This window comes from Haloterrigena alkaliphila (assembly GCF_017352155.2).
Classification (GTDB): Archaea; Halobacteriota; Halobacteria; order Halobacteriales; family Natrialbaceae; genus Haloterrigena; species Haloterrigena alkaliphila.
This window is the reverse complement of record NZ_CP071462.1, coordinates 3,307,748-3,417,880: the sequence shown is the minus strand read 5'-3', so window position 1 is coordinate 3,417,880 and position 110,133 is coordinate 3,307,748. Positions and strand designations below refer to the sequence as shown.

Annotated in this window: 114 protein-coding genes, 1 tRNA gene and 1 pseudogene (2 of these 116 only partly in view); 41 read left to right on the top strand and 75 right to left on the bottom strand. The window is 65.8% G+C overall.

Annotation, left to right across the window (positions count from 1 at the left end; translation table 11 throughout):
• From J0X25_RS35565 to J0X25_RS35555, 3 genes are all read right to left on the bottom strand, one after another.
• On the bottom strand, positions 1 to 240 hold the start of the coding sequence (locus tag J0X25_RS35565; protein WP_207288601.1) for a redox-regulated ATPase YchF. The gene continues 939 nt to the left of window position 1, outside the view; 240 of the gene's 1,179 nt are visible here — the first part of the coding sequence; the start codon lies at positions 238 to 240; its stop codon lies off the left edge, out of view.
• 100 nt (positions 241 to 340) lie between these two features.
• Complete coding sequence (locus J0X25_RS35560; RefSeq protein ID WP_207288600.1) at positions 341 to 1,534, bottom strand: RAD23 family protein; 1,194 nt, start codon at positions 1,532 to 1,534, stop codon at positions 341 to 343.
• Positions 1,535 to 1,629: 95 nt separating this feature from the next.
• Positions 1,630 to 2,361, bottom strand: coding sequence for a GNAT family N-acetyltransferase (locus J0X25_RS35555; protein ID WP_207288599.1), 732 nt, complete (start codon positions 2,359 to 2,361; stop codon positions 1,630 to 1,632).
• Between the two features lie 363 nt (positions 2,362 to 2,724).
• Here J0X25_RS35555 and J0X25_RS35550 point away from each other — a divergent pair, with 363 nt between their 5' ends.
• Positions 2,725 to 3,186 carry a hypothetical protein gene (locus J0X25_RS35550; RefSeq protein ID WP_207288598.1) on the top strand — a complete coding sequence of 154 codons (462 nt, stop codon included), beginning with the start codon at positions 2,725 to 2,727 and terminating at the stop codon, positions 3,184 to 3,186.
• A 60-nt stretch (positions 3,187 to 3,246) separates the two neighbouring features.
• On the opposite strand, the gene J0X25_RS35545 is transcribed toward J0X25_RS35550, so the two are convergent.
• The 4 genes from J0X25_RS35545 to J0X25_RS35530 all read right to left on the bottom strand — a co-directional run bounded on the left by J0X25_RS35545 (position 3,247) and on the right by J0X25_RS35530 (position 6,274).
• Positions 3,247 to 3,819 (bottom strand): DUF7344 domain-containing protein, encoded by a 573-nt coding sequence (locus tag J0X25_RS35545; protein ID WP_207288597.1) that lies wholly within the window; start codon positions 3,817 to 3,819, stop codon positions 3,247 to 3,249.
• A 461-nt stretch (positions 3,820 to 4,280) separates the two neighbouring features.
• On the bottom strand, positions 4,281 to 4,970 hold the full coding sequence (locus J0X25_RS35540) for a helix-turn-helix domain-containing protein (protein ID WP_207288596.1): 690 nt from the start codon (positions 4,968 to 4,970) through the stop codon (positions 4,281 to 4,283).
• A gap of 483 nt (positions 4,971 to 5,453) precedes the next feature.
• On the bottom strand, positions 5,454 to 5,759 hold the full coding sequence (locus tag J0X25_RS35535) for a hypothetical protein (protein WP_207288595.1): 306 nt from the start codon (positions 5,757 to 5,759) through the stop codon (positions 5,454 to 5,456).
• Positions 5,760 to 5,878: 119 nt separating this feature from the next.
• Positions 5,879 to 6,274: an SPW repeat protein gene (locus J0X25_RS35530; protein ID WP_207288594.1), complete on the bottom strand. Its 396-nt coding sequence runs from the start codon at positions 6,272 to 6,274 to the stop codon at positions 5,879 to 5,881.
• A 226-nt stretch (positions 6,275 to 6,500) separates the two neighbouring features.
• Between J0X25_RS35530 and J0X25_RS35525 the strand changes: the two genes are divergently transcribed.
• Positions 6,501 to 6,956, top strand: a complete 456-nt coding sequence (locus tag J0X25_RS35525) for a response regulator (RefSeq protein ID WP_207288593.1) — start codon at positions 6,501 to 6,503, stop codon at positions 6,954 to 6,956.
• A gap of 171 nt (positions 6,957 to 7,127) precedes the next feature.
• On the top strand, positions 7,128 to 7,352 hold the full coding sequence (locus J0X25_RS35520; protein ID WP_207288592.1) for a DUF8106 domain-containing protein: 225 nt from the start codon (positions 7,128 to 7,130) through the stop codon (positions 7,350 to 7,352).
• Between the two features lie 140 nt (positions 7,353 to 7,492).
• On the opposite strand, the gene J0X25_RS35515 is transcribed toward J0X25_RS35520, so the two are convergent.
• The 3 genes from J0X25_RS35515 to J0X25_RS35505 form a co-directional block, all read right to left on the bottom strand.
• Positions 7,493 to 10,540 carry a PAS domain-containing sensor histidine kinase gene (locus J0X25_RS35515; RefSeq protein ID WP_207288591.1) on the bottom strand — a complete coding sequence of 1,016 codons (3,048 nt, stop codon included), beginning with the start codon at positions 10,538 to 10,540 and terminating at the stop codon, positions 7,493 to 7,495.
• 85 nt (positions 10,541 to 10,625) lie between these two features.
• Positions 10,626 to 13,307, bottom strand: coding sequence for a PAS domain S-box protein (locus tag J0X25_RS35510; RefSeq protein WP_207288590.1), 2,682 nt, complete (start codon positions 13,305 to 13,307; stop codon positions 10,626 to 10,628).
• Positions 13,308 to 13,536: 229 nt separating this feature from the next.
• A complete protein-coding gene (locus J0X25_RS35505; RefSeq protein ID WP_207288589.1) occupies positions 13,537 to 13,692 on the bottom strand; it encodes a hypothetical protein in 156 nt (51 codons plus the stop codon).
• 459 nt (positions 13,693 to 14,151) lie between these two features.
• Here J0X25_RS35505 and ddfA point away from each other — a divergent pair, with 459 nt between their 5' ends.
• From ddfA to J0X25_RS35490, 3 genes are all read left to right on the top strand, one after another.
• Positions 14,152 to 14,454 carry a DdfA family disk-determining factor gene (gene ddfA / locus J0X25_RS35500; RefSeq protein WP_207288588.1) on the top strand — a complete coding sequence of 101 codons (303 nt, stop codon included), beginning with the start codon at positions 14,152 to 14,154 and terminating at the stop codon, positions 14,452 to 14,454.
• 449 nt (positions 14,455 to 14,903) lie between these two features.
• Positions 14,904 to 15,392: an Lrp/AsnC family transcriptional regulator gene (locus J0X25_RS35495; protein ID WP_207288587.1), complete on the top strand. Its 489-nt coding sequence runs from the start codon at positions 14,904 to 14,906 to the stop codon at positions 15,390 to 15,392.
• 81 nt (positions 15,393 to 15,473) lie between these two features.
• Entirely contained in the window at positions 15,474 to 15,725 is a 252-nt protein-coding gene (locus J0X25_RS35490; protein WP_207288586.1) for a HalOD1 output domain-containing protein, read from the top strand.
• 335 nt (positions 15,726 to 16,060) lie between these two features.
• On the opposite strand, the gene J0X25_RS35485 is transcribed toward J0X25_RS35490, so the two are convergent.
• From J0X25_RS35485 to J0X25_RS35475, 3 genes are all read right to left on the bottom strand, one after another.
• Entirely contained in the window at positions 16,061 to 16,774 is a 714-nt protein-coding gene (locus tag J0X25_RS35485; RefSeq protein WP_207288585.1) for a hypothetical protein, read from the bottom strand.
• Between the two features lie 343 nt (positions 16,775 to 17,117).
• Positions 17,118 to 17,293: transfer RNA gene (locus J0X25_RS35480), tRNA-Trp, on the bottom strand.
• 47 nt (positions 17,294 to 17,340) lie between these two features.
• Entirely contained in the window at positions 17,341 to 18,237 is an 897-nt protein-coding gene (locus J0X25_RS35475; RefSeq protein WP_207288584.1) for a DUF5794 domain-containing protein, read from the bottom strand.
• Between the two features lie 575 nt (positions 18,238 to 18,812).
• Here J0X25_RS35475 and guaB point away from each other — a divergent pair.
• The gene (guaB, locus tag J0X25_RS35470; protein ID WP_207288583.1) at positions 18,813 to 20,315 is read left to right on the top strand and encodes an IMP dehydrogenase; all 1,503 of its coding nucleotides are present in this window, start codon (positions 18,813 to 18,815) and stop codon (positions 20,313 to 20,315) included.
• Positions 20,316 to 20,387: 72 nt separating this feature from the next.
• On the opposite strand, the gene J0X25_RS35465 is transcribed toward guaB, so the two are convergent.
• The 6 genes from J0X25_RS35465 to J0X25_RS35440 all read right to left on the bottom strand — a co-directional run bounded on the left by J0X25_RS35465 (position 20,388) and on the right by J0X25_RS35440 (position 26,354).
• Positions 20,388 to 22,067, bottom strand: coding sequence for an acetate--CoA ligase (locus J0X25_RS35465; RefSeq protein ID WP_207288582.1), 1,680 nt, complete (start codon positions 22,065 to 22,067; stop codon positions 20,388 to 20,390).
• Positions 22,068 to 22,180: 113 nt separating this feature from the next.
• Positions 22,181 to 22,792, bottom strand: coding sequence for a (d)CMP kinase (gene cmk, locus J0X25_RS35460; RefSeq protein ID WP_207288581.1), 612 nt, complete (start codon positions 22,790 to 22,792; stop codon positions 22,181 to 22,183).
• A gap of 75 nt (positions 22,793 to 22,867) precedes the next feature.
• Positions 22,868 to 23,395 (bottom strand): hypothetical protein, encoded by a 528-nt coding sequence (locus tag J0X25_RS35455; protein WP_207288580.1) that lies wholly within the window; start codon positions 23,393 to 23,395, stop codon positions 22,868 to 22,870.
• Entirely contained in the window at positions 23,392 to 24,972 is a 1,581-nt protein-coding gene (locus J0X25_RS35450) for a sodium:solute symporter family transporter (protein WP_207288579.1), read from the bottom strand. Before J0X25_RS35450 ends, J0X25_RS35455 begins: the two co-directional genes overlap by 4 nt.
• Entirely contained in the window at positions 24,965 to 25,516 is a 552-nt protein-coding gene (locus J0X25_RS35445) for a hypothetical protein (RefSeq protein WP_207288578.1), read from the bottom strand. Before J0X25_RS35445 ends, J0X25_RS35450 begins: the two co-directional genes overlap by 8 nt.
• 334 nt (positions 25,517 to 25,850) lie before the next feature.
• On the bottom strand, positions 25,851 to 26,354 hold the full coding sequence (locus J0X25_RS35440) for a cupin domain-containing protein (protein ID WP_207288577.1): 504 nt from the start codon (positions 26,352 to 26,354) through the stop codon (positions 25,851 to 25,853).
• 121 nt (positions 26,355 to 26,475) lie between these two features.
• On the opposite strand from J0X25_RS35440, the gene J0X25_RS35435 reads away from it, so the two are divergent.
• Positions 26,476 to 27,006 (top strand): hypothetical protein, encoded by a 531-nt coding sequence (locus tag J0X25_RS35435; RefSeq protein ID WP_207288576.1) that lies wholly within the window; start codon positions 26,476 to 26,478, stop codon positions 27,004 to 27,006.
• Positions 27,007 to 27,126: 120 nt separating this feature from the next.
• On the opposite strand, the gene J0X25_RS35430 is transcribed toward J0X25_RS35435, so the two are convergent.
• The 10 genes from J0X25_RS35430 to J0X25_RS35385 all read right to left on the bottom strand — a co-directional run bounded on the left by J0X25_RS35430 (position 27,127) and on the right by J0X25_RS35385 (position 36,094).
• Positions 27,127 to 28,890 carry a YcaO-like family protein gene (locus J0X25_RS35430; RefSeq protein WP_207288575.1) on the bottom strand — a complete coding sequence of 588 codons (1,764 nt, stop codon included), beginning with the start codon at positions 28,888 to 28,890 and terminating at the stop codon, positions 27,127 to 27,129.
• A gap of 37 nt (positions 28,891 to 28,927) precedes the next feature.
• Complete coding sequence (locus tag J0X25_RS35425; protein WP_207288574.1) at positions 28,928 to 30,061, bottom strand: SPFH domain-containing protein; 1,134 nt, start codon at positions 30,059 to 30,061, stop codon at positions 28,928 to 28,930.
• Between the two features lie 155 nt (positions 30,062 to 30,216).
• Complete coding sequence (locus J0X25_RS35420; RefSeq protein WP_207288573.1) at positions 30,217 to 31,668, bottom strand: MATE family efflux transporter; 1,452 nt, start codon at positions 31,666 to 31,668, stop codon at positions 30,217 to 30,219.
• On the bottom strand, positions 31,665 to 32,318 hold the full coding sequence (locus tag J0X25_RS35415) for a TetR/AcrR family transcriptional regulator (RefSeq protein WP_225896685.1): 654 nt from the start codon (positions 32,316 to 32,318) through the stop codon (positions 31,665 to 31,667). Before J0X25_RS35415 ends, J0X25_RS35420 begins: the two co-directional genes overlap by 4 nt.
• 130 nt (positions 32,319 to 32,448) lie before the next feature.
• On the bottom strand, positions 32,449 to 32,898 hold the full coding sequence (locus J0X25_RS35410) for an RNA-binding protein (RefSeq protein ID WP_207288572.1): 450 nt from the start codon (positions 32,896 to 32,898) through the stop codon (positions 32,449 to 32,451).
• Between the two features lie 46 nt (positions 32,899 to 32,944).
• The gene (locus J0X25_RS35405; RefSeq protein WP_207288571.1) at positions 32,945 to 33,136 is read right to left on the bottom strand and encodes a DUF1918 domain-containing protein; all 192 of its coding nucleotides are present in this window, start codon (positions 33,134 to 33,136) and stop codon (positions 32,945 to 32,947) included.
• A 267-nt stretch (positions 33,137 to 33,403) separates the two neighbouring features.
• Complete coding sequence (locus tag J0X25_RS35400) at positions 33,404 to 33,763, bottom strand: DUF7344 domain-containing protein (RefSeq protein ID WP_207288570.1); 360 nt, start codon at positions 33,761 to 33,763, stop codon at positions 33,404 to 33,406.
• 71 nt (positions 33,764 to 33,834) lie between these two features.
• Complete coding sequence (locus J0X25_RS35395; protein WP_207288569.1) at positions 33,835 to 34,491, bottom strand: helix-turn-helix domain-containing protein; 657 nt, start codon at positions 34,489 to 34,491, stop codon at positions 33,835 to 33,837.
• 637 nt (positions 34,492 to 35,128) lie between these two features.
• On the bottom strand, positions 35,129 to 35,305 hold the full coding sequence (locus tag J0X25_RS35390) for a hypothetical protein (protein ID WP_207288568.1): 177 nt from the start codon (positions 35,303 to 35,305) through the stop codon (positions 35,129 to 35,131).
• A gap of 108 nt (positions 35,306 to 35,413) precedes the next feature.
• Positions 35,414 to 36,094: a type 1 glutamine amidotransferase domain-containing protein gene (locus J0X25_RS35385; protein ID WP_207288567.1), complete on the bottom strand. Its 681-nt coding sequence runs from the start codon at positions 36,092 to 36,094 to the stop codon at positions 35,414 to 35,416.
• Positions 36,095 to 36,241: 147 nt separating this feature from the next.
• Here J0X25_RS35385 and J0X25_RS35380 point away from each other — a divergent pair, with 147 nt between their 5' ends.
• A complete protein-coding gene (locus J0X25_RS35380; protein WP_207288566.1) occupies positions 36,242 to 36,775 on the top strand; it encodes an Hsp20/alpha crystallin family protein in 534 nt (177 codons plus the stop codon).
• A gap of 146 nt (positions 36,776 to 36,921) precedes the next feature.
• On the opposite strand, the gene J0X25_RS35375 is transcribed toward J0X25_RS35380, so the two are convergent.
• Entirely contained in the window at positions 36,922 to 37,923 is a 1,002-nt protein-coding gene (locus tag J0X25_RS35375; protein WP_207288565.1) for a DHH family phosphoesterase, read from the bottom strand.
• A gap of 178 nt (positions 37,924 to 38,101) precedes the next feature.
• On the opposite strand from J0X25_RS35375, the gene J0X25_RS35370 reads away from it, so the two are divergent.
• A complete protein-coding gene (locus J0X25_RS35370; RefSeq protein WP_207288564.1) occupies positions 38,102 to 39,280 on the top strand; it encodes a thiolase domain-containing protein in 1,179 nt (392 codons plus the stop codon).
• Positions 39,280 to 40,704, top strand: coding sequence for a zinc ribbon domain-containing protein (locus tag J0X25_RS35365; RefSeq protein ID WP_207288563.1), 1,425 nt, complete (start codon positions 39,280 to 39,282; stop codon positions 40,702 to 40,704). Before J0X25_RS35370 ends, J0X25_RS35365 begins: the two co-directional genes overlap by 1 nt.
• 370 nt (positions 40,705 to 41,074) lie before the next feature.
• On the opposite strand, the pseudogene J0X25_RS35360 reads toward J0X25_RS35365, so the two are convergent.
• From J0X25_RS35360 to J0X25_RS35350, 3 genes and pseudogenes are all read right to left on the bottom strand, one after another.
• A pseudogene (locus J0X25_RS35360) lies at positions 41,075 to 42,074 on the bottom strand (ornithine cyclodeaminase family protein).
• Between the two features lie 60 nt (positions 42,075 to 42,134).
• Complete coding sequence (locus tag J0X25_RS35355) at positions 42,135 to 42,350, bottom strand: DUF8015 family protein (RefSeq protein WP_207288562.1); 216 nt, start codon at positions 42,348 to 42,350, stop codon at positions 42,135 to 42,137.
• Positions 42,351 to 42,743: 393 nt separating this feature from the next.
• Positions 42,744 to 42,944, bottom strand: coding sequence for a DUF7835 family putative zinc beta-ribbon protein (locus J0X25_RS35350; protein ID WP_207288561.1), 201 nt, complete (start codon positions 42,942 to 42,944; stop codon positions 42,744 to 42,746).
• 286 nt (positions 42,945 to 43,230) lie between these two features.
• On the opposite strand from J0X25_RS35350, the gene J0X25_RS35345 reads away from it, so the two are divergent.
• Together J0X25_RS35345 and J0X25_RS35340 are read left to right on the top strand one after the other, a co-directional pair.
• Positions 43,231 to 43,581: an ArsR/SmtB family transcription factor gene (locus J0X25_RS35345; RefSeq protein ID WP_207288560.1), complete on the top strand. Its 351-nt coding sequence runs from the start codon at positions 43,231 to 43,233 to the stop codon at positions 43,579 to 43,581.
• Between the two features lie 67 nt (positions 43,582 to 43,648).
• Positions 43,649 to 43,921 carry a DUF7521 family protein gene (locus J0X25_RS35340; protein WP_207288559.1) on the top strand — a complete coding sequence of 91 codons (273 nt, stop codon included), beginning with the start codon at positions 43,649 to 43,651 and terminating at the stop codon, positions 43,919 to 43,921.
• Position 43,922: 1 nt separating this feature from the next.
• Here the strand turns inward: J0X25_RS35340 and J0X25_RS35335 are convergent, their stop codons facing one another.
• The 3 genes from J0X25_RS35335 to J0X25_RS35325 form a co-directional block, all read right to left on the bottom strand.
• The gene (locus J0X25_RS35335; protein ID WP_207288558.1) at positions 43,923 to 44,666 is read right to left on the bottom strand and encodes a competence/damage-inducible protein A; all 744 of its coding nucleotides are present in this window, start codon (positions 44,664 to 44,666) and stop codon (positions 43,923 to 43,925) included.
• Positions 44,667 to 44,798: 132 nt separating this feature from the next.
• The gene (locus J0X25_RS35330; RefSeq protein WP_207288557.1) at positions 44,799 to 45,782 is read right to left on the bottom strand and encodes a hypothetical protein; all 984 of its coding nucleotides are present in this window, start codon (positions 45,780 to 45,782) and stop codon (positions 44,799 to 44,801) included.
• A gap of 240 nt (positions 45,783 to 46,022) precedes the next feature.
• A complete protein-coding gene (locus tag J0X25_RS35325) occupies positions 46,023 to 47,546 on the bottom strand; it encodes a glutamate-cysteine ligase family protein (protein WP_207288556.1) in 1,524 nt (507 codons plus the stop codon).
• 141 nt (positions 47,547 to 47,687) lie between these two features.
• Between J0X25_RS35325 and J0X25_RS35320 the strand changes: the two genes are divergently transcribed.
• Together J0X25_RS35320 and J0X25_RS35315 are read left to right on the top strand one after the other, a co-directional pair.
• Positions 47,688 to 49,217 carry a replication factor C large subunit gene (locus J0X25_RS35320; protein ID WP_207288555.1) on the top strand — a complete coding sequence of 510 codons (1,530 nt, stop codon included), beginning with the start codon at positions 47,688 to 47,690 and terminating at the stop codon, positions 49,215 to 49,217.
• A gap of 115 nt (positions 49,218 to 49,332) precedes the next feature.
• Positions 49,333 to 49,530, top strand: a complete 198-nt coding sequence (locus tag J0X25_RS35315) for a hypothetical protein (RefSeq protein ID WP_207288554.1) — start codon at positions 49,333 to 49,335, stop codon at positions 49,528 to 49,530.
• Positions 49,531 to 49,599: 69 nt separating this feature from the next.
• On the opposite strand, the gene bioD is transcribed toward J0X25_RS35315, so the two are convergent.
• The 4 genes from bioD to bioB all read right to left on the bottom strand — a co-directional run bounded on the left by bioD (position 49,600) and on the right by bioB (position 53,912).
• Complete coding sequence (gene bioD, locus J0X25_RS35310; RefSeq protein ID WP_207288553.1) at positions 49,600 to 50,298, bottom strand: dethiobiotin synthase; 699 nt, start codon at positions 50,296 to 50,298, stop codon at positions 49,600 to 49,602.
• Positions 50,299 to 50,307: 9 nt separating this feature from the next.
• Positions 50,308 to 51,513 carry an aminotransferase class I/II-fold pyridoxal phosphate-dependent enzyme gene (locus J0X25_RS35305; RefSeq protein ID WP_207290937.1) on the bottom strand — a complete coding sequence of 402 codons (1,206 nt, stop codon included), beginning with the start codon at positions 51,511 to 51,513 and terminating at the stop codon, positions 50,308 to 50,310.
• 145 nt (positions 51,514 to 51,658) lie between these two features.
• Positions 51,659 to 52,774, bottom strand: a complete 1,116-nt coding sequence (gene bioU, locus J0X25_RS35300) for a (S)-8-amino-7-oxononanoate synthase BioU (protein WP_207288552.1) — start codon at positions 52,772 to 52,774, stop codon at positions 51,659 to 51,661.
• Between the two features lie 25 nt (positions 52,775 to 52,799).
• Complete coding sequence (gene bioB, locus J0X25_RS35295; protein WP_207288551.1) at positions 52,800 to 53,912, bottom strand: biotin synthase BioB; 1,113 nt, start codon at positions 53,910 to 53,912, stop codon at positions 52,800 to 52,802.
• Positions 53,913 to 54,103: 191 nt separating this feature from the next.
• On the opposite strand from bioB, the gene J0X25_RS35290 reads away from it, so the two are divergent.
• Both J0X25_RS35290 and J0X25_RS35285 read left to right on the top strand, forming a co-directional pair.
• Complete coding sequence (locus tag J0X25_RS35290; protein ID WP_207288550.1) at positions 54,104 to 55,003, top strand: haloalkane dehalogenase; 900 nt, start codon at positions 54,104 to 54,106, stop codon at positions 55,001 to 55,003.
• Between the two features lie 296 nt (positions 55,004 to 55,299).
• Positions 55,300 to 56,193 carry a putative sodium/potassium/calcium exchanger gene (locus J0X25_RS35285; RefSeq protein ID WP_207288549.1) on the top strand — a complete coding sequence of 298 codons (894 nt, stop codon included), beginning with the start codon at positions 55,300 to 55,302 and terminating at the stop codon, positions 56,191 to 56,193.
• A gap of 139 nt (positions 56,194 to 56,332) precedes the next feature.
• On the opposite strand, the gene J0X25_RS35280 is transcribed toward J0X25_RS35285, so the two are convergent.
• The 4 genes from J0X25_RS35280 to J0X25_RS35265 form a co-directional block, all read right to left on the bottom strand.
• Complete coding sequence (locus tag J0X25_RS35280; protein WP_207288548.1) at positions 56,333 to 56,485, bottom strand: hypothetical protein; 153 nt, start codon at positions 56,483 to 56,485, stop codon at positions 56,333 to 56,335.
• A gap of 168 nt (positions 56,486 to 56,653) precedes the next feature.
• On the bottom strand, positions 56,654 to 57,526 hold the full coding sequence (gene sucD / locus J0X25_RS35275; RefSeq protein WP_207288547.1) for a succinate--CoA ligase subunit alpha: 873 nt from the start codon (positions 57,524 to 57,526) through the stop codon (positions 56,654 to 56,656).
• Complete coding sequence (gene sucC / locus J0X25_RS35270) at positions 57,526 to 58,674, bottom strand: ADP-forming succinate--CoA ligase subunit beta (protein ID WP_207288546.1); 1,149 nt, start codon at positions 58,672 to 58,674, stop codon at positions 57,526 to 57,528. Before sucC ends, sucD begins: the two co-directional genes overlap by 1 nt.
• 275 nt (positions 58,675 to 58,949) lie before the next feature.
• Positions 58,950 to 59,474, bottom strand: coding sequence for an Rrf2 family transcriptional regulator (locus tag J0X25_RS35265; protein ID WP_207288545.1), 525 nt, complete (start codon positions 59,472 to 59,474; stop codon positions 58,950 to 58,952).
• Positions 59,475 to 59,690: 216 nt separating this feature from the next.
• Here J0X25_RS35265 and J0X25_RS35260 point away from each other — a divergent pair, with 216 nt between their 5' ends.
• The 5 genes from J0X25_RS35260 to J0X25_RS35240 all read left to right on the top strand — a co-directional run bounded on the left by J0X25_RS35260 (position 59,691) and on the right by J0X25_RS35240 (position 65,048).
• The gene (locus J0X25_RS35260) at positions 59,691 to 60,563 is read left to right on the top strand and encodes a UbiA family prenyltransferase (RefSeq protein ID WP_207288544.1); all 873 of its coding nucleotides are present in this window, start codon (positions 59,691 to 59,693) and stop codon (positions 60,561 to 60,563) included.
• Between the two features lie 168 nt (positions 60,564 to 60,731).
• Positions 60,732 to 62,174 carry an amidase gene (locus tag J0X25_RS35255; protein ID WP_207288543.1) on the top strand — a complete coding sequence of 481 codons (1,443 nt, stop codon included), beginning with the start codon at positions 60,732 to 60,734 and terminating at the stop codon, positions 62,172 to 62,174.
• 124 nt (positions 62,175 to 62,298) lie between these two features.
• On the top strand, positions 62,299 to 63,141 hold the full coding sequence (locus tag J0X25_RS35250) for an aldo/keto reductase (RefSeq protein ID WP_207288542.1): 843 nt from the start codon (positions 62,299 to 62,301) through the stop codon (positions 63,139 to 63,141).
• A gap of 204 nt (positions 63,142 to 63,345) precedes the next feature.
• A complete protein-coding gene (locus J0X25_RS35245; protein WP_207288541.1) occupies positions 63,346 to 64,116 on the top strand; it encodes a hypothetical protein in 771 nt (256 codons plus the stop codon).
• 740 nt (positions 64,117 to 64,856) lie between these two features.
• Positions 64,857 to 65,048: a DUF7333 family protein gene (locus J0X25_RS35240; RefSeq protein ID WP_207288540.1), complete on the top strand. Its 192-nt coding sequence runs from the start codon at positions 64,857 to 64,859 to the stop codon at positions 65,046 to 65,048.
• A 99-nt stretch (positions 65,049 to 65,147) separates the two neighbouring features.
• Here J0X25_RS35240 and J0X25_RS35235 read toward each other — a convergent pair whose 3' ends face one another.
• The 5 genes from J0X25_RS35235 to J0X25_RS35215 form a co-directional block, all read right to left on the bottom strand.
• Complete coding sequence (locus J0X25_RS35235; RefSeq protein WP_207288539.1) at positions 65,148 to 66,119, bottom strand: phosphoadenosine phosphosulfate reductase family protein; 972 nt, start codon at positions 66,117 to 66,119, stop codon at positions 65,148 to 65,150.
• Between the two features lie 219 nt (positions 66,120 to 66,338).
• Positions 66,339 to 66,920 (bottom strand): DUF2150 family protein, encoded by a 582-nt coding sequence (locus J0X25_RS35230; RefSeq protein ID WP_207288538.1) that lies wholly within the window; start codon positions 66,918 to 66,920, stop codon positions 66,339 to 66,341.
• 74 nt (positions 66,921 to 66,994) lie between these two features.
• Positions 66,995 to 67,846, bottom strand: a complete 852-nt coding sequence (locus tag J0X25_RS35225) for a TatD family hydrolase (RefSeq protein WP_207288537.1) — start codon at positions 67,844 to 67,846, stop codon at positions 66,995 to 66,997.
• Positions 67,847 to 67,945: 99 nt separating this feature from the next.
• Positions 67,946 to 68,194, bottom strand: coding sequence for a hypothetical protein (locus J0X25_RS35220; protein WP_207288536.1), 249 nt, complete (start codon positions 68,192 to 68,194; stop codon positions 67,946 to 67,948).
• A 98-nt stretch (positions 68,195 to 68,292) separates the two neighbouring features.
• Positions 68,293 to 68,763, bottom strand: a complete 471-nt coding sequence (locus tag J0X25_RS35215; RefSeq protein WP_207288535.1) for an NYN domain-containing protein — start codon at positions 68,761 to 68,763, stop codon at positions 68,293 to 68,295.
• A gap of 455 nt (positions 68,764 to 69,218) precedes the next feature.
• Here J0X25_RS35215 and J0X25_RS35210 point away from each other — a divergent pair, with 455 nt between their 5' ends.
• Together J0X25_RS35210 and J0X25_RS35205 are read left to right on the top strand one after the other, a co-directional pair.
• Positions 69,219 to 70,832, top strand: coding sequence for a S8 family serine peptidase (locus tag J0X25_RS35210; protein ID WP_207288534.1), 1,614 nt, complete (start codon positions 69,219 to 69,221; stop codon positions 70,830 to 70,832).
• A 119-nt stretch (positions 70,833 to 70,951) separates the two neighbouring features.
• On the top strand, positions 70,952 to 73,375 hold the full coding sequence (locus tag J0X25_RS35205; protein ID WP_225896684.1) for a PAS domain-containing protein: 2,424 nt from the start codon (positions 70,952 to 70,954) through the stop codon (positions 73,373 to 73,375).
• A 302-nt stretch (positions 73,376 to 73,677) separates the two neighbouring features.
• On the opposite strand, the gene J0X25_RS35200 is transcribed toward J0X25_RS35205, so the two are convergent.
• The 8 genes from J0X25_RS35200 to J0X25_RS35170 form a co-directional block, all read right to left on the bottom strand.
• Positions 73,678 to 73,932, bottom strand: a complete 255-nt coding sequence (locus J0X25_RS35200; RefSeq protein ID WP_207288532.1) for a hypothetical protein — start codon at positions 73,930 to 73,932, stop codon at positions 73,678 to 73,680.
• Between the two features lie 153 nt (positions 73,933 to 74,085).
• Positions 74,086 to 74,553, bottom strand: coding sequence for an Lrp/AsnC family transcriptional regulator (locus J0X25_RS35195; RefSeq protein ID WP_207288531.1), 468 nt, complete (start codon positions 74,551 to 74,553; stop codon positions 74,086 to 74,088).
• A 405-nt stretch (positions 74,554 to 74,958) separates the two neighbouring features.
• The gene (locus J0X25_RS35190) at positions 74,959 to 75,348 is read right to left on the bottom strand and encodes a hypothetical protein (protein ID WP_207288530.1); all 390 of its coding nucleotides are present in this window, start codon (positions 75,346 to 75,348) and stop codon (positions 74,959 to 74,961) included.
• Positions 75,349 to 75,959: 611 nt separating this feature from the next.
• On the bottom strand, positions 75,960 to 77,045 hold the full coding sequence (locus J0X25_RS35185) for a PAS domain-containing sensor histidine kinase (RefSeq protein ID WP_207288529.1): 1,086 nt from the start codon (positions 77,043 to 77,045) through the stop codon (positions 75,960 to 75,962).
• A 187-nt stretch (positions 77,046 to 77,232) separates the two neighbouring features.
• The gene (locus J0X25_RS35180; protein WP_207288528.1) at positions 77,233 to 78,714 is read right to left on the bottom strand and encodes an aldehyde dehydrogenase family protein; all 1,482 of its coding nucleotides are present in this window, start codon (positions 78,712 to 78,714) and stop codon (positions 77,233 to 77,235) included.
• Between the two features lie 291 nt (positions 78,715 to 79,005).
• Positions 79,006 to 79,209 carry a hypothetical protein gene (locus tag J0X25_RS35175; RefSeq protein ID WP_226776972.1) on the bottom strand — a complete coding sequence of 68 codons (204 nt, stop codon included), beginning with the start codon at positions 79,207 to 79,209 and terminating at the stop codon, positions 79,006 to 79,008.
• Positions 79,210 to 79,217: 8 nt separating this feature from the next.
• Positions 79,218 to 79,526, bottom strand: a complete 309-nt coding sequence (locus tag J0X25_RS40030) for a DUF7344 domain-containing protein (protein WP_425600921.1) — start codon at positions 79,524 to 79,526, stop codon at positions 79,218 to 79,220.
• Positions 79,527 to 79,715: 189 nt separating this feature from the next.
• On the bottom strand, positions 79,716 to 80,165 hold the full coding sequence (locus J0X25_RS35170) for an Lrp/AsnC family transcriptional regulator (RefSeq protein ID WP_207288527.1): 450 nt from the start codon (positions 80,163 to 80,165) through the stop codon (positions 79,716 to 79,718).
• A 154-nt stretch (positions 80,166 to 80,319) separates the two neighbouring features.
• Between J0X25_RS35170 and gcvT the strand changes: the two genes are divergently transcribed.
• Together gcvT and gcvH are read left to right on the top strand one after the other, a co-directional pair.
• Positions 80,320 to 81,441, top strand: coding sequence for a glycine cleavage system aminomethyltransferase GcvT (gene gcvT / locus J0X25_RS35165; RefSeq protein WP_207288526.1), 1,122 nt, complete (start codon positions 80,320 to 80,322; stop codon positions 81,439 to 81,441).
• Positions 81,442 to 81,443: 2 nt separating this feature from the next.
• Complete coding sequence (gene gcvH, locus J0X25_RS35160; protein ID WP_207288525.1) at positions 81,444 to 81,827, top strand: glycine cleavage system protein GcvH; 384 nt, start codon at positions 81,444 to 81,446, stop codon at positions 81,825 to 81,827.
• 15 nt (positions 81,828 to 81,842) lie between these two features.
• Here the strand turns inward: gcvH and J0X25_RS35155 are convergent, their stop codons facing one another.
• Both J0X25_RS35155 and J0X25_RS35150 read right to left on the bottom strand, forming a co-directional pair.
• Complete coding sequence (locus J0X25_RS35155; RefSeq protein WP_207288524.1) at positions 81,843 to 82,553, bottom strand: helix-turn-helix domain-containing protein; 711 nt, start codon at positions 82,551 to 82,553, stop codon at positions 81,843 to 81,845.
• 94 nt (positions 82,554 to 82,647) lie between these two features.
• Positions 82,648 to 83,070 (bottom strand): DUF3054 domain-containing protein, encoded by a 423-nt coding sequence (locus J0X25_RS35150; RefSeq protein WP_207288523.1) that lies wholly within the window; start codon positions 83,068 to 83,070, stop codon positions 82,648 to 82,650.
• A 144-nt stretch (positions 83,071 to 83,214) separates the two neighbouring features.
• Between J0X25_RS35150 and J0X25_RS35145 the strand changes: the two genes are divergently transcribed.
• On the top strand, positions 83,215 to 83,913 hold the full coding sequence (locus J0X25_RS35145; protein ID WP_207288522.1) for a J domain-containing protein: 699 nt from the start codon (positions 83,215 to 83,217) through the stop codon (positions 83,911 to 83,913).
• Positions 83,914 to 83,944: 31 nt separating this feature from the next.
• Here the strand turns inward: J0X25_RS35145 and J0X25_RS35140 are convergent, their stop codons facing one another.
• From J0X25_RS35140 to J0X25_RS35100, 9 genes are all read right to left on the bottom strand, one after another.
• A complete protein-coding gene (locus J0X25_RS35140) occupies positions 83,945 to 84,556 on the bottom strand; it encodes a toll/interleukin-1 receptor domain-containing protein (protein ID WP_207288521.1) in 612 nt (203 codons plus the stop codon).
• Between the two features lie 44 nt (positions 84,557 to 84,600).
• Complete coding sequence (locus J0X25_RS35135) at positions 84,601 to 85,086, bottom strand: DUF8159 domain-containing protein (RefSeq protein ID WP_207288520.1); 486 nt, start codon at positions 85,084 to 85,086, stop codon at positions 84,601 to 84,603.
• Between the two features lie 121 nt (positions 85,087 to 85,207).
• Positions 85,208 to 85,852: a triose-phosphate isomerase gene (gene tpiA, locus J0X25_RS35130; protein WP_207288519.1), complete on the bottom strand. Its 645-nt coding sequence runs from the start codon at positions 85,850 to 85,852 to the stop codon at positions 85,208 to 85,210.
• Positions 85,853 to 85,965: 113 nt separating this feature from the next.
• Entirely contained in the window at positions 85,966 to 86,514 is a 549-nt protein-coding gene (locus J0X25_RS35125) for a multiprotein bridging factor aMBF1 (protein WP_207288518.1), read from the bottom strand.
• 93 nt (positions 86,515 to 86,607) lie between these two features.
• A complete protein-coding gene (locus J0X25_RS35120; RefSeq protein WP_207288517.1) occupies positions 86,608 to 87,222 on the bottom strand; it encodes a CDP-alcohol phosphatidyltransferase family protein in 615 nt (204 codons plus the stop codon).
• Positions 87,219 to 87,797, bottom strand: a complete 579-nt coding sequence (locus tag J0X25_RS35115; protein ID WP_207288516.1) for an adenylate kinase family protein — start codon at positions 87,795 to 87,797, stop codon at positions 87,219 to 87,221. Before J0X25_RS35115 ends, J0X25_RS35120 begins: the two co-directional genes overlap by 4 nt.
• Positions 87,794 to 89,014 carry a histidinol-phosphate transaminase gene (hisC, locus tag J0X25_RS35110; RefSeq protein WP_207288515.1) on the bottom strand — a complete coding sequence of 407 codons (1,221 nt, stop codon included), beginning with the start codon at positions 89,012 to 89,014 and terminating at the stop codon, positions 87,794 to 87,796. Before hisC ends, J0X25_RS35115 begins: the two co-directional genes overlap by 4 nt.
• 231 nt (positions 89,015 to 89,245) lie before the next feature.
• Complete coding sequence (locus tag J0X25_RS35105) at positions 89,246 to 89,764, bottom strand: hypothetical protein (RefSeq protein ID WP_225896682.1); 519 nt, start codon at positions 89,762 to 89,764, stop codon at positions 89,246 to 89,248.
• A 68-nt stretch (positions 89,765 to 89,832) separates the two neighbouring features.
• The gene (locus tag J0X25_RS35100) at positions 89,833 to 91,632 is read right to left on the bottom strand and encodes an ATP-dependent DNA ligase (protein WP_207288514.1); all 1,800 of its coding nucleotides are present in this window, start codon (positions 91,630 to 91,632) and stop codon (positions 89,833 to 89,835) included.
• Between the two features lie 154 nt (positions 91,633 to 91,786).
• Between J0X25_RS35100 and J0X25_RS35095 the strand changes: the two genes are divergently transcribed.
• The 7 genes from J0X25_RS35095 (at position 91,787) to J0X25_RS35065 (ending at position 97,785) form a co-directional block, all read left to right on the top strand.
• Positions 91,787 to 93,340 carry a glutamate-cysteine ligase family protein gene (locus J0X25_RS35095; protein WP_207288513.1) on the top strand — a complete coding sequence of 518 codons (1,554 nt, stop codon included), beginning with the start codon at positions 91,787 to 91,789 and terminating at the stop codon, positions 93,338 to 93,340.
• Positions 93,341 to 93,437: 97 nt separating this feature from the next.
• The gene (cofD, locus tag J0X25_RS35090) at positions 93,438 to 94,430 is read left to right on the top strand and encodes a 2-phospho-L-lactate transferase (RefSeq protein ID WP_207288512.1); all 993 of its coding nucleotides are present in this window, start codon (positions 93,438 to 93,440) and stop codon (positions 94,428 to 94,430) included.
• A 10-nt stretch (positions 94,431 to 94,440) separates the two neighbouring features.
• A complete protein-coding gene (locus J0X25_RS35085; RefSeq protein WP_207288511.1) occupies positions 94,441 to 95,193 on the top strand; it encodes a tRNA-dihydrouridine synthase in 753 nt (250 codons plus the stop codon).
• 219 nt (positions 95,194 to 95,412) lie between these two features.
• Complete coding sequence (locus J0X25_RS35080; RefSeq protein ID WP_207288510.1) at positions 95,413 to 95,634, top strand: hypothetical protein; 222 nt, start codon at positions 95,413 to 95,415, stop codon at positions 95,632 to 95,634.
• Between the two features lie 274 nt (positions 95,635 to 95,908).
• Positions 95,909 to 96,766 carry a triphosphoribosyl-dephospho-CoA synthase gene (locus tag J0X25_RS35075; protein ID WP_207288509.1) on the top strand — a complete coding sequence of 286 codons (858 nt, stop codon included), beginning with the start codon at positions 95,909 to 95,911 and terminating at the stop codon, positions 96,764 to 96,766.
• Positions 96,763 to 97,476, top strand: coding sequence for a DUF447 domain-containing protein (locus J0X25_RS35070; RefSeq protein WP_207288508.1), 714 nt, complete (start codon positions 96,763 to 96,765; stop codon positions 97,474 to 97,476). The genes J0X25_RS35075 and J0X25_RS35070 overlap by 4 nt, the downstream gene beginning before the upstream one ends.
• Before the next feature lie 114 nt (positions 97,477 to 97,590).
• A complete protein-coding gene (locus J0X25_RS35065; RefSeq protein ID WP_207288507.1) occupies positions 97,591 to 97,785 on the top strand; it encodes a 30S ribosomal protein S17e in 195 nt (64 codons plus the stop codon).
• A 163-nt stretch (positions 97,786 to 97,948) separates the two neighbouring features.
• On the opposite strand, the gene J0X25_RS35060 is transcribed toward J0X25_RS35065, so the two are convergent.
• Positions 97,949 to 98,206: a hypothetical protein gene (locus tag J0X25_RS35060; RefSeq protein WP_207288506.1), complete on the bottom strand. Its 258-nt coding sequence runs from the start codon at positions 98,204 to 98,206 to the stop codon at positions 97,949 to 97,951.
• A 205-nt stretch (positions 98,207 to 98,411) separates the two neighbouring features.
• On the opposite strand from J0X25_RS35060, the gene asd reads away from it, so the two are divergent.
• The 3 genes from asd (at position 98,412) to J0X25_RS35045 (ending at position 100,786) form a co-directional block, all read left to right on the top strand.
• The gene (asd, locus tag J0X25_RS35055) at positions 98,412 to 99,446 is read left to right on the top strand and encodes an aspartate-semialdehyde dehydrogenase (protein ID WP_207288505.1); all 1,035 of its coding nucleotides are present in this window, start codon (positions 98,412 to 98,414) and stop codon (positions 99,444 to 99,446) included.
• 104 nt (positions 99,447 to 99,550) lie between these two features.
• Positions 99,551 to 99,976: a DUF7344 domain-containing protein gene (locus J0X25_RS35050; RefSeq protein WP_207288504.1), complete on the top strand. Its 426-nt coding sequence runs from the start codon at positions 99,551 to 99,553 to the stop codon at positions 99,974 to 99,976.
• Positions 99,977 to 99,997: 21 nt separating this feature from the next.
• A complete protein-coding gene (locus J0X25_RS35045; RefSeq protein WP_207288503.1) occupies positions 99,998 to 100,786 on the top strand; it encodes a TrmB family transcriptional regulator in 789 nt (262 codons plus the stop codon).
• Between the two features lie 61 nt (positions 100,787 to 100,847).
• On the opposite strand, the gene J0X25_RS35040 is transcribed toward J0X25_RS35045, so the two are convergent.
• Both J0X25_RS35040 and J0X25_RS35035 read right to left on the bottom strand, forming a co-directional pair.
• Positions 100,848 to 101,279 carry a universal stress protein gene (locus J0X25_RS35040; protein WP_207288502.1) on the bottom strand — a complete coding sequence of 144 codons (432 nt, stop codon included), beginning with the start codon at positions 101,277 to 101,279 and terminating at the stop codon, positions 100,848 to 100,850.
• Positions 101,280 to 101,549: 270 nt separating this feature from the next.
• Positions 101,550 to 102,521: a D-2-hydroxyacid dehydrogenase gene (locus J0X25_RS35035; RefSeq protein WP_207288501.1), complete on the bottom strand. Its 972-nt coding sequence runs from the start codon at positions 102,519 to 102,521 to the stop codon at positions 101,550 to 101,552.
• 743 nt (positions 102,522 to 103,264) lie between these two features.
• Here J0X25_RS35035 and J0X25_RS35030 point away from each other — a divergent pair.
• From J0X25_RS35030 to J0X25_RS35020, 3 genes are all read left to right on the top strand, one after another.
• The gene (locus tag J0X25_RS35030; RefSeq protein ID WP_207288500.1) at positions 103,265 to 104,656 is read left to right on the top strand and encodes an NAD(P)/FAD-dependent oxidoreductase; all 1,392 of its coding nucleotides are present in this window, start codon (positions 103,265 to 103,267) and stop codon (positions 104,654 to 104,656) included.
• Positions 104,657 to 104,753: 97 nt separating this feature from the next.
• Positions 104,754 to 106,295 carry a sensor histidine kinase gene (locus tag J0X25_RS35025; RefSeq protein WP_345778469.1) on the top strand — a complete coding sequence of 514 codons (1,542 nt, stop codon included), beginning with the start codon at positions 104,754 to 104,756 and terminating at the stop codon, positions 106,293 to 106,295.
• 98 nt (positions 106,296 to 106,393) lie between these two features.
• The gene (locus J0X25_RS35020) at positions 106,394 to 107,341 is read left to right on the top strand and encodes a cytochrome c oxidase subunit 3 (protein WP_207288499.1); all 948 of its coding nucleotides are present in this window, start codon (positions 106,394 to 106,396) and stop codon (positions 107,339 to 107,341) included.
• Between the two features lie 72 nt (positions 107,342 to 107,413).
• Here the strand turns inward: J0X25_RS35020 and J0X25_RS35015 are convergent, their stop codons facing one another.
• A complete protein-coding gene (locus J0X25_RS35015) occupies positions 107,414 to 107,608 on the bottom strand; it encodes a hypothetical protein (RefSeq protein WP_207288498.1) in 195 nt (64 codons plus the stop codon).
• An 82-nt stretch (positions 107,609 to 107,690) separates the two neighbouring features.
• Complete coding sequence (locus J0X25_RS35010; protein WP_207288497.1) at positions 107,691 to 108,122, bottom strand: hypothetical protein; 432 nt, start codon at positions 108,120 to 108,122, stop codon at positions 107,691 to 107,693.
• Between the two features lie 117 nt (positions 108,123 to 108,239).
• Between J0X25_RS35010 and J0X25_RS35005 the strand changes: the two genes are divergently transcribed.
• Positions 108,240 to 109,139 (top strand): manganese catalase, encoded by a 900-nt coding sequence (locus J0X25_RS35005; protein ID WP_207288496.1) that lies wholly within the window; start codon positions 108,240 to 108,242, stop codon positions 109,137 to 109,139.
• 90 nt (positions 109,140 to 109,229) lie between these two features.
• Here the strand turns inward: J0X25_RS35005 and J0X25_RS35000 are convergent, their stop codons facing one another.
• A complete protein-coding gene (locus J0X25_RS35000; protein ID WP_207288495.1) occupies positions 109,230 to 109,802 on the bottom strand; it encodes a DUF7979 domain-containing protein in 573 nt (190 codons plus the stop codon).
• Positions 109,799 to 110,133 carry the final stretch of a DUF6789 family protein gene (locus J0X25_RS34995; protein WP_207288494.1) on the bottom strand. It continues 1,945 nt past the right edge of the window, so 335 of the gene's 2,280 nt are visible here — the last part of the coding sequence; the start codon falls outside the window, past its right edge — the gene reads right to left on this strand; it ends in the stop codon at positions 109,799 to 109,801. Before J0X25_RS34995 ends, J0X25_RS35000 begins: the two co-directional genes overlap by 4 nt.

Below are 110,133 nucleotides of genomic sequence, written 5' to 3'. Positions count from 1 at the left end.
CAGCCCCGCGACGTCGATGAGTTCGATCGGGACGTAGCGCTTGCCGCCCTCGCAGTCGTCGGCGGTACAGCGCTCCTCGCGCTCGAGGCAGGGACACTCGGTCCGGACGTAGCTCACGCCCCGATTGGCGTCGATCGTCGTGAACGGGTAGTTGGCGACGTCGACCTCGGCCATCGTCGCCGCGGTGTAGAACGTGGACTTGCCGGCGTTGGGCTTTCCGGCAAGCGCGATCGAAAGCATGGCTCAGCGTAGCAGGGTCCGGGAAAACTACCTTTCGATTCGGGGAGTGCTCGCAGCGACGTGAGACGGGCGGAAATCGACGGCCCGTTCGCCGCCGGCGCTATCTCGTCCCCGGCTCGAACGACTCGAGCAGCACCGACGCCTCACGAACGCCTTCCTCGAAGACGGCGTGTTCCGACGCCGACACGCGATCCGCGGCGGAATCCCAGTCGACGGCCCGGATCTCCCGCAGTTCCGGGAGGATCGAGTGACGAAGGCCGACGGCGACGGTGTCGGGGTCGGCGTCCGTGTGATACGAGACGGCGCGGGCGAGCTCGTCGACCGGCCGCGGTTCCTCGTCCCACTCGTGGTAGAGGATCGCGAGGGCGATTCGGGCGCGCTCCCGCCGGAGCACCTCGAGGACCGTCTCCGCCGTCGACGGGACGGCCGCGACGGCGTCGACCCCCGGTTCCGGAATCGACCGCGGTGACGCGTCAGTGGCACCGGACTCGAGGCGTGCGGCCGGATCCAGCGGGTGCGCGGGATCGTCGGTACCAGCCCAGACGTCAGCGTCGGGCGAGACGCCCGAGGGAGACGGCGTCTCGGTCGTCGCCGACGCGTCAGTGGTCGTCGGTGCGTCGGTGATGGCCGGTGCGTGGGTCGTCGCCGACGCGTCACTCGCCGTCGTGTCGGCGGCCGTCTCGTCGGCCGTGGTCGTCCCGGCGGCGGCCGCCGTCGGTCGCTCGAGCGTCGATTCCGACTCGTTACCAGCCGGTGCCGACGTCCCGGTCACGGTCGACACGGTAGTTGCGGTGGGTGTCGTAGTCGCGGCCGGCGCTTCGGTCCCGTCCTCGTCGGTCTCATCGCTCGAGTCACTCGAGTCGATCGATTCAACCGGCGCGACTCCCTGCGGTTCCCGAACGGCGGTGAGGAAGCCGGTCGCACCGCCGACCGCCGCGAGGGTCGTGACGAGCGACAGGGGGTCGCGAATCGCGCCGCCCTCGAGGGCGACGTAGCCGACCAGCCAGACGCCGAGCGCGCAGGCGGCGACGATGCCGATCGAGACCCGGGTCGCCGCTCGCCAGCGGACGTCCGGTGAGACGTTGCAACTGGCCAACCAGTAACCGCCGGTAGCCAGTCCCGTCGGGACGAGCAACGAGACGAACAGTTCGAACGCGACTACCGGGTGCGAGACCGGCGTGCCGAGCGTTCGGACGGTTCCGGCGACCGCGAGCGCGAGGCCCATCGCGACGATCACGGCGGTCGAGTCCCCCCATCCCTCCCACTCGTTTCTCGTGGGGGTAGCGAAACGCATGTCTCTCCGTTCCAGAGACTATCACATAAAACGAACTGTCGGCTCAGCGTTCGATAATGGGCAGCTATCGGCTCAGGATTCGACGGCCAGCGGCTTCAGAGCTCGATGGCCATCATCACCTCGTCGACGTAGTGGCCGTTCAGTTTGTAGTGATCCTCGCGGACCGCCTCGGTCTCCCAGTCGTGGGCCTCGAGGAAGGCGATGGCGTCCTCGTTGCTCGAGGGGACGCTCTGGTAGACCCGTTCGTAGCCGTTGGATCCGGCCCACTCGAGGCCACGCGAGAGGAGGTGCGACCCGAGGCCGTGACCCTGGTACTCGTCGAGGACGCCGACGGTGAGTTCGGCGGTGTGAGACAGCTTTTCGAGTTCCGGGGCGTGGATGTGCACCCAGCCGACGACCTCGTCCTCGACGGTCGCGACGAAGAACATCCGGGACTCGAGTTCGTTGTGCCGGAGCAGAGCCTCTTCGTGGTCGATCTCGTCGGCCACGCTCTCGGCCTCGATGTACGTCTTCTCCGCGGCGACCTGTCGGATCGCCCCGACGACGCCCGAGAGATCCTCCTGCCTGGCCGGCCGGACGTGGAACTCGAGGTCGTCGGCGACGTACTCCTCCTCCGCGCCGGCGTCGATCGTCACCCGGAGTTTCCCGTCGGTTTCCTCGAGCCGTCCGTCGCGTTTCAGGATCGCGACGTGGTGGCGGAGGCCGCTCGGATCGACGTCTAGCTCTCGTCGCGCCTCCTCCGGATCGACCGCGCCGTGGCGTTCGACGTACTCGTAGATCAGTTTCCGGTCGTCGTGACCGAACTCGAGCGGTTGACTGGATTTCATGCTGTTCGATACCACTCCACAATACTTAACCTCTTGGCTGATCGGATCGATTCGCCGCTCGAATGCGCTGACAGGCTATGAAACATCGATTTGGAGCCGGGAACGGATTCGTCCGGTAACGGGAGTCCTCTGCCTGGTCGAACGGATCACACGACCGACCGCGACCGTCCGCTATTGACGGACCGCGAGCGCCCTCAAGCGACGGACTACGAGCGACCGACCGCGACCGAGAACCGCGCGAGCGCCGTCGCTCCGGTCGCGCGGCTACTTAAGGAGACAACTGGTACAGGCGGGTGGACTTCGCCGGGGAGTTCCTCGATTCGAGTGCGAGATGGTCCCCATCGATCCACATCTCGCGTTTCCATGATCGGAACGGACCTGCTCGTCGCCGGCCCCGTCCTCCTCCTCGCGGTAGTCGTCGGACTGGTCGCCCACGAGTCGGCCCACGCCGCCGCCCTCCGACTGTTCGGCATCGAACACACCGTTACCTACTTCCCGGGCCAAACCGAGGGCGTCGCTCTCCTGGCGAGTTGCCCGTGGGCGGTCGTGGAACCGCAACCGACCGGCCGAGAGTCGACGCACTCCCTGCGCGTCGCGGCGCTCGCGCCAGCACTCCTCGCGGTCCCGGTCTTCGCGCTCGGGGCCGGCGGTGTGCTCCCGGCGGGGTCGCCGGTCGCGACGGCGTTCGCGGTCGGCTGGCTCGCCTGCTCGATTCCGAGCCCGCAGGACTTCTCAGTCGTCTTCTACGCCCACCGCGTCCTCGAGACCGAGACCGAGACCACCCCCGATTCGAACGCGGCGACGTCGCTTTCCCGCGCCGACTGACGGTCGTCGCCTCGTCGCCGCGTTCTCCGCAGTCCTCTCGCCCGCCGAGTACCGAATACGCTATCCCTCGCCGAGTACCGAATACGCGTGCCAGCCCGCCACGACGGCGACGGCCAGCACGACCAGCGTCGCTGCGGCGGCCCACGGAACCGGCAGAAGACCCGCCGCGATCGCCGCGAGAAACAGGCCACAGCACGCGACTGCGCCCGCGTACCGGTAGGGCCATGGATCCGTCGACGCCCCCTCGAGCCCCGACAGGTACGGATCGAACTGGGCGGCGAGCGGGGTCGATTCGATCGTGCCTCGATCCTTGTCGTAGTGGATGATGCCACGCGTGTCGAGTTTGGGGAGGTGTGACTGGTACAGCGAGATGTAGACCCGCTGGCGCTGACTCGAGGACAGGTTCTCGACGGTCGTGTCGTGTTCCCAGGCGGCGATCCGTTCGGCGACCTCGCGTAACGTGACCGGGTCGTCGGCCCCCCGGAGGTACCGGAGGACGTGGCGGCGGCGACTGGTTTGCAGGAGGTGATAGATATCGTCGGGGTCGAGTTCGCCGCGCTCGTCGTCCCCCGATATCCCCCCGGATTCGGGCCGGTCGTCCGACTGCCCAGTTGGTGGCGCGGTGTTGCTCATCGTCGATACCACAACAACCGAGGGGACGGTTAAGTATCTTGGTCGTTCCGTCGGCGAGACGGGTGGCCTCGCAGATCGGTCCGAATCGAGTCGGCAGCGCCTTCGAAAACGAGAGTCGGGCCGTGAACCACAGCCGTGACGGCCCGGTCGACGGTTCGAAAGACAGTCACACAGCCACGAGTGACCGTCGTGATTGAGCACGAGTGATCCACCGGCGCGTCGTGTCCACTCGGTCGCGTGTCGCGGGGTCGGCGTGTCGCCGACGAGAAGAGTTTGTTCACGTCCAATAATAAAACTATCTCTCGAGGAAGATACGACGTTTTATCGGGAATAGCTGCACGTTCGAATTATATTAGTTGAAATATTTGATATTATTACGATTACTTGCTCGCGGACGACGCGAAAATTGGCGCTCTGTCAGCTACGTCGCGAACTCGCGTTCGGAGAACGGGCGTCGCCGGTCACGGATCGATCGCGGTCGGCATCATCCCGCCGGTCAACTCCGCACTGACCAGCGCGGCGTGACTGCGACGGAGACGCTCCGACAGGGCCTGGTGGGAGACGTCGAGTTCCGCGGCGAGTTCCTTGAGCGTGATCTCCCGCGGGACGTCGAAGTACCCCAGTTCGTGGGCTTTGCAGATCGTCTCGTACTGGGTCTGGGTCAGCGGCGTTCGCGCGCTCGTGAGGTCGTCGATCCCCGCCAGCCGGGTGACCTGGACCTGGAAGTCGTACTGCTCGAACAGCGAGTGACACGTCGAGAGCGACGTCCGCTCGTGGAAGAGCATCTTCACCGACCACGTGCTGGCTTCGGCTCGAACCGAGAGGATCGCCCCGTCGTTTTCCGCGACGATCCGCTCGAAGAGTTTGAAGTCCGCTCCGAAGTCGAGACGGAACAGCCAGCGGTCTCCCTCGAGGTCGTCACCCGATCCGACGGGTTCCTGTTCGTCGGCTAAACTCGCAATCACGTCCACCGACGGGTCCGCTTCCAGCGCCTCGCGGACGGATTGCCGATCGGGACCGGCGACCCAGACGAGCGGGGGCGAATCGCCGATGAGTCCGTCGATCTGGCACTCGAACGTCGGAACCCGATCGAACGTCCGGTCGGCACCGAGACGATCGGCCGGAATCTCGAGTTCGACGACTGTGGTCATCATCCGATGCCACCACAGTGACGTATAGACCCGTTGGGTTTCCGGTAGCCTTTCCCGCCATCCATTTCCCGTGACTGTTCGGAAATACGTACACTCCCTTGCTTCGATCTCTCGTACGGAATAAACAGGGGTAGAGGGTCGTGACGACGGATTCAGTTTCTGAAACCACCGAAAAACTATAATAAGATCATCGTCAAAGATTCATATGACCAAGGGCTCGAACTTGGTCGACAGGGAATACAGGTCGACTGCGCTGCGTTTTCCCGCCGTCCGACCTGTCGATCGAACACCGAGCGTCGCGTTCGTTCCACGAGGCCGCTCGAACCCGCTACCGGCGGTTCTTCGAACGCCGATCCCAGATCGATACTGCGCGACGGCGACGAACCTCCGGCGCGGTCCAAATCGGCGCGGTCCTGATCGGCCGGGCCAGCCGTCGAACGAGGCGTTTGGCCCGACTCGAGTCCGTTGGGGACGCCGGAGCGATCAGAACGACTGCTGGAACCCGCAGACCGGACAGGTCATCATGCCGTTCTCGACGAGGAGGTAGCTTCGCTCGCAGCGGTCGCAGGGACACCCGATCGAAACGCCCGTCGTGCGGGCGATCCCGTGGAGCGTGTTGTCCAGGAGCTGGAGGCGGGACTCGGCCCGGTCCAGTCGCTCGGTCACGGTCAGGAGGCGGGCCTCAGAGCGCGCGACGCGCGCGTTCGTCGCCTCGAGTGCGGTCCGCACCGGACGAGCGTCGCGTCCGCGGTCGTCGATTCGTGATGGGGATGGGGTTCGCGGAGTCATCAGTACCGGTAGGCGACCGACGGAGATATAGGTATCCACGGAACCGTCTCACCGGCCCGAATCGATCGATATCTGACGGTACGGGGGAATCGATTCGGCTCCGATCGGGGAGTCCCGTCTCAGGCGGTGGCCGTCCGCGATCGCGACAGTCGCAGACTCCCGTAGAGGCTGCCGACCGCCAGGATCACGACGAGCGCGCCGGCGATCACGTTGCTCCAGAGCATTCGATCCGTCGTCACCTCGAGAACGAACGGGGCGGCGATAACCCACACGCCCAGAAGGGCGACGATTGCGGGAGCGGCGACGGCGGGAAGCCGCCAGCCGTCCGGCCACGCGGCCGTGTAGGCCGCGAAGAACGCGATCGCCGCGCCGGCGACGACGTTGTTGATGATGATCCATCCGAACCCGGTGAGCACGACGCCCGACCAGAGGATCCAGGCGCCGAGCGCGGCGGCCAAGCCGGCGCTCCGTTCCGGCAGTGGCGAACGGTTCTCGGTCGTGCTACTAGTACTCATGCCCGTTCGTACGCGGCCCGGCGGTCTAAATGTGAACCAAGCATTATGCCGCGAACGACCGTCAGAGACAGTGACGCCGTCGCTGCCGTGGCGAGCTCGGCTGAGCATCGTCGTCGGATCCGAGAAACCCCGCCCATCGGATTCGCTCGTTCGACTCCCGTCCGAACTGATGACTGTTCAGTCGTGACATCCGCATCGTTTTATCGTCCCGGGCTAACTATTCTCTATGGCCACCGGAAACGTCGGTACCGAGGATGTGATCGATATCCTCTTGATCGAGCCGAATCCGGGAGATACCCGGCTCTTCACGGAAACCTTTCGGGACGCGAAGCTCCTGAACGTCGTCCACGCCGTCCCCGACGGTGACGCCGCCCTCGATTTCCTCCACCAGCGCGGCGAGTACGCCGACGAGTCCCCGCCCGATATCATCCTGCTCGAGCCCCAGCTCTCCGGAACGAGCGGGATGGACGTCCTCGCGGAACTGAACGACGAACCGGTCCTCGCAGACATTCCCGTCGCCGTGCTCACGAGTTCTCGGATGGGTGAAGAGATCGTTCGCTCCCACGGCCTCGAGGCCGACTGCTACATTCGGAAGCCAGTCGAACCCACGGACTTCGTCGAGTTCGTCCACGAGATCGAGGAGTTCTGGTTCGCGATCGTTCGCGAACCGTCGGAAACGTAACGCGTCTCGACGGTCCGCGTCGGTCGCGGGAGACCGCCGGGTGGGTACTGTGACGCGAAGCCGTCGGCGGGTCTCAGGAGACGAGCATTTCGGCCCCCGAAATCGTCGAAATCAGTCATAACGAGGTTCGGGGCCAACAGCGTTTTTGGTGGTCGATCCCTATCGACGGTGATGACTACTCCCATCTCCGACACCAGCCAACCTCCCGACCGCAAGGCCGTGCTGATCTGTTTCGACTGCGGACACGAGAGTTCGGTCGACGGCGACTGGATCCTCGAGCGAGACGGCGGCCGTGAACGCTCCCGCTGTCCCGAGTGCGGGACGACGATCACCGCCCGACCGGCGAGCGACTACGGCGAGCGCTCGAGGCGAGCGGCCGCATGTGCCGACGACTGATCGCTGACTGGCCGCGCGGACACCGATCCGTTCACTCACAGACCGATCCGGAACGTCTCCGGGAACGCCCCACGTTAACCCTTCCACGACGCTCGCGGTCGGTATCGTAACTCGAGGCCGACAGCGACGGGGCCGACCGTTCACTCGGCCGTCGGAAGCGTCGCCGAGAACGTCGTTCCCGCCCCCGGTTCGCTCTCGACCCGGATCTCGCCGCCGTGGCGCTCGACGATGCGCTGGCAGAGCGCCAGTCCGATGCCCGTCCCGTCGTGGGTCTCGCGACTGTGGAGGCGCTGGAAGACCTCGAAGATGCGCTCCTGATCGTCGGGTTCGATGCCGATTCCCTCGTCGCGGACCGAGATTTCCCACCCCTCTCCCCGTCGCTGGGCGCCGATACGGATCACCGGCGGCTCGTCGCCGCTGTACTCGATCGCGTTCGACAGGAGGTTCTGGAACAGTTGCCGCAACTGGTTGTCGTCGCCGTTCACGCGGGGGAGGTCGTCGACGCGAACGTCGGCACCGCTCTCCTCGATCCGGAGCCGTAGATCCGCGAGGACGTCCTCGACGACGGTCTCGAGATCCGTCGGTTCGAACGGATCCCCCTGGGTCTCGATCCGCGAGTACTCGAGCAAACCGGCGATCATCTCACGCATCCGCTCTGCGCCGTCGACGGCGTACTCGAGGAACTCCTCACCGTCCGCATCGAGCGCGTCGCCGTACCGCTTCTCGAGCAACTGGAGGTAGCTCGAGACCATCCGCAGGGGCTCCTGCAGGTCGTGGCTGGCCGCGTAGGCGAAGTGCTCGAGTCGCTCGTTCGACGCCTCGAGTCGCTCGATCGTTTCCTCGAGTCGCCGCTGGTACGCCCGGCGTTCGGTGATGTCGGTCAGGGTGAGCACCGCGCGGGTCACCGCGCCCCGCTCGTCCCTGATCGGCATCCCCCTGACGCTTACGATCCGCTGCTCGCCGTCCATAGCGTCGATCTCGAAGACCACCGGATCGGTGACCTCCTCGCCGTCGAGGACCCGTGCGATCGTCCACTCGTCGCGTCCGACCGGTTCGCCCGTATCGGCCCACCTGACCGGGAGTGCGTCGTACTCGTCGAGGGAGTCGGCGTCGAACACGTCGCCGCCCCAGATCTCTTTGGCGGCCTCGTTGACCTCGAGAAGGCCCCCGTTCTCGTCGGCGACGACGACGCCGACGGGGAGGATCTCGAAGAGGGATTGCCACTGGTCCCTGTTCCGCTGGAGCTCCAGTTCGGTACGCTTGCGCTCGGTGATATCGGTGAGCGCGCCGGGAAATGTCTGAGGGGTGCCGTCCTCGTCGCACTCGACGCGACCCCGAGAGGATACCCAGCGGAGTTCCCCGTCGGCGTTCCAGACGCGGTACTCCGCCTCGTACTCCCTGCAGGCGTCGATCGCCGCCTCGGTCTTCCGTTCGATCCGGTCGCGGTCGCCCTCGTGGATCGCCGCGAAGAACCGATCGCTCGAGACGCCCTCGCGGGCCGCCGCGGGGTCGACGCCGAACGTCTCGGCGAACGTCTCCCCGGTAACCATCACGTCCTCGGAGAGTTGCCACTCCCAGGTGCCGACCGCACCGGCCTCCGTCGCCGCCTCGAGTTGGGCCTTCGCGTCCTCGAGGTACCGCTCGCGTTCTTTCTGCTCGGTGATGTCCTGAGCCATCGTCATCCCCGCGAAGACGTCGCCGCGCTCGTCGGTAATCGGCACCGCGTGGAGCACCCACTCTCGATCGGCGTACCGGAGTTCGACCGACGCCTCCTCGCCCCGGAGGGCGGCCTGAAACGCCGGCTCGAGGTCGGTGACCGTCTCGTCCGGCCAGACGTCGTCGAAGCTCTCGCCCTCGAGATCCTCGGGATCGACGGGGATGCGATCGAACCCCCGGCCCGCCGCCAGCGTGTACTCGAGGTCGTGATCGAACAGCGTCACGAGTCCGTTCGGGAAGTACTCCGCGAGCGTTCGGTAGCGGCGCTCGGACTCCTCGAGCGCGCGCTCGCGTTCTTTTCTCTCGGTAACGTCGCGGAAGTAGACCGAAACGCCGGTCTCGGAGGGGTAGATGTTCGCTTCGACCCAGAAGCCGAGCGTGTCGTAGTAGAGTTCGTAGCTGGTCATCTCCTGGGTTTCCCGAGCCGTGTAGAAGGCCTCCCAGACCTCGTCGAGGTCGGCCGCGGAGGGGAACACGTCCCAGAGGTTCCGACCGAGCAACTCCGCCTCGTCGTGTTGTAGCAGTTCCTCCGCCCGTTCGTTGACGTGGGTAAACCGGAACTCCTCGTCGAGCGCGTAGAACGCGTCGGAGATGCGACCGAAGATCTCGTTCAGTTCCGTCGAGAGTTCGGCCTCGCGCTCCTTGAGTTCGGTGACGTCCTCGCCGGTCGTGACGACGCGGTCGACCGCCCCGTCGTCGGTCAGGATGGGGGCGGCGTTGACCGACAACCAGCGCGTATCGCCGCTCGGGAGTTCGGTTCGGAGCAGTCGATCGTACACCGGTTCGCCCGTCTCGAGCGTCCGCGCGAACGGGTGGTCGTCAATCCCGATCTCGCGGCCGTCCTCGTCGAAGACCGTCCGATCCGAGGGGTCGTACTCGTCGACGTCACCGCGGATCTCGAGCAGGTCCCGCAGGCGCTCGTTCATCCGCGTAACCTCGCCGTCGGTGTCGAGCACCTGAATCCCGACGGGGCTGGTCTCGAGGATCTGATCGACGAGCGTGCGCTCGCGCTCGAGTTGCCGTTTGCGCTCTTCGAGGCGTTGCTCGGTCCGTTTCTGCTCTGTGATATCGCGGACGATGCCGACCGATCCCTCGAACGTCCCGTCGGCCGTCAGCAGGCTCACTCGGAGCTCGAAATACCGCGTCTCGCCGGCGGCCGTCCGGGCCGTGATCTCGAACGTCTCGTTCAGGCGCTCGCCGCTCGCGACGTGGGCCGCCATCTCGCGGGAGAGCCGCTCGATGTCCTCGTCATCGAGCAGGATCGACGCGTGTTCACCGAGGAGTTCGTCTCGGCTGTAGCCGCTCATCTCGAGGATGCTCTCGTTGACCGCGGTGAACCGCCCCGCCGCATCGAGCTGGTAGATACCGTCGTCGACCGCGTTCACGAGCGTCCGGTAACACTGAAGTGCGGCGGAATCGGTGAAATCGTCTCCCCAGAACGCAGGTTCCGCCGCGTCCGCTCGTTTACTCATGTCTTCCCGCTCGATAGTGGGAGGGATAAATCCCCGGATGAGCGGAACTCGTTCCGCGAGTGACCGACGGCGGCGCCGCGGTGATTCACTCGGTCGCCGTCGGAAGCGTAAACGAGAACGTCGTCCCCTCGCCCGGTTCGGAGTCGACCCAGATGCGACCTCCGTGGCGTTCGACGATTCGCTGACACAGCGCCAGCCCGATGCCCGCCCCCGCGTGTTCCTCGCGGCTGTGGAGTCGCTGGAAGACCTCGAAGACGCGATCCTGATCCTCGGGATCGATCCCGATCCCCTCGTCATGGACCGAAATCAACTGCTTGCGCCCGCTCCGTTCCGCCTCGACGCGAATCCGCGGTGGCTCGTCGCCGCTGTACTCGATCGCGTTGGAGACGAGATTCTGAAACACCTGCCGGAGCTGGCTCTCGTCGGCCTCGACCCGGGGAAGGTTCTCGACGGCGATCTCGGCGTCGTGCTCCTCGACCATCACCTGCAGGTTCTCGAGCGCGTCGTCGATCACCGCGTCCAGTTCGACCGGCTCGAGCGGATCGCCCTGCGTGTCGACCCGGGAGTACGCGAGCAGGCCGTCGATCATCTCGCGCATCCGGTCGGCGCCGTCGACGGCGTATTCGAGGAACTCCTCGCCGTCCGCGTCGAGGTCGTCACCGTACCGGTGGTCGATCAGCGAGAGGTAACTCGAGACCATCCGCAACGGCTCTTGCAGGTCGTGGCTGGCGGCGTACGCGAACTGTTCGAGCCGCTCGTTCGACGCCTCGAGTTTGCGCTGATACTCCCGCCGCTCGGTGACGTCCTGTACCACGAGCATCCCCGCGTAGATCTCGTCGTCGGCGTTCCTGACGGGAACCGTGTGCGCGAACAGGTCTCGGTCGTGGTACTGTACCTCGAACGAGTTGGCCGCTCCCTCGAGGGCGGCCTCGAAGTGCGGTTCGACCTCGTCGACGATTTCGTCGGGATACACGTCGGCGACGGTCGTCCCGACCCGCTCGTCCGACGTGAGGCCGAGCTCCGCCAACAGTTCGCCGCCGACGACGGTGTACCGCAGATCCTCGTCGAACAGGCCGACCGCACCGTTGGGGAAGTTCTCGACGAGCGTCCGGTAGCGGCGCTCGGACTCCTCGAGCGCCCGTTCGTGTTCCTTGCGTTCGGTGATGTCCTCGGCGATGCCGACGATTCGCTCGAGGCCCCCGTTCCGGACCGGAACGGTTCGGCCGTGGAGCCACCGGACCTCTCCGTCGGGTCGGACGATCCGGTACTCCTCGTCGAACTCGCTGGTCGGGATCTCGGCGTAGATGTCGTTCATGCGCGGCTGGTCCTCCGGATGTACCGCGTCGAGGAACGACGTCGGGTCGTCGTACAGCGACTCCCGGTCGCGCCCCACGATCGTCTCGTAGGCGGGATTGATGTAGAGGATCGCCCTCGTCTCGGGGTCGGAGATCCACACCATCTCCTCCAAATTCTCGGCGAGCATGCGGAACTTCGCCTCGCTCTCCTCGAGCGCCTGCTCGCGCTCCTTGCGTTCGGTGATGTCCTGGGCGATTGTCATCCCGCCGAAGACGGTTCCCTGGTCGTCGGTGAGCGGCACCACGTGGACGACCCACTCCCGGCCGACGTACTCCGCTTCGACGACTCGCTGCTCGCCGTCGAGCGCGGCCCTGAACGCGGGCCGGAGCGCGTCGGCGACGTGTTCGGGCCACACCTCCTCGACCGCTTCTCCTTCGGCGTCCGCCGACGAGATGGGGAACTCGTCGAACCCCTGCCCGGCCGCGAGGGTATAGCGAAGATCCTCGTCGAACATCGTGACGATGCCGTTCGGGAAGTGTTCAGCGAGCGTCCGGTAGCGGCGTTCGGACTCCTCGAGTTTCTGCTCGCGCTCCTTGCGTTCGGTGACGTCCCGGAAGTAGATCGACAGCCCGGACTCGGAGGGGTAGGCGTGGACCTCGAACCAGATCCCGAGGGGCGGGTAGTACTCCTCGAACGACGTCGGTTCCTGGGTCGCCATCGTCTTCCGATACTCCTCCTCGAACGTCGTTCCGAGCGCCGGTTCGAACGGATCCCAGAAGTTCTCGCCGACCAGCCCCTGGTCTTCGGGGTCGAGCAACTCCGCTCCGCGGTTGTTGATGTACGTGATGTCCCAGTCCTGATCGAGCCCGATGAACGCGTCCGTGATCCGGTCGAACGTCTCCTCGAGTTCGCTCTCCCGCTCGCGAAGCTTTCGTTTCGTCCGCGCTTCCTCGAGGGCCGCCGCGAGGACGTTCGCGACGCTCTGGACGAAGTTCGCGTCGTGTTTCGTAAACGTTCGGCGCTCGGTCGTGTGCGTCCCCAGCACCCCCCACGGATCTTCCGTCGAGCCGACGACGACGCTGATCCCGCTGACGACGTCGCGGTCGGTGAGCAACTCGGGGCTGGAGAACCGATCCTCGGTTCGGAGATCGTCGACGATGACCGGGCGCTCGGAGTGGAGCGTGTACCCCGCTTGCGAGTCCGGTCCCGTCGGGACCGTCGCGCTCCCGACGAGGTCGTCGGGCCACCCCACGCCGTGGCGAAGCACGACCGCCTCGCCGCCGGGACACAACTCGAGGACGTGCGCGTACTCGGTCTCGAGCGTCTCGGCGATCGCGCTGGCGGCGTCGCGCATCAACTGCTCGAGGTCGCCCGTCTCGAGGGCCTGCTGTCCGAGTTCGGCGACGACCTCCTGTTGGCGGATCCGGGTGTGAACCGTCGAATCGGCATCCGCGGGAGGGGCTTTCGTCATTCAGCAGTAGTAGCGGCGGTAGCCGGATAAGGCCTTCCGTCACGGTGTTACCACCGCGTGATCGGTTTCGGGTGACTCGACGGAGGCTCGAGCGGTACTCTCGCGTGACGCGATAGCCCACGCTGGGCCGTCCGCGAACGGGGAGGTGGTGTTCGCGTACTGCAGCGACTCGAGTCCCGATTTCGGCTGAGCGCCGACATTCGAGGCCGACGTTACTCGAGGCGGGGCGTTACTCGAGCGGTGCCTCGAGTGCGAGTGGCGCGATGCGACAGCCACACGGGGCCACGAATCCGTCAGTGGGCCCCACGACCGTCACGGTCAGTACCGGGGCGTCGCAGTCGGGACAGGTGGGCCGCGCGGCCGGGCCGGCCGTCTCATCCGTCATCGTCGCCTCCGGTGGGTGGGGACTCGAGGCGGGCGGTTCGGCCGACGGGTGGGAGGGGTATCTCCCGGGAGACGCAACGAAATCATGATTTGTGAACGCTCGCGGGGTGGAAGCCGCGTCTCGGTGGTCCTCGCGCCCGGTGTCGTATCGGTGCACACCCCTCGAGAATCGTGGCTTCCATTTTGGTTGTTGACTGTTAGTGCCTTATATCTACTGCTAATTAGTGAGAATGGAGTGATCGGTTCGGAGGTGGGTGGCTCGAGAGGGACGACAATCGCCAACGCGACGTAGTGGCCGAACGGCGACGGACGGGGCTCGAACGACGAAGCGGCCGCCGTTCGGTGTACCTCGAGAATATAATGTTTGAAGCATATGTTTTCTGTTTAACAGCGTAATTGATCATGGTCGAACCTACACCGTTTGGTAAGCTTTTTATGCCAGATCAATGCATATCGGGTGATGTCAGAGCGTGGCACACCGATCAAGAGAGCTGACTCTTCAGGGGAGCATACTGTCCTGTACACGACTGAATTGGCGAGTGCTAACGAGACAACACCGGTTTGTGCGGTCGTTTCCGCAGTTGCAACCGTCGAAGGGACTGATCCTGTCGAACTGCCGCCCCTCTACGACGCGATCGATCCCGACTCGCTGAACCAACTATTCGCGTCAGGATCCGAGTGCGTGAATCGGATTTCGTTCGACTACGCTGGCTATTCTATCGTGGTGGAGGCCACCGGCACGGTTCAGGTCCGATCCGTCTAGCTGATTTCGTCCCGTCAGATCGAGGTTTGCTTCACCGGTATTTGGGAGGGAGTAGAACAAGTCAATATTGCCCACAATACGGAGACAAAAGACGTCGTTATAGTACGGTACTCTACCAAATAGGATGGCGACTCGGTAGATGAATTGACCGACACATTAGATGGGGTCCTCAAAAATCGAATAGAAGGCTTTGTTGACTCCCCTTCTTTAGATAGCTACTATCGTGAAACTGCTGTTCACTACACCTGCGAACCGAACTTTTGCGCTGCGGGCGCGCCGGAGGCGCGCCCTCGGCAAAACTTCGATGAAAAGCACTCCTCCCTCCCCTACGGGTCGGTCGTCGGCCCGCTCGCTCACTCCGTTCGCTCGCGGTGAGCGCACACTTCTCCGCCTATACTGAGCGAATCAAGGGAACCTACTTATTGGCGGCTCCCTTACGGTTCTTGCCCATGGCCTCGGAGGAACTTGACTCGGTTGACAAAGGGATCCTGTATCTCTTGCAGGAAGATGCCAGGAATAACACGACGAACGCCATCGGGGAACAGGTCGGCGTCTCGTCCAGCACGGTCGCCAATCGTATCACCAAGCTCGAAGAGGGCGGCGTTATCACGGGATATCACCCAACGATCGACTACGAGCAAACGGGGATGGGCCATCACTTGCTCATCATAGCGACGGTTCCAATTGATGACCAAGAGGAGATCGTTGACGACCTCGTTCATGTCCCCGGTGTGGTGAGTGTCAGTGAGTTATTAACGAATAACGCAAACCTCTCAATTGAGTTGGTCGGGCAGAACAAGCAAGAAATTGAGAAGAGCATCGGTGAGATGAGCGGGTTGGGCGTCGATATCGAGCGTATGGATCTACTGAAGCGGATTCGAGCGTTCCCCTACAATCACTTTGGAAAAGAATTTACGAACGAGGACGACACTGGCTGATTTCCATACCCTATTTAAGACAGCATGGATATTATCAAATTCCCGATATGTTTATCCGAAGCGAGAGCATAGTCGTTTTCGATGAGTCAGATTCAGACCGTCGAGACGGAGAGTCGGAGCGTCAGTCAGGCAGTAATAGATGCAGTAGCTGCCGTTGAGGGTACTCCACCCACGGAATTAACACCGCCACTGTACGACGTCGTTGACCCCGAGGCGTTGGAGAACGTGTTCGCTGGGAAGGCATCTCTGGGGAAGGTGGTGTTCAACTACAACAGTTACGAGGTTAGTGTGGAGGCCGATGGCCATGTCGCCGTCGAGGACCACGCTCGATAACTACCGTCAGCAAGAAACCTACGGCAACCTTCGCGGGCCACTAGATAAGTCCATGGACTGAGCGTTACGTATACCACCTGTACTGAACGGCAACTACGCGTGCGAACCGAACTTTTGCGCTGCGGGCGCGCCGGAGGCGCGCCCTCGGCAAAACTTCGATGAAAAGCACTCCTCCCTCCCCTACGGGTCGGTCGTCGGCCCGCTCGCTCACTCCGTTCGCTCGCGGTGAGCGCACACTTCTCCGCCTGTACTGAACGGCAACTACGTGTGCGAACTGACCCTGAGACACCTACCAATTGTAGATGGTATCCATATCATCGCACAGGAAGTATCCATCAGGCCTCCGAGCCTACTGCGCTGATAGTGTGAGGTTCGATGGTGATTGAAATAGTGGTGGTGTCCGAATTTAGGTGCGTGATTGATTCAGTCATTCCATTGGCTTGAATTGTGACATTGTACTCTCTTCCCTTCGTGAGGACGTCCCGATAACCCACGTAATCGTTTGCCGATATAGTGAGGATATCGTAGACGGCACCGTCACCTGAGTGATCCCTGACCGTCACTCGAACGTCAACATCCTCGTCAAGTTGATTTGAGATACCGAGATCAGGTGACGGTCTGAGAGCCTCCTGGAAACTAATTCCGTCAGAGTCAATTTCGAATGCAAACTTATCAGTACGTGATTTGCTCGGCCGTTGCGTTTGTTCTGTCTCCTTTCCATCAGCCGACACTGAAATAGTGTACGGTTCTGAGTCTCTGTTGTACGATCCCATTGGGAACAAACTTCTGATCACCATCTTGTCTCCTGGTTCCACGATGATGTTCTCTTCCACCGTCGTCCCCTCGGCGCCAGTAACTGATACCTTCACATCTGCTGATTTGTCGAGGTTATTTCGAACCGAAACGACGTACACGCTCTCTATTTCCTTGAACTGTGTTCGGTCTGCCTCCCTTTTTGTATTATTAAAGGATTGAATAGTCCCAAGACACCCAGCAACTGTACCAATTCCAACTATGCCGCCACAAGAGAGGAGTTTACGTCGTCTCATAATATGTAATCGGTCTGTAAGTGTTTATACATTGGTGGAGAAAATGTATTATCACAAGTAATGTAGGGTAGCGTCCAATTCAGGAAAATGTTTGCATGGCCACATAGAAAGCGGCTGACCATGGAGAAGGCACTTATCCCCCTACGCTCACCCGCCCGCACTTCGTTCCAGTATTTTGACTGACTTACCGGAATTTTTATCACTTCCACTGCGGTACCGGAAGCTAACCGGCAGACGTGGTGGTCACCGTTCGGTGATCGACTGGGTTCCCATATCGCTAATCTGATATGGTATATAAGGAAAGGCCCGCCCTATGCGGGTTTTGGACCAGTCACGAAGTGAGTGGGGTCGGAGGGATTTGAACCCCCGATCGACTGATATCTCCGGTGCGCCTCGGAACTCCAGAGGGTCATCACACGGACACTGATCAGGTGTCCGATCAGTATATCAGTCTGGAGTGTCGTCCCGGGCGCCGTAGCCTCTGGAGTCAGTCGCCATGCCGGGCTTGGCCACGACCCCTCGCGAGTCAGTTGGGGGATCCTGCCTAAAGTGGTTTCGGTTCCACCCTACAGCCACGGGGCGCGGCCTTCGGTGTTCGTCGAGTCGTCGCCCGGATACGGACCCGACTCCTCGGTTTCCTCGACCGGTTCGACCTCGAGGCCCGGTTCCTCGTCGCCGCCGTCGGCCACCGGATCGATCCCGGCCGGGCCGTCGTCCGACGACCCGCTCGAGCCCCGCTCGAGGGGCAGGTCGATGGCGAACACGGCGGCGACGATCAGCGCCGCCAGCGGGGCCTGTCCGAAGGCCATCCCGAGCATGGACAGCGGGAGCAGACCGAGGGCGACCGCGCTGCCGAAGCGGAAGCGGTCGATGTCCATCCACTCGCGGAGGTACGGTGCGCCGACGGCGACGGCCAGCGCGAAGAGGACGCCGATCCCCGCGGCGAGAGTCGCGTTCGCGACGAGCGCGGGATCGTCCATCACGACGAGCCTGGCGCCGCTCGGATCGAAACTGGCGACGAGCCCCAGCCCGATGATGAGCATCGGATTGGGCAGGTACTCGCCGATCGTCGCGCTGGCGGTCTTGGCCGCGATCGCCAGGATCACCAGCGCCGCGAAGCGCGTGATGATGACGTCGTTGACGAGGCTGCCGATCGCCGGCGCGAGCGCGGCCTGCACGGCCGCCAGCAGTATCAGCGGAATGCCGACCAGCAGGACGATCGCCGCCTGTTCGCGCGGCGTGCCGGTCATCTCCGCGAGGATCACCGCGACCGTGGCGCTGCCGCCGAAGATCAACAACCCGACCTGGATGGCTCCCAGCGGGTCGTTCAACGCGCCCGCGAGGATCAGCGCCGGAAAGACCCCGTCGATCAGCGGCAGCATCATCACCAGCGCTAACAGTCTCGCGTCACCGCCGACGATGCGCTCGAGACTGAGGGCGACCGGGTGTCGTGACGTACTCATCGGTCAGGGCTGTTGGCCATGACCCGAGGCCGGCGGGTAATAGGGCAGATGGTCCCGTACGGGCTGGTGGGCGAGCCACCAGTTCGAGCCGTTGGGATTGCGGCCTCGCGCTGTGAGTTTCTGTGTAAATTTCCCGAACTGGAAGGTGGCGGCGTCACTGTCGACGCTCGTCAGGCCAGCGGTTCGGGGTGCACTGAAACTCACAGCGATCATACCCGAATTGAGTATCGGACTGTCAATAAACGTTGTGTGGTACGGTGTTACATGTCCTGGCGTGTTTTCGACACTGAGGGGCAGATGCGCCCGGGAATGTACGCATTCGCGATTGAAGATTTCATCTCAGGATATAAATCCCGTGATTGATCGTGTGATTCGGGAGCGGATTCAGCCCGCCGGTACTTCGCGGGGTGGTCGCCCGACGGTCGCGACGGTCCGAACGGCGGACGGAGATCTCAGTTTCGGATCCCCCTGAGTCGACGCGGTCCCGATGCGCATTCACCGCCGACGGCCTCGTCACCCGGTCGCGGGCGATTATATCTCGCAACGCTTTTCCCCCGCGGGTTCGGACGATTTACATGGCGAACGACATTCCTGAGCACGAGCCCTATTCTTCGAAACTGCAGGTACCGGAGGCGCTAACGTTCGACGACGTTCTCCTTCGCCCCAAGGAGAGCCGCGTCGAACCGGACGACGCGGACCTCACCTCCCACGTCTCGAAGAACGTGGAGGTCTCGGTCCCGATCCTCTCGGCCGCGATGGACACCGTCACCGAGAGCGACATGGCCATCGCGATGGCCCGCCACGGCGGCCTCGGCGTTCTCCACCGAAACATGAACGTCGACGAGATGGTCGAGGAGATCGAGCGCGTCAAGAGCGCCGACGAACTCATCATCCCGCTGGACTCGGTCGTCACCGCCGATCCCGAGATGTCCGTTCGCGAGGTCGACGAGCGAATGGCCCGTCAGGGCGTCGGCGGCGCGCCGGTCGTCAACACCAACGGCGAGGTGCTGGGGATCATCTCGAGTACGGACATCCGGCCCCACCTCGAGGTTAACGAGGACGACCCGGTCACCGAAGCGATGACCGACGAGGTCATCACGGCCCACGAGGACGTCGACGCCCGCGAGGCGTTCGAACTGATGTACGACCACAAGATCGAGCGCGTCCCCGTGGTCGACGACGAGAACCTCCTCGTCGGCCTCGTGACGATGCAGGGGATCCTCCAGCGCCGCGAGTACAAGGAGGCCGTCCGCGACGAGGACGGGCGACTCCGGTGTGGCGTCGCCGTCAGCCCCTTCGAGACCGATCGTGCGCTCGCCGCCGACGAGGCCGGCGCCGACATCCTGTTCATCGACACCGCTCACGCACACAACCTGAACGTCATCGACGGCGCCCGCGAGATCAAGGAGAGCGTCGACGCCGACGTCGTCGTCGGCAACGTCGGCACTCGCGAAGCGGCCGAGGACCTCGTCGACTTCGCGGACGGCATCAAGGTCGGCATCGGCCCGGGATCGATCTGTACGACCCGCATCGTCTCCGGCGCCGGGATGCCACAGATCACGGCCGTCGCACAGGTCGCGGACGTGGCTGCAGAACACGACGTGCCGGTCATCGCCGACGGCGGTATCCGGTACTCCGGCGACGCGATCAAGGCCGTCGCCGCCGGAGCGGACGCGGTCATGCTCGGCTCGTATTTCGCGGGTACCGAGGAAGCGCCCGGCCGCGTCGTCACGATGAACGGCAAGAAGTACAAGCAGTACCGCGGGATGGGATCGGTCGGCGCCATGAAGTCCGGCGACAGCGACCGCTACCTCAAGGAGGAACCCGACGAAGAGGACGAGTACGTCCCCGAGGGCGTCGAGGCCGCGACGCCGTACAAGGGCACCCTCAAATCCGAACTCCACCAGCTCGCGGGCGGCATGCAGTCGGGCATGGGCTACGTCGGCGCGGAGACGATCCCCGAGTTCAAGGAGCGGTCGGAGTTCGTCCGCGTCTCCTCGGCCGGGCAGGCCGAGAGCCACGCCCACGACGTCGTCATCACCGACGAGGCGCCGAACTACTCGCCCGACAGCGAGTAACGTCGCCGTCGGTCTCGAGTAGCGATCGATACCGTTCACTCGAGCGCTCCCCGACGCCGCTCGTTCGTCGACTCAGACCAGTTCCGTCCGCCGGATCTTGCCGGTGGTCGTCGTCGGCAGTTCGTCGACGAACTCGATCTCGCGGGGATACTCGTACTTTGCCAGTTTCTCGCGGACGAGGTCCCGGATCTCGCTCCGCAGTTCGTCCGATCCCTGCTCACCGGCGATCGGCTGGACGACCGCCTTGATGATCTCCCCGCGGGTCTCGTCGGGGACGCCGACGACGCCGACCTGTTCGACGGCGTCGTGCTCGAGGATCGTCTCCTCGACCTCCCGCGGCGCGACGCGGTAGCCGCTCGTGATGATGAGGTCGTCGTCCCGAGAGGTAAACCAGCAGTAGCCGTCCGCGTCCCGCTCGGCGAGGTCGCCGGTCAGGTGCCAGACCGCTCCGTCGGGGCCGTCCTCGAGGGTCACCGCCTCGGTCTTCTCGGGTGCGTTCCAGTACTCCTCGAAGATCACGGGGTCGTCGCCGCGGCGGACCGCGATCTCGCCGATCTCGCCCGGTTCGACTCGCTCGCCCGTCTCCGAGTCGAGCACGGCAACCTCGTGTCCCGGCACCGGCTTTCCCATGCTGCCCGGCTTCGCCGGGAACCACTCCCGACAGTTCGTCACCAGCAGGTTCGCCTCCGTCTGTCCGTAGAGTTCGTTGACGGCCACGCCCGCGAGTTCCGTCTCGGCCCACTCGAGTATTTCTCGAGTCAGGGGTTCGCCGCCCGAACAGATCGCCTCGAGCGAGAGGTCGTATTGGTCGGTCGGATCGTCGACGTTCATCAACATCCGGATCGCGGTCGGCGGGACGAATGCGTTCGTGACGTCGAACGCGTCCATGATCTCGTAGGCCCGTTCGGGATCGAACGAACCCATCGGGTAGCCGACGACCGGCCGCCCGTAGTGCCAGGCGGGAAAGACGAGATCGCCGAGCGCGCCGATCCAGGCCCAGTCGGCGGGCGTCCAGTAGACCCCCTCGCGGACGTCGCGTTCGAAGTACATCTGGAACGCTGGACAGTGGCCCAGCCAGACGCCGTGCGTGTGGAGCACCCCCTTCGGCTCGCCGGTGCTGCCGCTCGTGTACATGACGATCGCGGGCGTGTCGACGTCGGTGTCGGCGCGGTCGAACGCCGTCTCGCTCCAGTCGACGGCCTCCTCGAACTGCTCGGCTGTCGCGCCCTCGAGCGCGTCCCCTCCCGCAGCTCCGCTGCCGTCGGCCGCCGCGGCGTCGACGACGAAGACGTACTCGAGTGCCGGACAGTCGGACGCGACCGCCCGCACCGTCTCCCACTGGCTCGCGTCGACGACGGCCGCGCGGGCCTCGCTGTCGGTCAACCGGTAGCGCAGCGCGTCGTCGCCGAACAGCACCGACAGCGGGAGCGAGACCGCCCCCAGTTTCCAGCAGGCGAGGTGCGTCAGCGCGTTCGCGGGCTTCTGCGGAACGACGACCGCCACGCGGTCACCGCGTTCGATCCCGCGGGACTCGAGCGCGCTCGCGACGGCGTTCGACCGGTCGTCGAGGTCGTCGAACGTGTACTCCTCGTGGCTCCCGTCCTCGTGGATCTGGTAGAGCGCCGTTCGGCCACCGTCGTCGTGTTTGCCGACAAGATCTACGGCCGCATTGAACCCGTCGGGAACGTCCCACGAGAACGTCTCGCGAGCCTCCTCGTACGTTTCGCCGTCGAACGTGACGAAGTACGTCATGTCGTGCGAATAGCCAACACACACCGAGAAAGAACTGTCGCCGCGTGGCGTCTTCCGAACGTGAGACCGAATTCGAGTCCCCGTCTCGAGGGCCCTCCGAAATCGAGCTAGGTCTAGGGATTCACGTCCGGCGTCGCGAACGCGCCCTCGTCATCGTCAGGATCGTACTCCTCGAGCGCGGTCCGAACCAACTGGAAGACGGACTCCTTGCTCCAGCGGGCGGTGTTGACGTGCAGGTCGTAGAACTCGCGGTCTCCGATGTCTATCTCGTAGTAGGATTCGTAGCGGCCGGCCTCGCTGACCTCGCGGACCCGCATCTCGGCCTCGGTTTCGATGCGCTCCTCGATGCGCTCGAGGCGGACGTCCTCGGGGGCGTCGAGCCAGATCCGCAGGTCGGCGCGCTCGCCGGCCAGCCAGCCCGCCAGCCGGGACTCGAGGATGAACGGCTTGTTCGCCATCCCCCACTTCTCGGCGATCTGCTGGAGGCGCTGGTCGATCGCGCGGTCGATCTCGTCGGACTCGTCGGCCTTCGCCGTCAGCTGGTTCAGACTCATGTCCCGATCCTCGGCGATTTCGCGGAAGACCTCTCCGCCCGAGACGTACGGACAGCCCATCGCGTCCGCCAGCCGTTCACAGAGGGTCGTCGCGCCACAGCCCGGCGGGCCGGAGACGGTGATGAACAGTGTGGTGTCGATCTCGACCGTCGTCGTCGCTCCCGTGGACATGGTTGGCCACTCGCGATTCAGTGTGAAAAACCGTCCGGCTTTCGTGCCGATTCGCGGCCGAAACCGAACGGACGGTCAGAACAGCGACCAGCGCGGCGACTCGAGCGCGACGGCGACCCCCTCGAGTCGCGGGTCGTCCGCGAGCCCGGCCACGCGTTCGCGCTGGGGGTCGGCGTCGCTGGTGCTCACCAGCGTGACGTCGCCGTCGTAGCGCCGGTCCTCGCGGTCGTCCCACTCGATCTCGAGTCTGGCGCGGCGGAACCGCGTCCCCTCGGTGTGCCGGATCGACTCGACGCGCTCGAGCGGGACGGCGAAGTTCGCCTCGTCGAGGCCGAGGAGTTCCTCGAGGCGGCTGTCGTCGACCAGCGCGCGGTCCCGCTGGCCCATGTCGGCCCGCAGCAGCATCGACCGGTAGGACTCGCCGACGAAACACCAGACGAGTCGCTCGTCGGTGAGCACGAGTTCCCACAGTTCGATCGAGTTGGGCCGCTGGCGGAGCCACTGGGTGAAGCGCGCGATGACGGTTTCGTCCCCGCCGTCCGTCGCCGGATCGAGGTCGCGATCAGGGATCGCAGCGGGGTCTGAATCGGTATCGGCCATCATCGTTCGATCAACGCGTGGAGGTCACTCGGCACGTCCCGCCCAGCCTGGGTGACGAGCGAGACGCCGATGAACAGGACGATGGCGACCAGCAGCGCGACCGTCCCGACGGGGAAGACGTCGGGGAAGAAGTACGTCGCCATGATTCCGTCCGCGAGGCTCCCGTATCCGGCCACACCGAGCGCCGCCGGGACGGCGCTGTAGACGATGTTGACGACGAGACCGCCGATCACCGCGACGATCGCCCCCTCCTTCGTCGCGCCCTTCCAGTTCAGCCCGAAGACGGCGATGGGGACGAACGCGGCGGCGAAGAAGCCCCAGCCGATCGTCCCGAGGATCCCGACCAGCGCGTCGGAGTAATAGACGACGCCGGTCGCGAGGATCGTCAACCCGGCCAGCGCGCCCTGCGTGACGCGCAGTTCCGTCTTGTCGTCGTCGATCGGTCGCCCCAGCGCCCGCGGGATGTCCCGCGAGACCGCGGCCGCGCCGATGTTGAGGAACGAGTCGCTCGTGGACATGATCGCCGCCAGCAGGGCCGCGAGGATCAGCCCCGCCACGAGGCTCGGCGTCTGGTCGAGGACGAACACCGGCCCGACCTCGCTGGCGCTGAACGTCTCGCCGATCTCGCCGGCCTCAACCATCGCGCGCATCGAGAGGCCCGCGGAGAAGGCGATCAGGCTCGATATCGCGTAGGAGATGGCGGCGATCGGGGCGCCCCACCGGAGGATCGACATGTCCCGACTCATGTAGAACTTCGTGATCAGGTGGGGTTGGCCGGCCGCGCCGACGGAGAACAGGATCCACCACGCGACGCCGACGAGGACGGCCGTGGTCGCCCCGCCCATCGCGCCGAACGGCGAGATCAGGTTCGGGTCCGCGCTCGCGAGGTTTCGCGAGATGTTCTCCATGCCGCCGCCGAAGGAGAGGGCGTACGCGAAGACGAAGACGGCGCCGGTGATCATCGTCAACGCCTGCAGGAAGTCCGTCCAGACGCCCGCGATCATGCCCCCGAGCATGCTGTAGAGCAACAGGATGAGGGCGCCGCCGAGCAGCCCCCAGATCACGGGGACGCCGAAGATGGCGCGCATGACGAACTGCAGCGCCGCGAGGTTCGTCGCGAGGTAGGCGATCACGCCGACGATGACCGCGAGTCCGGTCAGACCCCGCACGGTGTCACTTTCGTAGCGGGCGTACATCCCGTCGGCCAGCGTCAACACGTTGCGGACGTCCGCGAGCAGTCGCATCCGCTTGGCGAGGACGACCCACGTCAGCAGGAAGCCGATCGGCGCGGTGAAGAAGATCCACAGCGCGGTCGTCCCGTACGCGTAGACCAGTTCGGGCCCGCCGACGAAGCCGAAGCCCGACTGGATCACCGAGAAGGCGGTCATCGCGAGCACCCACGTGCCGACGCTCTTGCCCGTGATCAGGAAGTCGCTCGTCGACTCGGTCTGCATCCAGCCCCAGACGCCGATCAGCACGACGATGAACAGGTACGCCGCCCCGAAGCCGAGGATGATCGGATCGTCGGCGACTGGAATCCCGCCCTCCTGGAGCGGCAGCGGCGCGAGCGGACTACGCATCGGTCTCACCCCCGTTGTCCCCCTCGTCGTCGTCGAATACTTCGCCGCCGGTAGTCACTTCGCCGCCGTCGGCCACTTCGGCGGTCGGGGACGGCTGCTCCGGCGCCAGCGGGAACGACTCCCGTCGCTGGCGCTCGCGGGCCGACTCGATGACGTCGTCGACGATCTCATCGCCCGCGATCCGGTCGAAGACCAGCGAGTAGTAGATCGCGGCGGTCAGCGGCAACAGCCAGATGAAGCCGAAGTAGAGCAGCGTCGAGGTCGGAACGCCGAGGACGTAGCTGTACTCGGTCATCCCCGGCTCCCAGGTCAGCCAGATGCCGACCAGTCCGATCAGTAAAAAGGCCGCCAGCGCGCCGATCAGCCCGGTGTAGGGGGCCAGATCGGGGTCGCCGTCGCTTCGTTCGATCGTCGCCGAGGCGATCACCGCGAGGATGAGCGCCGCCGCCACGAACGAGAAGAGTCTGTACAACCCGAGCATTGCCGTTCCCAGTGCGCCCAGCGAGAGCACACCGATCACACCCATCGTCGTGTTCCGTGCCATTGTTTCGGTACCGTTGTGTTCCGTTCGCTCGCAAGCGATTCCCAACCGGGGTCGTTCCCTGACCCCGTGTCGATCACCACAGCCGTCTGTCGCGGGCCGACTGCTCCGCCTCGTGTTACCGACTGCCGTGATGATTAGTAACGCATCGGTGACGACTGAGAATGTGCTCGTTAACATATCAACAATGATCCCGAAGGGATCGAGCCGAAACGAACCCGTAGCTAGCAAACGGGATCGATTCGAAATCTCCCGACTGAGGCGGTCCGAGAGCCGTCCTCGAGCGTCGACTCGCTCGTTCGACCGGGACCGGGAGCAGAAGGGCGCGGCCTCGAGGTCAGTTCGCGACGAACGAGTTACCGCACTCGGTACAGGTCATCCGGAAGTTCCCGTCGTCGGTGAGTTCGAGGCCGTGGCCGACCTCGTCCTCGCACTCGCGGCAGTACAGCAGCGACTCGATCTGGTCCCAGTCGTGTCGCGATTTGGGCGCGCCGAAGGCGAAGCCGACCACCGGCTCGTCGGCGTCCGACTCGTTGTAGCCGTGCTGGAACTCCCCCGGCGCGAACCGGATCACCTCGCCCGCGTCGACGGTGAACTCTTCGGTCTCCGCGTCGGCGTCCGTCCGCAGCTCGAACGTCGCCGTCCCCTCCTGTACGTAGAAGACCTCCTCCTGATCGTGGTGAGTGTGGAGGCCGCCCGAGAAGGACTCGCCGGGCTCGAGTTCGAAGTAGTTCATCGCGAAGTCCGTGAAGCCTGCCGCCCGCGAAACCGGCCGTCTGACCGAGTGGACGTCCATCGGATTGGTCTGGATCTCCACGTCGTCGATCGTGATCTTCTCCATACGCGGCCGTTCATCCAGCGTCGCATAAAGTCTGTGGTAGCGGATGGCACGCGATCGGCCGCGTCGTCGGTCGGGACGGCGAAGAGTAACGCATACGGTGATCCGCCCCCCAGAGTCGAGTGTGAACCGCCGTACGGTACTTGGACTCGCCGGTGCGTCCGTCGCCGTCGGACTCGCGGGCTGTGTCGAGGGAGTCCAGGAGCACTTCGGACTCACGGGAATCATCCCCGTCGAGATCCACAGCGAAGCCGACCGGACACACAACCTCCACATCGAGGCCCGCGAACTCGAGACGGGGCGCCAGAGCTACCAGGAGAGCATCGCCGTCGGCCCCGGCGAGACCGTCGGCCCGCCACACCTCGACAACACGGAACAGAGCGTTCAGATCCGCCGGATCGAGAACAACGAGGAGGTCGACGTCCAAGCGGTCACGGTCTCGCCGGGCGCCGAACTCCTGTCGATCACGGTCTACGACGACGAACTCGAGGTCACTATCGAGTGGAGCGAGGGCGCCGGCGGGAACCGGACCAACGAGAGCGAGGGCAACGAAACGGACGGACCCGAAAGTGTGGGTAACGAGTCCAACGTGACGGAAACCGACGGCAACGAATCCGACGCAGCAGAAACCGACGGCAACGAATCCGGCGAGTAACCGACCGTTTTGATTCCGCCCGTGAGACAGCGGTGACTTGTCAGGCCCATTCCTCCGCAGTCCGTGATCACTTCTCGACGACCACGTACCGTAGCCGCGGCCACGGCCGAGACCGATCGCTCACGGATACGGATGGAACGGTCGCTCGAGGCGCGGTTCGAACCCGAGGTCGTCCGGAACCGTGCGGGCCCGCTCGCCGAAGTACGGCTCGCCGGTGAACAGCGGTTGCGCGCCGGGGACGACCACCCGGACCGCCTCGAACCCGGTCCCCTCGACGTCGCGGGTCGTCAGTCGCGCCGCGTACGGCGTCAGGTCCGCGTCGGTCGTCCGCGAGACGAGTTCCTCGAGCGCCGCCCGCCCCGAGGGCGCGGGATCGGGGCCGACGCTGTCGGCGGGCACCGTTCGGTCGACGTCGACGAACGACCGGACAGTCGGGGGGAAGGACGCGTACTCTCCGATGGAACCCGAGGCGTCGGCGGCCTCCTCGGGACCCAGACTCCGCAGTTCCATCCAGTTCTGGAGCGCCTCCTCGAGCGCCGAGCGCGCGGCGCCCGTCGCGTCGAGGCCCGCCGCGGAGCCGACCGCGAACGCGGGCCAGTCCTCGTCGCCCGGGCCGACGCCGTCCCCGACCGCGTCCGGGTCGCGGTGGACGGCGACGGCGACGACGGGCACGTCGACGTCCTGCGTGAGCAGCAGGGGCGTCACCGTCAGCCCCTCGCTCCCGGCGCGGCGCCGGAGGACGTCGAACGCCTCGTCGTCGACCGACAGCCCGAGGGGATCGAACGTCGAGTACCAGGCGAGCATCGTCGCGTCGCGCTCGAGGACCTCGGTCAGTCCCGACAGCAGCGCGTCGACGGTCGACGAACCGAGGCCGAGGCCGGTCGTGATCGCCGGCACGAGCGCCTCGCCGGGCTGGGGGAACTGGACCGCCGCAGCGGGCAGGTGGACGGCGTCCCCGGTCGCGAGATTCTCCCCGGGAACCCAGCGGTGGTCGTCGCTCGAGTCGTACGCCGGCGCGTCGTCCGGTCGCACGAGATCGGTCGGCGGAATCGGGTTCTCGAGGTCCTCCTCGCTCTCGTGCACGAACTCTTCGTCCCGGTAGACGCCGGCGCAGTACCGCTCGAGGCCCTCGCCGACCGCTTTCATCAGCGCGGCGTTCCAGTCGTCGGCGACGCCGGCCGCCTGAGTCGGCGCGCTGGCGTCGCTGAATCCCGACGTGTCCGCCGTCGTCGCCAGGTAGTACGGCGCGGGGAACGACTCGACCTCGCCGATGCTCGTGACGACGCCGACCCGGTCGTCGATGGCCGCTTCGGCGCGGTCGACGGCCGCGTCGAGTTCCAGCGAGTCGTCGTCGCGCTCGAGGCTTCGGTCCCGCGGGCCGTCCGCGCACTCACAGCCCGGAACGGGCAGCAACCGGCGTCTGGCGTGTGGCAGTTCCACCACCTGCCCGATCACCGACTGCTCCGCGCCGGAGAAGACGCGGACGCACTCCCGGCCCGCGACGGCTCCCGCCAGCCGGGCCGCGCTGCGATCCGCCTGCGGTCGGTCGCTCGCCGCACTCGCCTCGAGGTTCGACGCGACGCGAGCGCGCAGACAGTCGAAACAGCCCGTCGCGGGGGCGAACCCGGAGACGGCGGCGTCGACCGCCTCGAGCGGCCGACTCCCGACGCCGCCGATCTCGACGGCGATCCAGGGGGTTCCGCCCTCGAGCGCGGCCGCGTTCGCTCGAGCGAACGTTTCGGCGCCGGCGACGTCGCTCACGACCGCGAACCGGGCGTTCGAGAGGTCGGCGGCGCTCGCGTCTTCGACGGTGACGTCGACGTCTCCGAGGGCGGCGACGACCGCCTCGCGGACCGGATCGTCGCCGACGACGTGTACCTGCATACGGGGACGGTCACAGGCCGGCGGCAAAAGCGCCGCGCTATTCGGAACCGCCGTCCGTGTCCTGGCGCGTCTCCGCGATGTCGATGGTCTCGCCCGACTCCGAGGGCATGTCCTCGCCCTCCTGGATCGCCTGCGCCTCCTGTTCCATCGCCTCGACGTCCATCTCGACGTCCTCGATCTCGCCGAGCATCTCGCTAATATCGTCCAGACCGATCAGTTCGCGCGTCTCGTCGTCGAAGTCGAGGCTCTCGAGGTCCGTCCCGTCGGCCTCGACGTCGCTCCCCGAGAGGTGCTTGCCGTAGCGGCCGACGAGCGAGGTCAGTTCCTGGGGCATGACGAACGTCGTCGACTCGCCCTGGCCGATCTCGGCCAGCGTCTCCATGCCCTTCTCGATGATCGCGCGTTCGCCCATCGATTCGGCGGAGCGGGCGCGCAGCACGGTCGAAATCGCGTCACCCTGCGCCTCGAGGATCTGACTCTGCTTCTCCCCCTGGGCGCGGATGATGTTCGACTGCTTGTCACCCTCCGCCTGTTCGACGGCGCTGCGGCGTTCCCCCTGGGCCTCGAGGATCATCGCGCGCCGGCGGCGCTCGGCGGAGGTTTGTTCCTCCATCGCCCCCTTGACGCCCGCGGACGGGGTCACCTCGCGGACCTCGACCGATTCCACGCGAATGCCCCACTCGTCGGTGGGTTCGTCGAGTTCCTGGCGGATGCGCTCGTTGATCATCTCGCGCCGGGAGAGCGTGTCGTCGAGTTCCATGTCGCCGATGACCGCGCGCAGGGTCGTCTGGGCCAGGTTCGACACCGCGCGCTGGTAGTCGTCGACCTCGAGGAACGCGCGCTTGGCGTCCATCACCCTGATGTAGACCACCGCGTCGGCCGTGACGGGCGAGTTGTCCCGCGTGATCGCCTCCTGGCTCGGCACGTCGAGCGTCTGGGTCCGCATGTCGAAGGTGTAGATCCGCGAGACGAACGGCGGGACGATGTTCAGCCCCGGCTCGAGCAGTTTGCGGTACTCGCCGAAGATCGTGAGCGCGCCCCTGTCGTAGGCGTCGACGATTTCGACCATCGACCAGACGGTGACGATCGCGACGACCAGTACCAGCGCGCCGACGAACAGCAGCGGATCCTCGGCGCCCAGTTGCAAGGGATCGGGTTCGAGTTGCGTCATTACGTGGTATACGGTACCGATCCGGATAACGCTTGGCAGGGGCGAAGCGGCGTCGGCGGCGAGAACGTCTCGAGCGAGGCCGAGCACAGTGTCGGACGGGACGGCTCAGTCGGGTACGCTCCCTCGCGCGCACGTTACTCGTTGGGGCCCGGTCGTCAATCGTCGGTGCTCGCCTCTCCTACCTCGAGGTCGTCGCCGACTCCCGGTCCCGGAGCGGCGCCGGTGCCCCGCACGTCGGCGTCCCGCCAGGTGCCACGGCGGTACCAGCCGTACGCGAGGGCGGCGCCGAAGACGTTCGAGACGGCGAACGCGATCCAGATGCCGCGGTAGTCGATCGCCTCCGCCAGCCCGTAGGCGATCGGGAGTCGGACGAGCGCGTAGGTGACGAGGACGATGGCCGCCGCGGTGAGCGTCTTGCCGGTTCCACGGAAGCTCCCGTTGTAGGCGCGCATCACCCCGATGAAGCCGAACGACGGGGCGACGTACCGGAGGAACGTGACGCCGATGTCGACGACCTCGGGATCGGTGGTGAACACGTCGACGATCGGTCGCGCGCCGAGCCACGCGACGACGCCCAGCACCCCGAGGACGACGAACATCGTCCGGGCGGCGAAGTCCGCGGCGGCTTTCGCCCGCTCCGGCTTCCCGGCGCCGACGTTCTGGCCGGTCATCGTCTCGACGCCGCGGGCGACCGCGATCGCCGGCAGGAAGATCACCGAGAACACGCGCGTGCCGATCCCGTAGGCGGCGACGACCGTATCGGGGAAGAACGCGACGATCACCAGCAACAGGTTGATCGACAGCGCCCGTCCCATTCCCTCGAGCGACGCCGGAAAGCCGATGCCGACGAGTTTCTTCGCGAAGGAGAGGTCCGGACGCATCTCCCGGAGCCGGATTCGGACGCCTCGCGCCCCGCCGAACATGATCGCCAGTCCGACGACGAGCGCGAGCGCGCGCGAGAAGACGGTCGCGATCGCCGCACCCTGAATTCCCAGTTCGGGGAACGGTCCCCAACCGAAGATCAGGAACGGGTCGAGGACGACGTTGAGCAGTACCGACCCGAACATCACGAGCATCGGCGTGATCGTGTCGCCGTACCCCCGCATGAGCGCGATGAAGACGAAGAAGCCGAACATGAACGCCATCCCGAGCGAGATGACCTGCATGTAGTCGGTCGCCAGGGGCAACACGTCCGACGACGCGCCGAGCAGGCCGAGCAGGTCCTCGACGAAGACGTAGCCGACGACGCCGAGGATGAGCGCTCCCAGCAGCGACAGCGCGACGGTCTGGGAGGCGGCGTACTCCGCCTCCGCTTCCTCGCCCGCGCCGATGTGCTGGGCGACCAGCACGCTCCCGGCCACCGACAGCCCCATCCCGACGGAAATCAGCAGGAAGACCATCGGGAACGCGAAGCTGATCGCCGCCAGCGCGTCCGTGCTGTACTGGCCCAGCCAGAACGTGTCGATGAGGTTGTAGGCGGTCTGCAGCAGGTTCGTCACGATGATCGGCAGGGAGAGGTAGAACAGCGGCCGCGCGATGTCGCCGTCCGTCAGATCGAACTCCTCGCGGCCCTTGAAGACGCTCGAGAGCCGGTCGCCGAGGCTCATCGACTGCCCCCCGGCCCGTCGTCCGCCGTCTCCCGCTCTTCGTCCGCCGCCTCGTTACGCGCGTCAGCGGACGCGCTCTCGACCCGCAGATCGTCGATGTAGGCGTGGACGTGCCGTCTGGTCCGCTCGAGCGATCGGTCGACCGCCGCCGCACTCGTCTGTGCGCCGTGGAACACGGTGACGAGGAACGCCGCGGTTTCCTCGGGATCGATATCGTCGCGGAACTGCCCCTCGTCGATTCCCGCCGCGAGGAAGCCCGCGATCCGTTCGCGCATCGTCCGGTCGAACTCGCTCAGCTGGTCCCGGTAGGCCTCGTTGTACGGCGATTGGGCCTTGATCTCGAGGATCGCGGTCCGGAACGCCTCGGCCGACTCCTCGTCCTCGGGCGTCAGCAATTCGTCGAAGAGTTCGTGGAGTCGCTCGGCCGGCGTCTCCCCGGGAACCGTCTCGAGTCGCTCCTCGAACCGGTCGAGCAGGAAGCCCAGGAACGCCTCGAGAAGGTCGGCCTTACTGTCGTAGTGGTAGTGAAGCGTCCCCTTGCTCTTCGTCGACTCGGCGGCGATGTCCTGCATCGTCAACTCCGCGTAGCCGTGTTTGCAGAGCGCGCGGTACGTCGCCTCCATGAGATCGTCGGTAGTGTCTGCAGCCATTCGATACCGTGTTGTCGGAACTTACTGACTGGTCAGTCAAAAGCGCTTCGGGTCGGTTGCGAGCGATCGCTACGGGTGAGAACCAACGAGCACTCGAATGCCAACGGCCGCTCGAATCGCTGCGTGAGAATTAGTCCCGCTCGCGCAACCGCTCGAGGACATCGCGGGCGTTCCCGACGGCCTTCTCTTTCTTCGCGGGATAGGCTTCGACCTTCCCTCGGAAGGTGATGCCGTCGCCCAGTTTGACGTCTCCCTCGAAGGCGGCCTGCTTGTCCAGTCGCAGGAAGAGTTCGGTGTTCTCGGTGACCCGCTCGTCGAGTTCGTCGATCAGATCGTCGAAGGACTCGAGGTCGGACAGTCGCGAGAGGACGTGGCGGACGTCGTCGGCCGTTTCGACGCGCGCGGAGAGGACGAGGATGCGGTCGCCGTAGTGGCCCTCGCTCTCGGTGCGTTCGATTTCGAACGGCTCGTCGTCGCCGTCGGGGAGGAAGGTTCGCAGCGCCTCCTCGACGCGTTTCTCATCCTCGGTCGCGTAACAGAACGTGCGTAAATCGACGTAGTGAAGCGGGATCTGTGGCATTGCTCTCCTCCGGTTACGGGTCGGTCGCCCGGCGTCGGGCGGTCGGTTACTCCTCGTCTTCGTCGGCCGCCTCGAGGGCGTCCTCGGGGACGCCGGTCTCCTGCCCGTCCTCGAAGCTGATCGTGTAGGTGACGTCGCCGAACATCGACTCCATCGTCTGCGTGATGGTGCCGGTCTCTCCGTCGAACTCGCTGTGCTCGTCGTGCAGAACGACGCGGTCGTCTTCCTCGAAACTCATGGTCTCTGATTCCCCGTCACCGCGTAAAAAGGGACTGATTTGTATTTCCAGTTCTTGAAGAATTCAAGAAGAGACAGGCACTCAGACGGACAAATCTACGATGCTGCCTCAAAAGATTCTACCGAAGAATCCACAACCGTGAGGAACAGGGTCTTCGATGCGCAGGGGAGTGGGAACGACAAGCGAATATCCCTTTCCAAAATCTCTGCACTCGAGGAACAATAACAATACTGTGAGTATGGAAATGGAGAGCGGTTGATCGAGACATTAGAGTTCGATCGGCGCTTCGAGTGTGGGGTCAGCATCAACGATCGTAGACACGGTCGGCTGTATCTGCTCGAACTGCTCGGTCGGTTCTACGAGCTGTCGGTCTGGATCATAGGTGATGATCCCTTCCGAGGCCAGCTTCGGGAGGTGGACGTGATAGAGCGAGAGGCGAATCTCGGTTAGTACGTCCTCAGACACCGCTGTAATTGACGTCTGATGATTGTGCTTGAGTACGGCCTGCGTGAGGTCATTCAGCGTTAGCGACCGCTGTTCTGCTGCGAGTAATCCAAGCACGATCCGACGATGTTGGTGGTGACAGAGGTCGAGGACCGAGTCGAAGGTGGAGGAAGCCTCACTCATTATATATAGTGCAGACGACTGACGCCAATCACACTAACTTTTTCACATACAAACCGCTTTTACGTAGCCGATCAGGATCGGTATTTGACAGCGGAGAGCGTGCTCCCGAGGATGTGCTTGATCCCACCTCGGATGCGGGATCCAACGGCCTGCTGTGAGATGCCAAGCTCCTCACCGAGCACCTCAAGCGTGACTCCACGGGGGGACTCAAAGTAGCCACGCTCGTAGGCGAGTACCAGCGCCTCTTGCTGGGTGTCGGTGAGGGCGGCTTCGGTCCCCGTTTCGACCGGTGTGAGCGCGTGCAACTCCGTCAACGTGGTCGGGATGTCCAGTTCTCGACAGCGCTGTTGAAATTCGGCGATGTCGCTTCGGTCGTCGCCGCGGATCTCGAACGTCCACTGGTGGTTCGTACCGGTGGCCTCGATGAGCGGTACCTCCGTCTCCGCCAATACGGTGAGCACGTCGTCGTAGTCCAGCGCCCACTCGACTCGTAACAGATACTCGTCTTCGACGGAGTCTACGAGTCGAATCTCTTTCGTGCCGGGATGCTCGGTGAACGCGGTCTCAATGTCATCAACTTCGGTTCCCCGTACCCAGAAATAGGGAATCACGACGTCCCGTGCGGGGATAATGCGCTCAAGTTTGACCGTCACGTCCGGCAGTTGGTTGAACACTGTCCCCAGCGGGAACTGGTCGGATGGAACCGTGAACGTCGCCTCGGTAGCCATTGTCCGTACCAGTGGCTCCCAGCGGGAAAGGTCTACGACCGAGTGCTCGTGACGCCGTTGTTCGTGGATGCCTGCTTTCCTAGACCATACCTCGATTGTCGGTGAGTCTCGATACCAACAGTGGGATCGTTGATGAGGTCCCCGAGGTCGTTCTCTCCTTCCTCTCTACTGAACGGCAACTACGGCTGCGCATGGAACGCTTCCAGCATCCGCGAGCGACGTGAGCGGTTCACCGACAGCGAGGTCGAAGGCCGAGCCGTCGGCCTTTTTCATCGAAGTCCGCGAGAGCGTCGCTCTCGCGGGCCCATCAGAAATCTTCGATTTCTGAGGACGTTTTTGCGCCCAGCGAGGGACGCTCCGCGTCCCTCGAGCCGTGTGAGCGGACTCCGTCCGCGAACAGAGAGTGGTTCGCCGTGGCGAACCCGAGGCGGAAAAAGTTCGTTCTCTGTACTTATCACTAAGGGCATTACCCCTCTTCTTCTAGCAGATCCATCAAGGTAGCACGGACGAGTTTCGAATTCCGAGGGGAGGGGCGGCCGCGAGTCGTCTCTCGCCTGTACGAAGAGGAAGTCGACTTCTACGAGCGATAGCAGCCGTCTCGAGCGATCGGCGCGACGATCGTCCGGTCGCGACCGAGTTATCGCATATTCTCGAGCGCGCGGACGGTATCCGACATGAGCCACGCCTCCTCGCTGGTGACGTCCTCGATGCTGAGTGCGAAAAACGACTCGCGACCGTCGTCGACGGTGATGCGGTAGCTACGGCTCTGAATCGAGTCGGTTCGGGTCGACGTGTTCGGTTCGGCGGGGACCACGGACGTTCTCAGGAATCACCGCGTATAACTGGCTCGATCCGGGCGTCGCGGACCGAAACCACACGACTGCGTTCGGGTCGCAGATCACCGAAATCGGCTAAATCGCTATCAGCCGTCGAGTTCCTCGAGCAGCGTCTCGGCGGCCGCGCTCGAGGAGCCGGGCCCCCGGGCGGTGAGCAGGTCGCCGTCGACGGTGACGCTGGTGTCGGCCTCGAGTTCGGCGTCCCAGTTGGCGCCGGCTTCTTTCACTTCGTCCTCGACCCAGTAGGGGAGTTTCCGGCCGCTGGGCATCAGGTCGTTCTCGTCGACGATGCCCTCCTCCCACTCGTTGGGGAAACCGGTCACGTCGCGACCGGTGACGATGAACGCGCCCTGCCGGTCGCGGGCGAACGCGAGGATGCCGACGGCGTGGCAGACGACCAGCGCCTTCCCGTCGTCACCCGCGACCGCGTCACGGAGCAGTCGCCGCGCGTCGCTGTCCTGGTTGACGTCCCACTCGGTGCCGTGCCCGCCGGGGAAGACGACCGCGTCGTACCCCTCGGCGTCGGCCTGGGCGGTCGGGATCGGATCGTTCAGGCGCTCGTCGTTCTCGTGGACTTCCCGGACGTGTTCGGCGGTTTCCTCGCCGACTTCCTCGGGATCGATCGAGCGCTCGTCGACCTTCGGTTGCTTCCCCGAGGGCGTCGCCACCGTGATCTCGAGGCCCGCATCGGATAGCGTCTCGAGCGGCTCGACGCATTCCTCTCCCCAGTACCCCTCTTCGCTGACGACGAACAGTGCGGAAGGCATGTCTCGACGTACGGGCGGGAGCGTAAAAACGACCAGCCCACCCCTCGGTTCTGCCGCAATGTGGTCGCACCACACGTTCGACGGTGAGACAGTCACGACCGGCGAGAGTGGACTTTTTCGCCGTCGGCCTCGAAGGGACGGACTCACATGGCAGACCGTTCCAGCCCCTTCGACGGCCTCGAGGAACTGCTCGAGAGATTGAACCGGCAACTCGAGACGGCCACGCGCTCGTGGGAGTCGGGGCTCGACCAGCGAAGCCGACTCGACCTCTCGATGGGGGGATCGGGAACGGCGCTGGATCTGGCCGACGCCGGCGACGAGTACGTGGTCACCGTCGACGTCCCCGGCTACGAGAGCGACGACCTCGACAGCAGACTCCACGGTGAGACCCTCGCGATCAGCGGCGAGCGCGAACGGACGGTCGAGAAGCGCGGACCGGACGAGGAGGGCGGATCGGACGAGGAGAGCGGGCCAGACGAGGCGGACGAAACCGGCACCGGCGCATCCGACGGGACCTACATCCGCCGCGAGCGCGAGATGAAATCGTTCAGTCGGCGGATCGATCTCCCCGATCCGGTCGACGCCGACGCCGTGACCGCGTCGGTCAACAACGGTATTCTGACCGTGCGACTGCCGAAACTGGAGTCGAGCGGCGAGACGCACTCGATCGAGATCGAGTGACGCGATGCCGTCCAGGAGAGTAACCAACCCACCCGGTGACTCCGCCCGAAAGACCGGTCGACCCGTCCCGGCGAGGCCGCCAGAGAGAGCAGCTGATTCGTCCCGGCGACCACATCAGCCCTGTGCGCGGATCGACTGGCGCGGGCTCACCCGTCGTCGAGGTTCAGGGCGTCGAAGAAGCGACGCGTGAGACGGCCGCCGACGAATTCGAGCAATTCGTCCGTGTCGTCCGCGTCGTCGGCGAACAGTCCCAGTTCGATCCGTCCGCCGGCCATGTCGTGGTGGCCGCCGACCTGCCCGAGCGCCTCGAAGCCGCCCTGTAACGTCTCGCCGATGTGGACCCGCGGATCGATCGAACGCGCGCTCAGGCGGATGGCGTCCCCGACGACGCCGTAGACGAGCACCGTGTCGACCCCCTCGAGATTCAGCAGGTAGTCCGCGGCCTGGGGGAGCGCGTCGGTTTCGGCGGTCCTGCCGACGCTGGCGACGAGCGAGGAGCCCCGGCGCTCGCGGCTCGCGATCGCCTTCCCGATCGCGTCCAGCGTGCCCGGCGAGAACGCGCTGCTGTAGAGTTGCTCGAGCGTCTCGAGGTCCGCGTCGGGGTAGACCGCGAGCGCCGCCTCGTACTCCCGGCGGGTCGGGTCGCGGACGAAGTCCAGTCGCTCGCGGTGGAGCGCGAACAGGAGCGCCGACGCGAGCCGGGTGGTCAGTTCGATCTCGAGGTCGAGGAGGTACTCGACGAAGATCGTCGCCGTCGCGCCGATCTGGGTCCGGACGTCCTCGAAGGTGGCGCCGACGGTCTCCCCGGGGTGGTGGTCGACGATGATCTCGGGCGTGATCGCGGCCGAGAGTTCGGTGTTGGCCCCCGGCTGGGAGTGGTCGACGAACCCGATACAGTCGTACGACTTGATAGGAGTCCGCTGGACGGACTGCAGGGAGATATCGAGCATGTTGACGAACGCACGGTTCTGCTGGTGGGAGATCTCGCCGCCGTACGCGATGGTGATCTCGTCGACCTCGTGGTCGATCGCGATCGCTTTGAGCGCCAGCGCGCTGGCGAGACAGTCCGGATCCGGGTTGTCGTGACAGACGATGGCCAGCGACTCCGTCGTCTCGAGGACGGACGCGAGTTCGGCCGCGCGGGACATACCCCGAAATATGGGCGCGAAACGCTTGAACCTCGTGTCGACACACGCTGTGCGAGAGCGGACGCGGCCCGGTTGGGCCCGCCGGGGCCGGTTCGCCTCGCATCTGGCCCTGCTCGTCGCTTTACAGCTTTCGCCCCGAGTGTACACTTATTTCACGTTGGAAACCCACCTCACGGGCATGCGAGACGCGTATCTCGTCGGTGCGGGGCAGTCGGACTACGGGGCTTTCCCGGAGGAGAGCTACCGGTCGCTGTTCCGGACGGCGTTTGAGGCGGCGACGGAGAGCGTACCGAACGGGATCGACGGCGACGATATCGACGAGGCGTTCGTCGGTAACCTCGGCGTCGGCGGCCGACAGCTCGGCCTCTCGGGGCCCGCGGTCACCGAACACGTCGGCCTCGGCGGCGTCCCCTGTACGCGCGTCGAGAACGCCTGCGCGGCCAGCGGCTTCGCGACCCGGCAGGCCGTTCAGGCGGTCAAGTCGGGGATGGCCGACGTCGCGCTGGCGGGCGGCTTCGAGATCATGTCCGACATGAGCTCCGACGCGACGAAGTACTGGCTCGGCGTGTCGGGTGAAACGGAGTGGGAGCGCCTCTCCGGTACCACGTTCTCCGGTGTCTACGCCCAGATGGCCAGCGTCCACATGGAGCAGTACGGGACTACGCGCGAACACCTCTCGCGGGTCGCCGTCAAGAACCACTCGAACGGAGCGAAGAACCCCCACGCCCAGCTGGGATTCGAGTGCTCGCTCGAGGACGCCCAGTCCGCCCCCGTCGTCGCGGACCCGCTCAATCTCTACCACTGCTGTCCCACCTCCGACGGCGCCGCGTGTGCCCTGATCGTGAGCGAGGACGTGGTCGACGAGTACACGGACGATCCGATCCGGGTCGCCGGCGTCGGCGCGGGCAGCGACAACGTGGGCCTCTTCCAGCGCGACACCTACACCGGCGTCCCCGCGAGCCAGCGCGCCGCGGAGTCGGCCTACGAGATGGCCGGCGTCGAACCCGACGACCTCGATTTCGCCGAGGTGCACGACTGCTTCGCCATCGCCGAACTGCTAGCCTACGAGGACCTCGGGTTCTGCGAGAAGGGCGAGGCCGGCCAGCTCATCGAGTCCGGCGCGACCGAACTCGGCGGCGAGCTTCCGGTCAACACCTCCGGTGGCCTCAAATCCAAAGGCCACCCCATCGGCGCAACGGGCGCCGGACAGGTCGTCGAGGCCTTCAAACAGCTCTCCGGGAAGGCCGGCGAGCGACAGGTCGAGGACCCGACCCGCGGACTCACTCACAACGTCGGCGGCAGCGGTGGTGCCTCCGTCGTTCACGTGTTCGAAAGAGAGCAGGAGGTGAGCGCGTAATGACCGCGATCACCGGCGTCGGCGCGTACGCGCCGCGGTTCCGCATCACGGCCGAGGCGTTCGAGGAGGCGTGGGGCCAGTTTCAGGCCTCGGGGATCACCGAGAAGGCCGTCCCCGCGGCCGACGAGGACGCGCTGACGATGGGCTACGAGGCCGCGAATCGGGCGCTCGAGGCCGCCACCGTCGACCCGGACGCGGTCGACTGGCTCGCCTTCGCCGCCTCGCGACCCCCGCTGGCCGAGGAGGACCTGACCGCGCGCCTCGGTGCGATGCTCGAGGTCGACGAAGCCGCGACGCGACACCTCTTCTCCGGAAGCACTCGAGCCGGAACGCGAGCCCTCTGGGCCGGGATGGACGCCATCGGTGCCGACGCCACGACCGGACTCGTGATCGCGGCCGACGCGCCGAAGGGCGACCCCGACGACGGCGTCGACCACGCCGCCGGAGCGGGTGCGGCCGCATACGTCTTGGAGCGCGACGGCCCCGCGGAGATCGTCGACCGCGCCGAGTACGCCGTTCCGTACCCCGGTACCCGGTTCCGAAACACCGGCGAGGACGAGACGCAGGGACTGGGCGTCACCCAGTACGACCGCGCCGCGTTCACCGAGACGATCGGCGGCGCCGTCGACGGCCTCGAGACCGATCCTGAACCCGACGCCGCCGCGATTCAGGCGCCCGACGGCAAACTCCCCTACCGCGCCGCGGGCGCGGCCGGCGTCGGCACCGACGAGATCCAGGCCGCCGCGACGGTCCACGACCTCGGCGACTTGGGCGCCGCGAGCGTCCCCGTCTCGCTGGCGTCGGCGCTCGCCGACGGCTACGACTCCATCCTCGCGGTGTCCCACGGCAGCGGCGCCGGTGCGGACGCGCTCGTCGTCGAGTCGGCTGACGAGGTGCCGGTAGAAACCGACCTCGAGAGCGACGACACCCTCTCCTACGCGGAGTACCTGCGCCAGCGCGGCGTCGTCACGACGGGCCCGCCGTCGGGCGGCGGCGCCTACGTCAGCGTCCCCTCGTGGCGCCGGTCGATCCCCCAGCGCTACAACCTGGCAGCCGGTCGGTGTCCCGACTGCGGCTCCCTGTCGTTCCCGCCGGAGGGCGCCTGTGCAGACTGTGGCTCGCTCGGCGAGTACGAACCCGTCTCACTCCCCGGGACGGGGACCGTCGAGGCCGTCACGACCATCTCCCAGGGCGGCGCCCCGCCGGAGTTCGCCGAGCAGCAGGCCCGCGCGGGCGACTACGCGGCGGCGATCGTCGCGCTCGAGGACGAGGACGGCAGCGAGACCGCCAGCATCGCCGTGATGGGCACCGACGCGGCGCCCGAGGAGTTCACCGTCGGCGATCGAATCGAGACGACGATCCGCCGCATCTACACGCAGGAGGGCGTGACACGGTACGGATTCAAAGTGCGGCCCGCGGAGTAGGCGGCTCAAGATCCTCCTAAATTCGGTTTCGCTGGTTCTGTGGATCCACCTGCAGACGTCCTGTGGAACAGTCGTTCACTACATCTGCGCAGGTACCTTTTTGCGCCTCGGGATTCCTCGCTACGCTCGGAACCGCTCGGCGCAAAAATCTACGCTAAAAAGGCCGCTCGCTCCCGTTGGTCGCTCGCGGTTGCAGTGCCTGTGACTATACCGCAGCGGTAACGCCTCGCCTGCACTTACCGGTGAAGGACGCAGAGATAACGGGTAGTTCGGACTTCGACAGAATCGTTCGGTGATATTGAGTTATCGCTCGTTTCGTCAGTTTGGACGCCGTCTACGCTCACGAAACGAGCGATAACCGAACCGCCGCTCAGTCACCAGTCAGCGCCTCGCTCGCGGGCGCGAACTCGATCGTCTGCCCTCGTCCCTCCTCACTCGCTCGTTCGTAGAGCATGTACGCCGCGGCGACGGTCTCGATACCCGTCCCGCCGCTGTCGAAGAGCGTGATCTCGTCGTCGCTCGTCCGCCCCGGCGCCTCGCCCGCGACGACCTCGCCGAGTTCGGCGTGGATGTCGTCCTCGGTGACGGCACCCTCCTCGAGCGCCGTCATGAACTCGCCCGAGTCGAACGTGGCGCGCTCTCGCAGGTCCGGGACGTACGTGGCGCGCTCGAGCGTCGTCGTGTCCACCTCGCGCTTGTCCGGCGTGTACTGGCCCATCGCCGTCACGTGGGTTCCGGGCTCGAGGTCGTCGCCGTCGAACACCGGCTCGCTGGCGCGGGTCGCGGTGATCACGACGTCCGCTCCCGAAACTGCTGTCTCGCTCGAGTCGACGGCGCGGACGTCCGCCTCGAAGTCGTCGTCGAAATCGGCGGCGAAGGCCTCGCGGTTCTCCGGCGTCGGGGAGAAGATCCGGACCTCGGAAAACTCGCGGACGGTCGCGGTCGCCCGGAGTTGGCCGCGGGCCTGCGCGCCGCTGCCGATGACAGCAAGGACGTCGCTATCATCGCGGGCGAGTTCTCTCGACCGCCACGGCGCCGGCGGCGCCGGTCTTGTGGGGGTTCATGCTCGCGCCGTCCAGCAGCGCAAGGGGTGCGCCGCTGTCGGCGTCGAAGAGGGGCGTCATGAACCAAGCGTCGCCCGCGCCGAAGCCCGCGGTGTACATGTAGCCGCCCATCGCGCCGGTCTCCGGGAGGATCGCGGCGTAGCTCGTCAGCATCCCCTCGGGATCGGCGCGGAAGAACTTCGAGCGCGGCTGGGCGGGCGCGCCCTCGCCGCGCTGGCGGTAGCCCTCGCGGACGGCGTCGACGTAGTCGGCGGGCGTCGCGAGGTCGGTCACCTCGTCGCTGGTGAGAAACAGGGTTGCAGTCACGGGCAGAACCGGAACGCGAACGGAGATAAAAACGGGGGAGACGGCAGTAGCGACTGGATTTTAATCCGCGTTGAGCGGCGGGCGCGTGGACCTGGCCTCGTCAGCGCCGTCCGCAGGCGTGTTGACGAACATCGCGTGCCCGATAATCGCCATCGAAACGACCGCGCCGATGGGGACCGCAGCCGTCAACGAGAGTCCCACGAGCGTGAGGGCTGCGGTGATGCCGAGCAGTGCGACTGGGATGAGGCCGAGAACAATGTCGTAATATCCAGTCATAATCTATCGTACAGTATGGGTAATACCCATATAAGCGTTTCCCATAATCGCCGGATAGTACACCGGTTTCTAATCCGTATTTGCCGCACTAGATTCTCATAACTTATGAGAAAATTATTTCTCGTGTAGTTCCGAGGAATGATTCTCCTGAGAGGCATGGAAGTGCCCTGGACGGCCGCTGCTCGCTTTCTCTGTACGAATATCGGCCAGAGACCGAAATCCGGCCAGAGACTGTAGCGTCGAAGTGTTCCAAATCCGATGTTTGGCGCCAGGTATTGTGCAACTCGCGCTCGGTGGAGTACTCCCAGCAGTTCCCCCCACGTCCCGCTGGTCACCTTCTACAACGGCGCGAACCGACAAACCTGAACGGTCAGCAGAGGATAGCCGTATCGCCTACGCGTTGTTCATCCGCTTGCTGTCGCGGTTCCCACACCGCGCACACTCCCGGACCCGGTAGGGTTCCCGAGAGTACTGTGCGTTGTCCCCGCTCCCACTTTCGGTTATCAACTGTATCGAGACCTCGTGGAGCGTGTCAGTTTCGCAGACGTCACACGGTTCGGTCATCCCGTTTGATACGCCATCCGTCGTTGCCATACCCGTTCATCGAACCTGCCCATAATATATCTCCCTCAGCGACTTCGGAGCGGGAGAAGGGGTATAAATAGGCGTTCTCTCGAACTGAAGACGCCACTCCCGCACCCAACCGTCGTCCGTCGAGCGGGGTCGACCGCACCGCCGGCAATCGACGATCCCGTTCGGTCGAAGCGAAGAACAGTCAGGAGAGCAGCCTCGAGCACTGTTCCGCGCGAACAGATAGTTAATAATGATTGTCTTCGATACACGGAAAACCTTTTGCGGTGAATCCCCAAGGCGACTCTGTATGGACGACGAATCCTCTATCGAGGAGGTTCTCAATACGATCGGGGACGAGCACGCCCGCACCGTCCTCGCCTCGGTCAGTCGAGAGCCCGGGTCCGCGAAGGAACTGGCCGACCGGCTCGACCTCTCCCGACCGACGATCTATCGACGTCTCGAGCTCCTCCAGGAAAACGACCTCATCAAGGATCGGACCCTCGTCGCGGACGACGGGAACCACTACAAGGAGTACACGTGCAACTTCAACAGCACGGTCATCTCGCTGGACGACGACGAGTACGACGTCCGAATCTTCCGGGAGGAGAACCTCCCGGACCGCTTCACCCAGCTCTGGGACGAACTGGGTGTGAAGTAGGCCAGATCACCATGCCAGCGCTATCCATCACGCGGCCACGCTCCAACTCCACGGCTGGTGAGACCGAATGAGTGGGATCGTCGACGCGGTCCTCATGCTGTTGCAGATGGCCGTCTTCGCCCTCTCGCTGGGACTGACGCTCATCAGCTTTCAGTCGTACAAACAGCGCGAATCGAAGCGGCTGGAATCCGCGTTCATCGGCTTCGCGTTCCTCAGTATGGGCGTCGGACTCACGACGATCACCTCCCAGTTCCCCGATCCCCCGACGGTGTTTTACGTCGCCGAGACGGTTCCGTTCATCGTCGGGTTCGGGATGCTCTACGTCTCCCTCTACCGGTGACTCACTCCGACGGCGGGTCGGTCGTCTCGACGCGGTCCTCGAGCCACGCCACCGCGTTCTCGACGGCCGTCTCGTCCGTCCCCCGGACGCGGATCCGACCCGGCCGCGTCTCGCTACGGGGATAGCTGCCGACGGCGACGTCGAAGGCGTCAGTGACGCCCTCGAGCGCACCGTGGAGCGAGCCCTCGGGCGCCGACGTGTAGATCGTTCGCGCGACGGCGTCGCCCTCGAACTCCGCGGCGACCTCGCGGAACATGGCCTGCATCTCGTCGGGGATGCCGGCGAAGACGTAGACGTTCTCGACGAGACAGCCCGGCGCCCACCCCGCGTCGGTGACGATCGGCGTCGCGCCCTCCGGAATCGACGCCGCGGCGTCGACGTCGAGGTCCAGATCGTACTCGTCGACCAGGTCCGGGTTCTCGTCGCGGAACGCGGCCGCCTTCTCGAGCAGTTCCTCCTTGATCGTCTCGTGGACCACCAGATCGCGGCCCAGTCCGTCCGCGACAGCCTCGACGGAGACGTCGTCCGGCGTCCCGCCGATACCGCCGGTGACGATGACGGCGTCGAACTCGTCACTCCAGCGGCCGACGTAGTCGGCGATGAGCGCCCGATCGTCGGGAATCGTCAGGATTCGGTCGACGGTGCTTCCTCGCTCGGTGATCTCCGACGCGAGCCACGAGGCGTTCGTGTTCGTCGTCGATCCGGCCAGCAACTCGTCACCGACGGTGACGATCGCGACGTGCATAGCGGCAGTTGTGGGTCGCGATAGTTAGCGTCACCGCTGGCAACTCGAGACTGCGGTTGGGCCGTCCGCGTGCACCACAATCCAATACGGCGCCTTTACGGTGTCTTCCGCCCCGAACGCGTACGAACCGTCCTAGTTCCCGCCGGTGGCCTCCTCCCACTCGGCTTCGATTTCGTCGATACACTCCTCCGCGTTCGGGTTGCTGTGGGTGATTCCGGCGACCACGTAGTCGTCCTGGTCGGTCGTCAGCCCGGCGATGACCGTCCCGTACTCGCCGTAGTCGGAGACCCTGACGAGGATCTCGTCCTCGTTCTCGACGACCCCCGGCTGGTCCGCGAGTTCGAAGACGATCGTTCCGGTAAACGGTGCAGACACGTCCTCGCCGATGGTGACGCCGTCTTCCATGAGCGTGTCGCCGACACCCGCCTCGTCGTAGAAGACCGTGCTCGCGTAGGCGATGTCGCCGGCCTCGAAGCTCCCGGAGACCGTCGCCCGCTCGCAGGAGTCGAACGTGACGTCTTCCTCGATATCACCGTTCCCGCCGGACTGAACGACGACCGTCTCGGAGACCTCGTGGGCACCCGTATCGACGCCGACGGGGAACTCCTCGCGGTTGCCGGACGGCTCGCCCGCCCTGAACTTGAGCGTAATATCGGCGGATTCCCCCGACTCGAGCGTCAGCGACTGACTGTCCTCGACGGAGGAGTCGTTGCCGACGACGAGTTCGACGTCGGTCGTTCCGGTCTCGTCGCCGACGTTTTCGATCGTCGCGTTCACGGTCAGCAGTTCTCGAGGACCGATCGGCGAGTTCGTCGACATCGCTGTCACCTCGAAGCGCGCGGGACTCGTTTCGTCGGTACTGTCACCGTTGTCTCCGTCGTCGGTATTGTTGTTGTTGTCGTCAGTGTTGTTGTCCTCGTCGTCGGTTCCGGTATCCACCGATTCGTCGCCCGTCCCCTCGGGCGCCTCGCCCTCCGACGTCTCGTTCTCCCCGTCGCCCGTGTCGATCTCTTCCGTGTTGTTCCCATCGTCGGTATCGTCCGCCGTGTTCAGACAGCCTGCGAGGCCGATTCCGATGCTGACTCCGGTTCCCGCCATGAACGTTCGTCGTTCCATGACCACCACATCGTAGTCACCCCACATCAATCCCTATCAAATCTGTCACGTCCGATTATTTTCATCAGATCATATCTAACCTGTTCTCAAACGCGTATGACACACTTTCCCACAATTCAGTTACTGAAAATACACATACAAGTCTGAATGTAATCAGTTCTGTCCGGTCGATCGGTCGGATTGCAGCGGGGTATCGGCCGCCGAGACGGATCGACTATCGGAACGCGTCTGCAGGACCGTTCACGACCACTGTGTGATCGGTTCGTCGCCCCCCGCTCGGCGAACGTACTCGCGTTGCATCGCCCGGACGGCGTCCTCGAAGCGCTCGCCCGCCTCGAGGTGGTCGCGAACGCGAGCCAGTTTCCAGCGACTCGGCGTCGTCCGCTCGGCCGCGCGCGCCTCGAGCGGGGCGAGGTACGTCTCGATGGTCTCCGACGAAACGCCCCGCTCGCGGAGCCCGCGACGGGCGAACGCGAAGAGTTCCCCGAAGATTTCGGTTCGGTCGCTCGTCCGGTGGCCGTCGGCAGTAATCCACGCGAGGTCGGCCTCGAGGCCGCGGTCGACCGCCTCGTAGAAGCTCCGTTCGGCGGCGTCTCGATCGAGGGTCGCGAGCGGATGGTCGGCCGCGCACAGCCCGTAGACGAGTCCGGCGACCAGACACTGGAAGGCCACGTTTTCCGCGATCGTCGGCTGCGTCGGCAGGGGTCGGTATTCGATGCGGATCGACCACCGATCCCCGCGGTCGACCGGCTGTCCCCCGATGACGGTCCGGAGCCACCGCCAGTAGGTCCCGCGCTTGTGGTCGAGTTCCCAGAACCGGTCCGCGAACGTCTCGCGGTCGCCGTCCGCGAGCCACTCGCGGAGGAAGGGTGCACACGTCGGGTCGGCGACCAGCGCCTCGAGGGTATCCGCCGCGGTCGAGATCTCCTCGGGGAATCGCACTTTCTCCCACGCGTCGTCGATCGACTGCTCGAACACCGGGATTCGCAGTTCGTGGGGCGTCGCCTCGAGCAGGCGGTACGGGTCGTCGGTCGCGTCGGGATCGTACAGGTCGGGGGGCAACAGGGGCGCGTTCGTCGCGAGCGCGAGAATCGGTCCGAGCGTCCGAACGGCGGTGTTGTAGTAGCGCGGAAACGCCTCGACGTCGGGCACCTGGACGTGTGGCTGGATCGAACTCGTCAGCGACTCGAACAGGATCGTCGGGAACCGCTCGTCGACGCCCGGCACCGAGAGCGAGACCGAGCCGTCCGTTTGCGCCAGGACGTCGTTGTCGATCGCGCAGTACCGAGGTGACGCGGTCATGTTCTCGGCGATGGAGACGCCTTCGCGTTCGCGAACGGCCGAGAGGTACGCGCGAGTGCCCTCCGACGGCGGAATCGTCCACATCGCGTCGAGGACGAGTTCGACCCCCGCGTCCGCGGCGGCCGCCTGTGCGCTCCGGTAGTGGCGGCGGAGTTGCGCCGCCTGTGAAGCGATCCCCGGCCCGTCGAACGTCGCCGGATCGGTGTTGCACTCGACGTTGTGTACCCCGAGTTCCCGCTCGCAGTCGCTCTCGAAGACGGCGTCGGGCACGCGAGCGAGCCGGCAGTCGGCGTCGACCGCGTAGGTCTCGAGCTCGAACCCCAGCCCGAAACTCGGGTTGTCGAGCCGTCCGGCGCGGAGGGCGTCGGTGAGACGGGCAGCCTGGTCGTCGACGCGACGGTCGAACTCGCGTCGGGTTTCGTCCGCGAGCGATCGAGTGACGAGGTCGACGAGGGTCGCCATTACGGAACCGACTCGAGCCAGTCGCTTCAAACGCGGGTGTACCGTCTCGGACTCGAGAGTATTGCGCCGGTTGTCGCAGGGAGCGGTCTCGAGAGTGACGCTCCGCAACCACTAAACGCGACTCGCACCAATCAGTGTCCAATGACCGACTGGACGGAGAAGTACCGCCCGACGACGCTGTCGGAGGTACGCGGAAACAACAAGGCCCGCGACAACCTCGAGGAGTGGGCCGAGACGTGGGACGACCACCGGAAGTCGGTGATCGTCCACGGCAGTCCGGGGATCGGGAAGACCTCCGCGGCCCACGCGCTGGCCAACGACATGGGGTGGCCGGTGATGGAGCTCAACGCCAGCGACGACCGGAAGGCCGACATCATCAAGCGCGTCGCCGGCGAGGCCTCGAAGAGCGGTACCCTCACCGGCGGCGAGGCGGGCCGCCGACTCGTGATTTTAGACGAGGCGGACAACTTCCACGGCAGCGCCGACTACGGCGGCTCCCGCGAGGTGACGCGGATCGTCAAGGACGCCAACCAGCCCGTCGTCCTCGTGGCCAACGAGTTCTACGACATGAGCCAGTCGCTGCGCAACAACTGCGAGACGATCGAGTTCCGGGACGTCTCCAAGCGCTCGATCGTCCCCGTGCTGCGGGACATCTGTCGGCGCGAGGGCGTCGAGTTCGAGGATGAAGCCTTAGAGAAGATCGCCGAGTCGACCAGCGGCGACCTTCGCTCGGCGGTCAACGACCTGCAGGCGGTCGCCGAGCAGGCCGAGCGGCTGACCGTCGAGGACGTCGTCACGAGCGAGCGCGACACGACCGAGGGCATCTTCGACTTCCTCGACGCGCTCATCAAGGAGGAGGACGCCGAGGGTGCGCTGCGGGCCTCCTACGACGTCGACGAGAACCCCGACGAGATGCTCAACTGGATCGAGGACAACGTCCCGAAGGACTACGCGGGGGCGGAACTGGCCGACGCCTACGAGTTCCTCGCGAACGCCGACCGCTGGCTGGGCCGGGTCCGCGCGAGCCAGAACTACTCCTACTGGCGGTACGCGACCGACAACATGACCGCCGGCGTCGCCGCCTCGCGCCGCGAGCCCAAGGGTGGCTGGACCCGCTACGGCCCGCCGAGCTACTGGTCGAAACTCGGCCGCACCAAGGGCACCCGGAACACCCGCGACGCCATCGCGGAGCGCATCGCCGAGCGCGAGGGAACCAGCGTCGCGACCGCCCGCCGGGAAATCCTCCCGTTCCTCGCGGCGATGACCCACCACTGCAAGAACCGCGAGCTGACGGTCCGCATGGCCGCCGTCTACGACCTCGACGAGGCGGAGGTCTCGTTCGTCACCGAGAGCGGGAAGGACACCAACAAGGTCCAGTCCATCGTCGAGGACGCCGAGGAGCTGCGGGCCGAGGAGACCGTCGAGCACTCCGGCAGCGCTTTCTTCGACGCCGGCGACGGTGACTCGAGTGACGCCGCTGGATCGACCGACGACGGATCGACTGGCGACGGTTCGGCCGCGGACTCGAGCGACGACGGCGACGGCAACGATCAGGAGACGCTCGCGGCGGCGACCGGCGCCGCGGACGAGCCGAACGCGTCCGAGTCGGAGTCGTCGACGGAGGAGTCCGAACCGGACGACGACCAGTCCGGACTCGGCGATTTCGTCTAGCCTCACCGACCAGTGAGCTGCCGATACAGTCGTTCTATCCCCACATACCTTAATGTATACTTATCGACACTATTAATCCGGAGAACGACGACAGGTACTATCGGTGACCGTCTGCATGCCCGAGCGACACAGCTGTCCACTCTGTACCGACGCGTACGACGACCGGCGAGACCTCCGCGTTCACCTCGAGGTCGAACATCGAAAATCGGAGATCGTGAGCGAGTTCATCGACCTGTGCGACGGCGCCGATGCGTCCCTCGACGACGACGCGCCGGCCGCCGAGACGGAGCGACCGACGCCGTCGGCCGACTGAGTTTCCGATCCGTTTGCCGCTACCGCCGTCCACCGTCAGTTGTCCCTGTCCGCAATCGCTCCATCGTCATCAGTCGTCCGTCGTCGCACCATCGTGGCCCGCGAGTCGCTCGAGGAACGCCGTCGAGAGCGCGTCGGCGACGCCGGTCGCCAGCGCCGCCGGCGAGTCTCCCTCGAGCGGGGGCACCGTCTCGACGTCGTACCCGGTCATGCGCTCGAGTTCCGCCGGGTTGGTCCGCTCGGCGAGCGTCGCGCCCGCGTACTCGTTGCAGACGACGCCGGCGACGTCGACGCCGCGGCGCTCGAGGGCCTCTATCGAGAGCGCCGTGTGATTGAGCGTCCCCAGCCCCGATCGCGTGACGACGACGGCCGTCGCGTCGAGGTCGGCGACGAGGTCGATCACCTCGCGGTCGTCGGCCAGCGGGACGCGGAGGCCGCCGATCCCCTCGACGATCGGGTGAGCGGTCGCCGAGAGCGCGTCCTCGCAGGCCGTCCTGATCGCCTCGTAGGAGAGTTCCTCGCCGGCCGCTTCGGCTGCCACCCGGGGCGCCAGCGCGGGCTCGAGGTAGCGCGGACAGGTCGCCGCAGCCGGCTCCTCGCAGGCCTCGGCGACGAAGCCGGCGTCGTCGTCCGGCGGATAGCCGGTCTGAGCGGGCTTGATCGCCCGCGCGTCCAGTCCGTTCTCGCGGAACCAGCGGGTGATCCCCGCCGTCACGACGGTCTTTCCGATATCGGTTCCAGTGCCAACGATTGCGATCGGATCGGTCATGGTGTCACACTAGAGCAGTCCGACTTCGTCACCGGCCGCCCGGAACGCCTCGAGACAGGTGACGATGTCGTCGTGGTCGTGGGTCGCCATCGGGGCGACCCGAATTCGGCTGGTTCCCTCGGGGACCGTCGGCGGGCGGATCGCGGGCGCGACCACGTCGCGCTCGCGGATGCCCTCGGCGAGCGCGAGCGCGTCCCCGCGGTCGCCAACTACGACGGGGAGGATCTGGGAGTCGCCCAGGACCCGAAATCCCATCGACTCGAGGCCGTCCCGGAGGTGGGCGACGTTCTCCCAGAGCCGTTCGCGGACGTCGCTGTGTCGGGCGACGTGCAGCGCCTCGCTGGCGGCCGCGGCCGCGGTCGGGGCGAGGCCGGTCGAGAAGACGAACGACCGGGCGTCGTTGCACAGACACTCGATCAGGTCGTCGCTGCCGGCCACGTAGCCCCCCTGACTCGCCAGGGCCTTCGACAGCGTCCCCATCTGGACGTCGACGCGATCCGCGAGCCCCTCGGCCTGGACGACGCCGCCGCCGTTCGCGTAGAGACCGGTCGCGTGGGCCTCGTCGACCATCACCCAGGCGCCGTGGTCCTCGGCGGCGTCGCAGATGGCCCCGAGCGGCGCGACGGTGCCGTCCATGCTGAAGACGGAGTCGGTGACGATCAGCCAGGACTCGTCCTCGTCGGCGATCGCCGCTCGCTCCCTCAGTTTCGACCGCAGGCTCTCGGCGTCGCAGTGGCTGTAGACGACCGTCTCGGCGCCGGCCAGTCGACAGCCGTCGATGATGCTCGCGTGGTTGTACTCGTCGGAGAAAATCACGTCCGGCGCTAAGGCGGTGATCGTGCCGAGGTTCGCGGCGTACCCCGAGGAGAACGCGAGCGCGCGATCCGTCCCCTTCGTCTCGGCGAGCAGTCGCTCGAGGTCCCGATGGACGAGCGTGTCGCCGGTGACGAGCCGACTCGCGCCGGCGCCGGTCCCGACGGTCGCGGCGGCCTGCCGGGCCGCGTCCTGAATTCGCTGGTCGTCGGTCAGCCCGAGGTAGTTGTTCGAGGCGAACACCAGCGCCTCGTCGGCGTCGAGGACCGGAAGCTCACCACCCGACGGCGGGGCGAAGTAGCCGCGCTCGGCGACCCGATCGACGGGGGACAGCGATCGCTTCAGATCGGATTCCTCGAGGGTGGCGAGTCGGTCCTCGAGGTCGAACCCGCGGTCTTCCATTCGGATGAACGGAGACAGTGCCATGGTTTCACTCTCACGGTTCTATTCGACACGACTCTTGTACCGATCCGCGGCCGGTTCCGGCGCGAATCGGTGCGGTTCGCCACGCAGCGCGTCATCGGGTGGTTGCCAGCCCCGGCCCGATTCAGAATCCGGGCATCAGTTCGGCGGGGCCGAAGACGCCGTACTCGCCCGCCCGGTTCCGTCGGACGCCCGCCTTGAGGTAGCCCAGCGCCGGCCCGTTGACGTTCGCCTCCATGCTCGTCGCGTCGCCGAGCTGGAAGGTGTTGGTCGCCGTCTCGCCGTCGAACGTCCGGCCCGTCACGCGGACGGTCGTCGTCGTCGGCTTCTCGTCGCTGCGCACGTCGAGGATCCCACCGACTTCGACGTCCTCGGCGTCGCAGACGCCCGCGCGCTCGAGGAGGACGTCGTCGGCGTGTTCCATGTCCTCGAACTCGATGACGCCGTCGTGGTCGTCGATGATGTCCTCGATCGCCTCGTCGGAGAGGGCGCGCGCGGTCTCGATGTCGTACTCGGGGAGGTGCGCGATGTCCTCGCGGACGGTGCCGCGGTTGTCCTCGTAGCCCGACTTGAGGCCGACGCCCCACCAGATGTCGACGCTCTCGACCTCGACGAACGACTGGGCCGCCAGCGCGGCCGCGCCGGTCAGCAGGCCGGGGGTCGCGCCCGCGCCGCAGATGAACGTGATTCCGTTGTCCTCGAACGTCTCGCTACGCTCGTCGAGCATGTCGATCACGCGCGAGCGCTTGAGAACGTCGATCATCACGCCCGAGTAGCCGCCCTCGACGAACCGATCGGCGGTCCGCGGGATGAAGTCGTGCTCGTAGTTCGGCAGCGCCAGCAGGACGGCGTCGATCCCGTCGCCGTGGTCGATGACGTCCTGGATGGGGTCCTCGCTGGGGCGGGCCTGCTCGGAGGCGACGACGCCCCTGTCTTCGCCGTGCTGTTTGACGCCGCCGTCGCTGTCGGCAGCGGTAGCGGCCGATCCACCGTCAGAGCGAAGCTCTGACGAGGATCGCGAACCTTCGGTTCGCTCACCGCCGTCCGTCGCCACTTCGTTATCGATGTTCCCCTCCGTCGCGGCCAGTAATTCGTCGACGTCCAGTCCGTCGAAGTCGATCGCGGTGCCGTGGCGGTCACAGGCCGCGACCGGTGTCAGGTGGTCCTTGTGCTGGCTGACCTCGAGTGCTCGTCGGCCGATACCTCCCGTGCCAAGTACTGCAAACGTGATGTCGTCCATGAGTGTCGCTGTGATGAAAGCTGCGTCAGTCGTCGCTCGGTTCCGCGCCTGTACTCGCTGTCGTTTCGGTCGACGACTCCGTCGACGTCGACGCACCGTGGCGGGCCTTGACCTCCTCCGGGTCGAACTCGTTGGCGTCCATGTTGGGCTCGAGTCCGGCGCGCTCGACGATCTCCAGATCCTCGGCGGGCGACTGACCCTCGGTCGTGAGGTAGTCGCCCGTCAACAGGCCGTCCGCACCGGCCTCGAGCGGCAGGTGCTGCTCGTCGGGGGACAAGTTGACCTCGCGGCCCCCGGTCAGGCGGACCCGCGCGTCGGGGTGGAGCAGTTTGTAGACCGCGACCGTCTTGACGATCTCCTCGGTCGTGATGTCGACGCCCTGCTCGGCCATCGGCGTCCCCGCGACCGGATTCAGAACGTTGACCGGGAGCGAGGAGACGCCGATATCCTGTAGGGCGATGGCTGCCTCGACGCGATCCGTCGGCGTCTCGCCCATCCCGAGGATGACGCCCGCACAGAGGTCCATGCCGGTCTCTTTGGCCACCTCGAGGGTCTTCACGCGATCCTCGAAGCTGTGGGTGCCGACGACCTCGGGGAAGTAGTTCGGGGAGGTCTCGATGTTATGATTGTAGTGATTGATCCCCTCTTCCGCGAGGATTTCGGCCTCCTCTTCGGTGAGGATGCCCAGCGAGGCGTCGACCTCGAGGTCGCACTCGTCGCGAACGAGGCGGATGGACTCGAGGACCTCCGCCCACTCCTCGGGGCGGTGTTCCTTCGAGACGCCCTTCTCGGCGACGACGATGCCGAACCGCTGGGCACCGTCGCGCTCGGCCCGTTTGGCCGCCTCGAGGATCTTCTCTGGGCCGAGGAAGCCGTAGGTGTCGATGCCGGTGTCGAAGTGGACCGACTGCGCGCAGAAGCCACAGTCTTCGGCGCAGTTGCCCGCCTTCGCGTTGACGATCGAGCAGGCGTCGACCGTGCCGTCGCCGAAGTGATCGCGCACGGCGGCGCCGGCCTCCGCCAGCGGCTCGACCGGTTGTGCCATCAACGCGATGCCGTCGGTGCGATCGAGTCGCTCGCCGGCGAGCACCCGCTCGAGCGCGTCGTCGACCGTCTCGTTGTTCGTCTCGTAAACCACGATTCAAATATCGGTTAACGAGATGATAATGATTGTGGATCCTCCCGTCATTTGCGACTCGATCGTCGTCGAGTGACGACGGCGGTGCGCACCGGCTCGAACCCGGTATTGGGCTGAGTTAACAAACGCCGATTATCACCCGATTGGTTTACCAACATTTGAGTACGAGTACCGTGTCTCTTAGTGACGTAATGGTGGTCACCGTACCCGAGGAGCGATTCGAGGACGTCCCGAATTTCGACTACGAACCGCAGTACGTCGACGTCGGCGAGTTGCGAATGGCGTACGTGGAAACCGGCGGCGGTACAGACGATGACGATGCCGATGAGACGTTCCTCTGCCTCCACGGGGAGCCGACGTGGTCGTTCCTCTACCGCAAAATGATGCCCACGCTGGCCGAGCGCGGTCGCGTCGTCGTCCCCGACCTGATCGGCTGCGGACGCTCGGACCGGTACGAGGACCGTGACGAGTATTCCGTGGAAATGCACTACGACGCGCTCAAGACGTTCGTCGAGGAACTCGACCTGACGAACATCACGCTCGTCTGCCAGGACTGGGGCGGCGTTCTCGGCCTCCCGCTCGCGATCCACGAGCCCGAACGGTTCGCGCGCATCGTCCCGATGAACACCGGCGTCCCCGACGGGACGCAGGAGATGAGCGACCGGTGGCACGAGTTCTCCGAGATGATCGCGACCGCCGAGGATCTCGACATCGGGAGGCTCGTCCGGAACGGCTGCTACCGCGACCTCTCGGAGGAAGAGGTCGACGCCTACCGCGCGCCGTTCCCCGACGAGCGATACATGGCCGCCGCGCGGACGTTCCCCGGTCTCGTCCCGACGTCGCCCGACGACCCCGGGGCGGACCTGATGTCCGAGACGCAGGACCTCCTCGGCGAGTGGGAGAAACCCGCGTTCGTACTGTTCGGGAGGGAGGATCCGATCACCTCCCACGACCGCGATCCGCTTCGACACCACATCCCGACCGCGACCGAGCAACCGGACATCTGGATCGACGACGCGGCCCACTTCCTGCAGGAGGACGCTGGCGAGGAGATCGCCGAGCACATCGTCGAGTTCGTCGACCGAACCTGACGCGGCGGCCGCGTCGATTCGCGAGCGGACGGCGTGTGGGGGTCCGACGCCGCCTCGAGGGCCGTCGCCGGTCCAGTGCGATTCTCCGCGTGGGATGCGATTCTCAATGTGATGCTCTGGCGACGATTTTCGAACCCGTCGGTCGCTGCGGGCAAAAAGACTATATTTGTCAACTTCATCCTGCGAACGATCCGTCGACGGCCGTCAGGCTAATACGCCATTAGCACACCTCGCCGGGCGTGAAAAAATTGCAAAAGTTAAAGTCGTGCGATTATGTAGTATCGCGGAACGGATACATGACAGATAGTACGCTGAACGCAAACTCGGGTGACGGCGCGCTCGAGGTCGGCGGGGCCAACGAACTGTTCGGGGAGCTGACGGACGAGTTACCCGAGCAGGGAGCCGGCGACGGGGAGCCGGCGGACGCCGGCGAGGGAGCACCGACCGAGCCGTCGACGGGGGGCGACTCGGGCGACGAGACCGAATCGTCGGCGGTCGAAGACCAGACGGCGACCGCGGTCTTCGGACAACTGCAGGAGACCGCCGACCCAGAGGGCGTCGACGACGTCCTCGAGGACGAGACTCCCGAGGAGATCATCGCGAGCGCGGACGAGCAGGAGCCCGAACCGGACGCGGTCGTCGACGACCTCCTCGTCGACGAGGCGGCCCTCGAGGAACTCCTGTTGACCGACCGGACGAAAGACGAGGAGTTCCTCTGGGTCGAGATCGACGACGACGCGTCGACCGAGGCCGCGGACCGGAACGGCGATCCGAGCGAGGCCGACTCGAGTCGCAGTACGGCCGAGACCGAAACTGATCTCGAGTCGGCGTCCGACGGTCTCGAGTCAGCCACCGATGACGACGACCCCGTTGGCGAATCGGATATCGACGACACCGACGAACCTGCCGCAGACGACACCGACGAACCCTCCGTCGACGACACTGACGGAGAATCCACAGTCATCTCTGAGGAGCGCGTTCGAGCGGCGTTCGCGAACGACTCGTCCGACGACGAAGCGGCGACGTCGATCGCGGACGAAGAAGGAGCATCTGACGTCGGCGCGGACGCGTCCGAATCGACGGAGACCGCACTCGTCGCGACTGACGCCGACGTCCCCGCGACCACGGACGACGAGGAGTCGTCCGGCGTGTTCGGCTGGCTTCGCTCGAAACTGGGCGGCCTGTTCTAGCGGGTCGACCGGTCGCGAACGCGATTCGGCGCATCTTATCTCTTCGAACGGCTCGGAACGTCTCGAGGTGATGTCTCCTTCTTGGGTCTCGGTTTCGACTGCTCTCGAGGACAGGTCGCCGCCGGTATGCCGGTCGTCGTTATGGATCGGGGTGCCACGCGATCCCCTCCCGGCGGACCGTGAACGGGCGACTCCCACACTCCGGACAGGCGGTCCCGCCCGATTCGGCGTCCGGTCGGTCGGGAATCGTGTGCACGGCGCCGCAGTCGTCGCAGACGATTCGTACTGGCATGGGTCCACTAACGGGCGGCAGCCACGTCCGGCTGTTGCCGGAGGCTGCGCGGGACCGGTCTGGAGTAGCGCTTCGAAAAAACGGTTCGGGAAGACGGTCCTCCTCGAGTCGCCGTTCGTCGTTCGAGCGGGCGGCAAGACGACGATCGACTCGAGTGCCGTCCGGTCGCTACGCGAGGAACTCTTCGATCTGGTCGGCGACCTCCTCGGGCGTGTCGCCGACGGGGACGCCCGCGTCGTTGAGGGCGCTGATCTTGCTCTCGGCGGTACCGGTACCGGAGCCGGAGACGATGGCGCCGGCGTGGCCCATGCGCTTGCCCGGCGGTGCGGTGCGGCCGGCGATGAAGCCGGCGACCGGCGTGTCGACGTAGTCGTCGATGAACGCGGCCGCTTCCTCCTCGTCTTCGCCGCCGATCTCGCCGCACATGACGATGGCGTCGGTGTCGGGATCGTCCTCGAACAGCTCGAGGGCGTCGACGAAGTCGGTGCCGATGATCGGGTCGCCGCCGATACCGATGGCGGTCGTCTGCCCGATACCGCGGTTCGTCAGGCTGTCGACGACCTGGTAGGTCAGGGTCCCCGAGCGCGAGACCAGCCCGACGTTGCCCTCCGCGAAGATGTTTCCGGGAAGGATGCCGAGTTTGGCTTCGCCGGGCGTGATGAGGCCCGGACAGTTCGGACCGATGAGTCGCGTGTCGGTCTCGGAGAGTCGCTTGTTGACCCGGGCCATGTCCTGGGTCGGGATGCCCTCCGTGATGGCGACCGCCAGATCGAGATCCGAATCGAGCGACTCGAAGACGGCGTCGCCGGCGAAGGCCGGCGGGACGAAGATGACCGAGGTGTCGGCGTTCTCCTCCGCGACGGCCTCGTGGACCGTGTCGTAGACGGGGACGCCCTCGACCTCCTGACCGCCCTTGCCGGGGACCGCGCCGGCCACGACGTTGGTGCCGTACTCCATCATCTGCTGGGCGTGGAACTTGCCTTCCCCGCCCGTGATGCCCTGTACCACGACGCGCGTGTCGTCGTCGACTAGAACGCTCATTATTCGTTCACCTCCGCAGCGTACTCGACGGCACGCTGGACCGCGTCCTCGAGGGTCTGTTCGACCGTCACGAGGTCCTCGTTGAGAATCTCCATGCCTTCCTCCCAGTTGGTCCCGGCCAGTCGGACGACGACCGGCTTGGGAATCTCGTCGAACTGCTCGAGCGCCTCGTTGATCCCCTTGGCGACCTCGTCGCCGCGGGTGATGCCGCCGAAGATGTTGAAGACGACCGAATCGACGTTGTCGTCGGAGAACACCATGTCGAGCGCGTTCGCGATGCGCTCGGCTTTCGCGCCGCCGCCGACGTCCAGGAAGTTCGCGGGTTCGCCGCCGTAGTGGTCGACGAGGTCCAGCGTCGTCATGACGAGGCCCGCCCCGTTACCGATGATACCGACGTTGCCCTCGAGGCGGACGTAGTCGAAGTCGTACTCGTCGGCCTTCTGCTCGAGTTCGTCGCCGCCCGCGGCCTCTTCTTCCATCTCGGCCAGTTCGGGCTGGCGGAACAGCGCGTCCTCGTCGATGTTCATCACGGCGTCGGCCGCGATGACCTCGTCGTCGCTGGTGACCATCAGCGGGTTGATCTCGGCGTCGGCGCCGTCTCGGTCGTCCCAGAGCTGATAGAGCGTGGTGAGAACGCTCGAGACGTCGCGGGCGACCGACTGGTCGACGCCCGCGTCGTAGACGGCCTTCCGGGCCTGGTAGGCGTGCATCCCGAAGGAGGGGTCGATGTGCTCGCGCGCGATGGCGTCGGGGTCCTCCTCGGCGACCTCCTCGATGTTGACGCCGCCCTTGGTCGAGACCATCGCGACGGGTTTCCCCTCGCCGCGGTCCATCGTGATCCCCACGTAGAGCTCGTTGGTGAAGTCGACCGCTTCCTCGACGAGCACGCGATCGACGTGGTAGCCCTTGAGATCCATCCCCAGAATCTCGTCGGCCGCCTCGCGCGCTTCGTCCTCGCTGTCGACGAGTTTGATCCCGCCGGCCTTCCCGCGGCCGCCGACCTGTACCTGCGCTTTGATCGCGACTGGATACCCGATCTCCTCGGCCGCGGCGACCGCGCCGTCGACGTCGGAGGCGAGTTGAGACGCCGGCGTCGGGATGCCGGCGTCGGCGAAGACTTGCTTCGCCTGGTACTCGTGCAGTTTCATAGCCATTCGAACGGGCGTTCCGACCTTGCTTAAATCCTGTTAGTTTCCACTCGCGACGCGAAATCGATCGATGACCGGGAACTCCATCGGGGCCGTCCGCGGCGAACGTGTTTCCAGACGGCTACTTTGTGTAGGTCTTCAACTAGGTATCGGCAAGAGTTTCCCACACGTTCGAACTCGAGCCCGAATCGTCTGCTCGAGTGCCCGATTTCCCAATTCGAGTGGCTGGCAACGAGAACGGCGCCTCGAGCGGCTGTCGACGTCGGTCTCGTCGGTCAGCGGTCCGACTCCGGCGTCTCGAGTCGAGCGACGTCGACGATCAACACGTTGTCGGTCGACTGGACGGCGTCGATCACGCCCGCGAGGAGCAGCTCCGTGCCGGGCGAGATGCCGATGGCGACCGCGTCGCCCTCGCCGAACTCCTGTACCGACTGCTGAAACTGGATCTGTGCGCGGCACAGCTCCGGGTGGTGGACGTTCGTGAACCGAACGTCGTCGACGATGGCGTCGATGCGCTCGAAGTCGCGGGCCAGCACGCCCGTTTCGGGGTCGCCGATCGGTTCCCGGTCGAGGACCGAGTAGGCGGCCTCGGTCGGTCGGTAGCCCCCCTTCGGCCCGCGGACGCCTTCGACCAGGTCGAGGTCGCGCAGGTTCGCCATCTGTCGGCGGAAACTCTCGGTCTCGAGGCCGAGTTCGGCCGCGACGGTCTTGGCCCTGACGGGCCCGTCGGTTCGCTGGAACTCGTTGACCAGTGCGGTCAACGCCCGACGACGGGTCGGCGTCAACGAGATTTCGGTCATACCGGCTCTAGTCAACCCCGCTACTTATACGGTGACATCCGCACCGGCGTGAAGGGCTGGATTCGCTCTTCGAAGAAAGAGCGGGACGTCGAAACCCAACGGTTTCAGCCGCTGGAAGCAGTCACTCCGGTACTCGAGACGGGGCTCGACAGGGACCAACACAGCATTCAAGCGTCTTCCTCCCCGACTCATTCCCACGACTGAGGCCGAGTCCCCGTGAGTAACTCGATCGCAACACAGCGGACCCGACGGTGGCTCTCGTCGCTGGAGTCCGCCCTTCGCGTGCTCGTCCACAGCAACCTCTTCATCTCGCTGGCCACGACGAGCGTGGTCGTCACGACGGTCCTCCTCGCGGACCTTCCGGTCGAGCCCATTCCACTGTTCATCGTCTTCGCGGCGACGCTGTTCGTCTACACGGTCAACCGCTTCACCGACCTCGAGGAGGACGAGGCGAACGTCCCGAAGCGGGCGTCGTTCACCAGACGCTACGGCTGGCTCCTGCTGGTCCTCGGCGTCGCGCTGTACGTCGCCGCCATCGCCGTCGCGGTCGCGCTGGGGCTCCCGGGGGCGATCTACCTCTTCCTGCCGCTGGTCGTCGCACTCCTGTACTCGGTGGGCGGAGTCAAGGAGGTCTTCCTCGTGAAGAACTGCTTCGTCGGGGTCGCCTGGGGACTGCTCCCGCTCGGCGCGGGCTACTACTACGGGCAACCGTGGCGCCTCGAGATCCTCGCGATGGCCGGCTACGTGACGGCGATGATCACCGTCGCGGCCGTGATCTTCGACGTCAAGGACATCGAGGGCGACCTCGAGGAGGGGATCCCGACCGTCCCCAACCGTCTAGGGCCGGCCGCCACCAGGCGTTACTCGCAGGCCGCGAACGCGTTCATCGCCGCGGCCGTGGTCGCCGTCGTCGCCGCCACCGACCTCTCGAGCGCGTTCCTCGCGCTGCTGGCGATGAACGCCTACGTCGCGGGCTACATCCCCTTCGCGACCCCCGACCGCGGGCCGCTGTTCTACGGCTTCGTCGTCGACGGCGAGCACGTCTTTCTGGCGGCCGTCGTCGTCGCCCTCGAGTGGCTGGTCTGGTAACCGTTGGTCGCCGAACCCCTCGCCGCGACCGGGCGAGACGAGCGTTCACAGGCTCGGCCGCTGGGACGCACAGTAGTACCAGTAGACGGACGCCGGGAGACCCGCTCGAGTCCGCCGGTCGCCGCAGTTCTTGATAACATATAACACAGTCGGCCTCGTGCTACCGGTATGTCCCACGAGTCGGACCTCACGCGACTGTCGGCGACCGAACTCGCGACACGGATCAGAAACGGCGACGTCACGGCGACCGCGGCCGTCGAGGCACACCTCGATCGAATCGAGGCCGTCGACGACGAGATCAACGCCTTCGTCACGGTCTGTAGCGAGGCGGCGCTCGAGGCCGCCGCCGAGGCCGACCGCGCGCTCGAGGCGGGCGAACCGACCGAGGGCGGCGAGGATCTCGGACCGCTCCACGGCGTCCCGGTGGCCCTGAAGGATCTCGGTAGTCTCAAAGAAGGTGTCAGGCACACATACGGCTCAGCGCTCTTCGCGGACAACGTCGCCGAGGAGACGGCGGCCGTCGTCGAGCGGTTGGAAGCGGCGGGTGCGATCGTGATCGGGAAGACGAACACGCCCGAGTTCGGCCACAAGGGGACCACCGACAACGAACTCGTCGGCGCGACGGCGTCGCCGATCGACATCGACCTCAACGCCGGCGGCTCTTCCGGGGGGTCCGCTGCGGCACTCGGCGGGAGGATGGCGCCGATCGCGACGGGCAGCGACGCGGGCGGCTCCCTGCGGATTCCCGCCGCCGCCTGCGGCGTCTACGGTTTCAAGCCGACGTTCGGACTGGTGCCCGACGACGGTCGGCCGAGCGCCTTCGGTCGGAAGACCCAGCACGTCACGACGGGGCCGATGACCCGAACGGTCGCGGACGCCGCCCTCATGCTCGAGGCGATGGCCGGCCCGCATCCGGCCGATCCCTCGAGCGTCCCCGTCGAGATCGACTACCGGGCGGCCGTCGAGCGACCGATCGAGGACTACCGGATCGCCTACAGTCCGGACCTCGACGTCTTCCCGGTCGCGGACGAGGTGCGAGCGGTCGTCGACGACGCCGTCGGCGCGTTCGAGGCCGCGGGGGCGACCGTCGACGAGATCGAACTCGACCACGGCTACTCGCTGGAAGAACTGCAGGAGGCGACGATGGCGACGTACATGACGTCGATCCTCGAGACCGCGACGATCGTCGAGGAGGCCCACGGGATCGACCTGCGCGATCATCCCGACGAGGTCTCCGACAGCCTGCTCGCGATGATCCATATCGGCGAGGGGTCCGGCCCCGAGGACCTCGCTCGCTCCGGGGTCGTTCGGACGGGCTTCTACGACGCCGTACAGGACGTCCTCGCCGACTACGACGCTCTCGTGACGCCGACGCTCTCCCGGGGCGACGTCGGCCTGCACGAGGAGCTCTCGTCCAGCGCGTGGGACTGGCCCCTGACGTGGCCGTTCAACTGGACCGGGCATCCGGTCGCCTCGGCACCCGCAGGCCTCACGGAACGAGGACACCCGGTCGGCCTCCAGATCGTCGGCCGGCGCTTCGGCGACGACGACGTGCTCGCGGTGAGCGCGGCGCTCGAGCGCGAACGGCCGTGGGAGCACCTGTACGAATAATCGCCGAACGACGTCGACCGATAGCGACACCGCTACCCTGAAACGGGATCGCGGGACGGTTCCGGAACCCGAACCGGTCACCGCAACCCAAACCCATTTTCGCTCGCTGGCCCACGAATCGCACATGGGAACGCAAGACGCCGAATCAGTGGCGCCGGGAACGTGTCCGACCGCCAGCGGCATGCCGATGCTCGGACTCGGAACGTGGCAGAACGACGACCCCGAGCAGTGCGCCGAGAGCGTCCGGACGGCCCTCGAGACGGGGTACCGACACATCGATACCGCGCAGGCCTACGACAACGAGGAAGCCGTCGGCGAGGGGATCGCCGCGGCCGACGTCGACCGCGAGGAGGTCTTCCTCGCGACCAAGATCTGGATCTCGAATCTCGCGCGCGAGGACGTCCTCGAGACGGCCCGCGAGAGCATCGATCGGCTCGGCGTCGACTACGTCGACCTGCTGTACGTCCACTGGCCGGCCGGGGAGTACGACGGCGAGGAGACCCTGTCGGCCTTTTCGGAGCTGTACGACGAGGGGCTGATCGAGAACGTCGGGATCAGCAACTTCCTCCCCGAGCAGGTTCAGGAGGCAGTCGATATCTGCGACGCGCCGATCCTGGCCAATCAGGTCGAACTCCACCCGCTGCTTCCCCAGCCCGACCTGCGCGAGGCCTGCGAGAACGCCGGCGTCGAGGTCGTCGCCTACTCGCCGATCGCCCGCGGCGAGGTGTTCAACCAGCCCGAGATTCAGGAGGTTGCCGAGAAGCACGGCGTCAGCGAGGCGCAGATCAGCCTCGCCTGGGCTCGCGAGAAGGGCGTCACCACCATCCCGAAGGCGACCGGCGAGGACCACATCAGCGACAACTGGGAGTCGCTGACCCTCGAACTCGACCGAGAAGACGTCGACAAGATCGATAGTATCGACGAGACGAACCGCGAGGTCGACCCGGACTTCGCCCCCTGGAACTGATCGCGTCTCGTTGCCCCGGTGACGATCCGTCTCCGCGTTCGAACGCGGACGCTCTTTTCTCGAATACGACGGAGTGGGAACCGTTTGCGGCCGGAGACAAAGGGAGTGATCGGTTTCGATCGCCGTATTATGTCAAGATTGGATAGTGTAATCGAAAGATGAAAAGCAGGAAAGTTTACGGTACCCCGGCTTTTTGGCTCGCGTATGTCCACCCGCTCACGACAACGTGGCGGCGGTGGGTTCGTCGGCGCGGTCAAGGCCGACGTACAGCGGTTACACGGTGCGTGGATGGAACTCGTCTTTCCACGCCAGCGTGGCCGCGGCCACTCCGTCATGGGAAAGTGGAAGCCCGAGACCCTCCCCCAGACGATCGGCTACCACACCTGGAGTATCCTCGGTCTCTTCGGCCTGCTGCTCCTCTACCCACTCACCGTCGTCGGACTCGCGACCCGCTTCTACGCGGCGAAACTCGACTCGACGCGCACCCGCCTCGGCATCGTCGGCGTCACCGGCACCGCGCTGCTCGGCTGGGGCCTGCTGACGCTCGCCTGGGGGGCGATGTCGTACATGGAACAGGTCGACATCCCCCTGAACTCGGTCCTCGCGGTCGCCGCAGCCAGCGGCGTCGCGACGCTGTCGACCGCACTCGCCGCGGCGTGCACCAAGAAGGGCGGCCGAGCCGTGACGGTCGTCTTCGCGTACCCGCTAGCGATGACGGCGCTGTTCCTCCCGCCGGTCGTCGCCGCGCTGGTGACGCCGTCGCTGCATCCTTACATCCTCGAGCCCAGCTACGAGTTCGCCGCGTGGGCGCTCGACAACGTCCTGACCGTCGGCGGCGTCAACGAGTTCCTGCGCTCGAACTACCAGCTCGAGGGAGCCGCCTACGCCGCGATGTGGCTCGGCATCTCGATCCCGCTTGGCTGGTTCCTCGGCATCGTCGTCGCATTGGCGAACCTGGTTCGTCCGTCGGAGTAACGATCCGAACGCGGCCGCCACGCTTTTCCAGTAGATCGTCACAAGGATTCTCCGTTCAGAACGATCCGTGGAACTCGGGTTCGGTATGGGCTGAGAACGGACCACGCTCGGTCGAGGAACCGGCATACAGTGGCGCGCGCTGGCGGAGGACCGAGCGATAGCGAGGGGCTCCGACGGAACTGCGCGAGGGATGAGCGAGCGACGACGGAGCGAGCGAATCGGCTGGGGAGGGCGTGGCGACTCACCGTTACCACGATAGCAGGTCGCTTCGTTTCACCCGCCGCTCCAATCGAAGCGTCGGTCCTTTCGTACGTGTAGTTGCTGTTCAGTACAGAGAACGAACTTTTTCCGCCTCGGGTTCGCCACGGCGAACCACTCTCTGTTCGCGGACGGAGTCCGCTCACACGGCTCGAGGGACGCGGAGCGTCCCTCGCTGGGCGCAAAAACGTCCTCAGAAATCGAAGATTTCTGATGGGCCCGCGAGAGCGACGCTCTCGCGGACTTCGATGAAAAAGGCCGACGGCTCGGCCTTCGGCCTCGCTGTCGGTGAACCGCTCACGTCGCTCGCGGATGCTGAAAGTGTTCCATGCGCAGATGGCGTGAACGAATCGAACATACCAGTTTCGCGTTTTCTGCTCGAGTCAGAATACCGGATTCATCGTACCGACGCTCGGTTCCACGATCGCAAACGGGCTGCCGATTCCCGAGACCATTAGGGACCCCTCTCCTAACCCTCGCGTATGGAGTTCAACGAACTGACGACCGCAGTCGCATTCGTCGCCGTGATCGTCGTCGGCGTCGGCGGACTGATCGCCGCACCCATGATGACGACCGAGACCGTGCTGATGATGGTCGCCCCGTCGATGATCGTCTTCGGCGCGATCATGCTCGGGATCGGCGTCCTGTACGGGCAGTACCGCGCGACGCGGTGACCGACGCGGACGAACGCCTCGAGCGCGACGGCGCGACCGCTCGAGGGCGGGACAGTGACGAAAAACCGCGGCGGGATTCGAACGCGATCGACGCGCGGCCTACATGTAGCCGAGATCGCGCAGGCGCTCCATCAGGTCCTCCTTGTCCTGGGCGCGGCCCGCGCGCTCGGTCGTTCCCTCGAGGTCCTGCAGCCACGCGGGGTCCTCGTCGCTCTTCTCGGTGCTGACTTCGCTGCCCAGCGAGCGGAAGCCGGCGAAGTACTTCGGCGAAATCGGGACGTCCTCCTGTTCGACGCCCTCGGGGAGGTCGTCGTCGGACTGGGGCACGTAGCCCTCCTCGGGGAAGTTCTCGACCGTGTCCGGCACCACGAAGTTCCAGAAGGCCTCCCAGACCGCGGCCTCGTCGAACTGCAGAATGGGCTGGATGCGGTCGTGGGGCGGGTAGATGTCGGGATCGTGGCGCGGCGAGAAGAACGTCTCGTCGGCGCGGGCCTCCTGTTCGTCCCAGCGGACGCCGCTAATGACGCCGTCGATGTCGTACTCCTCGAGCGCGTCGTTGAGCGCGACCGTCTTCAGCAGGTGGTTGCCGACGTAGGTGTCCAGCAGGAACGGGAACGTGTCCTCCTCGTACTCGAGGATGTTCTCGACGTGGTGCTGGTTGTGCTCGGAGAGCTCGTCGATCTCGATCTCGTCGCCGGGCTCGAACCCGTGCTCGTCGACGTAGTCGCCGACGTCCTCGTTGCGCGCGTAGATGACCTCGAGGTCCCACTCGTCGGCCCAGTGGTCGACGAAGTCGTGGATCTCGTCGAAGTGCTGGTAGTGGTCGATGAAGACCGCGGGCGGTACCTCGAGATCGAAGCGGTCGGCGACCTCCTTGATGAAGTACAGCGTGAGCGTCGAGTCCTTGCCGCCGGTCCACATCACGGCCGGGTTCTCGTACTCCTCTAAGCCCTCGCGGGTGACCTCGATGGCCTTCTCGATCTTGTCCTGAATGTGGGGATAGTCCTCGGGATCTTCGCCGTCACCGTCGTCGTAGTCGACGTCGACGTAGTCGGGGAAGTTATCGCTCATGTGGTGTAATTAGATATAATTAGGAGCGTTAAACCGTTTGGGGGAGCGGAAACGTCTGTCGGCACCTGCGACGAGCGGGCACCTGCCGGTTCGGCGTCGTTCGTCGTCCTCGAGAACCCGTCTCGGATCGCAGTCGCGGGTTCGGACCCCCGATAGCCACTCCTACTCGGCGGACGCAGTCCGCACGGCGACCCGAACGGCGGGCCGCCGGGGCGGGCGTCAGTCCTCGTCCTCTTCGACGACTTCGGGATCGCTCATCGCGCTCTGGAGGCTATCGAGTCCGTTGATCCACTCCGTGACCAGCCCGTACTCGAGGTCCTCGGCGACGGCCATGTCGAGTTTCTCGCCGTCGATGATGAGCGTTCCCGCCTGCGCGGCGTAGCCCAGCGCGGCATCGAGGTCATCCTCGGCCTCGGCGTCGGCCGCGGCGCCGAGGTAGTCGCCGACGCTGCCCTCCTCCGGCGGGCCGCCCGCGATGAACTCCTCGGCGGCGAAGAAGACGCAGACGAGACTCGTCTGGACGCCGTCGACGAGGATCAGTTTCTCCTCGTCCTCGATGTCGACCTCGCCGAGCACGATCTCGCGCACGTCGTTGATCTCCGCGAGCGCCTCCTCCTGCTCGAGTTCCCCGTCGTCGTAGGCGGCGACGATCTTCGCGATGGCGATCGCCGTGTCGTCCTGCAGGTTGAGCAGGAGTCGCGCCGACGATTCGTCCTCCGGATCGATATCCTCGTCTTTGATGCGGTCGATCCAGTTCTGCCAGCGTTCCTCCGAGTAGAACTCGGTCGGGGGATTGCTCATACAGTCACCTACACCGGCCGCTTGAAATGCCTTTCTCTACTCTATGCCGATCTTACTCGAGCGAAACGGCAGCTTTAGGCACGCTCGAGGGTCCCTTCCGTGTCGATTCCGTACACGCGCTCGGGCGTCTCGACGTGGGCGATGCGGACCGCCTCGTCGCGGCCGTTCTCGAGCAGCCACCGGACCCGCCGCGGGACCGTCTTGGGTCCCAGTACGGCGCCGGGACGGTCCGGATCGTCGACGTAGTCGGTCTCCATCAGGAACGGCTCGCCCCGCTCGGCGGCCGTCTCGAGGCGGTCTTTCTCGCTCATGACGCTCGGGGTCGGTCCCTCGAGACGACCGCTCGCGTAGTGTTTGACTACCCTGTGTGCGGGGAGTCCGGCCGCCTCGGCCCACTCCGCCACCTCGGTCATGTCCTCGCTGGCCTCGGCGTGCAGTTGTACCGCGCAGTCGAGGTCCGCACCGTGCTCGAAGGCCCGGCGCATGACCGCGTTCGAGGCGTCCCAGACGGCGTCGTCGACCTCGTAGTGGGGCCGTCCCGACTTCAGCGCCAGCGCCTCACCCGATTCGACGTACTCCGCGGCGACGTCGATTCCCGCCTGCATGAGGTCGCGCGCCTCCTCGGGCGCGAAGCCGCGGTCGTCGACGAGCCGCGAGATCAGTCCCGGGTGGACGCCCAGCACGGGCCACGCGCGACCGTCGAGTTCGCTCGAGGCCTCCTCGACGATTTCGATGGTCCGCTCGAAGACCGCTCGGAAGTCCTCGCCCGTCTCGGCTTCGACTCCGAGGTGCCACGAGGGCTTGTTCACGACGAGGAGGTGGGTGCCGCCGAGGTGGGCGAAGTCGCGGACGGCGTCGATACCGCGGTGGTTGTCCGGATCCAGGTGGAGGTGGTCGTCCAGCACCGGCGTCTCGTCGTCGATCATACGCGCCAGTGGGCGGGCCACGCGGGAAAACTCTCCGACTTCCGACGTCTGACTCGAGTCACGAGGCGGCCGCGAGCGAGACCCGCGCGACCGCCGGGGTTATATCGTCCGTCGATACCGACAGCTCGGGCAGTAGATCGTCCGATGGCGAACGATCAACAGGCTCTCGCCGCACTTGCACGGCCCGCCGATCGAGACGTCTTCGAACTCCCTGACGACGCCTTTCAGCGTGTTCTCCAGTCGCTCGATGCGTCGCTCGGTATTTGCGAGTCGGTCCTCGAGATCCCGGAGTCGGTTCGAGCGCACGCGCCTACCTCTCGCGGGCGTCGAGCGGGTTCTGTGATTCATGGAGCCATCAACGAGACAGGGGCGATTAAGCGTGTGGGAGTGACTCGCAAGGGTGGCGGCCGCCGACTCGTCGTCGCGTGCGTCCGTGGTCTGGGACGTCAGGAGCCCAGCGTGATCGCCTCGTCGGCCGCGTTCTGGAGCGCGTCCGAGCGACCGTGGGAGCCGGGGGCGATCGCGATCGTCTCGACGCCGACGGTGCCCGCGTACTCGAGGACGGGCTTGAAGTCGGTATCTCGGGAGGCGACGGCCAGTCGGTCGATGGTCCCGTCGCCGGCTAACGCGGTCGCGTCGACGGCGAGTTTGACGTCGACGTCGCCGCTGGTGACGATCACCTCGAAGCCGCGTGCCTCGGCGGCCTGAATGAGCCCGGGGGTGGCGTGTTCGTCGAGGTAGAGCCGGATGACGCCGACCCGGCCCAGCTCGCGCGCGGCGTCCCGGAGATCGTTCAGGTCGACGTCGAACTCGTCGCGGAAGACGTTCGGCCCGTCGACGAACAGCCCCACCGTCGGCTCCGTCTCGGGGTCCGGACCGACGAGGCGGACGAGACGAGCGCGAACGCGGTCGAACATGCAGTATCGTTTTTGGGGCCGCGAGATAGGTGTGACGGATCGGAACGAGGCGACCGCGAAATCGGATCGGCGGGCCGAAACGGCAACGAACTCGAATAACGGTCTCTCTGGTCGGGACGGAGTTCCGTGCGTATCGCCGTCGTCGATCAGAGCCACCAGTCCGACCACCCGAACTCGAGCGACCGCCGGCGACCGCGCCGGCGAGTGACGCGACGACCGAGACCGCGGACGCGCCCGTCGTCCTCGCCGTCACGGGCGACCGACGCCGACACGACGCCAACGGCCGAGTAGTTGTTCCCGGTTAGACGGGCCACCTAACCGACTGCCTGTACACGTTCACTCCTTATCAGCGCACCCGGTTTTATTCGGTCGGAACTCTTCCGATATCATTCTGAATAAATGTTCCACAGTTCGATAAGAGTTTACTAATTTCAGGTAATGATGACTGTCACCCCATGCCTCAGAACGGTCCCCGAGACGAGACGACGAACGATACGTACGATCGGCGGCGATTCCTCTCCGGCGCCGGAGCCCTGGTCGCGGGCGGACTCGTCGGTTCGACCGGCGTCGCCAGCGCGTCACCCGGCCGCGAGCCGGGTCCGAAGACGGACGAACTGATCGTCGGCATCTCGCCGACGGTCGCCGACCTGCCGGGCGAGGCCCGCGCGGCGGTCCCCGGCCACGTCGAGGTCGTCCACACCAACGAGGCGATCAGCTACGCGACCGTCGCCGTCCCCTCGGACGTCCCCGCCCACGCCCGCAAGCAGTTCGTCGACGCGATCAGAAACTCCCCCCACGTCGAGTACGTCGAGCGGAACGCGACCCTCCAGTCGTTCGTCGAACCCGACGACTCCTACTACGAGGCCCAGAACGCCCCGCAGGCGATCGGCTGCGAGACCGCCTGGGAGACCACGCTCGGCAGCGATGACGTCCTCATCGCCACCGTCGATCAGGGCGTCCAGTACGATCACCCCGACCTCGAGGGCGTCGTCGACGACCGCGTCGGCGAGAACCTCGCGGGCACGGGCAGCGATCCGTATCCGACGAGCGAGGACGAACAACACGGCACGCACGTCGCCGGAATCGCCGCCGCGAAGACGGACAACGGCCGCGGATCGGCCGGGATCAGTAACTGCTCGCTGCTCTCCGTTCGCGCACTCGACGAGAGCGGCGAGGGATCGCTCTCGGACATCGCCGACGGGATCCAGTGGGCCGCCGACGCCGGCGCCGACGTCATCAACCTCTCGCTGGGCGGCGCGAACGGCTTCAGGACGCTGCGGACCGCCTGCGAGTACGCCCTCGAGCGCGGGGTGGTGCTCGTCGGTGCCGCGGGCAACCAGGGCGCCGACGACGGCGTCGCCTATCCCGCCGCGTACGAGGACGTCCTCGCCGTCTCGGCCCTGAACGGGGACGCGCTGGCCTCGTTCTCCAACACCGGGTCGGAGATCGACATCGCCGCACCGGGTACGGGACTCGTCTCGGCGGTCCCCTGGGACGGCTACGCCCGGCTGTCCGGCACGTCGATGGCGGCCCCGGTCGTCGCCGGCGTGGCCGGGCTCGCGCTGTCGGCCCATCCCGACCTCACCCCCGCCGACCTCCGGGCGCACCTCACGACGACGGCCACCGACCTCGGTCTCGAGTCGACCGCGCAGGGCGCCGGCCGGGTCGATGCGGCCGCGGCCGTCGAGACGGATCCCTACCCGGAGGAATCCGGTGAGGACGAGCCGACCGGCGAGTGCGGCGACGAGACCGTCACCGCGAGCGCCGACGGCTCCCTCGCGGGCGGCTGGTGGGGCGAGAGCGATCGGTACCGGTACGCGCTCCGGACCAGCGATCCCTGCTCGGCGACGATCACGCTCGAGGGCCCCGCGGACGCCGACTTCGACCTCTACGTCAACGTCGACGGCAGTTCGCCCAGCCGGTGGGACAGCCACGAGTCCGCGACCGGCTCGAGCGCCAGCGAAGCGATCGAACTCGAGTTGACGGGCGACGAAGACCTGCGACTCCAGATCCACGCGAACGCCGGCAGCGGTTCGTACACCCTGCGGATCGAAGAGCGCGGTCGCTAACCGGGAGCTGGAGGAGCGACCACCAGCAGAACGACGGCCCAAAGGCTGCTGCAGTCCGGTCGTAAATTCAACTTCAGAAATCGACAGCGGTAAACCGATTCCAGAATATATCGGTATCAATGAGTCGCGGTGTGAACCACTCTGTAAACGAGGTGATCGGTGAGGTCACTCGAGCGTTGATTCCGACCATCACCGAAGACGAGATACGACAACGCACCTGTGAGCGGTTCGCAGCATCGGAGTTGTACTCCTTCGCGTGGATCGGTCGTTACGAGTCAGCGACCGAGGAAGTGATTCCGACAGCCTCCGCCGGGATTGCAGCGGAGACGCTCGATGGACCCACAATCACCGAGGAGTCACCCCGCGTGGAACTGACAAAAGAGGCAGTGCGCACACGGGAGCTCACGGTCGGACAGCAACTCGGTGACGACTCGACGCCCGAGGCGTACCGTAACCAGTTCCGCAACCACGAGGACAAAACCTGCGCGGCCGTCCCCCTCGTTTACGAAGAGACGCTGTACGGAGTGTTACATCTGGCCACCGACCGATCGCAAGGATTTGGCGCGGTCGAGCGCGAATCGCTCGCGGAGGTCGGAGTCACGATCGCGTACGCCGTCGAAAATGCGGAGTCGGCCGCAAATACGGCACACACCGAGCGTGAGGAGGGGGCGACAGAGCTGACGAGAGCGACCGTCGAATCCGAGCAGGAGCGACGGCTCTACGAGACGATCATCTCCAGTACTCCCGACCTCGTCTACGCGTTCGACCTCGACTACCGCTTCATATTCGCCAACGAGGCACTGCTGGAGATGTGGGGGCAAACCCTCGACGAGTCCATCGGAAAGACCCTGCTGGAACTCGGCTACGAGCCGTGGCACGCGGAGATGCACGAACGCGAGATCGACCAAGTCGTGGAGACGAAAGAACCGATCCGCGGCGAGGTGGCGTTCGAACACGCCGAACTCGGTCGCCGAATCTACGACTACATCTTCGCACCGGTACTCGACGACGAGGGGGACGTCGAAGCCATCGCCGGAACGACGCGCGATATCACCGAGCGCAAGGAGGTCGAGGAGGCGCTTCAGAAGAGCGAGGAGCGATTCCGAGCGCTGGTCACCGCGAGCTCGGATGTGGTGTATCGCATGAGTCCCGATTGGAGCGAAATGCAACAGCTCGAAGGCCAGGACTTCATCCCCGATACGCGCGAATCGACCAGCGAGTGGCTCGACAAATACATTCACCCGGACGATCAGGATCGCGTCACGGCGGCCATCGACGAAGCGATCCGGACCAAGAGCACCTTCGAGCTGGAACACCAGGTAGAGCAGGTCGATGGAAGCCTGGGCTGGACGTTCTCGCGTGCGGTACCGATGCTGGATGACGACGGAGAGATCGTCGAATGGATCGGGATGGCAAGCGACATCACCGAGCAGAAAAATCGCGAACGAGAACTCGAGCGAGCACTGGACTTGCTCGAGAAGACCGAGCGCATCGCAGACGTTGGCGGCTGGGAGATCGACGTGGAGACGCAGGACGTGTTCTGGACCGACCACATCTTCGAGCTGCTGGAGGTGGATGCTGACGAGGAGCCGCCGCTCGAGGACGCCCTCGCCATGTACCACGAGGACGATCAGCCGATCGTCGAAGAAGCCGTCGAGAACGCGCTCGAGTCCGGTGAGTCCTTCGACGTTGAGGTTCGTCTTCGGACGGCAGCCAGCGGCGATGTGCGCTGGCTGCGACTGCAAGGCGTTCCAGAGACCGTCGACGGCGAGGTTGTTTCGTTCCGCGGGGCCGCCCAGGACATCACCGAACGCAGGGAGCGCGAGCGACGGTTAGAGAAGCTGGTCGACAAACTCGAGGAGTCCAACGAACGCCTCGAACAGTTCGCCTACGCTGCTTCCCACGACCTGCAGGAGCCCCTGCGGATGGTCTCGTCCTACCTCCAGCTCATCGAAGACCGGTACGCCGATTCCCTCGACGAAGATGGCGAGGAGTTCCTCGAGTTCGCGGTCGACGGCGCCGACCGCATGCGCTCGATGATCGACGGGCTCCTCCAGTACTCCCGTGTCGATACGCGCGGTGATGCCCTCGAGGCGACCGACCTCGACGCCGTATTCGCGGACGTCCACCAGGATCTCCAGGTGAAAATCGAGGAACACGATGCCGAGATCACTGCCGACGGGCTCCCCCGCGTCATGGGCGACGCCGGGCAACTCCGCCAGCTCTTTCAGAATCTACTGGACAACGCGATCGAGTACAGCGGCGACGACCCGCCGCGAGTGCACGTCTCCGCAGAACGCCGGGGCGACGAGTGGGTGATCGCCGTCAGTGACGAGGGGATCGGCATCGACCCGGAGCAGGCCGACCGGGTGTTCGAGGTGTTCCGAAGCCTTCACAGTCAGGACGAGTACGACGGAACGGGCATCGGTCTCGCACTGTGCGAGCGGATCGTCGAGCGCCACGGCGGCGAGATCTGGGTCGACTCCGAACCCGGCGAGGGTGCGACCTTCTCATTTACGCTCCCAGCCGTCCGCAGTCCGTGAACTCGCAAATGGTACGCACATCTGCTCGTACCGATCTGCTGAACGTCCTCTATTCAGCCCCCAGTTCTTGACCTGAATGCGGCAGATTAGTGCCAGCCGAGCGATAGCGTTCACATGTACTGAACGCGGCGTTCACGGGAATTACAGATAACAGGAGAGAGAGGCACGACTTCGTCATTCAGAAATATACTCGAAATCGAATCGGGAGGTTCGGTAACTACAGATGCGAATTGAACACCGTATTGGGTGGGTATTACCGTCTTCTCACCGGATTGCGTCTCGTAGAGACGAATTAGAACGCGTCATTCAATCGCAACAAGAAACTCGTCGAGCGTCTCTATACGCTCATCCTCCTCGACTACCTCTTCATGCTGATTCGTTGTGTATCGAACGATGATAACGCCGGTATCGTTCGTATTCCGCGCACGATCGACTTGCCGGACACCTTGCCAAATTCCAGTAACCGTCACACGACCGTCCGTCGCATGATCGTATTCTCCCCCTCTCTTGACGATCACGTCCTCCTCTAAATTACGAATCTCATCTGTGTCACTCATATGTCACCTAATAGCGGTCTGCAGGCTGAATTCATCACACCTACTTCTCGAATGGGTAAAAATTTGGGGGCTAGAGTTCCGACTATCGACAACCAATCCCCGGATTTTGAAGTTTTCGAGATAAGAATAGTTAATACATTATCTGGTAGACAATCACTCATCGGATGGCCTAAACGGGTCAAAGGGATTGCTGAAATCGTTTCGAATCAGTCTTTCAATATGGATTTCCGCTCCCAACTCGTCGATCTCGTGCGCGATTCGTGTGATATCTTCCGCATCTGTCCCTAACGCCTCGAGATAGATGTTCTCTTGACCGGTCATGAACTCCCGAACTTCGATCACACCCGGAATCGCGAGAATGTCCCGTGCCAGATCTTCGCGCTTACTGATAGGGGCAGTACACGTAAAGGCGAAATGGAGATCGAGACCCGCTTCCTTGTAATCGATATCGACGCTGTACCCTCTGATGATGCCGTTCTTCTCGAGTTCTTCCATTCGATTCCTGACGGTGTTACCCGACACCCCAACTTCGGTAGCGATGTCCGTGACAGTGTTGCGAGCGTTCTCTTGAAGATGATGAAGGATACTCCGATCGACATCATCGAGCGGTGAATCGCCCATATTCAGTTTTCTTGCGGCGCGTTGAAGAGGATTATACCGAAAATGGATGGGGGCTCTCTCTGCAAGCGATGTCTGCGTTACCTGTATCGAACGACAGGTACATATCACGAGAAGTTCGCGTAGAACAGCGCTGCTGTGACTACTCCTGTGGTCACAACGGCGTTTAATAGTCTGATCGAGTAGTGATGCTGATGACGTGTGATGAGTGTGGACGGGAGATTGAGGGAAAACGGTTGTATACAGCAAGCGAGGGAAGCGACAGCGGCATTGCTGTATACCATCTGGATTGCGTCCAGAGGGAAGGATAGTTCCCCCTCTCAATTTGACAGCATTTCGCTTATTTCTTCTCCGATACTGACCGTTAGCGGAGATCACACTTGCTCGATGATCGCTACCACGAGCGTTCTACGTGATTTCGTTTGGACACGGATCAAAATCTTCAGCCGTCAACCCGAATGAGAGCCCCTTCACGCCCACACCGCACTCCTCGTACAGGCGGCGGACCGCAATTCCAATGAAATCGAAATACCACTCGTTCACTCGCTCGACATCGGTATCCCCATCGCCACTTTGCGTTTCCACCGACACAGTGATCCCCCGCTCGGTTTCATCAAGCACGATTTCCGTCCTCTCAGTGTCCTCTTCGATACGATATGCAATTCCGTCTCCGTTGTCCTCGAGCGAAACGTCCTGTAACTCTGCATTCAGAATCCACACTGGCATATCGATCCGGTCACCAGTAGCAGTATACACCGTAGTACACTCCCCGATAGCATCTCCCAACGTACCCGACATACAGAATTAGTTACCATATCAGCTGTTAAAGATGATCCCAAACTACAGTGGTTGACAATGTCGACTGTGGTTACCAGCGGACCTCATACCACGTCACTCGTACGCTACCAGCAGTTACATGGTTTCTGAGGGTGATTGCCTCACGACCGTGACCCCGTACTGGTCCTTGTTTCGGACGACAGCGCTGAATTCGCACGAATCGAGTGGTTTCCGGATAGAGGCACCGCATTGATGCCACGCGATCGCACGATATCAGCGTCGGGGGCTGACCCCACCATTTCGATCATCGATATCGAGGCTAATTTAAATCTATCGATACAGCGATTGGTGATATGTGTTAGTAATACGTATACGTTATTCAGCCTTCGATGTGGAGCGCACGCTCAGTACAGGCGGAGGCGTTACCGTTGCGACCGCGAGCGAACGGAGTGAGCGAGCGGGCCGACGACCGACCCGGAAAGCGCGGCGCGAAGCGCCGCGGTACGGCGAGCGGCAACGCCGCGAGCCAGGGGAGGGAGGAGTGCTGTTAATCACCATTTTGCCGAGCGACCGAGCGCCAGCGAGGGAGCGCAGGGCAAAATGGTGGTGGGCCTACTGATCGGCTCATTCGTTCACGTTTCGGGTGCTGGAAGCGTAAACGAAAACGTCGATCCCTCACCAGGTTCGGAGTCGACCCAGATCTCGCCCTCGTGGCGCTCGATGATTCGTCGGCAGAGTGCGAGGCCGATGCCCGTGCCGTCGTACTCCTCGTGGCTGTGGAGTCGCTGGAACACCTCGAACACCCGGTCCGTATCGTCTTGATCGATACCGATCCCCGTGTCACTGACCGAAATTAGCCACTCGTCCTCGTCACGCGTTGCGGAGATTGACACGCGGGGGTTCTGCTCGCCGCTGTACTGGAGCGCGTTGTCCAGCAGGTTCTGGAAGAGTTGGCGGAGTTGGCTGGCGTCACCGCTGACAGTCGGGAGCGATTCGGCAGTGATTTCGGCATCGGTTTCGTCGATCCGGAGACGGAGATCCGCCAACACATCGTCCAGCACCGCCTCGAGATCGACCGAGTCGAAGGATTGCCCCTGCGTTTCGACTCTGGAGTACCTAAGCAGCCCGTCGATCATCTCGCGCATGCGGTCGGCGCCGTCGACCGCGAACTCGATGAACTCTGTGGCGTCGTCGTCGAGGTCATCGCTGTACCGACGCTCGAGCAGTTGGAGGTAGCTCGTGACCATCCGTAACGGCTCTTGCAGGTCGTGGGAGGCGACGTAGGCGAACTGCTGGAGGCGCTCGTTGGACTCCTCCAACCGACGCTCGTACGTGTACCGATCGGTGATGTCGAAATGGGCAACGGCGACGTATCGCTGGCCGCTGGTCGTGAACGATGCTGCCCGCATGAGAAACCACCGTTGATCGTCGGGAGAGTGACACGGATATTCGAACTCGAAGAGCTCTCGTTCGCCCGTTAGAATCTCGGATAACCCGGCGGCAGCCGTTTGTGCCGTCTCCGTCTCCGCCTGTCTGGTGATCGTCAGATAGTTGGTTCCGATCGTATCTGCTCGAAGTTCGATGTCGTTCGCTTCGCCGAACTCCTGCCACGCGCGATTCGTATACAGGATCGTCCCTTCGTCGTCGAGGATTGCGAAGTTGATCGGAAGCGTGTTCACGGCCGCTGGAATAAGCGCCGCTGGCTCCCGATCATTCATAACTGTGTTCAGTTGACTGACGGAGATAAGGCTGTTCCCGTTCTGGTCGTCGGCGACGAACTATCTCGTGTCGTCGACTCGAGGAACTCGTCGACTCGAGCAACTCCCGATCGAGTCTCGGAACGGCCCGCTCCCCGACGAGAGCGGTCAGCAAGGGGAGATCAAGGCCGGCCGCCGGACGACCGGATCACTCGAAGACGATGTAGTCCCGGTCCTCGTTCTGGACGGAGATCCACTTCGGTTCGGTGAGTTCCCGGACGATCCACTCGCCGTGGTAGCGGCCGAGACCCGAGTCCTTGACGCCGCCGAAGGGCGCGTTGTGATCCTCGTTGATCGGCTGGTCGTTGATGTGGACCATCCCGGCCTCGATGCGGTCGGCCAGGTCGCGGGCTCGATCCTCGTCCTCGCAGAAGACCGACGCCGAGAGGCCATACTCGGTGTCGTTGGCCAGTTCGATCGCCTCGTCGTCGTCCGAGAAGGGGATCACGGGCGCGACGGGACCGAAGTGCTCGTTGCAGGCCGTCGGCATGTCGTTCGTACAGTCCGAGAGGACCGTCGGCTCGACGAACAGGCCGTCGGCCTCGCCGCCCGTCTCGAGGGTCGCGCCGGCCTCGATCGACTCCTCGGCGAAGCCGACGATGTCGTCGCGTTGGGTCTCGTTCTGAACGGGGCCGAAGGTGACGTTCTCGTCCTCAGAGGGATCGCCCGCGTTCAGCGACTCGGCGTGGTCGACCAGCAGGTCGACGTACTCGTCGTACAGGTCCTCGTGGACCAGATGGCGGTTGATCGAGATGCAGACCTGTCCCTGGTGGAAGAAGGACCCGAACGCGCCGGCGCGGGCGGCCTGCTCGAGGTCGGCCTCGTCGGTGACGACGAAGGGCGCGTTGCCGCCGAGTTCCAGCGCCGGCAGCGCGAGGCTCTCGCCGGCGTTCTTCGCGACGCCCTTGCCGACGCCCGTCGAGCCGGTAAAGGAGATGACGCGCGGGATCGGGTGGCCGGTCATCCGGTCGCCGATCTCCGACCCACGGCCGGTGACGACGTTGACGACGCCGTCGGGGACGCCGGCCGCCTCGCAGAGCTTCGCGATGAGCAGGCCGCCGGTGATCGGCGTGTCCGTCGCCGGCTTGAGGACGACGGTGTTGCCCAGCGCGATGGCGGGTGCGAGCGCGCGCAGGGAGAGGTGGAACGGGAAGTTCCACGGCGAGATGATCCCGACGACGCCCACGGGCTCGTGGACGATGTGGTTGTCCTTCCCGTCGATCGACGTGGAGGGGCGGACCTCCTCTTCGGGTGGCTCGAGGTCCAGCGCCATCTCCACGTCGCCGGTCGCCGTGCCGAACTCGCCCAGTGCACGAAAGCCCGGCGTGCCGACCTCGGTCGCCAGCAGCCCGGTGATCTCCGCGAAGTTGTCGTTGATCTCCTCGAGCAAGTTCCCGACGGTCTCGTCGCGCTCCTCGCGGGGGCGGGCCGCCCACTCGGGTTGGGCCGCCTCGGCGGCCTCGTAGGCGGCGTCGACGTCGTCTTCCGTCGCCGCCGGCACCTCGGTAAAGGGTTCCTGTTTCGCCGGGTTCTCGACCGCGATCGTCTCGCCGCTCGCGGCGTCGCGCCACTCGCCGTCGATGTACAGCTGGTTCCAGTCGGCCGCAGGCTCGAGTTTCTGGACGCTCATCCTAACTCGTTGTGTCGTTATTTTAAGGCATATACTTTCGGCAACCGGGTGCGATAGCGCGAGCAGTTTGTAACCGCATTCACTTACACCGCGTCGCGACGAATCGACGGCCACTCGACTGCAAATCGGGGTGGTAACGCCGGTCCGTTCGCTCGAGGGAGTGGAAGATATTCGCGGTTGAGCCGATACGAGACGTGCGACGAGAGTAGTGGTTCAGTGGCCACCGGAAGCGGCGTAGAGACCGGCGCTATCGTCGACGATCACACCGGTGAACGGAAGTCGGGTGGAGGGTTACTCGGTCGGAGAGCCGTCCAGCCTGGTCTCGAGACCCGGACGGAGATTTTGAAACGGCGTGTCGTCGCCGATCGTGAATTCAGCCGTCTTTCCGCACCCGTAGCACTCGAGAACGACGTCCGTGCCGTGTGCGAGGACGCTTACCTCGCCGTCACCGTCACACGCCGGACAGGAGAGCCACGTAGTGAATCGAGTACCCATGCGCGGACTCACCGAGATTCGGCTCCGGTCTCGAGGAGGGTAGTCAGCCGTCGGTCGGACAGATCACCGGGCTCGATCCGGCCGGTGGTCGAATCGTAGGCGAGCAATCCCGCCGCTTCGAGCCGAGGGAGATGCGTATGGTGGAGTGCGGTGGGAGTGACAGCTTCGTCGTCCGACGTGGGTTCGCCACTGAGGTGGTCGCTCAGTGAATCGATCGTGGTCGGTCCGCTTTGCCGGAGATATCGGAGAATGGATCGCCGCCGGGAGTCGGCAACGATCGCGAACAACTCGTCAGTGTCGATTTTCTGTGTCTGCATTTCTAGCCCCCGTACGGTTCCCCACTCGCAGAGTCGATCCGCGGAGCCCACGTACGTGATACTTCGAGGGAATTCACCCGCCATAAGTTTGCGGGTTCGTTTCCGATACCTCGTTCGAATAGCGATGTGGTGCAGATTTTCTGACGTTTGGTTGGAGTGGGTCGAACGAATCCGCACAACGAGAGGCTGTCACTTCGACTCGAGTTGCTCCTCGAGGTCCGTCCCGAAGTGATCGTAGGGCTGAACGTGGGTCGTCTTGTATATCTCACCGCGCTTGACCTCGAGACCGCACGCTTTCAGTTGCTCGTTGGTCGCGTCCAGGGTCTCCGCGTCCGCCGCGATCACTTCGACGACCACGTTGATCTCGGCGTCGAACAGTTCGTTGATACGAACGACGCCCGGGACGGTCTCGAGAACGTGTTCGACGAGGTCGGTTCGCTCGTCGGTCGACGCGTAGCACATAAACAGGTAGTGGAGCGGATACCCCGCTTCGTCGTAGTCGATCTCGGGATGATAGCCGCGGATGATTCCCGCGTCTTCCATCTTGTTGATGCGGTTTCGGACGGTAGAGGCCGCGACGCCGATCTGTTCACCGATGATTGTCGAGTTCGTACGAACCCATGTCTCTCCCGGTTCCACGCACAGTCCCAAGGAAGTGGTGCAGGAACGACGGAAAGAGCTCCGGCGCAGGGCGTACGACACCACTCGTGAGCCACGACTGTCACCGGACGACCCGGAGCCGCCTGTCGACCGACGAAAAGACATTACTATGCCGCAGGTGAATCAGTCGGATATGCCGCTTCAGACGCCGCCGTTACGTGGGCTCCACGACGAGCGTGGCGCGAAGTTCACGGAGTTTGGCGGCTGGGACATGCCGGTCGAGTTCGATTCGATCCGGACGGAACACGCGGCCGTCCGCGAGGACGTCGGCGTCTTCGACGTCTCACACATGGGACAGATCCACGTTACCGGGCCGGACGCGACCGAGTTGATGCAGCGGCTGACGTCGAACGACGTGAGTCGGCTCCACGTGGGCGACTCCCAATACGCCGCGATCACCGACGAGGAGGGAATCGTCATCGACGACACGGTCGTCTACCGACTGCCCAACGAATCCGACGAGGGCGCGGCCGACGAGGACGGCGAGGCGACTTACCTCTTCGTCCCCAACGCGGGCGCCGACGAGTCGACTCACGAGCGCTGGATCACCTACCGCAACGAGTGGGACCTCGAGGCGACCGTCGACAACAGAACCGACGAGTACGCCATGCTCGCCGTGCAGGGGCCGAACGCCGCCGCGCTGGTCGACGACGTCATCGACGAGGACGTCGCCGAGCTGGCCCGGTTCGAGGCCCAGTACGCGACGGTCGACGGCGTCGAGTGCTGGACGGCCCGGACCGGCTACACCGGCGAGGACGGCTTCGAACTGATCGTCCCGTGGTCGGCAGCCGAGGACATCTGGTCGCAGTTCGACTGCCAGCCCTGCGGACTCGGCGCCCGCGACACCCTCCGGATCGAAGCCGGCCTGTTGCTGGCCGGGCAGGATTTCGACCGCGAGTCGAATCCGCGGACGCCCTACGAGGCCGGTATCGGCTTCACCGTCGACCTCGAGACCGAGTTCGTCGGTCGGGAGGCCTTGGCGCGCGTCCGCGAGGAGGGCGTCGAGGAAGAACTGGTCGGCTTCCAGTTGATCGACCGCGGCGTCCCGCGACACGGCTACGACATCACCAACACCGAAACCCGAGTGATCGGCACCGTCACCAGCGGGACGATGAGTCCCTCGCTGGGCAAACCGATCGGACTGGGCTACGTTCCCGTCGAGTACGCCGAACCGGGGACGACGCTGCAGGTGATCGTTCGCGGCCAGTCCAAGAAAGCACGAGTCGAGACGACACCGTTCATCGATACCGTATAAGCATGAGCTTCGACATCCCCGACGACCGACGCTATCTGGAATCGCACGAGTGGGCCCTCGAGGACGACGGCACCGTCCGCGTGGGGATCACGGACTTCGCACAGGACGAACTCGGCGACGTGGTCTTCGTCGAACTCCCCGACGAGGGCGACTCGCTGACGCAGGAAGAACAGTTCGGCGTCATCGAGTCGATCAAGGCCGTCTCCGACCTCTACGCGCCGGTCAGCGGCGAGGTCGTCGCGATCAACGAGGCCCTGTTCGACGCGCCCGAACTCGTCAACGAGGACCCCTTCGGCGACGGCTGGATGCTCGAGATCGACGCCGACGACGCGAGCGAACTCGAGAACCTGCTGTCGCCCGAGGAGTACGAGGAACAGATCGCCTGAACGGCCCGAGTACCGCTATTCGAGCGTCATCAGTTTCTCGAGGATATCGTCCAGCGGCGCCGACGTGACGGCGAGCGCGTAGCCGTCGATGCGGGCGAGTTCCTCCGCGTGGTCCCAGAGTTCGTCCTCCTCGAGGCCGTGGAGGATCACGGCGTTCGGCGTCGGGTTGACGACCCGGAGCGCGATGCCGACGCCCTCGCCGCGGGTGACGTTGGTGAAGACGAGGACGCGGTTCGTGCTCTGGCCGTAGAGTCGGAAGAACTCCTCGCTCGAGAGGCGGGTGATCGCCTCGATGCTGTCGATGACCGTGTGGCCGCTGATGCGGTCGGTGCTGCCGGCGGCGATTTCGGTCGCGCCGACGTCGTCGTAGAGCTGCGCCAGCGGGATCGAAGTCGCGTACTCCCGCAGGTCGTAGACGACGTCGCTGTCGAAGCCGGCCGAAAGCACCCGGCCGTACTGTCTGATGCGGTCGCCGCCCCGGCGCTCGTCGATCGAGAGCAGCCCGTCGACGAGGCGGCGGACGACGCCGATCCCGGGGCTCTCCCGGCGGCCGCTCTCGTAATCGGAGATGACCGACGAGGAGATGTCCAGTTCCATCGCGAGATCCGTCTGCGAGATATCGAAGTCGGTCCGCCACTTGCGCAGCGTGGCGCCGGGATCGTCGCTCAGCGTGATCTCTCCGGCGATCTTCTCCGCGAGTTGCCGTTTCGGCCCACGTCCGCCCATACGCGTGGGTCGCACGGTCGATTCAAGTAGTTACTGGAGACGGCTCGCGGACTGTGTCGGTACTCGTGGGGGTGTCGGTAGGGTCGAGCGCGGGTCACCGGAGTCGATCCGAGAGCGCCGCGTACCCGACCCGCCAGCCCACCAGCAAGAGGAATCCGAACCCGGTGATGACGAGCGGGAACGGCCACGCGGCCGTCTCGCCGAACACCGACTGTCGAAGCAGGAGGCCGACGTTCGCCGCCGCGAGCCACGTGACCGACGTCACCCGCGCCGCTCGAGTCACCGACGTGAGCCGGCGCGTGTAGAACCCCACGAGGACCGCGACGAGGAGCCAGCCGATCACGAAGGGGGCGATCGTCTCGAGCGTCGGGATGGGGTCGTCGATGGGGTTCGTCCCGTGACTGAGCTGGCCGATGACCAGCAGGGTGGCCACCAGCCCGACGTCGATCGCACCGAGTCCGATCGTCTCCCGGTCGACCGTCGGAGCGCGGTCGTCCGTTCGAACTGCCGTGTCCATAGCCGTCTCTCGAGGCCGAATCCATATCGGTGTCCCGGTTCTTCGCCGTGGTGTCCCCGCGGGCTACTCGCATCGCCCCGCTGGTCGTTCGGAGATGTCATATCAAAAGAAAACTAATGAGGGATGAATACGAAGGGGTGCGTAATGGCAGTGGCCGACGACCGTCAGGCGGGCTGCGATGGGTGTGGCCGAACGGTCCCCCTCGAGGAGCTGACGGCGATCACGATGCCGGACGGCGAGCAGGTGGCCTGTTGCCCGCGGTGTGAGCCACACGCCCGCGAGGCCGCTCGGAAGTGTTCCTCGCTCGACCAGCTGCGGGCCACCTGCGACGGCTGTACCAGCACCGTCCTCGAGGCCGAACTCGAGGATATCGTGCTCGAGGACGGGACCGTTCTCTCCTGTTGTCCGGCCTGTGTAGCCGAGGCCCCCGGTAGAACGACCGAAGACGGGACGGGTAGAGAGGCGACTGAGTCGACCAATACGGCCGACGACCGCGGCGCCGACATCGAGGACCAGACCGAGACGGGCGACGAATCGCTCTGTACCCAGTGTAACGAGTGGGTCGCCGCCGAACTCTACCGCGTGACGACCGTCGACGACCGAACGGAGCGGCTCTGTCCCGACTGCAAGGCGCGCGCCGAGGACGACGGAATCGTCAAAGACGTCGACATGCGGAAAACGAAGGCTCGCGAGGTGCTCGGTGTCGAAACGGGAGCGACCGACGACGAGCTCCGCGAGGCGTTCCACCGGCAAGTCAAACGCGCCCATCCCGACCGGGAGAGCGGCAGTCGGTCCGCGTTCAAACTGGTCAGAGACGCCTACGAACGGCTCGAGGACGACTGATTAGAAGGCGACTGAGTACGAGCGACACCGCTCACTGGACGGCGTCCTCCCGGCGGACGTAGCCGATCGTCGCCGGATCGAAGTAGTACGTCGAGTCACAGTCCCCACACGTCGTTCGCAGGGGTTTACCGTGCTTGTATCGCGTCCAGAGTTTCGTCTGACCGTCCTCGATCTCGAGCGTGACCTGGTGGCCGCAGTCGGGAATCGTACACGGGAATCGAATGTACCAGTTGGGCACCGAGAGGGCGCCCAGCGGGGCGAGTTCGCTCCGCAGCCGGCTGACCAGGTTGAAGATCGTAAACGACGGGTTTTGCCGATCGATCGTCACGCCGTCGACGCCGTCGATGAAGCCTCCGCGGTGGCGCTCGTGCTCGTAGAGCGGGACGACCGGAATCCCCTTGGCCGTCGCGTAGCCGATCTCCTGGTTGATCCACCGATTATCGGCCGAGTCGTCGGTCAGCACCGCGACGACGACGTCGCTGTTCGCGACGCGCCCCTCGAGTCGTTTTCGCGAGCGACCGGACTCGACCTCCTCGAGCGCGATGTGGACGCCGAAGGGGAAGTTCTTGACCGTCGAGAACAGCTCCTGGACGAGCTCGAGGTCGCCGGGCGCGTGCGAGACGTAGATCTGTTCTCCGGTCATTTGCGATCTACGACAGGTACGTGTGTGAGACAGTATTAATCTACCTACTTTTCGGCGGCGTCCGACCGTCTCGTCTCGAGAACGCGCTGCGAGAACTCGAGGTCGTCCAGCCCGATGCCGAGCCGATCGAACCAGTCCCGCTCGACGTGCCAGTGCCCCCGGACGTCCCCGTCGGTCGTCAGCGACGTCGCCTCGAGACGCCCCGGCGACCACTCGCGTTCGGCGGCGACGTCGAGTACCGTCCGGACGACGGTACCGACCTCGCCGCTCTCCACCCCGGCCGTTTCGGAGACGGTCTCGTACTCGAGCACGAGTCCGGTCCCGTCCGGCGGCGTGACGAGGCTGTCGTCGGACAGATCAGTATCGTCCGTGTGGCCGGCGGACGGATCGGTGTCGTCCACGTCGCCCTCCGACGAATCGGCGTCGCCCACATCGCCGTCGGGCGGGCGATACTCGCAGTCGGTCACGTAGATCCCCCGGCCCATCAGCCGGTTCTCGAGTGCGACGTCGACGGGATGCGCGTCGGTCATGCAATGGGGTACCGCGAGCACGGAGAAAAGTCGTCGGACGCGGTTCCGTTGGTGCGGTCCGGTTTGCGCGGTTCAGGTGACGCGGTTCGGTTCGACCAGTCGCGAATCGATCGCGGCCGGTTCAGAGCGGTTCGACGAGGTCCTCGAGCGCCGCCTGCGGATCGTCGGCCTTCGCGACGCCGCTGGCCAGCAGGACGCCTTCGACGCCGAGGTCGCCGGCCGCGACGACGTCGTCGCCGGTGCTGATGCCGGCACCACAGAGGACCGACACCTCGCTATCGACGTTCGCGGCCGCCTCGACGGCGTCCTCGACGATATCGGGATCGGCCTGGCTGACCGGCGTTCCGGTCCCGATCAGTTCCGGCGGTTCGACGGCGACCGCGTCGGGACCGAGCGCCGCCGCGGCGCCGATCTGTTCTGCGTTGTTGGCGCAGACGACGGTCTCGAGGTCCGCGCGCTCGGCGGCGCGGACCGAGCCGTCGATATCGGCCAGTTTGAGTCGCTGCTCGGAGTGGTTGATCAGCGTCCCGACCGCCCCCGCATCGACGACCGACTCGGCCAGCGTGTGGCCGGTGTTGCTGCCGTGCTCGATCGGATCGACGTGCTGGGCCCACGTCTCGGCGCCCGTCTCGGCCACGCGTTCGATGTGGGCCGCCTGCGGGGCCACCGCGAGGCGGGCGTCGGTCGACTCGTCGACGTCGCGGACGGCTTCGGCGACCGCGACCGGATCGCAGGGGTAGGTCTTCAGGTTAACGAGGACGAACATACGAGCACAGCCTTCCGCGCGAAAGAAATAGTTTGCGAGTCGCCGACGCACGAATCGGGAGCCCGTCGCGATCGCCGACCGCCGACTGCGACGACGAACGCCTCGCTACCGCGTCAGTCCTTCCGTTTGACCACGTCACCGAGCGTGTAACTGCCCGACGAGGAGCCGCCGGACCACTCCGAGTTCTCGCTGGATCCCCCTTCGGCGTTCAGATCGACCTCGAGGAAGTTCTCGAGCTTCGACTGGACGCGGTCGCTGGGAAGCGTGTCGCCGCGTTCGATCTTCCGGATCAGGCTCGCCTTCTCGTTGAGTTCGTTGGCCAGATCCGACTGGCTCAGCCCCTTCTCCTCGCGGGCGTTGCGGACCAGATCGTCGTAGTCGGTCGCGAGTTCGTCCATGTCGTCGAACATATCCGACCGCTGCCGGGAACTCGAGCCGCCGGAGCTCGAGGACGAACTCGAGGCCGATCCGCTCGAATTCCCGCCAGAACTGGACGACGATCCCGACCCGGTCGAGTACTTCGTCGAGGTGCTCGAGCTCGAGGGTTGCTTTACCTCGGTACCGAAATCGGTACAGTTCGAACACACGTCGAGTTTCGCGCCCTCGACCTTGATTGTCTTCGGAGACGACGTCTCGGCGCCACACATCTCGCACTGGACCATGCAGGTGTCTATATCGCGGCGAGTGATAAACCATGCGGCGTACTACCGAACGAAGGCCAGTCGGCCGGTACCGAACGACCGACGGGCGGCCGGTCAGTCCAGCGCCGACCAGGAGTGGAAGAACCGCTGGAGCGCGGTCACGTGACCGACGACCGCGAGGAAGATCAGCAGCCAGCCGATCACCGTGAATCCGCCGGGACTCGCCTCCGCCAGCGGGTAGGCGAGGAAGCCGACGATACCGATGATCGCCAGCCTGTCGGCGCGGCCGACCAACCCGCCGTAGACGCGGTCGAGGCCGACCGCCTGGGCCTGCGTCCCGAGGTAGGAGGTCATCACGACGCCAGTCACGGCGGCGAAGCCCAGCAGGTAGTCCCCGATGCCCGCGGCCAAGCCGGCGATGACGACGATGTCGGCGTAGCGGTCGAGAACGTGATCGAGGAGGTCGCCCCCCGCGGAGGCGACCTGTTGTTCGCGGGCCAAGGCGCCGTCGATGATGTCGAGCCAGCCGTTGAGGAAGACCAGCGTCGCGGCTGCGACGTACCAGATCGGATCCGCGCGACCGCCCAGCGCGAACGCGGCCGCCGCGAGAACGGCCATGCCGAAGGCCAGCACGCTCACGCCGTCGGGCGTCATCCCGACGCGGTCGAATCCTTTGACGAACGGGTCGAGGAAGCCCGAGACGTACGGTCTGAGTTTGTCCAGCGTCATGTCAGGTACCCCACGAAGTCCACGTCGCCGGCGCTCGGTTCGCGCTCGCCGGTCACGACCGCCTCGAGGGCGTCCGCGACGTCGGCCGGCTCGCGCTCGGTCGTATCGATCTCGTAGACCGACTCGAGGCCGTGCTCGTCGACCGCTTCGGAGAGGATGACGTCCAGGGCCTCGCTCTCTGCGTTTTCGGTCGCCTTCGCTTCGGTCTCGCCGCGCTCGAGCAGTCGTTCCTCGAGCGTGTCCGGGTCACACCGCAACACGGCGACCCGATCGACCGCGAAGTGGTGGGCGAGGTGGGATTCGATCAGGACGTCGTCGCGGCCCTCGAGCCAGGTCGCGAGCGCGTCGAGGTCGGCCACCTTGCTCTCGCGGTCGGCGTCGACCTCCGTGTAGAGCCCCTCGTCCTCGAGGACGCGGTTGAGGTGAATCACCTCGAGGGCCGGCGCCGAGTCGTCGTCCGACTCCGGCGTCGAGTCCGCGTCCGCGGCCGAACCGTCGGCCCCGAACCGGGACTCGAGCAGTTCGCTCGCGGTCGTCTTCCCGGTGCCCGGGGTGCCGGTGACGGCGACTCTCACGTGTCGACCACCTCCGCCTCGGTGGGGTCGTCGCCGTCGTCTGCGTTGGTGGGATCGTCGCCGTCGTCCGCGTCGGGGGTATCGTCCGTACCGGGAGTCTCCTCCCCGCCGTCGGTCTCGAGGCCGAGATCCGCGAGCACCTCGTTGAGCGTCTCGACGGCGCGCTCGGTCTCCTCGGTGGTGCCACAGGTAATGCGGATACAGGCCGGCAGCCCGAAGCTCGAGCAGTCGCGGACGATGACGCCGCGTTGTTGCAGCTCCTCGGCGACCGCGGTGGCGTCGCCGACGTCGACGAGGACGAAGTTGCCCTCGCTCTCCCAGACGCGGGCGTCGATATTCTCGCGCATGGACGCGCGTGACTCGCGGGCCGTCTCGACGGTCCGCTCGACGTGTTCGTCGTCGTCGATCGCGGCGAGGCCGGCCCGACAGGCGAGTTCGCTCGCCGCGAACGGCGTGTTCACGCGGGCGTAGGCCGCGCCCCACTCGTCGGGGACGACGGCGTAGCCGAGTCGCACGCCGGCCAGCCCGTAAGCCTTCGAGAACGTCCGGAGGACGGCGATATCGTCGCGGGCGTCGAACCCGTCGCGGCCCTCGATCAGGGCGACCGCACTATCGCGGTCGGCGAACTCGCCGTAGGCCTCGTCGACCACGACCAGCGTCTCCTCGTCGGTCTCGTCGGCGAGCCGCTCGATCTCCTCGAGGGGCATCGTCGACCCCGTCGGATTGTGCGGGCTGATGACCCAGACGACCCGGTCGCCGTCGTAACTCTCGAGGACGGTGTCGGCTGTCTGTGCGAAGTCGTCTGCGCGCTCGAGGGCGTACTCCCGGACCTCGCCGTGGTGGTAGCGGGCGCTCATCCCGTAGTAGGCGAAGCCGGGCGTCGGGACGCAGACGGTGTCGTCTGGCTCGAGCGCGGCCCGGTGGAGGTAGTCGATCGCGCCGTCGCCGCCGTTGGCCAGCCAGATCTGGTCGTCCGAGACGGACCAGCGGTCGGCGATCGCGGCGGTCAGGTCGGCGTGGGCGGCTTTCGGATAGGAACTGACGCTCGAGGCGGCTTCGCGGAGCGCCACGGCGGCCGCGGGGGAGGGGCCGTGCGGGTTCTCGTTGGAGGCGAGTTTGACGAACTCCGAGGGGTCGCGCCCGAGTTCGCGGGCGACTTCCTCGATGCCTCGACCCGCCTCGTAGGCGACGTGATCGGCCAGGTCGCGCGGTTGCATACGAGCATGCTGTCGGGCGTGGGTCTTAAGAGTGCTTACCTGTCTTCGTCGCGGGGAGTTGTTCGGCCCGATCGCTGTGACTCCACGACGGTGACGGTTCAGTCCGGGAGCCGACCGATTCGCTCGAGGCCCGCGAGGAAGTCCTCGACGACCGCCAACAGAAGGAGCGTCGCGGCGAACGTCCCGAAGCGACCGCGAGAACCGCCTCGGGGTCGGCCACCGCTCTTTCAGTTACTCCGAGTCGAACGTCCACTCCCCCTCCCGCGAGTGGATCGAGAGTTCGTGGTTCTCGTACGACGCACGCACGTGATCGTAGAGTTGCGCCGTGTTGAATTCCCCTCGAGAGACCGGTGCGTTATAGCACACTATCTCGTCGCCGTCATCGTAGTTGTCGACCCACTCCTCGCTACAGACGCCGACCGTGTACTGGAGGATTTCGTAGGCCCGATCGAGGTCGTCGTGTAACTCGTCGGAGACGACCGGTTCGAGGGGCGTGTCGAACCGGTCGGCCCACTCGTCGTCGAGGATCTTCAGTTCCGGCTCGTACGGGCCTGGCTGCGATTTCGGCCAAACGCGGATGATGACGTCCTTGAACAGTTCCCCGCCTTCCGAATCACGCTTCCACGCCTCGATCGACTTCAGTTGAACGTATCCGTCGACGCCTCGATCCGACGAGACCAACGTACAGCCGGCTAGCGCACCGACCGCCGCGGCGCTAGCCGTAGACAGCATCATCCGTCTGGAGGGCATACGTCTTCGATCCGGCCGATGTATCGTAAACCTAACTAGTAGTGCTATATAGCTCCGTGGTGCGGCGCTCACTCCCGAAGGCGTTCGATCCGCTCGATCGAGTCGGCACCCTCGGAATCCTTGTCGTGACGGACGCCCTGAAACCGCGGGAAGCGCAGCGCGTAGCCCGACGAGTAGGTCGGCGAGGTCTGGATCTCCTCGTAGCCGACCTCGAAGACGACCGCGGGCTCGAGGTCGACCGCTTGTCCCTCCTCCTGCGCGATGTGTGGCTCGAGCAGTTCGGTCAACTCCGCGAGTTTCTCGTCGGTGATGCCGGTCGCGACCTTCCCGACCGTCTCCAAGTCGTCACCGTCGCGGACGGAGAGTTCGAACGTGCCGAGGAACGTCGCCCGGCGACCCTCGCCCCACTCCGCGCCGGTGACGACGCAATCGAGGGTCTCCACGTCCGGTTTGCGCTTCCGCCAGTGCTTTCCCCGCCGTCCCGGCGAGTAGGTCGAGTCGGGATCCTTGAGCATGATCCCCTCGTGGCCCGCCTCGAGGGCCCCGGCGTCGATGGACTCGATCTCGTCGGGGTCGTCGGTGGTCCAGAGCAGGGAGAGCCCCTCGATATCTCGCTCGTCGTCGACGGTCGCGTCCTCGAGGGACGCGTTGTCGTCACCGTCGGCGAGCACCGCCCGCAATCGGTCGTGGCGCGCCGTCAGCGGCTCCTCGAGCAGGTCCTCGCCGCCAGCGTGCAGGCAGTCGAAGAAGACGGGGCGAACCGTCACGTCCTCGCGGGCCTTCGCGACGTCGTGTTTCCGCCGGAAGCGCTTGAGCACCTCCTGGAAGGGGAGCGGGGCGCCGTCCTCGTCGATCGCGACGACCTCGCCGTCCAGAATCGCGGGCTCCTCGAGGGTTTCCTCGGCGAACTCGACGACTTCGGGGAGCGCGTCGGTGACGTCCTCCATGTTTCGCGAGAAGACGCGGGTTTCACCCGCCGACTCGCCGTTACCGCCGCTCGCCGGATCGTGGTGCAACTGGATTCTGGCCCCGTCGTACTTCCACTCCACGGCGGCCTCGTCCCACTCCTCGAGCGCGTCGGTCACCGTCCCCGCCTGCGCGAGCATCGCCTGAACCGGCCGCCCGACCTCGAGGGCCATCGAATCGAGTCCCTCGAGGCCCTCGTCGCGGGCGACGCGGGCCACCTGTCCGTAGTCGTTCGACACCTGCAGAGCGCGCTCGACGCGCTCCGTGGGGACGTCGAACGCCTCGCTTATCGCGTCCCTGACCGTGCCCTCGCCGACGCCGATGCGCATCTCCGAGAGGACGAGTCGGGCGAGGTAGCGGGCCTCCTCGCTCGAGCAGCGGTTGAAGAGCCCGAAGAGGAGGTCGACCTTGCGGTCCTGACTCCCCGACCCTTCGGCGGCGGCGAGGTCCGCGAGCGTGTCGGCGACCTCGCCGACGGTGAGGTCGCCGCCCGCGGTTCCGCCACCGCCGGAGCCGGAGCCGCGGTCGTCGGACCCATCGCCAGAGCTGCCGTCGTCGGACCCGCCGCCCCCCGTGAAGGCGCCGAGTCCCTGCTGGCCGCCGAAGTCGTAGCTCGCGGCCACCGCGCCGATCTCGCCGACCTCGGCCAGTCGCTCCTCGACGTCGTCGCTGCTCACGTTCGTCCCGGCCGCTCGAGCGATCGCCTCGTAACACGTCGACGGGCCGATGTCGAGTTTCGTCGAGTCCCAGGCCGGGAACACGCGTCCCTGAACGAACCGGGCGACCGTCTCGACATCGTCCCCCGCATCGTCGAGCAACTCGCTGACGAGGGCGATGCTCTCGAGGTCGGCGGGTTCGGCTTCGATCGCGGCGGCCCGGTCGGCGAACGTGGCGAACTCCATCGACGGAGTGTATCGCCGGCGGAAGTAAAACGGTTCTGAGACGGCTCGAAAACGGACAGCGGTTCCTCGAGCGTGGCTACGGAGAGCCGTTCGTCGGTCGGTGCACTCCGCCACAATGACGACTTTCAAGGCAGTCGGGTGCGCACACGGAGGTATGCCAGCAGAGGAACTCGCGGCGCGGGTCGCAGACGTGCTCGCGGTCGACGCCGAGGAGTTTCGCGAGCGAGCCGAGCGGGACGCCGCGGTGATCAAAGACGCCGTCGACGAGGGCGTCTTCGACAACCCGCAGGCCATCGTCGGCTTCGAGTACGAGTTCTACGCGGTCAAGAACGACGACTGCGCGCTCCGACGGGTTCCCCGCCGGTTGCTCGAACTCATCGGGTTCGAGAAGGAACTCGGACTCCACAACGCGGAGATGACGACCAGCCCGCAGCCGCTGAACGCCCACGGGATCGCCGCCCAGGAGTCGGAGGTCAAAGCGCGCCTGCGGACGGCGCTGAACGTCACCGACTCCGAGCGGATGCGGCTGGTCAGCGACGCGCTCTGGACGATTCCGCCGGAAGGCGAGGACGCGGCGACCTACCTCACCGACAGCGTCGAGCGGACGACGACCGACGCCGACGGCACCGAACGGTCGTTCCGGATCGCGACCAACATGAGCGACTCGGCCCGCTATCACGCGATGGCCAACACCGATCAGGCCGAGTCCGCCGGCATGTGCATCGAGGCGCCCAACGTCTCCCTGCAGGCCGATACCGTCATGCCGGAGAGCCTCATCACGTCGATTCAGCCCCACTACCAGGTGGCCCACGCGCCGGACCTCCCCGACTACTTCAACTACGCCGTGCGCGTCGCTGGCCCGCTGCTCGCACTCGGCGTCAACTCGCCGTTCTTCCCCGCGGATCTGTACGACGAGGACGCGACCGCCGACGAGATCCTCGACGAGTGCTGGATGGAACACCGGATCAGCGTCTTCGAAACCGTCCTGAACGACCCGACGACGGGCGAAGGGAAGGTCCGGTTCCCCCGCGACCTCGAGACCGTCGACGAGGCCATAGACCGGATCGCCGCCGACGACACCATCGTGCCGATGCCGGTCGAACCCGGCGAGCGCTTCGACGACCAGTTCCCCCACTTTCGGCGCAAGCACGGCACCTACTGGCGGTGGGTCCGCCCCGTCTTCGGCGGCCCGACGCGCTCGGCCGCGAACGCCCGAATCGAGTTTCGTCCCATTCCGGCCCAGCCGACCGTCCGCGACTCCGTGGCTTTCCTCGCCGCCTTCGCCGGCCTTATGGAGAGCCTCACTCGGCTCGAGCACCCCGTCGTCGAACTCGACTGGCAGATCGCCCGCGAGAACTTCTACTCGGCGATGGTCGACGGCCTCGAGGCCGAGCTAACCTGGATCACCAACGACGGGAAGGAGACGACCGACTGCCTCGCGCTCTACGAGGACCTGCTGGCCCACGCCGAGGACGGCCTGACCAACCGCGGACTGACCGAGGAGGAGGCCGCCAAGTACCTCTATCCGCTCCGGCGGCGGGTTCGGCAGGGCGTGACCCCCGCTCGCTGGAAGCACGCGCAGGTCAGCGGGACGCTCGAGGACGGGGCGTCGCTCGAGACCGCGATCGAGGAGATGCAACGCGCGTACGTCCGCCGGCAGTCGGAGACGCTGCTCGAGGGGAGCTTCGCGGACTGGATCGGCGACTAGGGCAGCGGACCCCCGACACGAGGGCCCGTTGCGAGGGCGCTCGAGGGCGAGCGAGCGGCCGAAAGCGATTAAGTACCCTCGCTCGAGAGTGTAGCGTATGGTAACCTTCCTCTCCGGAGGCACCGGAACGCCGAAGCTGTTAGACGGTGCCGCCGCCGCGTTCTCGCCGGAGGAGACCACCGTCGTCGCCAACACGGGCGACGACATCGAGCTCGGCGGGCTGTTCGTCTCGCCGGACGTCGATACGCTGCTGTTTCAGGGTGGCGGGGTACTCGATCGCGAGACGTGGTGGGGAATCGACGGCGACACGCACCGGACCAACGCGGCGCTGTCGGACATCGCCTCGGCCGCGGGACTGCCCGACGGCCCGCAGTATCTGTCCGACGACAAACAGACGGCGGGCCGGGAGATCGCGAACTGGCGGCGCTTCTCGGGGACCGGCGAGTTCATGACGATCGGCGACCGCGACCGCGCGGTCCACATCACCCGGACGAGTCTGCTCGATCAGGGCCACACGCTGAGCGAGGCGACCGAGCGACTCGCCGCCGCCTTCGGGCTGACGATAGACCTGCTGCCGATGAGCGACGATCCCGTCGCGAGCCTCGTCCACACCGACGAGGGGATGATGCACTTTCAGGAGTACTGGGTCGACCGTCGGGGCGAGCCGGCCGTCGAGACCGTCGAGTTCCGCGGCTCGTCGGACGCCGAACCCGCGCCGGGCGTCCTCGAGGCGCTCGAGGACACCGTCGTCATCGGCCCCTCGAACCCCGTCACGAGCATCGGCCCGATGCTGACGCTGCCCGGCGTCGCCGACGCGCTCGGGCAGGCGACGGTCGTCGCCGTCTCGCCGTTCCTCGGCGACGAGGCGTTCTCGGGACCCGCCGGCGACCTCATGGAAGCGGTCAACGCCGAGCCGAGCACCGAGGGGCTGGCGACGGCCTACCCCTTCGCCGACGCGTTCGTGATCGACGACGGCGACGACGCGACGTTCGACCGGCCGACGATCCAGACCGACATCCGGATCGACTCGCCGGGGGACGCCGCGCGGGTCGCACGCGCGGTCGCCGAAGCCATCGAGATCGTCGACTAATCACGAACCGATGTTCACACCCCCTCTCGCCCTCGCGAGTCTCAGCGGCGACGCCGACGCCGAGTGGGCCCGCGCCGGATCCGAGTACGCCGGCGCGGCGGTCCTCGGCGGCATCGCCGTCGACGAGGAGTCCCGCGCGGCGGCGCGGGAACTCGTCGCCCGCGAGCGCAACGAGTTCCTCCCCGACGACCCGCTGGCGTTCATCGACCGCCAGCTCGCCGGCCTCGAGGACGCGCCCGTCCAGCCGGGGTTCAACGTCCGGAGTGCGACCCCGGACCCCGTCGCCGACGCGGCGCGGATCTGCCGGGACCGGGACGCCTTCCTCGAGATCAACGCCCACTGCCGGCAGGACGAGCTCTGCGCGGTCGGCTGCGGCGAGACGCTCCTGCGCGACCGCGAGCGCCTCTCTACCTACGTCCGCCGAGCGGCCGACACCGGCGCCACCGTCGGCGTGAAGGTCCGCGCCGAGGTCTCCGGCGTCGACCTCCCCGCGCTGGCGGTCGCCCTCGAGGACGCGGGCGCCGACTACGTCCACGTCGACGCGATGGACTCCGAGTCGGTGATCGCGGACGTCGTCGACGCCACCGATCTCTTCGTCGTCGCCAACAACGGCGTCCGCGACGACGCGACCGTCCGGGAGTACGTCGAGTACGGCGCCGACGCGGTCAGCGTCGGCCGTCCCAGCGACGACCCCGCCGTGCTCGAGCGAGTTCGGGAGGCCGTGGATCGACACCTCGGGCTCGAGGCGCGGTCGTCGCGGTAACGCGCTCGAGCGGTTGGGTACTTAGACGGCCGGATTATCAGATGATCGGCTACTCAGCCACTCAGACGGCCGGGTCCTCTGATTCTCAGGCGATTAGGCTGTCCGGAAGTCGGGGAGCGCATCGATACCGGACCGTCAGATTCGTCGACCTATAATAAAGCGCCACGATATGCATGTCGAGACACTTCAGACGCGAAGACGACCCGAACGTAGAACCAGATGGGGCGACCGAACGAGTACGCAGGGAATATGCGCTGGGGCTGGCAGTGTCCCCGGTGCGACGCGGACGTATCGGTCACCAGAGACCCGGATTCGGAGACGTTCACCTGGGCGTGTCCGAGCGAGGACTGTCCGGCGGTCGGGTTCGGCTTCACCTCGCGACGCCGGGCGCGGATCGCGCTCCGGGAGTATCGCGAGGCCTATCAGGACGTCTATCGCTGATAGTGCCCAGTCGGCGTGCGGTGGCGCGCGCTGACGGGGCGCCTGAGTACTACGAAGGCGCACCGGTAACGTCGTGCGAGGGATGAGCGAGTGAAACGAGCGAATCGGCTGGGGAGAGTGTGGCGATTCCCTGTTGCCACGATAGCAGCACACTTTCCCCGTCCCAACCCGCTTCGAACCACCAGTACGCGAACCTCCAGTACGCACCTCGAGCCATCGAGTGTCGAACGATCAGAAGCACACGCCTAAACCCTCCCCGCCCGTAGCCCGATCCATGCGAACGCCGGCGCGGAACGCGGAACTGGCGCTGCTGCTCGAGGTCGCGGGCACCCCCAAGCCGGGGAACGTGGATCGCCACCGCGACCTCGAGGACCTGCGATTCGAACACTTTCTGGCGGGCGCCGTCGGGGCCCGCGAGGGGCTCGAACTGGCCGGAGACGGAGCGGCGGTCGGCGCGGCTTTCGAACGCGCCGTCGCGGGAATGGCCGAACAGGGCGGGGGCAACACCCAGTTCGGCTCGCTGCTGTTGCTCGTGCCGCTGGTCCGGGCCGCTCGCGAGGAGTTGGCCCAGCCGACCGTCGAGGCCGTCTGCGAGGACACCACCGTCGCCGACGCGGCCGACTTCTACCGGGCGTTCGACCGCGTCGACGTCTTCGTCGGCGACCCGCCCGCGGACATGGAACCGCTGGACGTCCGCCGCGGGAGCGACGCCGTCCCGGCCCTCGAGGACCGGGGGCTGACGCTGCTGGACGTGATGGAGCGCAGCGTCCCCGGCGACGACGTCGCCCGCGAGTGGGTGACCGGCTTCGAGCGCTCCTTTGCCGCCGCCGAACGGCTCGCCGACGCCGATCCGGACGCGCCGGTGACGAAGCGAACCGCCGCGGTCTTTCTGTCGCTGCTGGCCGACCGTCCCGACACGCTCGTCGCGACCCGTAGCGGCGAGGCCGTCGCCCGCGAGGTGAGCGACCGCGCGGCCGAACTGCTCGAGCGCGACGCCCTCGAGACCGACCCCGACGCGGTCGAGACCTTCGCGGACGACCTCGTCGCCCGCGGCGTCAATCCGGGGACGACCGCCGACGTCACGGCCGCGGGGCTGTTCATCGCCCTCGAGCGGGAGGCGATCGCGGTATGACCGCCGAGGAGTCGCGGCCCGACGACCGAGGCGCGCGCGACTCGAGCCCCAATGGGTCCGCTACCGCCGACTGGCCCGTTCCGCTGTCGGGAGTCACCGAAACCGTCGTGGCGACCCGCGGACCGAACGGCCTGTGGAACTTCGCGGCACTCGGGGTGTTCGCCCCCGACGGCGAGACGTGCGACGAGGACCACGCCGGTGACGACGGACCCGCCGCTAACGACGCCAGTGACGGCGGACGCGCTGCCAACGAGTACGTCACCGCGCGCACGTGGGGCCGGACCCGCACCCGAGGCAACTTTCACCGGCGGGGCGAGGGCTACGTGCAGTTCGTCGACGATCCAGTCGTCTTCGCCGACGCCGCGCTCTCGATCGTCGAGCGCGAGGAGCCGCTCCTCGAGTCCGCCAGCGCGTGGGTTCGCGTCGCCGTCGACCCCCTCGAGTCGGGGACCGACGCGGGAACCGAATGGGAGGAGTGGGCGCTCCGCCTCCTCGAGTCCGCCGTGGAGTCGACGAGGGTGCCGACCGTCGACCGCGGGTTCGGCGCCGTCGTCGAGGCGACCGTCGCCGCGTCGCGACTCGGCGTGGCGGGCTACGACGACGACGAACTCCGGGAACGCCTCGCGTACTGCGCGTCGGTCGTCGACCGCGCCGGCGGGCCGCGCGAGCGCGAGGCGCTCGAGCGCGTTCGCGAGCACGCGGAGTGGTAAGCGAGCGACGCGATCGGGCCGCCGACCGCCGGCGGCGACAGTGTCTCACGTTGCGTCCCGCGTCGCACGGTCGAAGAGAAAGGCATTAAGAGCCTCTGGACGGAACCTCCCCACATGGCAATCAAACCGGCCTACGTCAAGAAGACCGGGACCCTCCTCCTGGAGCGGTATCCGGACGCGTTTACGACCGACTTCGAACAGAACAAAGACAGCGTCAGCAAGCTCACCAACGTCGAGTCCAAGGGCGTTCGCAACCGGATCGCGGGCTACGTCACCCGGAAGAAGAGTTCCCAGGCGGCGACCGCATAAGCCGGCGCTTTTGTCTCGCGTTCACGCGCTCTCGAGCCGACGGTATCGGCGCCGCGACGCTCGCGTCGCTAGCGGGGCAGCGGTGAGCGGTCACCGTCGACGGTACCGCCGCTTTCGAGGGAGCGGCTGGACCGAAGAACCGATCGGCACCGAACGCGAGTCGTCAGTGGTCGAAGCCGGATTCCATGAAGAACGCGGCGACGAGTGCGACGAGGCCGAAGAAGCTCAGGAGCATGAGCCCGACTGCGCCCGAGACGACGCTCAGTTCCGTGCCGGTGACGGGGATGAAGCCGCCAGAATACCCCGTCCAGCCCACGAAAATCGCGGCGAGAAAGAGTATCGCCGAGACGACTGCGGCACCGGTCTGGAACAGCGAGTCGAACGGGCCGACGCCGCTCGAACTCGCGGTCGAGTTCGTCACCGGGACCACCCCGCGTCCGATCGAACCTGTAGTACGTGCATCGGTCGATAGATTTCACTCCGTTTTCTTAATGGCTTCTATGCGCGGCCGACGGGGGTCGTCGCGACTCCGGCCGAGAGTCGGCTGACCGACGCGAAGCGGCCGTCGGTCGAATCGCAAGACCAAACCCAAACGGTTTTGCGGACTCGTCCCGGAGTGCCGGAAAATGGCAGTACGAGCAGGCGTCCTCGGTGCGACCGGTGCCGTCGGACAGCGACTGATCCAGCTTCTCGATCCACACCCCGACTTCGAGATCGCAGCACTGACCGCCAGCGAATCCAGCGCGGGCAAGTCGTATCGCCAGGCCGCGAAGTGGCGCGTCGACAGCCCGATTCCGAACGACGTCGCCGACATGACCGTCCGCGAGACCGACCCCGACGACGTCCCGAACGACGTCGACCTCATCTTCTCGTCGCTCCCCTCGAGCGTCGGCGCGGAGGTCGAGCCCGGGTTCTGCGAGGCCGGCTACGTCGTCTCCTCGAACTCCTCGAACGGTCGGATGGACGACGATATTCCGCTCGTGATCCCGGAGGTCAACCCCGAACACATCGACCTGCTGGAGGTCCAGCGCGACGAGCGCGGCTGGGACGGCGCGATGGTCAAGAACCCCAACTGCTCGACGATCACCTTCGTCCCCACCCTCGCGGCGCTGACCGACTACGGCCTCGAGAAGGTCCACGTCTCGACGCTGCAGGCCGTCTCCGGCGCGGGCTACGACGGCGTCACCTCGATGGAGATCATCGACAACGCCATCCCCTACATCGGCAGCGAGGAGGACAAGCTCGAGACCGAGTCCCGGAAACTGCTCGGCGAGTTCGACGGCGCCGAACTGACCCACAACGGCATGGAGGTCGCCGCCTCCTGTAACCGCATCCCGACCATCGACGGCCACCTCGAGAACGTCTGGGTCGAGACCGAGGAGGACCTCACCGCCGACGCGGCCGCCGAGGCCATGCGCGAGTACCCGTCGCTCGACCTGCGCTCCTCGCCGGAGCCGCTCATCCACGTCTTCGAGGAACCCGACCGGCCCCAGCCCCGGATGGACCGCACGCTCGGCGGCGGAATGGCCGTCGCCGCGGGTGGCCTCCAGGAGTCGCCGTTCGGCCTCCAGTACAACTGTCTCGCACACAACACCATCCGCGGCGCCGCCGGCGCGAGCGTGCTCAACGGCGAACTGCTGCTCGATCAGGGCTACATCTAACTCCCCACTTTTCGGGACGGTCGGCGGTTCGCGACGGTCCCGTCCGCGCGGATACCTGACTGATTTGGCGGCGTGCACAAATAGGAACGCTCCCAAAGCCGGGTATGCTTCCCGTGATTTCCGATCCCGAGTCCCTGACGCCGGTCGGGGCCGCGGGATCGGCCGACGAGACGGGGTCGACGGTCGACCTCCTCGCCGATCCCCGCCGTCGGAGTATCCTCCGCTATCTCGAAGACTGCGAGGAGGCGGTCTCGCTCTCCGATCTCGCCGATCACATGACTCTCGAGGAACAGGACCACCGACGCGGCGCGATCGCCGAGTGCGGCGACGCGCTGCTGGGCACCCGCCGCCGGGTGCGGATCGCCCTGCGCCACGTCCACGTCCCGAAATTGGCGGCCGACGGCGCCGTCGACTTTAATCCCGACGAGAACACCGTCTCCCTCCGCGGGGCCGGCGCCGACCTGCTCGCGCGGGCGTGTGCCCTCGAGACGGCGGTCGATGCCGGCACGCGCAGGCCTCAGCCCCAGTAGGGTGCCGGAGAACGTCCGACCATGCCTACCGAAGAGCAGGCAGTCGGTCTCCTGACGGAACTCGGGCTGACCGAGTACGAGGCGCGCTGTTTCGTCGCGCTCTCGCGGGTCGCGACGGCGACCGCTTCGGAGATCGCCACGCTCTCGGACGTGCCGCGTTCGCGCGTCTACGACGCGGTCGACCGGCTCCACCGTCGGGGCCTAGTCGACGTCCAGCAATCCGAGCCCCGAGAGTACCGGGCGATTTCGAAGAACGCAGCCCTCGAGGCGCTCCGGGAGCAGTACGAGTCGACGATCGCGTCGGCCGACGAGGCGCTCTCGGGGCTGCGCCAGTCGAACGACCTCGAGGAGAAGGGCGCGTGGGCGATCGCCGACCACGAGCACGTCTCCAATCGAATCAACGAGTTTCTCGATGACGTCGAGGAGGAGATCTACGTCCTGCTGGCCGAGGGCGACGTGCTGGAGACCCAACTCCTCGAGGCGCTGGCGGCGGCGAGCGATCGCGGCGTCGACGTGATCGTCGAATCCGGAACCGAGGACACCGAAGAGCGGGTCGCGTCGGCGGTTCCCGACGCGACGGTCGCCGTCACGGACCTCGCGGCCGATTCGTCGACCCTCGAGACCAAGCGCTTCAGCCGAATCGTCATGGTCGATCGGCGATCGGTGCTGCTCGGCGCCGTCACCGAGCAGCCCCGCCCGGGGCAGGTCGAGGAGACGGCCATCTGGGCGAAGGGCCCGGATCACGGGCTGGTCGTCGGTCTTCGGCACATCCTCGGCGCGCGCATCGACGCGGAGGACGTCTTCGGGTGAGCGCACGGCGACACGCATAGAGCGGGCGCGTCGTGAGTCCGCGAGTCCTCGCGGAGGACCGTCAGTCGTCGCCGTGTGGCAGCGCGACGACCGGAACGGCCGCTTCTTTGACCAGTCGCCGCGCCACGCTGCCGGTCAGCAGTTCGGCGAATCGACTCCCCTCCCGGGCCGTGAAGACGACGGCGTCGACGTCGCGGTCTCGAGCCTCGGCGAAGATCTCGTCCACGACGTCGGTCCCGTACCGGATCTCCGTCTCGACCGCCGCGTCGGTGGCCTCGAGCGGCCCGCGCGCGCGCTCGAAAATCTCCTCGGCGTACTCCTCGCGCTGTTCGACCGAGGCTTTGTCCGGCGCGCCGCCGGCTTTCTCGACCACGTTGACGAGGACCGCCGTACTTCGGTCCGTGAGCAGCGGCGCCAGCGCCGCCGCGGTCCGCTCGCCGTCGTCCGGGTCGGCCACGGGGACCAGCACCGTGCCGTCGAACGTGAGCGTCATCGAGTCCCCTCCGCTCGAGGCGTCGGTCCGCGAGCCGTCGGCGCTCGAGTCGTCGCTCGGTCGGGCGCGGTCGCGGACCCGCGACCGACGCGTACTGTCCGTTTCATAGCGGCTCTTCGAGCTACCGGGTGAAAAAACCGCAGCAGACGGCGCCTCCTCGCCAGGGACCGGACGATGGAGGGCCGGACGATGAGGGGCCGGTCGTTGCGGGGGCGGTCGATGCAGAGCCGGACGGTTCGGGGCAGAACCGGATTTCGGGTAGAACCGGGTTCAGGGCAGGACCTGATTCTCGAGTTCCGCGTCGGGGTCGTCGGCGAACCGGCGGGCGTTCTCGGCGACGATGTCGGCCAGTCGCTCGTAGTACTCGGGCGTGTGCCCCGCGTTGTGGGGCGTGATCTGGACGTTCTCGAAGGTCCACAGCGGGTGGTCCTCGGGCAGCGGTTCGGGATCGGTGACGTCCAGCGAGGCGCCGCGGATCCAGTTCGAGCGCAGCGCCGCGACCAGCGCGTCGGTGTCGACGACCGGGCCGCGGGCGATATTGACCAGCACGGCGTCGGGATTCATCGTCACGAACGCCTCGTGATCGAGCAGCCCGCGCGTGGTCTCCGTGAGCGGACACGCCAGCACGAGGTAGTCGGTCCGCGCGAGCGCGTCGTCGAACGCCTCCCCCTCGAAGCCGATCACCTCGTCGGTCGGGCCGCCCTTCTCCGGCGTGTAGCGGACGCCGATCGTCTCCACGCCGAAGGGGTCGAGGCGCTCGCAGACCGACTGGCCGATCGCGCCCAGTCCGACGACCGTCACCGTCGACCCCTGCAACTCGTGGGCCTGGTAGTGGCGCCACTCCCGGCGGCGCTGCTGGCGCTCGGCGACGTGGAACCGCCGGGTGAAGTGCAGTATCGCCCCCAGCACGTGCTCGCCGATGTTCGGGCCGTGGACGCCCGAGGCGTTCGTGACCGCGACGCCCCGCTCCTCGAACGTCTCGAGAGGGAGGTGACCGGTCCCCGCGTAGGCGCAGGCGAACACCTCGAGGGCGTCGGCGGCCGCGACCATGTCCTCGTCGACGGTCATTCCAGTGACGAACGGGGCGTTCGCGATTTTCTCGCGCTCCGCGGCGGGCGTGCGCGCGAGTTCGACCGTCAGCTCCGGGATTCGCTCGCGGATCGCGGCGGCGTACTCCTCGACTGGCATGCCGTGGGTGCCCGTCCGGAGGACGAGCACGTCCGGCGCGTCGGCGTCGCTCATGTTCGGTGAGTCGTCCAGGGGTTTCAAAAGCGTTCGTCTCCCGGCACTGCTATCGATCGGTGTGGACAGGGAGAACGAATATCGAAAAACGAGTCGGCGTTCTGCTATCGGTGGAGTAGTATAGAACAGTTCGAACACCCTCCCTACAAGAACATACCCCGCTCGGCTGCGGAACCGGCGTGCGGTGGCGCGCGCTGTCGAGCGGTCCGAGTGACGACGAGGACCGCTCGAGGATATTGCGCGAGGGATGAGTGAGCGAGAGCGCGGCGCTACGCGCCGCGGACGCGAACGGCGTTAGCCGTGAGCGCGAGCGAACGAATCGGCTAGGGAGGGCGTGGTGACTCACTGTTGCCACGGTAGCAGGACGCTTCGTTTCATCCGCCGCTCCAATCGCAGCGCCGTTCCATTCGTATGTTGTAGTGAACGTATCGTTCAGTCCGAATGGGTCGAATGAAACGATATGGGCAATCGTACTATGGCACCTCATCGTGGCAACGGGGAATCGCCACGTCCTCCCCAACCGATTCGCTCACTGGGTTCGCTCGTCCCTCGCGCAATTCCGTCGGAGCCCCTCGCTGTCGCTCACGGTTCACTTCGTTCACCGTTCGCACCTCGCTTCGCTCGGTCTTCCGACAGCGCGCGCCACCGGAAAACGAGTCGAGGGCTCGAGCGAGAGACGAACCCCCCGACGAACGGAAATTCACTCGCAGTTTTTATAACGGCTCGTTGAGTCCAAACGGCGTATGGAACGCGTAGACGTCGCGATCGTCGGTGGCGGGCCCGCGGGGGCGTCCGCAGCCGAGCGGGCCGCGGCCCACGGCGCCGAGACCGTCCTCTTCGAACAGGGCGTCCCGCGGGAGGACCGCGAGGGACTCGGGCCGGACTCGACCGACGCCGCCGGCATGCTCGACTACTGGATCGACATCATGGAGTTCGACTACCGGGAAATCCCCGACGACGTCATTCTGCGGGAACTCGAGGGAACCGAGTTCGTCGGCCCCTCGACGTCGGTCGAACTGCGGACGACGGGGATGGAGGCGACCTACCCGAAGTTCGGCTACACCTTCCACCGCGCGCGGATGGACGACTGGCTCTACGAGCGCGCCACCGACGCCGGCGCCGACCTCCGGGTCGGCACGGGCGTCAAGGACCTCGAGACCGACCTCCGCGCCTCGAGCCCGAAGGGGCCGACCCACACGCTGACCCTCTCGAACGGCGACCGGATCGAAGCCCAGTACGTCGTGCTGGCCGACGGCCCGCAGCGCCGCATCACGCTGGATGCGCTCGACCAGTTCACGGCGCCGGGGCGCAGCGTCTCCGACTACCTCTCGCCCCCCGAAGCGAATCACATCGCCTACCAGGAGTATCGGGAGTTCCCCGAGGAACTGTTCGAGGAGTTCGAGGACACCCTCACGTTCTGGTGGGGGTACATGCCCGGCGAGACTGCCTACCCGTGGATCTTCCCCAACGACGGCACCGTCGCCCGCGTCGGCCTGACGATGCCCATCGGGATGGAACTCGGGGACGTCAGAAATCCCGGGGCCTACAGACTCCTGCGACCCGACGACGAGCGGCTGCCCTCCGGGTCGGAGTACATCCGCCGCCTGCTCGAGCAGGAGTACGGCGACGAGTACGACATCGAGAAGGACATCCCGCGCGTCGAGGACCGCGGAAAGTCCAAGGGGACCGAGACCTACCCGATCTCCTCGACGCGGCCGATCGAGTCGCCCGTCGGCGCCAACATCGCCGTCGCGGGCGGCGCGATGGGCACGACCTCCGCGTTCCACGAGGGCGGCTACCACGTCGCCGTCCGAACGGGGAAGATCGCCGGCCGACTCGCCGCGACCGACTCCCTCGAGGGCTACAACGACCTCTGGAAGGACGCGATCGGCGACGAGATCCTGCGCAACGTCGCCTTCGCGGACATCGTCGCCGACTACGAACCCCACGACTGGGACCGGACGTTCTCGGTGGTCAACGAGATGCAACGCGGGGCCGGCGGCGGCAACCTGATCAGCCGCGGCTACACGGCCGGACTGGGCGCCTCGAAGGTCCTCCTCCAGTACAAGCGCCGCAAGTACGCCTACCGCGACGGGGGCTACGTCCAGTTGCGCGAGGACGAGTACTTCTACTGACGACGGGCGGCCGCCGCGGAGTCACCCGACGCGGTCGGGTTCCCATCCGGTTGGAGGAAAACCAGCACTTAGGAAGGGGCCGGTCTTACGATCACCCGTGCCATCGATCGACAGCGAACGCGCTCGTCGATACCTCGCCGGCGGGTGCGTCTCCGGACTCGGTCTCCTGATCCTGCTCGTCCCGCTCTACGACATCTGGGACGACCTCCGCAACCTCTCGTGGAGCCTGCTGTGGACGCTGCTCGAGAACAGCGCGCTGCTCGTCCTCGCGTTCGGGCTCGTCCTCGCGGGAGCGTGGATCGTTCGGCTGGAGTGGGAGACCGAGTACGTCGTGACCGTCGCGAAGTGGAACCTCCTCGTCGGCGGGCTGATCGCGCTGTTGTTCCTGTGGATCGTCGCGATCCAGCTCCGCGTGATGGCGGAGCCGAAACCGTACGCGCTCGCGCTCAACGGCGTCCTCTTCGGGATCGTCGCCGCCTTCGGCATCGGCGTCTACAACGCCAACCAGCGGCGGTACACCGACGAACTCCGAGAGCGAGAACGAGAACTCCAGCGGATGTACGACCGGATATCGGCATCCGAACGCCGATACCGGACGCTCGCCGAGCGGTTCCCCGACGGAATCGTCGCGTTGTTCGACGACCAACCGCGGTTCTCCCTCGCGGCGGGCGAGGCGTTCGACCGACTCCCGATCGATCCGGCGGACCTCAACGAGCAGACCCCTCGAGAGGCGTTCGGCGACGACGTCGCCGAGACCGTGGAACCGGCCATCCGGGACGCTCTGGACGGCGACCGAGAGCGGGTCGAGATCGAGTACGCCGACCGGCACTGGCTCGTCCGAACGATCCCCGTCACCGACGACGACGGCGCGGTGGTCGCGGGGATGTTGATGGTCCAAGATGTCACCGACCTCATCACGTATCAGCGACGACTCGAGGACTCGAACGAACGGCTCGAACAGTTCGCGTACGCCGTCTCCCACGACCTCCAGGAACCCCTGCGGATGGTCTCGAGCTACCTCGAGTTGCTCGAGGACCGATACGGCGACGAACTCGGCGCGGACGGCCGGGAGTTCGTCGACTACGCGACCGACGGCGCCGAGCGGATGAGAGAGATGATCGACGGCCTCCTCGCGTACTCCCGCGTCGAGACGCAGGGCGACTCGCTGGGGCCGGTCGATCTGGACGCCGTGCTCGCGGACGTCCGGACGGACCTTCAGGTGAAACTCGAGGAGTACGACGCCGACCTCACCGTCGAGAACCTGCCGCGCGTCGAGGGCGACGCCAGCCAGCTCCGGCAGGTGTTCCAGAACCTGCTGGAGAACGCCCTCGAGTACAGCGGCGACGGGCCGCCGCGCATTCACGTCTCCGCGAAGACCGACGGCGCGGAGTGGATCGTGTCGGTACGGGACGACGGGATCGGTCTCGACCCGGATCAGGCCGACCGTATCTTCCAGATTTTCGAACGACTGCACACGAACGAAGAACACGCGGGGACGGGGATCGGACTCGCGCTCTGTCGTCGCATCGTCGAACGACACGGCGGCGAGATCTGGGTCGACTCGGAACCCGGCGAGGGGACGACGTTCTCCTTTACGCTCCCCGCGCTGTCGGACGACCGCGAGTCGGTCGGTCAGTAGTCGCGGATCCACACCGATCGGTAGTCGAGGCCCTGTACGAATCCCTTACCGGTGCGTAATCGGTGACCCTTTTTCCGCCTTCGCGTTGGAGGGCCGATATGGCTCGGCGCAGCGACGCGAGCGATTCGAGCGACGACGCCGATTCGTCGCTCGAGCCGACACCCCTCCGGAGCGACGGCGGCGGACACGGCGTCTCGAGCGACGGAGCGACGGCCGAACGCGCGGATCCGGACGGGCCGGTCGGCCCCGACAGTCCCCACGAACCCGACGTCGACCACGACGAGCACGAACACCGCAGTCGCTGGCCCCTGATCGGCGCCGCCGGGGCGACTGGACTCTACGGCGGCGTCGCGATCGCGATCCTGGGCAACGAGACGGGGCTCGTCCCACCGCTCGTCGGCGGCGGACTCGCCGTCGTCGGGGCGATCGTCCTGCTGGCCGGGATCGCCGGCTGGGTCGACGAGGCGTTTCTCGCCGGGCGAACGTCCACGTCCCGCGACTCGTACGTCTCGACGACGCTGCTCTTTCTCACGACCGACGTCTCGACGTTCGGCGCGCTGTTTATCTACTACTTCTTCGTCAGGGTCGGGACGTGGCCGCCCGAGGAACTGCCGCCCCTGCTTGGCTCGCTCGTGGTCGTCAACACCCTACTCCTGCTCGCCAGCAGCGTCACGTTCCACTACGCCCACGAGGCCCTCGAGGACGGCAATCGACGGCGCTTCCTCGGCCTGCTCGGGACGACGCTCGCGCTCGGGGTCGTCTTCCTCGGCGGACAGGTCTACGAGTACTACGAGTTCGTCGTCCACGAGGGGTTCACCCTCGGTAGCGGCGTCTTCGGGAGCGCCTTCTTCGCGTTGACCGGCCTCCACGGGTTCCACGTCGCGCTCGGCGTCGGCGGCATCGCCGTGCTGGTCTGGCGGGCGCTCCGAGGCCACTACGGCCCCGACCGCGACACCTCCGTCGCGACCGTCTCGCTGTACTGGCACTTCGTGGACGTCGTCTGGGTGTTCCTCGTGCTCGTCCTCTACGTCGGCGCGGCCGTCTGATCGAACCGCGAGACGACGCCGCGGAACCGGCCGGTAACGGTGTTCCCGCGCCAGCGGCACTCTCGCGGACCGCTACGGGCCGTCGCCGCCGGCTTCGCGCTCTTCCTCGAGGAGGCGAAGCGTCTGCTCGTCGCAGTCACAGAACGCCGTCTGTCCGAGCGGTTTCCGCGTGCCGTCGGGCCAGACGTAGACGATGCCGATCCTGCCACAGCGCGCACACCTCGCCGCGGCGCGTCGCCGCTCGCCGTTTTCGACCACCGTATTCACCTCGGGCGGCGTACCACAGCCAGTCGGGAAAAACCCCAGTGAGGCTGACGACCCGCTGTCGTCGATGGACAGCCCATCAGCCTCACTGCTCGACGCCGACGGTGACGTACCGGCGACTCGCATCCGACGGCGCGTCCTGAACGCCACCGAGGGAGAGTGAATCGCCAGACTGGAGGGGGCGGGAGTCCGACTCGCCGCCGCCCCCGTCGGCGGTCGTGAACAGCAGGGCCTGGAGGGACGGCGCGGCGTCGTACGCGACGACGTAGCCGAACGCGTCCTCGAGACCGCTGGGTTGCCGGTCGACGGCGTCACGGACCGTGACTCGACTGTTCGGTATATACTGGTACGCGCGCATCACGCCCCGTTCGACCGTCCGGTCCGCCGGTCCGGCCGGATCGCGAGGCGTCTCCGCCGCTGCTCCTGTACTCGAGGTCCCAACGAGTGTGCTCGTCGACACGAGGCTGTACTTGAGGAACGTTCGTCGCGCCGTCGATCCTGACGTATCCTTTCGCATGTGTACTCTGCCGTCCATCCGACTATCGGCGTTGAAATAATGATTGGCCATGTCGATACAACGGGAGCACTGGCAAGTGACAGCATTATCTCCGTAGCGCTGGCCAGAATCGGGTGGATGTTCTTCCAAGAACCGGAACTCCAGTACGAGGTCACCGTCGAAGAACCGGATCCGCACTTCGCGAAACTTCTCCAGCAGGCGATCGGTGGGCAGGAAGGCGAGATGCGCGTCGCGATGCAGTACATGTTCCAGGCGTGGGCCCTCCCCGAAGGCTACGAGCAGTATCGGAACCTGTTGATGGAGACCGCCGCCGAGGAACTCGGCCACATCGAGATGCTCGCCACCGCGGTCACCAAGAACCTCCGCGGGTCGGCCAAGCAGATGGGCGACGAGGCGCAGGAGACAGCGGCGACGGCCGCGGCGATGACCGGCCAGAACCCCCGCCAGTTCCTGTCTGCGGGCGAGTCTGCGATGCCCGTCGACAGCAACGGCGTCCCCTTCACCGGCAACTACATCGTCGCGTCGGGGAACCTCGCCGGCGACCTCTACGCGAACGTGATGTCCGAGGCGACCGGTCGCACCCTCGCGACGCGGCTCTACGAGTACACCGACGACCCCGGCATGAAGGACATGCTGGCCTACCTCATCGCTCGGGACACCATGCACCAGAACCAGTGGCTCGAGGCCCTCGAGTCGCTGGACGACCCGGTTCCCGTTCCCGCGAGCTTCCCGCAGGAACAGGAGAACCAGGAGTACAACTACGCCTTCATGTCGACCAGACGCGAACAGCAGCCCGATCCGGGCTACCCCTGGACGCAAGGCGAGTCGCCGGACGGCAAGGGGCAGTTCTCCTACCTCCCCGAGCAGCCGGGTGACGGAGAGGTCATCGCACCCCAGCCGAGTCCGATGACCAACGATACGCCGAACCGACCCGACGACGAGGCGGCGAGCGACTCGAACGCGACCGGTACGTCGAGCGACGGAAGCTCGAACACCACCGACGACTCGAACAAGTAAGCCGAGCGCGAGCGGCCGACCGAGACGCGGTTCCGCCGAGAGGCCCCGGTCGCGACGCACCCCCGTCTTCGACCCGATCGCTCGTCCGCCCTATCGCCGCATTCGTTCCTCGAAGCCCGCCAGCTTCCGGTAGATCGGGGGCGTCAACACGCCGCCGATCCCCACGAGGATCGCTACCGCACCGATCGGGAACAGCAACGGCCGCACCTCGAGACAGGAGTTCTGCGACGTGATCTGGACGTAGTAGCGCTCCCCTTCGTACTCGACGACCGTTCCCTCGAGGAACGCCGCCCGGTTCTCGAGTTCGCCGGCGACTTTCCCCTCTTGGAGTGGGCTGTCGATCGCTTCCTCGAGGGCCCGCCGTTCGGCCGCCGAGAGCTGGTCGGCGGGCGTTTCTTCGATCGTCGCCAGCGATTCGTCGTACTCGTCGGCGGGCGTCGCCGTGATCGTCGGCTCGCCGCACAGTCCGACGCCGTCCTGAACGACCACGTAGCCGCCGACGATCGAGAGTGGCAGGCCGACGGCGATCAGGACGACGCCGAGAAAGGGAGCGGCGTAGGTCAACAGCAGGGACTCCGAGGACGCGGTCGGCTCGACCGGACCGGTGTCGTCCGTGGCGGGCGGCTCGTCCGCGTCGGCCGGCGAAGCGTCGTCGTCGCTCATCGCGGCCCCTCCGGTGACGTCGGTCGGCGACCGCCGAGGTACGTGATGATCCCGGCGAGCCCCAGCCCGTAGATCCAGTGAGCGAGCAGGACGAAGATGAGGTACGTCACCAGCTCGAGCCCGGTCTGGCCGGTGTAGAACGCGATGGCGAAGCCCGACGCGATGACCGTCGCGTACCACAGCCCCGTGACGAAGGTGAGTTCGCCCGGCAGGTACTCACCCAGCGACAGGAACAGCAGGGGCCAGACCGTCATCCCGCCGAAGAGGAAGAGTCCGTACCCGAGCAGGAGGTTCTCGGGCAGGCCCACGAGCGTTGCGAGACTCGCGAAGG

Excerpts from the sequence above, each read along its gene's own strand:
- J0X25_RS35560 (WP_207288600.1), bottom strand. The coding sequence starts at position 1,534 with ATGCGTTTCGCTACCCCCACGAGAAACGAGTGGGAGGGATGGGGGGAC.
- J0X25_RS35555 (WP_207288599.1), bottom strand. The coding sequence starts at position 2,361 with ATGAAATCCAGTCAACCGCTCGAGTTCGGTCACGACGACCGGAAACTG.
- J0X25_RS35550 (WP_207288598.1), top strand. The coding sequence starts at position 2,725 with ATGATCGGAACGGACCTGCTCGTCGCCGGCCCCGTCCTCCTCCTCGCG.
- J0X25_RS35545 (WP_207288597.1), bottom strand. The coding sequence starts at position 3,819 with ATGAGCAACACCGCGCCACCAACTGGGCAGTCGGACGACCGGCCCGAA.
- J0X25_RS35540 (WP_207288596.1), bottom strand. The coding sequence starts at position 4,970 with ATGACCACAGTCGTCGAACTCGAGATTCCGGCCGATCGTCTCGGTGCC.
- J0X25_RS35535 (WP_207288595.1), bottom strand. The coding sequence starts at position 5,759 with ATGACTCCGCGAACCCCATCCCCATCACGAATCGACGACCGCGGACGC.
- J0X25_RS35530 (WP_207288594.1), bottom strand. The coding sequence starts at position 6,274 with ATGAGTACTAGTAGCACGACCGAGAACCGTTCGCCACTGCCGGAACGG.
- J0X25_RS35525 (WP_207288593.1), top strand. The coding sequence starts at position 6,501 with ATGGCCACCGGAAACGTCGGTACCGAGGATGTGATCGATATCCTCTTG.
- J0X25_RS35520 (WP_207288592.1), top strand. The coding sequence starts at position 7,128 with ATGACTACTCCCATCTCCGACACCAGCCAACCTCCCGACCGCAAGGCC.
- J0X25_RS35515 (WP_207288591.1), bottom strand. The coding sequence starts at position 10,540 with ATGAGTAAACGAGCGGACGCGGCGGAACCTGCGTTCTGGGGAGACGAT.
- J0X25_RS35510 (WP_207288590.1), bottom strand. The coding sequence starts at position 13,307 with ATGACGAAAGCCCCTCCCGCGGATGCCGATTCGACGGTTCACACCCGG.
- J0X25_RS35505 (WP_207288589.1), bottom strand. The coding sequence starts at position 13,692 with ATGACGGATGAGACGGCCGGCCCGGCCGCGCGGCCCACCTGTCCCGAC.
- ddfA (WP_207288588.1), top strand. The coding sequence starts at position 14,152 with ATGTCAGAGCGTGGCACACCGATCAAGAGAGCTGACTCTTCAGGGGAG.
- J0X25_RS35495 (WP_207288587.1), top strand. The coding sequence starts at position 14,904 with ATGGCCTCGGAGGAACTTGACTCGGTTGACAAAGGGATCCTGTATCTC.
- J0X25_RS35490 (WP_207288586.1), top strand. The coding sequence starts at position 15,474 with ATGAGTCAGATTCAGACCGTCGAGACGGAGAGTCGGAGCGTCAGTCAG.
- J0X25_RS35485 (WP_207288585.1), bottom strand. The coding sequence starts at position 16,774 with ATGAGACGACGTAAACTCCTCTCTTGTGGCGGCATAGTTGGAATTGGT.
- J0X25_RS35475 (WP_207288584.1), bottom strand. The coding sequence starts at position 18,237 with ATGAGTACGTCACGACACCCGGTCGCCCTCAGTCTCGAGCGCATCGTC.
- guaB (WP_207288583.1), top strand. The coding sequence starts at position 18,813 with ATGGCGAACGACATTCCTGAGCACGAGCCCTATTCTTCGAAACTGCAG.
- J0X25_RS35465 (WP_207288582.1), bottom strand. The coding sequence starts at position 22,067 with ATGACGTACTTCGTCACGTTCGACGGCGAAACGTACGAGGAGGCTCGC.
- cmk (WP_207288581.1), bottom strand. The coding sequence starts at position 22,792 with ATGTCCACGGGAGCGACGACGACGGTCGAGATCGACACCACACTGTTC.
- J0X25_RS35455 (WP_207288580.1), bottom strand. The coding sequence starts at position 23,395 with ATGATGGCCGATACCGATTCAGACCCCGCTGCGATCCCTGATCGCGAC.
- J0X25_RS35450 (WP_207288579.1), bottom strand. The coding sequence starts at position 24,972 with ATGCGTAGTCCGCTCGCGCCGCTGCCGCTCCAGGAGGGCGGGATTCCA.
- J0X25_RS35445 (WP_207288578.1), bottom strand. The coding sequence starts at position 25,516 with ATGGCACGGAACACGACGATGGGTGTGATCGGTGTGCTCTCGCTGGGC.
- J0X25_RS35440 (WP_207288577.1), bottom strand. The coding sequence starts at position 26,354 with ATGGAGAAGATCACGATCGACGACGTGGAGATCCAGACCAATCCGATG.
- J0X25_RS35430 (WP_207288575.1), bottom strand. The coding sequence starts at position 28,890 with ATGCAGGTACACGTCGTCGGCGACGATCCGGTCCGCGAGGCGGTCGTC.
- J0X25_RS35425 (WP_207288574.1), bottom strand. The coding sequence starts at position 30,061 with ATGACGCAACTCGAACCCGATCCCTTGCAACTGGGCGCCGAGGATCCG.
- J0X25_RS35420 (WP_207288573.1), bottom strand. The coding sequence starts at position 31,668 with ATGAGCCTCGGCGACCGGCTCTCGAGCGTCTTCAAGGGCCGCGAGGAG.
- J0X25_RS35415 (WP_225896685.1), bottom strand. The coding sequence starts at position 32,318 with ATGGCTGCAGACACTACCGACGATCTCATGGAGGCGACGTACCGCGCG.
- J0X25_RS35410 (WP_207288572.1), bottom strand. The coding sequence starts at position 32,898 with ATGCCACAGATCCCGCTTCACTACGTCGATTTACGCACGTTCTGTTAC.
- J0X25_RS35405 (WP_207288571.1), bottom strand. The coding sequence starts at position 33,136 with ATGAGTTTCGAGGAAGACGACCGCGTCGTTCTGCACGACGAGCACAGC.
- J0X25_RS35400 (WP_207288570.1), bottom strand. The coding sequence starts at position 33,763 with ATGAGTGAGGCTTCCTCCACCTTCGACTCGGTCCTCGACCTCTGTCAC.
- J0X25_RS35395 (WP_207288569.1), bottom strand. The coding sequence starts at position 34,491 with ATGGCTACCGAGGCGACGTTCACGGTTCCATCCGACCAGTTCCCGCTG.
- J0X25_RS35385 (WP_207288567.1), bottom strand. The coding sequence starts at position 36,094 with ATGCCTTCCGCACTGTTCGTCGTCAGCGAAGAGGGGTACTGGGGAGAG.
- J0X25_RS35380 (WP_207288566.1), top strand. The coding sequence starts at position 36,242 with ATGGCAGACCGTTCCAGCCCCTTCGACGGCCTCGAGGAACTGCTCGAG.
- J0X25_RS35375 (WP_207288565.1), bottom strand. The coding sequence starts at position 37,923 with ATGTCCCGCGCGGCCGAACTCGCGTCCGTCCTCGAGACGACGGAGTCG.
- J0X25_RS35370 (WP_207288564.1), top strand. The coding sequence starts at position 38,102 with ATGCGAGACGCGTATCTCGTCGGTGCGGGGCAGTCGGACTACGGGGCT.
- J0X25_RS35365 (WP_207288563.1), top strand. The coding sequence starts at position 39,280 with ATGACCGCGATCACCGGCGTCGGCGCGTACGCGCCGCGGTTCCGCATC.
- J0X25_RS35355 (WP_207288562.1), bottom strand. The coding sequence starts at position 42,350 with ATGACTGGATATTACGACATTGTTCTCGGCCTCATCCCAGTCGCACTG.
- J0X25_RS35350 (WP_207288561.1), bottom strand. The coding sequence starts at position 42,944 with ATGGCAACGACGGATGGCGTATCAAACGGGATGACCGAACCGTGTGAC.
- J0X25_RS35345 (WP_207288560.1), top strand. The coding sequence starts at position 43,231 with ATGGACGACGAATCCTCTATCGAGGAGGTTCTCAATACGATCGGGGAC.
- J0X25_RS35340 (WP_207288559.1), top strand. The coding sequence starts at position 43,649 with ATGAGTGGGATCGTCGACGCGGTCCTCATGCTGTTGCAGATGGCCGTC.
- J0X25_RS35335 (WP_207288558.1), bottom strand. The coding sequence starts at position 44,666 with ATGCACGTCGCGATCGTCACCGTCGGTGACGAGTTGCTGGCCGGATCG.
- J0X25_RS35330 (WP_207288557.1), bottom strand. The coding sequence starts at position 45,782 with ATGGAACGACGAACGTTCATGGCGGGAACCGGAGTCAGCATCGGAATC.
- J0X25_RS35325 (WP_207288556.1), bottom strand. The coding sequence starts at position 47,546 with ATGGCGACCCTCGTCGACCTCGTCACTCGATCGCTCGCGGACGAAACC.
- J0X25_RS35320 (WP_207288555.1), top strand. The coding sequence starts at position 47,688 with ATGACCGACTGGACGGAGAAGTACCGCCCGACGACGCTGTCGGAGGTA.
- J0X25_RS35315 (WP_207288554.1), top strand. The coding sequence starts at position 49,333 with ATGCCCGAGCGACACAGCTGTCCACTCTGTACCGACGCGTACGACGAC.
- bioD (WP_207288553.1), bottom strand. The coding sequence starts at position 50,298 with ATGACCGATCCGATCGCAATCGTTGGCACTGGAACCGATATCGGAAAG.
- J0X25_RS35305 (WP_207290937.1), bottom strand. The coding sequence starts at position 51,513 with ATGGAAGACCGCGGGTTCGACCTCGAGGACCGACTCGCCACCCTCGAG.
- bioU (WP_207288552.1), bottom strand. The coding sequence starts at position 52,774 with ATGGACGACATCACGTTTGCAGTACTTGGCACGGGAGGTATCGGCCGA.
- J0X25_RS35290 (WP_207288550.1), top strand. The coding sequence starts at position 54,104 with ATGGTGGTCACCGTACCCGAGGAGCGATTCGAGGACGTCCCGAATTTC.
- J0X25_RS35285 (WP_207288549.1), top strand. The coding sequence starts at position 55,300 with ATGACAGATAGTACGCTGAACGCAAACTCGGGTGACGGCGCGCTCGAG.
- J0X25_RS35280 (WP_207288548.1), bottom strand. The coding sequence starts at position 56,485 with ATGCCAGTACGAATCGTCTGCGACGACTGCGGCGCCGTGCACACGATT.
- sucD (WP_207288547.1), bottom strand. The coding sequence starts at position 57,526 with ATGAGCGTTCTAGTCGACGACGACACGCGCGTCGTGGTACAGGGCATC.
- sucC (WP_207288546.1), bottom strand. The coding sequence starts at position 58,674 with ATGAAACTGCACGAGTACCAGGCGAAGCAAGTCTTCGCCGACGCCGGC.
- J0X25_RS35265 (WP_207288545.1), bottom strand. The coding sequence starts at position 59,474 with ATGACCGAAATCTCGTTGACGCCGACCCGTCGTCGGGCGTTGACCGCA.
- J0X25_RS35255 (WP_207288543.1), top strand. The coding sequence starts at position 60,732 with ATGTCCCACGAGTCGGACCTCACGCGACTGTCGGCGACCGAACTCGCG.
- J0X25_RS35250 (WP_207288542.1), top strand. The coding sequence starts at position 62,299 with ATGGGAACGCAAGACGCCGAATCAGTGGCGCCGGGAACGTGTCCGACC.
- J0X25_RS35245 (WP_207288541.1), top strand. The coding sequence starts at position 63,346 with ATGTCCACCCGCTCACGACAACGTGGCGGCGGTGGGTTCGTCGGCGCG.
- J0X25_RS35240 (WP_207288540.1), top strand. The coding sequence starts at position 64,857 with ATGGAGTTCAACGAACTGACGACCGCAGTCGCATTCGTCGCCGTGATC.
- J0X25_RS35235 (WP_207288539.1), bottom strand. The coding sequence starts at position 66,119 with ATGAGCGATAACTTCCCCGACTACGTCGACGTCGACTACGACGACGGT.
- J0X25_RS35230 (WP_207288538.1), bottom strand. The coding sequence starts at position 66,920 with ATGAGCAATCCCCCGACCGAGTTCTACTCGGAGGAACGCTGGCAGAAC.
- J0X25_RS35225 (WP_207288537.1), bottom strand. The coding sequence starts at position 67,846 with ATGATCGACGACGAGACGCCGGTGCTGGACGACCACCTCCACCTGGAT.
- J0X25_RS35220 (WP_207288536.1), bottom strand. The coding sequence starts at position 68,194 with ATGAATCACAGAACCCGCTCGACGCCCGCGAGAGGTAGGCGCGTGCGC.
- J0X25_RS35215 (WP_207288535.1), bottom strand. The coding sequence starts at position 68,763 with ATGTTCGACCGCGTTCGCGCTCGTCTCGTCCGCCTCGTCGGTCCGGAC.
- J0X25_RS35210 (WP_207288534.1), top strand. The coding sequence starts at position 69,219 with ATGCCTCAGAACGGTCCCCGAGACGAGACGACGAACGATACGTACGAT.
- J0X25_RS35205 (WP_225896684.1), top strand. The coding sequence starts at position 70,952 with ATGAGTCGCGGTGTGAACCACTCTGTAAACGAGGTGATCGGTGAGGTC.
- J0X25_RS35200 (WP_207288532.1), bottom strand. The coding sequence starts at position 73,932 with ATGAGTGACACAGATGAGATTCGTAATTTAGAGGAGGACGTGATCGTC.
- J0X25_RS35195 (WP_207288531.1), bottom strand. The coding sequence starts at position 74,553 with ATGGGCGATTCACCGCTCGATGATGTCGATCGGAGTATCCTTCATCAT.
- J0X25_RS35190 (WP_207288530.1), bottom strand. The coding sequence starts at position 75,348 with ATGTCGGGTACGTTGGGAGATGCTATCGGGGAGTGTACTACGGTGTAT.
- J0X25_RS35185 (WP_207288529.1), bottom strand. The coding sequence starts at position 77,045 with ATGAATGATCGGGAGCCAGCGGCGCTTATTCCAGCGGCCGTGAACACG.
- J0X25_RS35180 (WP_207288528.1), bottom strand. The coding sequence starts at position 78,714 with ATGAGCGTCCAGAAACTCGAGCCTGCGGCCGACTGGAACCAGCTGTAC.
- J0X25_RS35175 (WP_226776972.1), bottom strand. The coding sequence starts at position 79,209 with ATGGGTACTCGATTCACTACGTGGCTCTCCTGTCCGGCGTGTGACGGT.
- J0X25_RS40030 (WP_425600921.1), bottom strand. The coding sequence starts at position 79,526 with ATGCAGACACAGAAAATCGACACTGACGAGTTGTTCGCGATCGTTGCC.
- gcvT (WP_207288526.1), top strand. The coding sequence starts at position 80,320 with ATGCCGCTTCAGACGCCGCCGTTACGTGGGCTCCACGACGAGCGTGGC.
- gcvH (WP_207288525.1), top strand. The coding sequence starts at position 81,444 with ATGAGCTTCGACATCCCCGACGACCGACGCTATCTGGAATCGCACGAG.
- J0X25_RS35155 (WP_207288524.1), bottom strand. The coding sequence starts at position 82,553 with ATGGGCGGACGTGGGCCGAAACGGCAACTCGCGGAGAAGATCGCCGGA.
- J0X25_RS35150 (WP_207288523.1), bottom strand. The coding sequence starts at position 83,070 with ATGGACACGGCAGTTCGAACGGACGACCGCGCTCCGACGGTCGACCGG.
- J0X25_RS35145 (WP_207288522.1), top strand. The coding sequence starts at position 83,215 with ATGGCAGTGGCCGACGACCGTCAGGCGGGCTGCGATGGGTGTGGCCGA.
- J0X25_RS35140 (WP_207288521.1), bottom strand. The coding sequence starts at position 84,556 with ATGACCGGAGAACAGATCTACGTCTCGCACGCGCCCGGCGACCTCGAG.
- J0X25_RS35135 (WP_207288520.1), bottom strand. The coding sequence starts at position 85,086 with ATGACCGACGCGCATCCCGTCGACGTCGCACTCGAGAACCGGCTGATG.
- tpiA (WP_207288519.1), bottom strand. The coding sequence starts at position 85,852 with ATGTTCGTCCTCGTTAACCTGAAGACCTACCCCTGCGATCCGGTCGCG.
- J0X25_RS35125 (WP_207288518.1), bottom strand. The coding sequence starts at position 86,514 with ATGGTCCAGTGCGAGATGTGTGGCGCCGAGACGTCGTCTCCGAAGACA.
- J0X25_RS35120 (WP_207288517.1), bottom strand. The coding sequence starts at position 87,222 with ATGACGCTGGACAAACTCAGACCGTACGTCTCGGGCTTCCTCGACCCG.
- hisC (WP_207288515.1), bottom strand. The coding sequence starts at position 89,014 with ATGCAACCGCGCGACCTGGCCGATCACGTCGCCTACGAGGCGGGTCGA.
- J0X25_RS35105 (WP_225896682.1), bottom strand. The coding sequence starts at position 89,764 with ATGCCCTCCAGACGGATGATGCTGTCTACGGCTAGCGCCGCGGCGGTC.
- J0X25_RS35100 (WP_207288514.1), bottom strand. The coding sequence starts at position 91,632 with ATGGAGTTCGCCACGTTCGCCGACCGGGCCGCCGCGATCGAAGCCGAA.
- J0X25_RS35095 (WP_207288513.1), top strand. The coding sequence starts at position 91,787 with ATGCCAGCAGAGGAACTCGCGGCGCGGGTCGCAGACGTGCTCGCGGTC.
- cofD (WP_207288512.1), top strand. The coding sequence starts at position 93,438 with ATGGTAACCTTCCTCTCCGGAGGCACCGGAACGCCGAAGCTGTTAGAC.
- J0X25_RS35085 (WP_207288511.1), top strand. The coding sequence starts at position 94,441 with ATGTTCACACCCCCTCTCGCCCTCGCGAGTCTCAGCGGCGACGCCGAC.
- J0X25_RS35080 (WP_207288510.1), top strand. The coding sequence starts at position 95,413 with ATGGGGCGACCGAACGAGTACGCAGGGAATATGCGCTGGGGCTGGCAG.
- J0X25_RS35075 (WP_207288509.1), top strand. The coding sequence starts at position 95,909 with ATGCGAACGCCGGCGCGGAACGCGGAACTGGCGCTGCTGCTCGAGGTC.
- J0X25_RS35070 (WP_207288508.1), top strand. The coding sequence starts at position 96,763 with ATGACCGCCGAGGAGTCGCGGCCCGACGACCGAGGCGCGCGCGACTCG.
- J0X25_RS35065 (WP_207288507.1), top strand. The coding sequence starts at position 97,591 with ATGGCAATCAAACCGGCCTACGTCAAGAAGACCGGGACCCTCCTCCTG.
- asd (WP_207288505.1), top strand. The coding sequence starts at position 98,412 with ATGGCAGTACGAGCAGGCGTCCTCGGTGCGACCGGTGCCGTCGGACAG.
- J0X25_RS35050 (WP_207288504.1), top strand. The coding sequence starts at position 99,551 with ATGCTTCCCGTGATTTCCGATCCCGAGTCCCTGACGCCGGTCGGGGCC.
- J0X25_RS35045 (WP_207288503.1), top strand. The coding sequence starts at position 99,998 with ATGCCTACCGAAGAGCAGGCAGTCGGTCTCCTGACGGAACTCGGGCTG.
- J0X25_RS35040 (WP_207288502.1), bottom strand. The coding sequence starts at position 101,279 with ATGACGCTCACGTTCGACGGCACGGTGCTGGTCCCCGTGGCCGACCCG.
- J0X25_RS35035 (WP_207288501.1), bottom strand. The coding sequence starts at position 102,521 with ATGAGCGACGCCGACGCGCCGGACGTGCTCGTCCTCCGGACGGGCACC.
- J0X25_RS35030 (WP_207288500.1), top strand. The coding sequence starts at position 103,265 with ATGGAACGCGTAGACGTCGCGATCGTCGGTGGCGGGCCCGCGGGGGCG.
- J0X25_RS35020 (WP_207288499.1), top strand. The coding sequence starts at position 106,394 with ATGGCTCGGCGCAGCGACGCGAGCGATTCGAGCGACGACGCCGATTCG.
- J0X25_RS35010 (WP_207288497.1), bottom strand. The coding sequence starts at position 108,122 with ATGCGAAAGGATACGTCAGGATCGACGGCGCGACGAACGTTCCTCAAG.
- J0X25_RS35005 (WP_207288496.1), top strand. The coding sequence starts at position 108,240 with ATGTTCTTCCAAGAACCGGAACTCCAGTACGAGGTCACCGTCGAAGAA.
- J0X25_RS35000 (WP_207288495.1), bottom strand. The coding sequence starts at position 109,802 with ATGAGCGACGACGACGCTTCGCCGGCCGACGCGGACGAGCCGCCCGCC.